108 protein-coding genes, 3 tRNA genes and 1 other RNA gene (1 of these 112 cut by a window edge) are annotated in these 111675 nt (G+C 69.7%); 51 read left to right on the plus strand and 61 right to left on the minus strand.

Annotated features, from left to right (window positions below; translation table 11 throughout):
- Window positions 1-1286 carry the 3' portion of a transcription-repair coupling factor gene (gene mfd / locus PGN23_RS12040; protein WP_335303140.1) on the plus strand. Its footprint begins 2164 nt before the window's first position, so the window shows 1286 of its 3450 coding nt (coding positions 2165-3450); the start codon falls outside the window, past its left edge; the stop codon is at window positions 1284-1286.
- A gap of 148 nt (window positions 1287-1434) precedes the next feature.
- Here the strand turns inward: mfd and PGN23_RS12045 are convergent, their stop codons facing one another.
- A complete protein-coding gene (locus PGN23_RS12045) occupies window positions 1435-1848 on the minus strand; it encodes a YybH family protein (protein ID WP_335303141.1) in 414 nt (137 codons plus the stop codon).
- Complete coding sequence (locus PGN23_RS12050) at window positions 1845-3062, minus strand: GGDEF domain-containing phosphodiesterase (protein WP_335303142.1); 1218 nt, start codon at window positions 3060-3062, stop codon at window positions 1845-1847. Before PGN23_RS12050 ends, PGN23_RS12045 begins: the two co-directional genes overlap by 4 nt.
- Before the next feature lie 146 nt (window positions 3063-3208).
- On the opposite strand from PGN23_RS12050, the gene moaA reads away from it, so the two are divergent.
- From moaA to PGN23_RS12070, 4 genes are all read left to right on the plus strand, one after another.
- Window positions 3209-4216, plus strand: coding sequence for a GTP 3',8-cyclase MoaA (gene moaA / locus PGN23_RS12055; protein ID WP_335303143.1), 1008 nt, complete (start codon window positions 3209-3211; stop codon window positions 4214-4216).
- Between the two features lie 10 nt (window positions 4217-4226).
- Entirely contained in the window at window positions 4227-5006 is a 780-nt protein-coding gene (locus PGN23_RS12060) for an NAD kinase (RefSeq protein WP_335303144.1), read from the plus strand.
- A 197-nt stretch (window positions 5007-5203) separates the two neighbouring features.
- Window positions 5204-5278: transfer RNA gene (locus tag PGN23_RS12065), tRNA-Asn, on the plus strand.
- A gap of 150 nt (window positions 5279-5428) precedes the next feature.
- Entirely contained in the window at window positions 5429-6034 is a 606-nt protein-coding gene (locus PGN23_RS12070; protein WP_335303146.1) for a CC0125/CC1285 family lipoprotein, read from the plus strand.
- A 492-nt stretch (window positions 6035-6526) separates the two neighbouring features.
- On the opposite strand, the gene secA is transcribed toward PGN23_RS12070, so the two are convergent.
- From secA to PGN23_RS12090, 4 genes are all read right to left on the minus strand, one after another.
- Window positions 6527-9265 carry a preprotein translocase subunit SecA gene (gene secA, locus PGN23_RS12075; RefSeq protein ID WP_335303147.1) on the minus strand — a complete coding sequence of 913 codons (2739 nt, stop codon included), beginning with the start codon at window positions 9263-9265 and terminating at the stop codon, window positions 6527-6529.
- Window positions 9266-9368: 103 nt separating this feature from the next.
- The gene (locus tag PGN23_RS12080) at window positions 9369-9626 is read right to left on the minus strand and encodes a hypothetical protein (RefSeq protein ID WP_335303149.1); all 258 of its coding nucleotides are present in this window, start codon (window positions 9624-9626) and stop codon (window positions 9369-9371) included.
- A gap of 49 nt (window positions 9627-9675) precedes the next feature.
- A complete protein-coding gene (locus tag PGN23_RS12085) occupies window positions 9676-10050 on the minus strand; it encodes a type II toxin-antitoxin system VapC family toxin (RefSeq protein WP_335303150.1) in 375 nt (124 codons plus the stop codon).
- Window positions 10034-10336: a type II toxin-antitoxin system Phd/YefM family antitoxin gene (locus tag PGN23_RS12090; RefSeq protein ID WP_335303151.1), complete on the minus strand. Its 303-nt coding sequence runs from the start codon at window positions 10334-10336 to the stop codon at window positions 10034-10036. The genes PGN23_RS12085 and PGN23_RS12090 overlap by 17 nt, the downstream gene beginning before the upstream one ends.
- 82 nt (window positions 10337-10418) lie before the next feature.
- Here PGN23_RS12090 and argJ point away from each other — a divergent pair, with 82 nt between their 5' ends.
- Entirely contained in the window at window positions 10419-11645 is a 1227-nt protein-coding gene (argJ, locus tag PGN23_RS12095; RefSeq protein ID WP_335303153.1) for a bifunctional glutamate N-acetyltransferase/amino-acid acetyltransferase ArgJ, read from the plus strand.
- Between the two features lie 11 nt (window positions 11646-11656).
- Here argJ and PGN23_RS12100 read toward each other — a convergent pair whose 3' ends face one another.
- The 8 genes from PGN23_RS12100 to PGN23_RS12135 all read right to left on the minus strand — a co-directional run bounded on the left by PGN23_RS12100 (window position 11657) and on the right by PGN23_RS12135 (window position 24396).
- Complete coding sequence (locus PGN23_RS12100; RefSeq protein ID WP_335303154.1) at window positions 11657-12745, minus strand: helix-turn-helix transcriptional regulator; 1089 nt, start codon at window positions 12743-12745, stop codon at window positions 11657-11659.
- Between the two features lie 173 nt (window positions 12746-12918).
- The gene (gene trxA / locus PGN23_RS12105) at window positions 12919-13239 is read right to left on the minus strand and encodes a thioredoxin TrxA (protein ID WP_335303156.1); all 321 of its coding nucleotides are present in this window, start codon (window positions 13237-13239) and stop codon (window positions 12919-12921) included.
- Window positions 13240-13283: 44 nt separating this feature from the next.
- Window positions 13284-16703: a double-strand break repair helicase AddA gene (addA, locus tag PGN23_RS12110; protein ID WP_335303157.1), complete on the minus strand. Its 3420-nt coding sequence runs from the start codon at window positions 16701-16703 to the stop codon at window positions 13284-13286.
- Window positions 16704-16895: 192 nt separating this feature from the next.
- Complete coding sequence (gene addB / locus PGN23_RS12115) at window positions 16896-19886, minus strand: double-strand break repair protein AddB (RefSeq protein ID WP_335303158.1); 2991 nt, start codon at window positions 19884-19886, stop codon at window positions 16896-16898.
- Window positions 19879-20634 carry a nucleotidyltransferase family protein gene (locus PGN23_RS12120; protein ID WP_335303159.1) on the minus strand — a complete coding sequence of 252 codons (756 nt, stop codon included), beginning with the start codon at window positions 20632-20634 and terminating at the stop codon, window positions 19879-19881. Before PGN23_RS12120 ends, addB begins: the two co-directional genes overlap by 8 nt.
- A complete protein-coding gene (locus PGN23_RS12125; RefSeq protein WP_335304591.1) occupies window positions 20631-21614 on the minus strand; it encodes an aminoglycoside phosphotransferase family protein in 984 nt (327 codons plus the stop codon). The genes PGN23_RS12120 and PGN23_RS12125 overlap by 4 nt, the downstream gene beginning before the upstream one ends.
- Entirely contained in the window at window positions 21611-22072 is a 462-nt protein-coding gene (tsaE, locus tag PGN23_RS12130; RefSeq protein WP_335303160.1) for a tRNA (adenosine(37)-N6)-threonylcarbamoyltransferase complex ATPase subunit type 1 TsaE, read from the minus strand. The genes PGN23_RS12125 and tsaE overlap by 4 nt, the downstream gene beginning before the upstream one ends.
- Window positions 22069-24396: a sensor histidine kinase gene (locus tag PGN23_RS12135; RefSeq protein WP_335303161.1), complete on the minus strand. Its 2328-nt coding sequence runs from the start codon at window positions 24394-24396 to the stop codon at window positions 22069-22071. The genes tsaE and PGN23_RS12135 overlap by 4 nt, the downstream gene beginning before the upstream one ends.
- A 262-nt stretch (window positions 24397-24658) precedes the next feature.
- Here PGN23_RS12135 and PGN23_RS12140 point away from each other — a divergent pair, with 262 nt between their 5' ends.
- On the plus strand, window positions 24659-27694 hold the full coding sequence (locus tag PGN23_RS12140; RefSeq protein ID WP_335303162.1) for a TonB-dependent receptor plug domain-containing protein: 3036 nt from the start codon (window positions 24659-24661) through the stop codon (window positions 27692-27694).
- Window positions 27695-27734: 40 nt separating this feature from the next.
- Here the strand turns inward: PGN23_RS12140 and PGN23_RS12145 are convergent, their stop codons facing one another.
- The gene (locus PGN23_RS12145) at window positions 27735-27926 is read right to left on the minus strand and encodes a DUF5818 domain-containing protein (protein WP_335303163.1); all 192 of its coding nucleotides are present in this window, start codon (window positions 27924-27926) and stop codon (window positions 27735-27737) included.
- 77 nt (window positions 27927-28003) lie between these two features.
- On the opposite strand from PGN23_RS12145, the gene PGN23_RS12150 reads away from it, so the two are divergent.
- Window positions 28004-28076 (plus strand) — tRNA-Ile (locus tag PGN23_RS12150).
- On the opposite strand, the gene PGN23_RS12155 is transcribed toward PGN23_RS12150, so the two are convergent.
- Window positions 28045-29088, minus strand: a complete 1044-nt coding sequence (locus PGN23_RS12155) for a WalW protein (RefSeq protein WP_335303164.1) — start codon at window positions 29086-29088, stop codon at window positions 28045-28047. The two genes, PGN23_RS12150 and PGN23_RS12155, sit on opposite strands and share 32 nt — an antisense overlap.
- The gene (locus PGN23_RS12160) at window positions 29085-30815 is read right to left on the minus strand and encodes a sensor histidine kinase (protein WP_335303165.1); all 1731 of its coding nucleotides are present in this window, start codon (window positions 30813-30815) and stop codon (window positions 29085-29087) included. Before PGN23_RS12160 ends, PGN23_RS12155 begins: the two co-directional genes overlap by 4 nt.
- A 160-nt stretch (window positions 30816-30975) precedes the next feature.
- On the opposite strand from PGN23_RS12160, the gene PGN23_RS12165 reads away from it, so the two are divergent.
- Window positions 30976-31437, plus strand: coding sequence for an Lrp/AsnC family transcriptional regulator (locus tag PGN23_RS12165; protein WP_335303166.1), 462 nt, complete (start codon window positions 30976-30978; stop codon window positions 31435-31437).
- 214 nt (window positions 31438-31651) lie between these two features.
- On the opposite strand, the gene PGN23_RS12170 is transcribed toward PGN23_RS12165, so the two are convergent.
- Window positions 31652-32926 carry a hypothetical protein gene (locus PGN23_RS12170; protein ID WP_335303167.1) on the minus strand — a complete coding sequence of 425 codons (1275 nt, stop codon included), beginning with the start codon at window positions 32924-32926 and terminating at the stop codon, window positions 31652-31654.
- 161 nt (window positions 32927-33087) lie between these two features.
- Between PGN23_RS12170 and yaaA the strand changes: the two genes are divergently transcribed.
- From yaaA to PGN23_RS12195, 5 genes are all read left to right on the plus strand, one after another.
- Window positions 33088-33837 (plus strand): peroxide stress protein YaaA, encoded by a 750-nt coding sequence (gene yaaA, locus PGN23_RS12175; protein ID WP_335303168.1) that lies wholly within the window; start codon window positions 33088-33090, stop codon window positions 33835-33837.
- Window positions 33834-34493 (plus strand): SDR family NAD(P)-dependent oxidoreductase, encoded by a 660-nt coding sequence (locus PGN23_RS12180; protein ID WP_335303169.1) that lies wholly within the window; start codon window positions 33834-33836, stop codon window positions 34491-34493. Before yaaA ends, PGN23_RS12180 begins: the two co-directional genes overlap by 4 nt.
- Before the next feature lie 203 nt (window positions 34494-34696).
- The gene (locus PGN23_RS12185) at window positions 34697-34996 is read left to right on the plus strand and encodes a hypothetical protein (protein WP_335303170.1); all 300 of its coding nucleotides are present in this window, start codon (window positions 34697-34699) and stop codon (window positions 34994-34996) included.
- A gap of 85 nt (window positions 34997-35081) precedes the next feature.
- Window positions 35082-37862, plus strand: a complete 2781-nt coding sequence (gene gyrA / locus PGN23_RS12190; protein ID WP_335303171.1) for a DNA gyrase subunit A — start codon at window positions 35082-35084, stop codon at window positions 37860-37862.
- A complete protein-coding gene (locus tag PGN23_RS12195) occupies window positions 37859-38212 on the plus strand; it encodes a DUF952 domain-containing protein (RefSeq protein WP_335303172.1) in 354 nt (117 codons plus the stop codon). The genes gyrA and PGN23_RS12195 overlap by 4 nt, the downstream gene beginning before the upstream one ends.
- Window positions 38213-38317: 105 nt before the next feature.
- Here PGN23_RS12195 and PGN23_RS12200 read toward each other — a convergent pair whose 3' ends face one another.
- On the minus strand, window positions 38318-38749 hold the full coding sequence (locus PGN23_RS12200; RefSeq protein ID WP_335303173.1) for a DUF488 domain-containing protein: 432 nt from the start codon (window positions 38747-38749) through the stop codon (window positions 38318-38320).
- A gap of 59 nt (window positions 38750-38808) precedes the next feature.
- Between PGN23_RS12200 and trmFO the strand changes: the two genes are divergently transcribed.
- The 3 genes from trmFO (at window position 38809) to PGN23_RS12215 (ending at window position 43188) form a co-directional block, all read left to right on the plus strand.
- Window positions 38809-40122, plus strand: a complete 1314-nt coding sequence (trmFO, locus tag PGN23_RS12205) for a methylenetetrahydrofolate--tRNA-(uracil(54)-C(5))-methyltransferase (FADH(2)-oxidizing) TrmFO (protein WP_335303174.1) — start codon at window positions 38809-38811, stop codon at window positions 40120-40122.
- A gap of 83 nt (window positions 40123-40205) precedes the next feature.
- On the plus strand, window positions 40206-41987 hold the full coding sequence (locus PGN23_RS12210) for a cation:proton antiporter domain-containing protein (protein WP_335303175.1): 1782 nt from the start codon (window positions 40206-40208) through the stop codon (window positions 41985-41987).
- Between the two features lie 46 nt (window positions 41988-42033).
- Window positions 42034-43188, plus strand: a complete 1155-nt coding sequence (locus PGN23_RS12215) for a glycosyltransferase family 4 protein (protein ID WP_335303177.1) — start codon at window positions 42034-42036, stop codon at window positions 43186-43188.
- A 396-nt stretch (window positions 43189-43584) separates the two neighbouring features.
- Here PGN23_RS12215 and ahcY read toward each other — a convergent pair whose 3' ends face one another.
- Both ahcY and PGN23_RS12225 read right to left on the minus strand, forming a co-directional pair.
- Complete coding sequence (gene ahcY / locus PGN23_RS12220; RefSeq protein ID WP_443019777.1) at window positions 43585-45006, minus strand: adenosylhomocysteinase; 1422 nt, start codon at window positions 45004-45006, stop codon at window positions 43585-43587.
- A gap of 117 nt (window positions 45007-45123) precedes the next feature.
- Entirely contained in the window at window positions 45124-45684 is a 561-nt protein-coding gene (locus tag PGN23_RS12225) for a YqgE/AlgH family protein (protein WP_335303178.1), read from the minus strand.
- A gap of 101 nt (window positions 45685-45785) precedes the next feature.
- Here PGN23_RS12225 and PGN23_RS12230 point away from each other — a divergent pair, with 101 nt between their 5' ends.
- From PGN23_RS12230 to PGN23_RS12240, 3 genes are all read left to right on the plus strand, one after another.
- Window positions 45786-46265, plus strand: a complete 480-nt coding sequence (locus PGN23_RS12230; RefSeq protein WP_335303179.1) for a peroxiredoxin — start codon at window positions 45786-45788, stop codon at window positions 46263-46265.
- Window positions 46266-46449: 184 nt separating this feature from the next.
- On the plus strand, window positions 46450-47880 hold the full coding sequence (locus PGN23_RS12235; RefSeq protein ID WP_335303180.1) for an AMP nucleosidase: 1431 nt from the start codon (window positions 46450-46452) through the stop codon (window positions 47878-47880).
- 75 nt (window positions 47881-47955) lie between these two features.
- Window positions 47956-48465 (plus strand): hypothetical protein, encoded by a 510-nt coding sequence (locus PGN23_RS12240; protein WP_335303181.1) that lies wholly within the window; start codon window positions 47956-47958, stop codon window positions 48463-48465.
- Window positions 48466-48665: 200 nt separating this feature from the next.
- On the opposite strand, the gene PGN23_RS12245 is transcribed toward PGN23_RS12240, so the two are convergent.
- Window positions 48666-49427, minus strand: a complete 762-nt coding sequence (locus PGN23_RS12245) for an alpha/beta fold hydrolase (RefSeq protein ID WP_335303182.1) — start codon at window positions 49425-49427, stop codon at window positions 48666-48668.
- Between the two features lie 95 nt (window positions 49428-49522).
- Between PGN23_RS12245 and PGN23_RS12250 the strand changes: the two genes are divergently transcribed.
- The 3 genes from PGN23_RS12250 to PGN23_RS12260 are packed head-to-tail and all read left to right on the plus strand — an operon-like array spanning window position 49523 to window position 52576.
- A complete protein-coding gene (locus tag PGN23_RS12250; protein ID WP_335303183.1) occupies window positions 49523-49963 on the plus strand; it encodes a MarR family winged helix-turn-helix transcriptional regulator in 441 nt (146 codons plus the stop codon).
- Window positions 49956-51041, plus strand: coding sequence for an HlyD family secretion protein (locus PGN23_RS12255; RefSeq protein WP_335303185.1), 1086 nt, complete (start codon window positions 49956-49958; stop codon window positions 51039-51041). Before PGN23_RS12250 ends, PGN23_RS12255 begins: the two co-directional genes overlap by 8 nt.
- The gene (locus PGN23_RS12260; protein ID WP_335303186.1) at window positions 51041-52576 is read left to right on the plus strand and encodes a DHA2 family efflux MFS transporter permease subunit; all 1536 of its coding nucleotides are present in this window, start codon (window positions 51041-51043) and stop codon (window positions 52574-52576) included. The genes PGN23_RS12255 and PGN23_RS12260 overlap by 1 nt, the downstream gene beginning before the upstream one ends.
- A gap of 189 nt (window positions 52577-52765) precedes the next feature.
- Here PGN23_RS12260 and PGN23_RS12265 read toward each other — a convergent pair whose 3' ends face one another.
- The 13 genes from PGN23_RS12265 to PGN23_RS12325 form a co-directional block, all read right to left on the minus strand.
- Window positions 52766-53794 (minus strand): aspartate-semialdehyde dehydrogenase, encoded by a 1029-nt coding sequence (locus PGN23_RS12265; protein WP_335303187.1) that lies wholly within the window; start codon window positions 53792-53794, stop codon window positions 52766-52768.
- 88 nt (window positions 53795-53882) lie between these two features.
- Window positions 53883-56057, minus strand: coding sequence for a S9 family peptidase (locus tag PGN23_RS12270; RefSeq protein ID WP_335303188.1), 2175 nt, complete (start codon window positions 56055-56057; stop codon window positions 53883-53885).
- A gap of 357 nt (window positions 56058-56414) precedes the next feature.
- Window positions 56415-56735: a (2Fe-2S) ferredoxin domain-containing protein gene (locus tag PGN23_RS12275; protein WP_335303189.1), complete on the minus strand. Its 321-nt coding sequence runs from the start codon at window positions 56733-56735 to the stop codon at window positions 56415-56417.
- Entirely contained in the window at window positions 56732-57283 is a 552-nt protein-coding gene (locus tag PGN23_RS12280; RefSeq protein ID WP_335303190.1) for a J domain-containing protein, read from the minus strand. Before PGN23_RS12280 ends, PGN23_RS12275 begins: the two co-directional genes overlap by 4 nt.
- Window positions 57284-57321: 38 nt before the next feature.
- An RNA gene (rnpB, locus tag PGN23_RS12285) (RNase P RNA component class A) lies at window positions 57322-57717 on the minus strand.
- Window positions 57718-57727: 10 nt separating this feature from the next.
- Entirely contained in the window at window positions 57728-58417 is a 690-nt protein-coding gene (locus tag PGN23_RS12290; protein WP_335303191.1) for an N-acetylmuramoyl-L-alanine amidase, read from the minus strand.
- A gap of 71 nt (window positions 58418-58488) precedes the next feature.
- Window positions 58489-59328, minus strand: coding sequence for a CheR family methyltransferase (locus PGN23_RS12295; RefSeq protein WP_335303192.1), 840 nt, complete (start codon window positions 59326-59328; stop codon window positions 58489-58491).
- Window positions 59325-60380: a chemotaxis-specific protein-glutamate methyltransferase CheB gene (gene cheB, locus PGN23_RS12300; protein ID WP_335303194.1), complete on the minus strand. Its 1056-nt coding sequence runs from the start codon at window positions 60378-60380 to the stop codon at window positions 59325-59327. The genes PGN23_RS12295 and cheB overlap by 4 nt, the downstream gene beginning before the upstream one ends.
- 27 nt (window positions 60381-60407) lie before the next feature.
- Window positions 60408-60773, minus strand: a complete 366-nt coding sequence (locus PGN23_RS12305; RefSeq protein WP_335303195.1) for a response regulator — start codon at window positions 60771-60773, stop codon at window positions 60408-60410.
- 84 nt (window positions 60774-60857) lie between these two features.
- Window positions 60858-61304 carry a chemotaxis protein CheW gene (locus tag PGN23_RS12310; RefSeq protein WP_335303196.1) on the minus strand — a complete coding sequence of 149 codons (447 nt, stop codon included), beginning with the start codon at window positions 61302-61304 and terminating at the stop codon, window positions 60858-60860.
- Complete coding sequence (locus PGN23_RS12315; protein ID WP_335303197.1) at window positions 61301-63634, minus strand: chemotaxis protein CheA; 2334 nt, start codon at window positions 63632-63634, stop codon at window positions 61301-61303. Before PGN23_RS12315 ends, PGN23_RS12310 begins: the two co-directional genes overlap by 4 nt.
- A 72-nt stretch (window positions 63635-63706) precedes the next feature.
- Window positions 63707-64351 carry a histidine phosphotransferase family protein gene (locus PGN23_RS12320; RefSeq protein WP_335303198.1) on the minus strand — a complete coding sequence of 215 codons (645 nt, stop codon included), beginning with the start codon at window positions 64349-64351 and terminating at the stop codon, window positions 63707-63709.
- Between the two features lie 8 nt (window positions 64352-64359).
- On the minus strand, window positions 64360-64815 hold the full coding sequence (locus PGN23_RS12325; protein ID WP_335303199.1) for a M67 family metallopeptidase: 456 nt from the start codon (window positions 64813-64815) through the stop codon (window positions 64360-64362).
- 22 nt (window positions 64816-64837) lie between these two features.
- Between PGN23_RS12325 and PGN23_RS12330 the strand changes: the two genes are divergently transcribed.
- The 4 genes from PGN23_RS12330 (at window position 64838) to mtgA (ending at window position 69028) form a co-directional block, all read left to right on the plus strand.
- Window positions 64838-65785 (plus strand): RluA family pseudouridine synthase, encoded by a 948-nt coding sequence (locus PGN23_RS12330; protein ID WP_335303201.1) that lies wholly within the window; start codon window positions 64838-64840, stop codon window positions 65783-65785.
- Window positions 65786-65854: 69 nt separating this feature from the next.
- Entirely contained in the window at window positions 65855-66757 is a 903-nt protein-coding gene (rpoH, locus tag PGN23_RS12335; RefSeq protein WP_335303202.1) for an RNA polymerase sigma factor RpoH, read from the plus strand.
- Window positions 66758-67112: 355 nt separating this feature from the next.
- The gene (locus PGN23_RS12340; protein ID WP_335303203.1) at window positions 67113-68333 is read left to right on the plus strand and encodes a flavin monoamine oxidase family protein; all 1221 of its coding nucleotides are present in this window, start codon (window positions 67113-67115) and stop codon (window positions 68331-68333) included.
- A 20-nt stretch (window positions 68334-68353) separates the two neighbouring features.
- Entirely contained in the window at window positions 68354-69028 is a 675-nt protein-coding gene (gene mtgA / locus PGN23_RS12345; RefSeq protein WP_335303205.1) for a monofunctional biosynthetic peptidoglycan transglycosylase, read from the plus strand.
- 250 nt (window positions 69029-69278) lie between these two features.
- On the opposite strand, the gene PGN23_RS12350 is transcribed toward mtgA, so the two are convergent.
- The 4 genes from PGN23_RS12350 to PGN23_RS12365 form a co-directional block, all read right to left on the minus strand.
- The gene (locus tag PGN23_RS12350) at window positions 69279-69515 is read right to left on the minus strand and encodes a hypothetical protein (RefSeq protein ID WP_335303206.1); all 237 of its coding nucleotides are present in this window, start codon (window positions 69513-69515) and stop codon (window positions 69279-69281) included.
- A gap of 83 nt (window positions 69516-69598) precedes the next feature.
- Entirely contained in the window at window positions 69599-69922 is a 324-nt protein-coding gene (locus PGN23_RS12355) for a YbaB/EbfC family nucleoid-associated protein (protein WP_335303208.1), read from the minus strand.
- Window positions 69919-71553, minus strand: a complete 1635-nt coding sequence (locus PGN23_RS12360; protein WP_335303210.1) for a DNA polymerase III subunit gamma/tau — start codon at window positions 71551-71553, stop codon at window positions 69919-69921. The genes PGN23_RS12355 and PGN23_RS12360 overlap by 4 nt, the downstream gene beginning before the upstream one ends.
- 93 nt (window positions 71554-71646) lie before the next feature.
- Window positions 71647-72204, minus strand: coding sequence for a type 1 glutamine amidotransferase domain-containing protein (locus tag PGN23_RS12365; protein WP_335303211.1), 558 nt, complete (start codon window positions 72202-72204; stop codon window positions 71647-71649).
- Window positions 72205-72335: 131 nt separating this feature from the next.
- Between PGN23_RS12365 and PGN23_RS12370 the strand changes: the two genes are divergently transcribed.
- The 8 genes from PGN23_RS12370 (at window position 72336) to PGN23_RS12405 (ending at window position 79482) form a co-directional block, all read left to right on the plus strand.
- Window positions 72336-73349, plus strand: coding sequence for a DNA topoisomerase IB (locus PGN23_RS12370; RefSeq protein ID WP_335303213.1), 1014 nt, complete (start codon window positions 72336-72338; stop codon window positions 73347-73349).
- A gap of 3 nt (window positions 73350-73352) precedes the next feature.
- On the plus strand, window positions 73353-74531 hold the full coding sequence (locus PGN23_RS12375) for a mechanosensitive ion channel family protein (RefSeq protein WP_335303214.1): 1179 nt from the start codon (window positions 73353-73355) through the stop codon (window positions 74529-74531).
- 47 nt (window positions 74532-74578) lie between these two features.
- A complete protein-coding gene (locus tag PGN23_RS12380; protein WP_335303215.1) occupies window positions 74579-74956 on the plus strand; it encodes a glycine zipper 2TM domain-containing protein in 378 nt (125 codons plus the stop codon).
- A gap of 191 nt (window positions 74957-75147) precedes the next feature.
- Window positions 75148-75582 (plus strand): MaoC family dehydratase, encoded by a 435-nt coding sequence (locus tag PGN23_RS12385; protein ID WP_335304593.1) that lies wholly within the window; start codon window positions 75148-75150, stop codon window positions 75580-75582.
- Between the two features lie 154 nt (window positions 75583-75736).
- Window positions 75737-76915, plus strand: a complete 1179-nt coding sequence (locus PGN23_RS12390) for an acetyl-CoA C-acyltransferase (protein ID WP_335303217.1) — start codon at window positions 75737-75739, stop codon at window positions 76913-76915.
- Window positions 76916-77292: 377 nt separating this feature from the next.
- Entirely contained in the window at window positions 77293-77796 is a 504-nt protein-coding gene (locus tag PGN23_RS12395; RefSeq protein ID WP_335303218.1) for a pyridoxamine 5'-phosphate oxidase family protein, read from the plus strand.
- An 88-nt stretch (window positions 77797-77884) separates the two neighbouring features.
- Window positions 77885-78262 carry a fluoride efflux transporter CrcB gene (crcB, locus tag PGN23_RS12400; RefSeq protein ID WP_335303219.1) on the plus strand — a complete coding sequence of 126 codons (378 nt, stop codon included), beginning with the start codon at window positions 77885-77887 and terminating at the stop codon, window positions 78260-78262.
- Window positions 78259-79482: an RluA family pseudouridine synthase gene (locus PGN23_RS12405; protein WP_335303220.1), complete on the plus strand. Its 1224-nt coding sequence runs from the start codon at window positions 78259-78261 to the stop codon at window positions 79480-79482. The genes crcB and PGN23_RS12405 overlap by 4 nt, the downstream gene beginning before the upstream one ends.
- A gap of 234 nt (window positions 79483-79716) precedes the next feature.
- Here PGN23_RS12405 and PGN23_RS12410 read toward each other — a convergent pair whose 3' ends face one another.
- Window positions 79717-79923, minus strand: a complete 207-nt coding sequence (locus PGN23_RS12410; protein ID WP_335303222.1) for a hypothetical protein — start codon at window positions 79921-79923, stop codon at window positions 79717-79719.
- A gap of 202 nt (window positions 79924-80125) precedes the next feature.
- On the opposite strand from PGN23_RS12410, the gene PGN23_RS12415 reads away from it, so the two are divergent.
- From PGN23_RS12415 to PGN23_RS12425, 3 genes are read left to right on the plus strand one after another with little or no spacing between them, the layout of a single operon-like run.
- Window positions 80126-80797 carry an HAD-IA family hydrolase gene (locus PGN23_RS12415; RefSeq protein ID WP_335303223.1) on the plus strand — a complete coding sequence of 224 codons (672 nt, stop codon included), beginning with the start codon at window positions 80126-80128 and terminating at the stop codon, window positions 80795-80797.
- Window positions 80794-81000, plus strand: a complete 207-nt coding sequence (locus tag PGN23_RS12420) for a hypothetical protein (RefSeq protein ID WP_335303224.1) — start codon at window positions 80794-80796, stop codon at window positions 80998-81000. The genes PGN23_RS12415 and PGN23_RS12420 overlap by 4 nt, the downstream gene beginning before the upstream one ends.
- Window positions 80997-81677 (plus strand): ATP12 family chaperone protein, encoded by a 681-nt coding sequence (locus tag PGN23_RS12425; RefSeq protein ID WP_335303225.1) that lies wholly within the window; start codon window positions 80997-80999, stop codon window positions 81675-81677. Before PGN23_RS12420 ends, PGN23_RS12425 begins: the two co-directional genes overlap by 4 nt.
- Here the strand turns inward: PGN23_RS12425 and gmk are convergent.
- The 4 genes from gmk to PGN23_RS12445 all read right to left on the minus strand — a co-directional run bounded on the left by gmk (window position 81669) and on the right by PGN23_RS12445 (window position 84977).
- Entirely contained in the window at window positions 81669-82322 is a 654-nt protein-coding gene (gmk, locus tag PGN23_RS12430) for a guanylate kinase (RefSeq protein WP_335303226.1), read from the minus strand. The two genes, PGN23_RS12425 and gmk, sit on opposite strands and share 9 nt — an antisense overlap.
- A 31-nt stretch (window positions 82323-82353) precedes the next feature.
- A complete protein-coding gene (gene fghA, locus PGN23_RS12435; RefSeq protein WP_335303227.1) occupies window positions 82354-83184 on the minus strand; it encodes an S-formylglutathione hydrolase in 831 nt (276 codons plus the stop codon).
- 236 nt (window positions 83185-83420) lie between these two features.
- Window positions 83421-83810, minus strand: coding sequence for a VOC family protein (locus tag PGN23_RS12440; protein WP_335303228.1), 390 nt, complete (start codon window positions 83808-83810; stop codon window positions 83421-83423).
- A 54-nt stretch (window positions 83811-83864) separates the two neighbouring features.
- Window positions 83865-84977 carry an S-(hydroxymethyl)glutathione dehydrogenase/class III alcohol dehydrogenase gene (locus tag PGN23_RS12445; RefSeq protein ID WP_335303229.1) on the minus strand — a complete coding sequence of 371 codons (1113 nt, stop codon included), beginning with the start codon at window positions 84975-84977 and terminating at the stop codon, window positions 83865-83867.
- Window positions 84978-85225: 248 nt separating this feature from the next.
- On the opposite strand from PGN23_RS12445, the gene PGN23_RS12450 reads away from it, so the two are divergent.
- Window positions 85226-86374 (plus strand): CaiB/BaiF CoA transferase family protein, encoded by a 1149-nt coding sequence (locus PGN23_RS12450; RefSeq protein ID WP_335303230.1) that lies wholly within the window; start codon window positions 85226-85228, stop codon window positions 86372-86374.
- A gap of 164 nt (window positions 86375-86538) precedes the next feature.
- Here the strand turns inward: PGN23_RS12450 and PGN23_RS12455 are convergent, their stop codons facing one another.
- From PGN23_RS12455 to PGN23_RS12470, 4 genes are all read right to left on the minus strand, one after another.
- Entirely contained in the window at window positions 86539-86748 is a 210-nt protein-coding gene (locus tag PGN23_RS12455; RefSeq protein WP_335303231.1) for a hypothetical protein, read from the minus strand.
- Entirely contained in the window at window positions 86745-86942 is a 198-nt protein-coding gene (locus tag PGN23_RS12460) for a hypothetical protein (protein WP_335303232.1), read from the minus strand. The genes PGN23_RS12455 and PGN23_RS12460 overlap by 4 nt, the downstream gene beginning before the upstream one ends.
- Window positions 86943-87024: 82 nt before the next feature.
- Entirely contained in the window at window positions 87025-88416 is a 1392-nt protein-coding gene (gene fumC / locus PGN23_RS12465) for a class II fumarate hydratase (protein ID WP_335303233.1), read from the minus strand.
- A 240-nt stretch (window positions 88417-88656) separates the two neighbouring features.
- Window positions 88657-89142 (minus strand): SspB family protein, encoded by a 486-nt coding sequence (locus PGN23_RS12470; RefSeq protein ID WP_335303234.1) that lies wholly within the window; start codon window positions 89140-89142, stop codon window positions 88657-88659.
- A gap of 75 nt (window positions 89143-89217) precedes the next feature.
- On the opposite strand from PGN23_RS12470, the gene hisB reads away from it, so the two are divergent.
- Genes hisB through hisA form a run of 3 tightly spaced genes read left to right on the plus strand, consistent with a single transcriptional unit; the run spans window position 89218 to window position 91155 of the window.
- Window positions 89218-89805 (plus strand): imidazoleglycerol-phosphate dehydratase HisB, encoded by a 588-nt coding sequence (gene hisB, locus PGN23_RS12475; RefSeq protein ID WP_335303235.1) that lies wholly within the window; start codon window positions 89218-89220, stop codon window positions 89803-89805.
- A 13-nt stretch (window positions 89806-89818) separates the two neighbouring features.
- Complete coding sequence (hisH, locus tag PGN23_RS12480; RefSeq protein WP_335303236.1) at window positions 89819-90424, plus strand: imidazole glycerol phosphate synthase subunit HisH; 606 nt, start codon at window positions 89819-89821, stop codon at window positions 90422-90424.
- Complete coding sequence (gene hisA, locus PGN23_RS12485) at window positions 90421-91155, plus strand: 1-(5-phosphoribosyl)-5-[(5-phosphoribosylamino)methylideneamino]imidazole-4-carboxamide isomerase (protein ID WP_335304594.1); 735 nt, start codon at window positions 90421-90423, stop codon at window positions 91153-91155. Before hisH ends, hisA begins: the two co-directional genes overlap by 4 nt.
- Window positions 91156-91355: 200 nt before the next feature.
- Here the strand turns inward: hisA and PGN23_RS12490 are convergent, their stop codons facing one another.
- The gene (locus PGN23_RS12490) at window positions 91356-91712 is read right to left on the minus strand and encodes a hypothetical protein (protein WP_335303237.1); all 357 of its coding nucleotides are present in this window, start codon (window positions 91710-91712) and stop codon (window positions 91356-91358) included.
- An 85-nt stretch (window positions 91713-91797) separates the two neighbouring features.
- Here PGN23_RS12490 and hisF point away from each other — a divergent pair, with 85 nt between their 5' ends.
- Both hisF and PGN23_RS12500 read left to right on the plus strand, forming a co-directional pair.
- Window positions 91798-92559 carry an imidazole glycerol phosphate synthase subunit HisF gene (gene hisF / locus PGN23_RS12495; protein WP_335303238.1) on the plus strand — a complete coding sequence of 254 codons (762 nt, stop codon included), beginning with the start codon at window positions 91798-91800 and terminating at the stop codon, window positions 92557-92559.
- Window positions 92556-93134 carry a septal ring lytic transglycosylase RlpA family protein gene (locus PGN23_RS12500; protein WP_335303239.1) on the plus strand — a complete coding sequence of 193 codons (579 nt, stop codon included), beginning with the start codon at window positions 92556-92558 and terminating at the stop codon, window positions 93132-93134. The genes hisF and PGN23_RS12500 overlap by 4 nt, the downstream gene beginning before the upstream one ends.
- A gap of 15 nt (window positions 93135-93149) precedes the next feature.
- Here PGN23_RS12500 and PGN23_RS12505 read toward each other — a convergent pair whose 3' ends face one another.
- Both PGN23_RS12505 and lipA read right to left on the minus strand, forming a co-directional pair.
- Window positions 93150-93593, minus strand: coding sequence for a type II toxin-antitoxin system RatA family toxin (locus tag PGN23_RS12505; protein ID WP_335303240.1), 444 nt, complete (start codon window positions 93591-93593; stop codon window positions 93150-93152).
- Entirely contained in the window at window positions 93577-94500 is a 924-nt protein-coding gene (lipA, locus tag PGN23_RS12510) for a lipoyl synthase (protein ID WP_335303241.1), read from the minus strand. The genes PGN23_RS12505 and lipA overlap by 17 nt, the downstream gene beginning before the upstream one ends.
- A 53-nt stretch (window positions 94501-94553) precedes the next feature.
- Between lipA and PGN23_RS12515 the strand changes: the two genes are divergently transcribed.
- The gene (locus tag PGN23_RS12515; protein WP_335303243.1) at window positions 94554-95186 is read left to right on the plus strand and encodes a carbonic anhydrase; all 633 of its coding nucleotides are present in this window, start codon (window positions 94554-94556) and stop codon (window positions 95184-95186) included.
- 109 nt (window positions 95187-95295) lie between these two features.
- On the opposite strand, the gene aspS is transcribed toward PGN23_RS12515, so the two are convergent.
- Window positions 95296-97119, minus strand: coding sequence for an aspartate--tRNA ligase (gene aspS, locus PGN23_RS12520; RefSeq protein WP_335303244.1), 1824 nt, complete (start codon window positions 97117-97119; stop codon window positions 95296-95298).
- A 121-nt stretch (window positions 97120-97240) separates the two neighbouring features.
- Here aspS and rnd point away from each other — a divergent pair, with 121 nt between their 5' ends.
- On the plus strand, window positions 97241-98419 hold the full coding sequence (rnd, locus tag PGN23_RS12525) for a ribonuclease D (protein WP_335303246.1): 1179 nt from the start codon (window positions 97241-97243) through the stop codon (window positions 98417-98419).
- Window positions 98416-98712 carry an I78 family peptidase inhibitor gene (locus PGN23_RS12530; RefSeq protein ID WP_335303247.1) on the plus strand — a complete coding sequence of 99 codons (297 nt, stop codon included), beginning with the start codon at window positions 98416-98418 and terminating at the stop codon, window positions 98710-98712. The genes rnd and PGN23_RS12530 overlap by 4 nt, the downstream gene beginning before the upstream one ends.
- Before the next feature lie 259 nt (window positions 98713-98971).
- Here PGN23_RS12530 and PGN23_RS12535 read toward each other — a convergent pair whose 3' ends face one another.
- Genes PGN23_RS12535 through PGN23_RS12550 form a run of 4 tightly spaced genes read right to left on the minus strand, consistent with a single transcriptional unit; the run spans window position 98972 to window position 104523 of the window.
- Entirely contained in the window at window positions 98972-100465 is a 1494-nt protein-coding gene (locus tag PGN23_RS12535) for a Ppx/GppA family phosphatase (protein ID WP_335303249.1), read from the minus strand.
- The gene (locus tag PGN23_RS12540) at window positions 100462-102630 is read right to left on the minus strand and encodes an RNA degradosome polyphosphate kinase (RefSeq protein WP_335304595.1); all 2169 of its coding nucleotides are present in this window, start codon (window positions 102628-102630) and stop codon (window positions 100462-100464) included. The genes PGN23_RS12535 and PGN23_RS12540 overlap by 4 nt, the downstream gene beginning before the upstream one ends.
- A 14-nt stretch (window positions 102631-102644) precedes the next feature.
- Entirely contained in the window at window positions 102645-103271 is a 627-nt protein-coding gene (locus tag PGN23_RS12545) for an HdaA/DnaA family protein (RefSeq protein WP_335303250.1), read from the minus strand.
- Between the two features lie 10 nt (window positions 103272-103281).
- Window positions 103282-104523: a heavy-metal-associated domain-containing protein gene (locus tag PGN23_RS12550; protein WP_335303251.1), complete on the minus strand. Its 1242-nt coding sequence runs from the start codon at window positions 104521-104523 to the stop codon at window positions 103282-103284.
- A gap of 62 nt (window positions 104524-104585) precedes the next feature.
- Between PGN23_RS12550 and purM the strand changes: the two genes are divergently transcribed.
- From purM to PGN23_RS12565, 3 genes are read left to right on the plus strand one after another with little or no spacing between them, the layout of a single operon-like run.
- The gene (gene purM, locus PGN23_RS12555) at window positions 104586-105668 is read left to right on the plus strand and encodes a phosphoribosylformylglycinamidine cyclo-ligase (RefSeq protein WP_335303252.1); all 1083 of its coding nucleotides are present in this window, start codon (window positions 104586-104588) and stop codon (window positions 105666-105668) included.
- Complete coding sequence (gene purN, locus PGN23_RS12560; RefSeq protein WP_335303253.1) at window positions 105665-106228, plus strand: phosphoribosylglycinamide formyltransferase; 564 nt, start codon at window positions 105665-105667, stop codon at window positions 106226-106228. The genes purM and purN overlap by 4 nt, the downstream gene beginning before the upstream one ends.
- The gene (locus PGN23_RS12565) at window positions 106225-106587 is read left to right on the plus strand and encodes an MmcQ/YjbR family DNA-binding protein (RefSeq protein WP_335303255.1); all 363 of its coding nucleotides are present in this window, start codon (window positions 106225-106227) and stop codon (window positions 106585-106587) included. Before purN ends, PGN23_RS12565 begins: the two co-directional genes overlap by 4 nt.
- Here the strand turns inward: PGN23_RS12565 and PGN23_RS12570 are convergent.
- The 5 genes from PGN23_RS12570 to PGN23_RS12590 are packed head-to-tail and all read right to left on the minus strand — an operon-like array spanning window position 106584 to window position 111322.
- Complete coding sequence (locus PGN23_RS12570) at window positions 106584-107573, minus strand: DNA polymerase III subunit delta' (RefSeq protein ID WP_443019782.1); 990 nt, start codon at window positions 107571-107573, stop codon at window positions 106584-106586. The genes PGN23_RS12565 and PGN23_RS12570 overlap by 4 nt on opposite strands.
- Window positions 107570-108199 (minus strand): dTMP kinase, encoded by a 630-nt coding sequence (tmk, locus tag PGN23_RS12575; protein WP_335303257.1) that lies wholly within the window; start codon window positions 108197-108199, stop codon window positions 107570-107572. Before tmk ends, PGN23_RS12570 begins: the two co-directional genes overlap by 4 nt.
- Window positions 108196-109371: a D-alanyl-D-alanine carboxypeptidase family protein gene (locus PGN23_RS12580; RefSeq protein WP_335303258.1), complete on the minus strand. Its 1176-nt coding sequence runs from the start codon at window positions 109369-109371 to the stop codon at window positions 108196-108198. Before PGN23_RS12580 ends, tmk begins: the two co-directional genes overlap by 4 nt.
- Window positions 109372-109389: 18 nt before the next feature.
- On the minus strand, window positions 109390-110277 hold the full coding sequence (locus PGN23_RS12585) for a septal ring lytic transglycosylase RlpA family protein (protein ID WP_335303259.1): 888 nt from the start codon (window positions 110275-110277) through the stop codon (window positions 109390-109392).
- A complete protein-coding gene (locus PGN23_RS12590; protein ID WP_335304596.1) occupies window positions 110261-111322 on the minus strand; it encodes a lytic murein transglycosylase in 1062 nt (353 codons plus the stop codon). Before PGN23_RS12590 ends, PGN23_RS12585 begins: the two co-directional genes overlap by 17 nt.
- Window positions 111323-111438: 116 nt before the next feature.
- Between PGN23_RS12590 and PGN23_RS12595 the strand changes: the two genes are divergently transcribed.
- Window positions 111439-111528 (plus strand) — tRNA-Ser (locus PGN23_RS12595).
- The last annotated feature ends 147 nt before the right edge of the window (window positions 111529-111675 follow it).

The following is a 111675-nucleotide window of genomic DNA, read 5'->3' on the forward strand; positions in this document are numbered from 1 at the left end:
TCGACTTCAAGCGGCTGGGCCTGGTCATCGTCGACGAGGAGCAGCGCTTCGGCGTGACGCACAAGGAGCGGCTCAAGACGCTGCGTGCCGACGTCCATATGCTGACGCTGACCGCGACGCCGATCCCGCGCACGCTGCAGATGGCGATGTCGGGCCTGCGCGAGCTGTCGGTGATCCAGACGCCGCCGGTCGACCGGCTGGCGGTGCGCACCTATGTCATGCCGTGGGACCCGGTGGTGCTGCGCGAGGCGCTGCTGCGCGAGCATTATCGCGGCGGGCAGTCGTTCCTGGTCACGCCGCGGATCGCCGACCTGCCCGATATCGAGGACTATCTGCGCCGCGAGGTGCCCGAGATCCGCTACGTCGTCGCGCATGGTCAGATGGCGCCGACCGAGGTCGAGGAACGGATGAGCGCCTTCTACGACAGGAAGTTCGAGGTGCTGGTGTCGACCACGATCATCGAGAGCGGCATCGACATCCCGTCCGCCAACACGATGATCGTCAACCGCGCCGACCGCTTCGGGCTGGCGCAGCTCTATCAGCTGCGCGGGCGCGTCGGCCGGTCGAAGACGCGCGCCTATGCCTATATGGTGTCCCCGCCCGAGCGGCAGATGACCGAGGCGGCGGAGAAGCGGCTGAAGGTGCTGTCCGACCTCGACACGCTGGGCGCGGGGTTCCAGCTGGCCAGCCACGACCTGGACATTCGCGGCGCGGGCAACCTGCTGGGCGACGAACAGTCCGGGCATATCAAGGAGGTCGGCTACGAGCTTTACCAGTCGATGCTGGAGGAGGCGATCATGGAGGCGAAGGCCGGCGGCATCCGCGAGCGCCAGCGCGACTTCTCGCCCCAGATCAGCGTCGATGCGCCGATCCTGATCCCGGAGGATTATGTCCCCGACCTCGACCTGCGCATGGGGCTGTACCGCCGCCTGAACGAGGTGGAGGAAACCCGCGGGCTGGACGAATTCGCCGCGGAGATGATCGACCGCTTCGGCCCGCTGCCGGAGGCGACCGACAATCTGGTCAAGGTGATGGAGATCAAGCTGAACGCGCGCAAGGCCTGCGTCGCGAAGCTGGACGTGGGGCCGAAGGGCGCGCTGGTGACGTTCCACGACGACACGCCGCCCAATATCGCGGGGCTGCTCGCCTATGTCGACAAATTGGGCGGGATCGCGAAGCTGCGCCCGGACTCGAAGCTGGCGCTGACGCGGGCGTGGGGCGATCCCAAGGCGCGGTTGCACGGCGCGCTGCAATTGTCGAAGGGGCTGGCGAAGGCGGCGGGGTAGCGGCCGTTGCCGCGTAGTCTTCGTCACCCCGGCCTTGTGCCGGGGTCCAGGGTTCCACTCACCCAACGATAGCCCACTCACTCGACGATAGCAGGGTGTGCGGAACCCTGGATGCCGGAACAAGTCCGGCATGACGTAGAAGGCCCGCTCAGCTGCTGTGGTCGGAGATGATCCGCCAGCCGTCCTTGCGGCGTTCGAACAGCAGCGAGGTCATGCCCGACTGCGGCTTGCCGTCCGGAGGCGTCAGCGTCCAGCGCGCGACGAACAGCATGTGGACCGCGCTCAGCGTGCGCCAGGCGACCGGCTCGAACGTCAGCTTGCCGCGCGTGTTGCCGCCGCCCGCAAAGCTCCTGGCATAGCGCGCCGCGATCGCCTCCTTCCCGCGGACCACGCCGTCGCGGCCGACGAAGATCGCGTCGGGCGCATAGACCGCGACGAAGCGCGCCAGATCGCCGCTGTCCCATCCGGCCGCGCTGTCCTTCATCGCCGCCTCGATGGCGGCGGTGGGCGACGGGGCCGGGGCGACGACGGCGGCGGCGGCGGCGGCCAGCAGGTGGATCATGCACGTCCCTCCTCGATCAGCGCGATCAGCCCCGCATCGTCGAGCGGCCCCGCGCACAGGAACCCCTGGTAATAGGTCGCCCCGCGCGCCGCCAGCAGCTCGCGCTGCGACGCATCCTCGACCCCCTCGACGATCGTGTCCAGCGACAGGCCCGCGGCGATCGCGAGCACCCCCTCCACCACCACGCGCTCGCGCGTGTCGCCGGTGATCGCCAGCGTCAGGCTGCGGTCGATCTTGAGATAGTCGAGCGGCAGCCGCGTCAGATAGGCGAGGTTGGAATAGCCGGTCCCGAAATCGTCCAGCGCCACGCGGACCCCGGCGTCGCGCAGCGCCTCCAGCGTCGCGGCGGCGGCACCGAGATCGTGGATCACCCCGCTCTCGGTCACTTCCGCCGTCACCCGCGCGGGTGCGATGCCGCTGGCAGCGATGCGCGCGAGAAAGCGCGGCACGAAGTCCTCGCGCGCGATATCGGCGGCGGTGACGTTCAGCGCGACGCGCAGATGCGCCAGGGTCGCCGGCCATGCCGCCGCGCGCGCCAGCGCCAGCGCCTGGACGTGGTCGGACAGCGCGACGCCCAGATCGGCCCGCTCCGCCGCGGCGAGCAGCGTCGCCGCCCCCAGGCCGCCCAGCCGGGGATGCCGCCAGCGCGCCAGCGCCTCCACCCCCGTGATCGCGCCGTCGCGCAGCGATACCTGCGGCTGGAACAGCACGTCGATCTCGCCGCGCCCGATCGCGCGGTGCAGGTCCGCGGCGAGCGCGGCGAGCGGCACCCCCTCGCCCACGCCCGCGACGCGCGTGGTGGCCCCGTCGCTGGCGCGCGCGCGGGCGAGCGCATCGGCGGCCCGCCGCAGGAGGTGGTCGGCAGGCTCCCCTTCCGCGATCCGCGCGACGCCGATCCGCGCGCCGACATGGATGGTCGCGGCACCGATCGAGAACGGATCGGCCAGCGCGCGCTCGACCGCCCCCACCGCCGCGTCGCCGCACGCCGCGTTGCCGACGACCGCCAGCGTGAAGGTCGCGCCGTCGCGTTCGGTCGAGACGTGAAACGGCGACACGGCGCCCGCGATCCGGTCCGTGATCGCCTGCATCAATCGATTGCCGGCGGCGCGGCCGTAGGCGGCGTTGACGATCTCGAAGCTGGTCGGGGCGGCGACGATCGCGGTCACGCCCTCGCCCGCATGGCCATCGATGAAACGCAGCTGATCGTCGCCCACCGCCTGCTCGCTGCGGCGGCGACCGTCCCGGCCTCCGGATGAACTGTCACGCTTCATTGCTACGGCCCCTAGGGGCGGCGATGCGCGCGGGCAATCGGCTCTTGCCGCGCGTTGAACGACGGCCTAGCTCCTGCGTTGTGCAGGGGATGACCGAAAACAGGACGGTTCGCCCGTTGATCGATGGCTTCGGCCGCACCATCCGCTACCTGCGCGTATCGGTGACGGACCGCTGCGACCTGCGCTGCCGTTACTGCATGGCGGAGCATATGACCTTCCTCCCGCGCGACAGGATCGCCACCCTGGAGGAACTGGCGGTCATCACCGAACGCTTTATCGCGCGCGGCGTGCGAAAGGTGCGACTGTCGGGCGGCGAGCCGCTGGTACGGCGCGACGTGATGATGCTGGCGCAGCGGATCGGGCGGCACGTGGGCGGCGCGCTCGACGAGCTGACGATGACGACCAACGGCACGCGGCTGCGGCAATATGCGCCCGAGCTGGCGGCGGCGGGCATCCGCCGGCTGAACGTCAGCATGGACACGCGCGATCCGGCGCGCTTCCGCTTCGTCACCCGCCACGGCGACGTCGCGCAGGTGCTGGACGGGATCGCCGCCGCACGCGACGCGGGGCTGGCGGTCAAGATCAACATGGTCGCGCTGAAGGGCATCAACGACGACGAGATCGCGTCCATGCTCGACTGGTGCATCGCCGAGGGGCACGACCTGACCCTGATCGAGACGATGCCGCTGGGTGCGATCGACGAGGATCGTACCGACCGCTTCCTGCCGCTGACCGCGGTGAAGGAGATGCTGGACGAACGGTTCGTGCTGGAGCGGGAGGAAAAGGGCACCGGCGGGCCGGCGCGCTACTGGCGCGTCAACGGCGGAACGACCCGGCTGGGGCTGATCTCGCCGCTGACCGCGAATTTCTGCGACGGGTGCAACCGGGTGCGACTGACGACCGAGGGGCGGCTGTACACCTGCCTGGGGCATGACGATCAGCGCGACCTGCGGCAGGCGCTGCGCGACGGCGGCGTGGACGCGCTCGACGCCGCGATCGAGGATGCGCTGCGCACCAAGCCGCGCCGGCACGACTTCCGGATCGAGCGCGACGCCGCGCCGGCGGTGGCGCGCCACATGAGCGTCACCGGCGGGTGAGCGGGCGCGGATGACCAGATATCCGCGGCGGGCGCTCGTCGCCTCGCCCACCCCGCCTGCCCAGGCCGCGCGCGCCGAACTGGCCGACGCCTACGACTGGACGACGCTGGACGATGCCGATCTGGTGATCGCGCTGGGCGGCGACGGCTTCATGCTCCAGACGCTGCACACGCTGCTGGAGCGGCGGCGGGCGCCGGTGCCGGTCTTCGGGATGAACCTGGGCACCGTCGGCTTCATGATGAACGAATGGCGCCAGCACGACCTCGACGGGCGGCTGGAACGCGCCAAGGCGTTCCAGGTGACGCCGCTGCTGGCGACGGTGACGGGGGTGGACGGCCGGCTGCATACGATGCCCGCCATCAACGAGGTGTCGCTGCTCCGCGAAACGCGCCAGACCGCGAAGGTCGAGGTGAAGGTCAACGACCGCATCGTGCTGGAGGAGCTGTCGTGCGACGGCATCCTGGTGGCGACGCCGGCGGGATCGACCGCGTACAATCTGTCCGCCCACGGCCCCATCCTGCCGCTGGGGTCGCAGATGCTGGCGCTGACCGCGATCAGCGCGTTCCGCCCGCGGCGCTGGCGCGGCGCGATCCTGCCCGACAAGGCGCGGGTGTCGCTGCGCGTGCTCGACGCCGGCAAGCGCCCGGTATCGGCGGTGGCGGACCAGCGCGAGATTCGCGACGTGGCGCAGGTCGACATCGCGATGGACCGTGCGCGCGAGCTGACGCTGCTGTTCGATCCCGAGCATGCGCTCGACGACCGGATCACGATGGAGCAGTTCGTCGCCTGAGCGGCGGCGGGGGGACATGCTCCCGACGATCGTCATTCCCGCGCAGGCGGGACTCCGGACACGCTGTCGTCGCGGCTCCATCAGGAAGCGGCGCGTCTGTATCCCCGGCTGCGCGGGGACGGCGTGATTGTCGCAAGACTGTCGAAATAACGGGTTGCGCCGCGCGATTCCGGCTTTATAGACCCCCTCCACGGTGTTCCCTGATAGCTCAGCGGTAGAGCTCTCGACTGTTAATCGAGCGGCCGTAGGTTCGAATCCTACTCAGGGAGCCACCGTGCTTCTCCCCCCCATCGCCGGTTTTGTTGCTGCTTCACGACATGTCGTGCGACAACGTTCGTCGTGGGATAAATTCCATTCATCGCACGTTCCACTCGCATCGGCTATGCGCCGGACGGTCGCGCCGTCCGGGCGCGATAGGAGTGATGCAGATGCTGAAGAATGTCGGCCGCAAGGCCATCGTGCTGGCATTGGCGGCCAGCACGACCCTGGTCGCCGCGTGCGCGACCGAGACCACCTACCGTCCCGCCACCGGCCAGGGTTTCTACCGCACCGGGTATAGCGACCTGCGGATCGAGCCGAACCGCTACCGCGTCACCTTCGCCGGCAACACCGTCACCGATCGCGACGTGGTGGAACGCTACCTGCTGTTCCGTGCCGCCGAGCTGACGCTGCAGAACGGTTACGATTATTTCGTGATGGCCGACCGCGATACCGATCGTCAGGCCCGCACCTATTCGACGCCGGGGTTTGGCGGCTGGGGTCCGGGTTTCGGCGCCTGGGGCGGCGGCCTGTGGGGCCCGCGCTGGGGCTTCTACGGTCGCGGCTTCGGCTATCGCGCCTGGGACCCGTTCTGGGGCGATCCGTGGGGCTGGGGCGGCGGCGCCGACATCCGCACCGTCGACCGTTACGAGGCCTCGGCCGAGATCGTGATGTTCAGGGGCACGCCGGAGCGCGGCAACGTCCGCGCCTTCAACGCGCGCGCCGTGGTCGAATCGATCGGGCCGACGGTGAAGCTGCCCAAGCCGTAAGCGTCGGCGCTGCGCGCAAGATAAAGGGCGCTCGCCGGTGCGGCGGGCGCCCTTTTCGTTGTTGGATCGTCATCCCCGCGCAGGCGAGACCTTTGCGAAACTCAGATCCTTGTTCCCCGGCGAAGGCGGGACGTTGGCAAAACGGGTGTAACGGCACCCAGCCCACGCCGTGCTCCTGCGCAGGCAGGAGCCCAGGGCCCAGCAGAACAACGCCTTATGGGACCTGCAACTCTCGGCTCCTGCCTTCGCAGGAGCACGGTGTAGCCTGCTGCAAAGGTCCCGCGGAGGCCGGGGTCCAGTTGGGCAGCGCTCGTGATCGAGCGCTCGCTTCCTTACCGAAGCCTTCCGACCGGGCCCCGGCCTTCGCCGGGGAAACGCCTTAGTCTGGACGGATCAGGGTCCAGGCTCCGCGAGGACAGCGTTTACGGGTTCGCGCCCCCGCGGCAGTGACCGGGTAATGGCGGCGGGGTGGCGATACCCCCGCCCCGTGCATCACGCCGCGCCGTGGCAATGCTTGTACTTGCGCCCCGAACCGCACGGGCACGGCGCGTTGCGGCTGACCACGCCGTCCCAGTTCGCGGGATCGTCGCCCAGGTCCGCGGGCGCATCGGGCTGGATGATCGACAGCGGCGGCAGCTGCGTCGTCACCAGGCCCAGCGTGCCCGCATCCACGTCGTTCGAATTGTCCTCACCCGTGAACGGATCGAAGTGGGTGGTGATGAAGTCGGGCAGCTCCGGCAGCGGCGGCGGCTCCTGCATGCGGAACTGCGCATGCGCGATCGTCTTCGTCACGTCCTCGCGGATCGCGTCGAGCATCCGCTGGAAGAGGTTGAACGCCTCCTGCTTATACTCGTTGATCGGCGTCTTCTGCGCATAGGCGCGCAGGTGGACGACCTGCCGCAGCGCGTCGAGCATCGCGAGATGCTCCTTCCAGTGATGATCCAGGTTCTGGAGCAGGATCGACTTCTCCACCTGCGTCCAGGTGTCCGGGTCGAGGTCCGCCGCCTTCGTCGTCACCGCCGTATCGGCCGCCTGCTGAACGCGCTCGGTCACCAGTTCGGGGTCGACCGAATCCTCGGTCAACCAGTCGTCGATCGGCAGTTCCAGATTGAGGACATCGGCCAGCCGCGCCTTCATCCCCTCGACGTCCCATTGCTCGGGATAGGAATTGGGCGGGCAGGCATCGCCGATGATCGCATTGACCGTCTCGGCGCGCATGTCCTGGACGACCTCACCGACGGTATCGGCGTCCATGATGTCCGCGCGCTGCTCGTAGATGACCTTGCGCTGGTCGTTCATGACGTCGTCATATTCGACGACCTGCTTGCGGATGTCGTAGTTGCGCGCCTCGACCTTCTTCTGCGCGGTCTCGATCGCCTTGGTCAGCCACTTGCTGCCGATCGCCTCGCCGTCGCCGATGTTGTTGCGCATCATCTTCGCGAAGAGGGTGTCGGGGCCGAAGATGCGCAGCAGGTCGTCGTCGAGGCTGAGGTAGAAGCGCGACAGGCCCGGATCGCCCTGACGCCCGGAGCGGCCGCGCAGCTGGTTGTCGATGCGGCGGCTCTCGTGCCGCTCGGTACCCAGCACGAACAGCCCGCCGGCCTCCAGCACGCGCTGCTTCTCCGCGGCGATCTCGGCCTTGATCTGCTCGATCGCGGCGTCGCGCTCGGGACCGTCGGGCATCCCGGCGAGCTCGTCCTCGACGCGGAATTCCAGATTGCCGCCCAGCTGGATGTCGGTGCCGCGACCCGCCATGTTGGTCGCGATCGTCACCGCGCCGAGGCGTCCCGCCTGCGCGACGATATGCGCCTCGCGCTCGTGGTAGCGCGCGTTGAGCACCGAATGATCGACGCCCTCCTGACGCAGGAATTCGCTCAGCAGCTCCGACTTCTCGATCGAGACGGTGCCGACCAGCACCGGCTGGCCCTTCTCGGCATGTTCGCGGATGCGCCTGGCGATGGCGCGGAACTTGTCCTGCGTGTCCTTGTAGAATTCGTCTTCCTCGTCGACGCGGTGCACCGGCTTGTTGGTCGGTATCGTGACGACGTTCATCTTGTAGATGTCGTAGAATTCCGCCGCTTCGGTCGCCGCCGTGCCGGTCATCCCGGCCAGCTTGGGGTACATGCGGAAATAGTTCTGGAAGGTGATCGAGGCCATCGTCTGGTTCTCGGGCTCGATCTGGACGCCCTCCTTCGCCTCGACCGCCTGGTGCAGGCCGTCCGACCAGCGCCGGCCGTCCATCATGCGCCCGGTGAACTCGTCGATGATGATGACCTTGCCGTCCTTGACGATATAGTCGGTATCGGCCTTGAACATCACGTTCGCGCGCAGCGACTGGTTCAGATGGTGGACGACCTGCGTGTTCTCGAAATCGTACAGGTTCGCGCCCTGGAGCAGCCCGGCGGCCTCCAGCATGCGCTCCACCTTCTCGGTCCCGTCCTCGGTCAGGACGATGGTCTTCTGCTTCTCGTCCTTCTCGTAATCCTCTTCCGACAGCTGCTTCACGACCGCATCGACGCCGATATACAGGTCGCTCTTGTCGTCGGTCGGCCCGGAGATGATGAGCGGGGTGCGCGCCTCGTCGATCAGGACCGAATCGACCTCGTCGACGATCGCCATCGCGAAGGCGCGCTGCACCATCGACGCGCGATCGTACTTCATATTGTCGCGCAGATAGTCGAAGCCGAACTCGTTGTTCGTGCCGTAGGTGATGTCCGCGGCATAGGCGGCGCGGCGCTCGTCGTCGGTCAGATTGGGGACGATCACCCCGGTGGTCAGCCCCAGGAAGCGATAGACGCGGCCCATCCAGTCGGCGTCGCGGCTGGCGAGGTAATCGTTGACGGTGATGACGTGGACGCCCTCGCCCGGCAGCGCGTTCAGATAGGTGGCGAGCGTCGCCACCAGCGTCTTGCCCTCGCCGGTGCGCATCTCCGCGATCTCGCCGCGGTGGAGCACGATGCCGCCGATCATCTGCACGTCGTAGTGGCGCTGGCCGAGCACGCGGCTCGCCGCCTCGCGCACGGTCGCGAACGCCTCGGGCAGCAGCTGGTCGAGCGTTTCGCCGTTCGCCAGCCGCTCGCGGAAGAGGACGGTCTGGCGGGCGAGCGTGGCGTCGTCCATCGCCTGGAGCGCGGGCTCGAACGACGCGATCTTCGCGAGGACCGGGTTGAGCGACTTGACGTAACGGTCGTTGGACGACCCGAAGAGCGACTTGGCAATACCGCCGAACATGGGCGTGGTTCCTGTGATGGCAGGGCGGCGCGGCACCGCATCGATACGGCCCGCGCAAGGGAAAAACGGCGAAGACGACGGCCGGTTGCCGCCGGGCGCGGCGCTATTCGCGCCGGCGGGTCGCGTAGGCGGGCTCTACGGGCAGAAGCGCGAGGACGGCCGCCACGGGCGCGGCGGCGCTGGCGCTCCGCGTCGCGAGCGCCTGAACCGGGCGCGCGGCGACCCGCTGTGCCGCGGCGGCGGCGACGGCGACGCGCGCCTGCTGCGCCACCGCCTGCGCCGCGACGGGCGGCTGACGCACGCTGCCGCCGATGCCGGTCAGCGCCGACAATAACGCGGAAAGGAGCAGCAGCAGGTTCATGACGACGACGGACATAGGGGCAGACGCGCCAACGTCCAAGCGCTTCGTATCACCACAAGGTCGGCACCGGGTAGCGACGGATCGTTTCGTCCGCGGTGACGAGCGTCAGCCCGGCGTGAAGCGCATGCGCGATCAGCATTCGATCGACGGGATCGCGATGGAACATCGGAAGCTCGGCCGCGATCCGCCAACAGGCTTCAGGAAAGTCGAGCACGGTCATGAAGAAGCGATCCAGCGTCGACTGAAGATCGAGCGCGGCCCCGAACCGCCCGCGGGCGTCCAGATCGGCAAATTCATAAGCGGTGACCGCGCTGACGAAGAGCGCGCGTCCTTCATCCGCAATAGCCCGCTGCGCGGCGCGGGAAAGCTTTGGATCGCCGGTGCGCAACCAAACCAGAGTCTGCGTATCAATCAGCAGCGCCAAATTTCCGCCTCTCGCGCTCCTCCAGTTCGGCCTCGCTCATCCGCAAGGCCCGCACGTCGATGGACGTACCGTCGAAGGCATCACGCCACGCCCCGATCGCCGCGAGCCGGCGGGCACGGACCGCCTCCCGGTCGGCATCCGCGAAAGGCGGCACTTCCTCTACCGGAACCAGCCGGACCGGCCGCTCCCCCTCGCGCAGCAGGACGACCTCCTCGCCGCGCGTCGCGGCGGCGAGCAGCTCCGCGAGGCGCTTCTCCGCCTCGCCGATGGTGACGTGAATGCCCATGGCGGCATTGTCCTTGCTTCGACGTGCGGCGTCAACGACGCCGATATGGCGAACCCGGTGCCGCCACGCTAAGGCCGCGCAGATGTCGCACGCCGCCTCCCCGCTCGCCCTGCCCTTTCCCCAGATGCCGCCGATCGCCGGCGTCACGCTGCGCGTGGCGCGGGCGCGGTACAAGGAATGGGATCGGTGCGACCTGACCTTCGCGCAATTCGCGCCGGGGACGACCGTGGCGGGCGTGACCACCCAATCCAGGTGTCCGTCGCCCGAAGTCGAATGGTGTCGCGCCGCGCTGGTCCTGGGACAGGCGCGCGCGCTGGTGGTGAACGCGGGCAATTCCAACGCCTTCACCGGGCATCGCGGACGCGCCGCGGTGGAGGCGATCGCAGCGCAGGCGGCGACCGCGCTCGACTGCCGCCCGTCCGACGTGTTCGTCGCCTCGACCGGCGTGATCGGCGTGCCGCTGCCGATCGACAAGGCGCAGGCGGGGCTGGCGGCCGCCTTCGCCGCGCCGGATGCGGACTGGCGCGCGGCGGCGGAGGCGATCGGGACGACCGATACCTTCGCCAAGGGCGCGACCGCGACCGCGGTGGTGGACGGGCGCACGATCACGATCGCGGCGATCATCAAGGGCAGCGGGATGATCGCGCCGGACATGGCGACGATGCTGGGCTTCGTGTTCACCGATGCCGCGGTCGAGGCGCCGTTCCTCCAGGCGGCGCTGTCCGCCGCCAACACGCGTACCTTTTCCTGCATCACGGTCGACAGCGACACGTCCACCAGCGACACGGTGCTGGCCTTCGCGACCGGCGCGGCGGGCAACGTACCGCTGGCCGACGACGATAGCGCGGGCGCGGACGCCTTTCGCGCGGCGCTCGCCGATGTCTGCCGTCAGCTGGCGCTGCTGGTGGTGCGCGATGGCGAGGGTGCCTCGAAGCTGATCGAGATCACGGTCGAGGGGGCCGACAGCGACGCCTCGGCGCACCGCGTCGCGCTGTCCATCGCCAACTCGCCGCTGGTGAAGACCGCGATCGCGGGCGAGGACGCCAATTGGGGCCGCGTGGTGATGGCGGTGGGCAAGGCGGGGGAGCCCGCCGAACGCGACCGCCTGTCGATCCGCTTCGGTGCGACGCAGGTGGCGCAGGGCGGGTTGGCGGTCGAAGGCTATGACGAGGCGCCCGTCGCCGCGCATCTGAAGGGGCAGGAGGTCGAGATCGGCGTCGACCTGGGGCTGGCCGACGGTCGCGCCACGGTGTGGACCTGCGACCTGACGCACGGCTACATCTCGATCAACGCGGACTATCGAAGCTAGGCCCGGCGCGATCAGCGAAGGAGACCGGACACCAGCGCGACCAGCTCGGGCTGGCGGCTGGTCAGCGTCTTGGCCATCGCGCCGCGCAGCTGGGCGCGGACCGTCTGATATGACACGCCCCGTTCGCGCGCGATCGCGCGCAGGTCGAGCCCGGCGACGAGGCCCATCACCACCGCCGCCTCGGCACGGGTCAGATCGAAGCCGTCCATCAGCGCGACCGCGTGATCCGCCGTCGGTTCCCGCCCGGCGATGCTGAGCAGCACGCTGGCCGCCGCGAACGATCCCGTCCCGCGCGAGGGGATCGGCGATACGATGGCGAGCAACGGAGGATCGCCTTCCACGACGGACCGCAGCACGACCCGCCGGACCCCGCGGCTCAGGCTGCCATCGGCGACCACGTCGTCGATCGCGCGGGACAGCACGGCATCGCTGTGCGCCGACGCGGCGTGGAGACGGCGATGCCGCAGCACCAGGTGACGGCCACGCGCCAGCAGCGCCTCGGCGCTGTCGGACAAGGCGACCGGCTGGCGGCCGACACCGAGCGCCATGGTAGCGCTGCCGTCGCGACCGATCGCCGCCACGAGCGCGTCGGTTTCCATCTGGCCGAACCGCACCGCCACCTCCACCGCACCGGAGATCGCAGGCAGCAGGGCCTGGAAGAGCGCCTTTTCCGCGGCGCTGGCCGCGCCCACGCCCTCGGCGCGCGAGACGGTGAAGGCGGCGATGCGTCCGTCCAGCTGGAGGGGCAGCTTCGCCAGCATCACCTCCGACCCGCCGGCCGGGATCAGAAAGCGCCGGTACAGATCGATATGGCCCGGATCGCGGCCGTGCAGGAAATCCTGCTCCGACAATACCCGGCCCGGTGCCGCGTTGAGGGTGGCGTTGATGCGCGGGTTGCGCGCCGGATCGTAGATGCCGTGTTCGATCAGATCGGGCATCCCGACATGCGACACGTTGCACGCCTGGAAATGATCGATGTCGCCGCTCGCGCTGGCGACGACCAGATCGCCGAAGCGTGCCCGCGTCTGACGGACGACGCCGCCGATCGCCGATTCCCAGGATCGCTGTCCGTGCGCCGCGCGCCAGAATCCCTCGGCCACGGCACCGTCAGCTTCCATCGATCACCCGACCGCACTTTTCGCCGTTCACGATCATGCCCCCCGTTCCGACGCGCCGACCCTGGCGTACCCGTGCGGCGCCGGTCAACGCCGCGCCGCCACGCCCACTGCCCGCGGTGGGCAGGAATGGGACGGCGGCGCGTCGCGAGGTCCGCTTACAGCTCGCCTTCGAGCCACTGCTTGATGCGCCCCTTCGGCTCCGCACCGACCTTCGTCGCGGCGGGGGCGCCGCCCTTGAACAGGATCATCGTCGGGATACCGCGCACGCCGTAGCGGCCGGGGGCGTCGGGATTCTCGTCGATGTTCAGCTTGGCGATCGTCACCTGCTCGCCCAGCTCGTCGCTGATCTCTTCCAGCGCCGGGCCGATCATCTTGCACGGCCCGCACCATTCCGCCCAGAAATCGACCAGCACCGGCTTGTCCGCGGACAGCACGTCGTTCTGGAAGCTGGCGTCGGTGATCGTCTTCGTGGCCATGTCTATCTCCTTCGATCCCCATCTAGGGGTGGGTGCCGGAGGGCTCAACCGCTGGACGGCAACGTTTGCTCCGAGCCGCCAAAGCCGCGCTTGGCACGACCCAGCAGCGCGTCCGGCAGCGTGATGAGGCGCGGGCCCGCGGTATAGAGCAACGCCGCCTCCACCCGTGCGCCCGGAAAGATGACCGACAGGGCGGCGTGATAGGCCGCCATCTGTTTCAGATGATAGTCGGGCACGCTGTCCGCATCCGCGGGCACGCCGCGCCCGGTCTTGTAATCGACCACGCGGACGACGCCGTCCGCCACCAGCAGCCGGTCGATCGTCCCGGCGATGACGCGCCCGTCGGGCAAGGTCGCGCTGATCGGCGCCTCGGTCAGCGCGTCGGGGGCGAACAGATCGGCGAAGGCCGGGTCGTCCAGCACCGCCAGCACCGGCGCGATCACCGCATCGGCCTGCGTCACGCCCCGCGCCTCCAGCCAGGCGCGCGCCGCCGCCGCGCGCGTCGCGGGGGCCAGCGACGGCAGCCGCTCGAACAGCGAATGCATCAGCCGTCCGCGCTCGGCGGCATCGCGCATCGCCGGGCCGGGGGGCGGATCGGCCACGGCATCCTCGCCGATCGCGGAGGGCGACAGCGGGCGCGGCGGCAGCGACTCGTGCGGGGCGGGCAGGCGCGCCCAGTCGGGGAGCGCCACCGCGGCTTCGTCATCCCCTGCCCATCCGGCCCTGAACGCGACGGGCGCGGCGGGCCGGTGCCCCGCGAAGACGCGCTCGCCCTCTCCCGCCTCGACCCCCAGCGCGTCGAAGGTGCGGGCGGCCGCGGCATACCAGCTGGCCTCGGGCGGGACCCCCTGCCATTTGGCGGAGAGCGAGCCCGCGATCACCAGCCGCTCCTCGGCGCGCGTCGCGGCGACGTAGAACAGCCGCCAATGCTCCTCGCGCTCGCGCCGCTCGACCTCGGTCAGCGCGATGTCGATCGCGCCCGCGCGCTCCTCCTTGCGCGGACGAAAGACCGGGATGGCGCGCTCCATCCCCTCCGGTGTCCACATCAGCACCGATCGCGGCGCGGCGTCGGGGTCGCTGGTCGCATCGGCCAGGATCACGACGGGCGCCTGCAACCCCTTGCTGCCATGCGCGGTCATGACGCGAACGGCGTCGAGCGGGGCGGCGGCGTCGCGCACGATCTCCACCTCGTCGCGCTCGAACCAGTCGAGGAAGCGTTGCAGCGAGGGCGTCGCGGTCGTCTCGAAATCGAGCGCGGCGTTCAGCAGCTCCTCGATCGAGTCGCGCGCTTCCTCGCCCAGCCGCCCCAGCAGGCGGCGGCGACCGTCGAGCGGTCCCGACAGGATCATCTCCAGGAAGCGGTACGGCGTGTCGTAATCGGCGCGCGCCAGCAGCGCGTCGAGCGCGCCCAGATGCTCCGGACAGGTGCGCGTCAGGTGGCGCCACAGCGGGCCGCTGCGATCGGTCGCACGCGCCATCAGCTCGTCCTGCGTCCATCCGATCAGCGGCGAGACGAGCAGGCTGGCGAGCGACAGGTCGTCGTCGGGCTGGAGCACGAATCGCACCGCCGCCAGCAGGTCCTGCACCGCCAGCGGGGCGGACAATCGCAGCCGGTCGACCCCCGCGACGGGCACCCCCTCGGCATAGAGGCGCGCGACCAGCAGCTGCGCCAGCTCACCGCGCCGCTTCACCAGGATCATGACGTCCTCGGGCCGCAGCGGACGGCCCTTGCTCTCCAGCATCGCGCCGTCGTCGAGCCACCCGCGCACCGCCCTGGCGATGCGGGTGGCGTTCGCGCGCACCGCATCGTCGATCCAGCCTTCCTCGCCGCCCTCCTCCGCCTCGGTGGCGCCGGCGGCGATCGGCGGCCACAGCGCGACCTGCCCCGGCCCGGTGACGCGGCTGGCGTGGAGCGGGATCCCGTCCGCCGCCCCCAGCCCGTCCGCACCGACCGTGGCGATCGCCGCGTCGACGAACTCCAGCACCGGCGCGGTCGAGCGGAACGAATCGGTCAGCGACAGCCGGTCGAACGGCAGCCCGCGCTCGTCGTCGGGCATGTCGTCGTATCCTGCAACGAGAGCAGCTTTACGACGGAAGTGCTCCTCGGCCGCGAGGAAATTGACCGGATCGGTGCCCTGGAAGCCGAAGATCGCCTGCTTCAGGTCGCCGACCGTGAACAGCGTGCGGACCGAGGGCGCGTAGATCCCACGCCCGACGAAATATTCGTCCACCAGCGCGCGGATGATCGTCCACTGCGCGACGTTGGTGTCCTGCGCCTCGTCGACCAGCACATGCTCGGTGATCTGGTCCAGCTTGTAGCGGATCCACTCGCCGATCCCGTCCTGCTGGAGCAGGGCGACCGCCGCGCCGATCAGGTCGTCGAAATCGACCGCGCCGGTGCGCCGCTTCGCCAGCGCATAGCCGCGTGCATAGTCGCGCCCCACCTCCAGCGCCGCGCCGAGCCGGTCGGCATAGGCGGCGCGGATGCGCAATTGCAGCAGCGCGGCGCACCCCTCGCCCAGCGCGATCGCCAGTTCCTCGTAATCGGGGTCCGCGGCGACCAGCTTGGGGGAGACCTTGCGCGGGCTGCCCGTCGCGGTGCGCACCACGCCCATCAGCGCCGGCAGCGCCGCGACGCGCGCGGCGACGTCGCCCGCCAGCCAGCGCGCAATCGTATCGGCGTGGCCGGTCCCGGTGGCGGTGCCCCAGGTACGATTGGCGGTGCCCAGACGCTCGATCGCGTCATGATCCAGGTCGTCGCACCCCTGCGCGATCACGTCCTCCACATCGCCCAGCGGGACGCCCAGCTGCGCACGGACGAACGGCGCGATCCCGCTGGGGAGCGCGTCGAGCGCGGCACCGGCGCGCGAACATTCCGCCAGGAACTGCTCCGCCCCCTGCTCGCCCAGCCGGACGCTCAGCGCGCCGATCGTCTCGACCGGCGCGCTACGGCCCGCGCGCTCGGCGTCGACCAGCAGGTCGGAGAGCGCCTGCCGCCGCAGCAGCGCTTCCTCGCGCGGTTCGATCGGGCGGAAGCCGGGAACCAGCCCCGCCTCGATCGGAAACGCCGCGAGCAGCCCCTGGCAGAAGCCGTGGATGGTCTGGATGCGCAACCCTCCGCCGGGCGCATCCAGTACCTTGGCGAAGAGCGTGCGCGCGCGCCCGATCAGCGTGGGCGTGGCCCGCTCGCCCAGCGCGGCGAGATCGCGCGCCAGATCGGTGTCGGGCATCCGCACCCACGCGGCGAGCTGCCGGCTGACGCGCGCCGCCATCTCCGCCGCGCCCGCCTTGGTGAAGGTGAGGCACAGGATGCTGCCGGGCGAGACGTCGCGCAGCAGCAGGCGAAAGACCCGCGCCGCCAGCACCTGCGTCTTGCCGGTCCCCGCCGAGGCGGACAGCCAGACGTGCGCGTCGGGGCGGCTGGCGCGAAGCTGCTCGCCCTTGAGTTCGGGGAGGGGGTTCATGCGCGCGCCGTCCAGCGCTCGTCACCCCGGACTCGATCCGGGGTGACGGAAGGCTCTCCCCTCCCTGAAAGGGAGGGGTCGGGGGTGGGTGGGGTCCAGGTCATACGGGTCCGCGTGTGCGCGCCGAACCGTACCGCGAGCACGCGCCCCACCCCCAGCCCCTCCCTTGAAGGGAGGGGGGCTACGATCCGATCACCGATCACGGCCATACCATTCGTCCCGCCGCATCAGCTGGTCATACTCCGCATAGGGCGCGAATTCCGGATGCAGCTTCGCCACGAACGCCTCCTCGCCGGTCAGCCAGCGCGCCGCCGCCTCCGCGAAGCTGTCGCGCGCCGCCCGCACGAAATCGCCGCTAACGATGCGCCCGCCCTTGCCCGCGGGATCGGCGGGGCTGGACACCGCCCCGAACGAATCGCCCTTCTTCGCCAGCGACCAATATTCGAACGCGGTCGCGGTGCCGCTCACGCCCGCGAACCCGCCGGCTTCCGCGATCGCCCCCAGCAATCCCAGCTGCAGGTTGAACCCGCCGCGCACCGCCGCGACCGACGGCGCCTTGCCGGTCTTGTAGTCGACGATCCCCAGCCCGCCGTCGGCCATTCGGTCGATGCGGTCGAACCGGCCGTTCAGGCGAATTCCCGACAGGATCGCCTCCCCGCGTCCCTCGACCGCCAGCACGTCGCGCCCCTCGGCCCGTTCCGCCAGCGTGCGCGCGGCGATCCATTCGAACGCGGCGATCAGCCGCGGCTGCCACAGCGCGCGCAGCAGCGGATGCGCGGCGGGATCGGACAGCAAAGTCAGCGCGCGCGGCAGCAGCGCCTCGGCATCGCAGGCGTCCTCCTTCGCCCAGGCCTCCAGCACCGCATGGACCGCGGTGCCACGCCACGCCGCGCTGGGATCGGCATCGACCGCATCGAGCGGCATCAGTTTCAGGATGCGGCGCGCGTAGAAGGCGAACGGATCGGCCTTCAGCCGGTCGACCTCGGTGACGGATATGGTCGTCGGGCGCAGCCGGGCCGGGGGCAGCGGGGCGGGCCGATCGGCGGGGCGCGGCGCACCGGCGTGGTCGAGCGCGTGGCTCCACGCCGCCCAGTACGGCGCGCGCGGGAAGCGCTCCCCCGCCATCGCCTCCAGCCGCAGCCAGAAGCGCGAGGCGAGCGCGGGCGAGCGCGCATCGCGCCGGCTGCGCGTCAGCAGCACGCGCGGCGCGCCCAGCGCCTGCCCGAAATCGTGCGCGGCGACCCCGATCCCGCGCTCCAGCCCGGGGAGGCCGAGTTCGGCGCGGATGCGCGGCGCCAGCCACGGATCGGGGGCGGGAATCCCCGGCCACGTCCCCTCGTTCAGCCCGCCCAGGATCATCAGGTCGGCGGACTGCAACCGCCCCTCGATCAGGCCGTAGATGGCGAGGCGCGGGTGACGGTCGCGTGGGGGACGGCGGATCGCGATCTCGTCCATCAGCAGCCGCAGCATCGGCACGAATCCCGCCGGCGTGAGGCGGCGCGGGCCGACCGGCGCCTGTTCCTCCAGCGCGGCGAGCAGGTCGGCGGCGGCGCGCCCGGCGGGGCCGCGCCACGCCTCCTCGCCGGCCAGCAGCTCCGCCGCCTCGCGCAGCCCCGCGACCAGCGTCGGCAGCGTCGCGGCGCCGTCGCCGAACACGCGCGCGATCGGCTCCAGCAGGACGCGCGCCTCCTGCCACCAAGATGCGGCCCGCGCGCGGATGTCGCGTTCGCGCTCCGGCGCGTCGCGCAGATGCCGGTCGATGCCGTCGAGCCCCGGAGCAGGGCGCGGCCCGCGCATCGCGCGGTCGAGGCGGCGCACGCCCTGCAACCATTCACCCCGCCCGGCCCCCGCGCGCACCAGCGGATGCTTGAGCAGGGTCAGCAGCGCCATCGGCGCGAAATCCTGTGCCGCGGCCTCGACGATCGCGGTCAGCAGCGTGCCCGGCGGCAGGATCGCCAGCGCACGACCCGCCGAATCGTCGACCTGGATATTCCAGCGCCGGCAATGCGCCGCGACCCTTCGCGCCAGCGCGCGGTCGGGGGTGATGAGCGCGGCGGTCCGCCCGGGTTCCTCCAGCGCGCCGCGCAGCGCCAGCGCGATCGCCTGCGCCTCCTGCGCCGGGGTGGCGAGTTCGGCCGCTTCCACCCCGGTCAGCCGGCGCTCGGCCGCGTCCAGCCGGGTCCATTTCGCGGTGAAGGCGGCGGGCGTCAGCGCATTGGCGATCGCCTTGCCGCGTGCGGCACCCGCGTCGAGATCGCTGGCATCGGTCCAGCGCGTCACCTCGCCGCGGGCGACGCCCATCCGCTCCAGCAGCAGCTTCAGGTGGAATTGCGGGTGCACCTCGATCGCGCGGCGGGCAAGGCCGGTCGCCGGATCGGGCGCATGCGGCCCCAGCGCGTCCCATTCCTCGTCCGGCAGCGCCGGATCGAGATGGGCGAAGACGACCATGCCGCCGGGCAGATCGGCGACGGTGCGCAGCAGCCGCGCCACCGCGGGCGCGGGATCGGTGATTCCCGCGGCGCAGACGAAGCCCGCGGGCGGCGTCTCCCGCCAGCGCTCCGCCTGCCGGTCGAGCAACGTCACCCGCCGCTGCGCCGCATCGACCCGGCCCAGCGCCGCACGCTCCGCCGGCCAGCGGTCGAGCACGATGCGGAACAGCCGCAGCGCGGTTTCCCAATGGTCCGACAGCCCCTCGCCCGGATCGATCGCCGCCAGCCGCTCAGGCGCGACCTCCTCGACGATCAACTGGTCGAGCGTCTGCGCGAGATCCCCCGCCAGCCGCACCGCCTCCGCGGCATCGACCGGGCGCCCGGCGGCGGCGCGCTCCTCCTCGACCAGCCGCGCCAGGATCATGCGGCGCTGGAGCGGATCGATCGCGGGCGGCAGCGGCGGCACCGCATCGGCCGGGTCGAGCGCGGCGCCCAGCGCACCCTCCAGATCCTCGGCACCCACTGCGACGATCCGCGGCAGCAGCAGCGCGCCGCCGCTGGCGCGCACGAACGCCTCCTGCACCGCCAGCGCACCGCGATTGTTGGGCACCAGCACGACGCCGCGTGCCAGTTCGAGCCGATCCCGGCCGCCGTACCGCCGCAGCAGCCCGGCCACCAGCGCATCGGCGAAGGCGCGGTGCGCGGGGATCGTGAAGAGGCTCGGCCGAACGCGGGCGGGCGCGCCCTCAGCCATCCGCGAGCAGCGCCTCGGTCCTCGCGATCGCGCCCGGCACGTTCACCTCCGACCACAGGCCCTGATGCACCACGCCGAACGCGCGCCCCGCCGCGATCGCGCGGTCCCAGAACAGGTTGGTGGAAAACGGCCCCGCCGGCCAGTCGCGGATCAGCCGCGGCGACACGATCTGCAGGCCGGTATAGACGAACGGCGCCACCCGGCCCGGCTTGCGCCGCCCGACGATCCGCCCGGCGGCGTCGAGGTGGAAGTCCCCCTGCCCGCCGTGGTTGTGCGCGCGGGCATAGGGCACCAGCAGCAGCAGCGCGTCCATCGTCTCGTCATTCCAGCGCGCGGCGAGCTGACGGATCGCGTCGGTCGGGCCGTCGACCCAGAAATTGTCGCTGTTGACGACCAGGAACGGCGCGTCGCCCAGCAGGGGCAGCGCCTTGGCGAGGCCGCCGCCGGTCTCCATCAGCTGCTCGCGCTCGTCGGAGACGATCACCTCGATCCCGTGGACGCGGTGCCGAAGGTGCGCCTCCAGCGCATCGGCGAGATAGTGGACGTTGACCACCGCACGCTGCACCCCCGCCGCGCGCAGCCGGTCGAACGTATGGTCCAGCAGCGTGCGCCCCGCGACCTCGACCAGCGGCTTGGGCCGGGTGGCGGTCAGCGGGCGCATCCGCTTGCCGATCCCGGCCGCCATCACCATCGCGGTCGTCGGCACGGCGGCACCCGGATCGGGGCGGATATAGCGCGGGCGGCTCATGCGATTCCCTTTGCGGTGGCGATCGCCATCGGATCGCCGCGCCATTCCGGCGGAAGATTGTCGTCGAACCAGCGCGCGACCGGCGCCAGCACCGGATGCGTCAGGTCGCGCTCCAGATAGCCCCAGACGCGCGGGCACAATGTCGGGTAGCGGGGCTTCCCGTCGCGCTTCCACAGCCGGGTGAAGATGCCGACGATCTTGGCGTTCCGCTGCGCGCCGAGCACGTGATAGGCGTCGAGAAAGGCGTCCCCCTCCCCGGTCGCGGCGCGGTAGCGCGCGAGCATCGCCTCCTCCAGCGAAGGGTCGACGTCGCGGCGCGCGTCCTGCAACAGCGAGACGAGGTCATAGGCGGGATGCCCCGCCAGCGCGTCCTGGAAATCGAGCAGCCCGAGCGAGCGGTCTGCACCGACCAGCATCAGGTTTTCGGCATGATAGTCGCGCAGCACCGTGACCGGCGCCTGCGGCGCGGCGCGCGCCAGCACCTGATCCCAGGCCGCGACATAGCCCGCCACGTCGGGCGCCACGCCGATCGCGGGGCAATACCATTCGGTCAGCAGCCCAGCCTCGCGCTGCAATTCCGCGCGGTCATAGGGGCGCAGATCGGCGGCGGGGTGCGCGCGCAACGCCACCAGCAGGTCGACCGCCGCCTCGTACAGCGGCATGGTCGCCTGCGGTTCGGCATCGACCGTCTCGCGCATCCGCGCATCCCCGAAATCCTGGAGCAGGACGAATCCGCGCGCCAGATCGACCGCCAGGATCGCGGGCGCGGCAAAGGAGCGATCGGTCAGCCAGCGGGCGACCTCCACGAACGGGCGCGGATCCTCGTGCGGGGGCGGCGCGTCCATCAGGATCGCGCGGCGGTCTCCGTCCGCGACGCGGAAGTAGCGCCGGAACGAGGCGTCGCCGGCGAGCGCGTCGATGCGCGCGCCGTCCCAGCCATGGACGGCGAGAAACTGCTCCGCTCCCTCGGGCGGCGTCATTGCGGGGGTGGCCATCGCGCTTCCCATGCCGCGGGCGCTTCCCAAGTCAAGCGGCGCGCGCCATCCGGCAGCACCGCCAGGTCGAGCGCCAGCGCATCGCGCCAGTAACCCGCCCCCGCGCGCTCGGCCCATTCGACCAGCAGGGCCGCGTCGTGGCGCGCCTCGTCGAGCCCGAGTTCGGCCACCTCGCCCGCATCGTCGAGGCGATAGAGATCGACGTGGAGCACCGGCAGCCGCACCTCCGGCGGCTCGTAGGGCTGGACGATCGCGAAGGTCGGGCTCGGCGCCTCCTCCGCCAGTCCCAACGCGGCGAGCACCCCGCGCGCCAGGCTGGTCTTGCCCGCCCCCAATCCTCCCGCCAGCGTCACGACATCGCCCGCGCGCAGCACCGCCGCCAGCCGCGCGCCCAGCGCCGCCGTCGCCGCGAGGTCGCGCAGGATCGCCTCGCCGCGCGTCACCGGCGCGGCATCTCGACCGTGATGAGCGTCCCCTCGCCCGGCTCGCTGACCAGCGAGATCGTGCCGCCATGCGCCTCGACGAACTGCTTGGCGAGCGGCAGGCCCAGCCCGAGGGCGCGGTCGCTGCCGACCGCGCGCCCTTCCTGGGCGAAGCGATCGAAGGCGCGCGACGCTTCCTCCGGGGTCATGCCCGCGCCGTCGTCCGACACCACGATCCGTGCCGCCTTCGCATTGCCGTCGACGTGGAGCAGCACGCGCTCCCGCGAGGCGCCGACGGCGTGGCGGAGCAGATGCTCGACCACTTCGCGGATGCGACGCGCATCGCCCGACAGCCGCCCGGCGGAACGCTGCACCTCGACGACGAATTCCAGATGGCGGCGCTTGGCGGTGGCGCGCACCCCGTCGGCCGCCGCGCGCGCCACCGCGCCCACGTCGACGTCGCCGCGCTCGAGCGGGCGCGCGCCGCTTTCGGTCGAGGTGAGATCGAGCACGTCGTCGATCAGCAGCCCCAGCCGCTCGACCGCGTCCAGGATCGCATCGAGATAGCCGATCGCGTCCGGCGACAGCTCACCGGCATAACCGCCGTGGAGCATCTCCGCGAAGCCGCTGATCGAGGTCAGCGGGGTCCGCAGCTCGTAGCTCATGTTGGCGACGAACGCGGTCTTCACCCGATCCGCCGCCTCCAGCGCATCGTTGCGGTCGCGCAGCGCATGCTCCATCCGGCGGCTGTCGGTGATGTCCAGCATCGTGAACAGCGCATTGCCATCGGGCAGCGGCACCGCGGCGAATTCGAAATGACGACCGTCGGCCAGCGCGATATGCCCGGCGCGCTGCTGCCGCTCGGCGGTCGCGATCCGCACCAGCTCGGCGATCTGGCGCGAGCGGCGCGGGTTGGACAGGCGCGGCGCGACCTTTTCGGCGATGACGTCCACGCGCGGATGGCCGCTCAGGAACTCCTCCTCGAAATCCCACAGCGCGCGGAAGCGGTTGTTCCACAGCTGGAGCCGGCCGTCGGCGGAAAAGACGCCCAGCGCCTCGAACAGATTGTCGAACGTCGCGGTACGCACCCGCAGCAGCGTGTCGCGCGCGCTGGCCAGCTGCACCTGCTCGGTCCGATCCTCGAAGATCACCATCAGCCCGCCGTCGGGCAGCGGCTGCGCCACGACGCGCAGGTGGGTGCCGCCGGGCAGGTGCCAATTCTCCTCCACCGCGGCGTCGGTCTGGAGGAACCAGCCGCGCCGTTCCGCCTTCCACCCTGGAAAATCGCGCACCTCGGGGACGCGATTGGCCTCGCGCATCCGCTCCAGCACGCGGTCGAACTCGGGTCGATCGGACAACCACTCGCGGCGCATCGCGAACAACCGCCGGAACGGCTGGTTGCAGAAGACCAGGCTGCGGTCGCGCCCGAACTGCGCCACGCCCGCCGACAGCCGGTCGATCATGGCGCGCTGCGCATCGGCAAAGCGGCGCTCGCGCAGGTTGGCCTGCTCCAGCTCCTCGATATCGATCGCATAGCCCGCGACGCCACCGACCGGCAGCGGCACGTCGTGGATCAGCAACGATCGCCGCGCGCCGCCGATCGTCGCGGGCAGCACGCGCTGCTGCGGCCGGCCGTCGGTGCGCGCCAGCGCCGCCCCGGCCACGGGTCCGCTCTCGCCCGCGCCGTCGGTCAGCTCGATCCCGCGGCCGACGACATCGGCGGCGTCCTGCCCCTCCACCGCGGCGACATAGGCGGAATTGACCATCGCCAGCCGCAGGGTCGCGTCGCGATACCACATCGGCAGCGGGGCGGCCTCGACCAGCCCGGTCAGCGCCTCGAACGCGTCGGACAGCTCGCGGCACTCGTCGCGCAGCTCGCGCATCTCGCCCTCGATCGCGGTGGAATCGTGCAGCCACACGATCACCGCATCCGCACGCCGCTCGCCCTGCGCGGTCAGCGTCCGCCCGCCATCGCGCGCGTTGATGCTGCGCACGAAACCGCGGGCCGAGCGCTGGCACGCCGCGATGTCGCGCGACAATCCTTGCGCATCCGCACTTTCGACGCCCCAGCCGGCCGCATCGAGTTCCTGCAGGTAGCGCGGCACGCCGGCCAGCCCGAGCCAGTCCGCGGCGCGTCGCGGCATGTCGATCTGGCCATCGGCGCGGATGACGATCGGCTGCATCGGTGCGGCGGCCAGCAGCATTTCCAGCGCATCGCGCCCTTGCATCGCGCCGGCCGCGGCGGCACGCGCACGCAGCCCGACCATCAGCAGCGCCGCCCCGACGCCGATCAGCAGCAGCAGGACGGCCCCCACCACCACCGCGATCCCGATCGACAGCGTCATGACTCGAAGGCGGAAAGGCGACGTGGCGGCATGACGCCTGTCTAGAAAGCTGGAGCCCCAGCGGCAAGGAACTCCCGGAAAGGTCGGTAAAGCTTACCTATGTTGCTGACCCATGTCGTGGCGCGGAAGTGACAGTTGTAACTTTTCATTTATGGCTTGCAACGACATGGCTCGCCCAACCGCTCCCGCTTCCATAGGGACGCACTCGGACGATAGGACAGGGTCCATGTCCTGGTCCGTGTGCATTTCAAGGGAGGACCATATGCACCATTACCGTTGCCGCCTGCTGGGCACGTCGCTGCTTGCCGGGATCGCGCTGCTCGCGGCCCCCGCCCACGCCCAGGACAGCGCGCAGGGCGCCACCGTCGAGGCCGCCACGACGCAGAGTGCGAACGATCCCGCCGCCTCGCCCGCCGATCCCTCGGCCCAGGGCAATGAAGCCGGCGCCGACATCGTCGTCACCGGATCGCGCATCCAGTCGCCGGTCGCCACCGCGGCCTCCCCCGTGCAGGTCATCAGCGCCGAGCAGATCCGACAGTCGGGCGTCATCAACGTGCAGGACCTGCTGTTGCAGAATCCCGCGTTCGGTCAGCCGGGGATCAGCCGCACCAACTCGTCCTTCGCCACGCAGAGTGCGGGCGTCGCGACGGTGAACCTGCGCAATCTGGGCGAGGACCGCACGCTGGTACTGGTCAACGGTCGCCGCTTCGTCTCCGGCGTACCCGGCTCGTCCGCGGTCGACCTGAACGTCATCCCGACCCAGTTTCTCCAGCGCACCGACGTTCTGACCGGCGGCGCGTCCGCGGTCTACGGCTCGGACGCGGTCGCGGGCGTGGTCAATCTGATCTACAAGACCGACTTCGACGGCCTTCAGGCCGATGCGCAGGTCGGCATTTCCGAGCGCGGCGATGGCTTCGACCGGCAGTTCAACCTGCTGGCGGGCAAGAATTTCGCCGACGGTCGCGGCAACATCATGCTGTTCGGCGGCTATTCGAAGCAGGGCACCGTCCTGAAGCGCAACCGCGAGACCGAGGGCGGCTCCAGCGCGATCGATTCGATCAGCCGCGGCGCCTATGTCAGCGGCGAGGATTCCGAGCTGTTCACCCCGCAGCGTCCGTATCTGTCCGGTTTCGCACCGCAGGGCCGCTATTATGCGGGTGATTCGATCTTCACCTACGGACAGGACGGCGCGCTGCGCGATTGCGCGTCGACCAATGGCGACGAGGGGTGCGTCAACGCCGATGGCAGCGCGGCCGGACCGGACGGGTTCAACCGCAGCGATTTCCGCTACCTCGCAGTGCCGGTCGAGCGCTATATCGCCGCGGGTCGCGCCAACTTCGAGGTGTCGCCGGCGCTGAACCTGTTCATCGAGGGCAATTACGCCAGGACGAAGGTCAGCACCGTGATCGAGCCGTTCCCGCTCGACTCGACCTTCAGCAATCCGCGCAACAGCGGACAGATCCCGATCGAGACGATCGTGGGCGGCACCACGTTCCGCAACCCGTTCGTGCCGGATGCGATCTTCAACGCCGCAACCGACACCGATGGCGATGGCCTGCGCGACATCTACTTCGATCGTCGTCTGGCGGACTTCGGCCCGCGCACCAGCCAGGCCACGCGCGACCTATACCGCATCGCGGGCGGCGCGACCGGCACCTTCCTGAACGACAAGCTAAACTACGAGGTCTACGGCATCTACGGCCAGACGACCGAGAACCAGCGCGGCAGCGGGCAGTTCAACACCGCCAACTTCTTCCAGGCACTCAATTCCTACCGCGATCCGGCAACCGGGCAGATCGTCTGCGCTGATCCGGCGGCGCGTGCGGCGGGCTGCGTTCCGGCCAACATCTACGGCGCGGGCACGCTGGCGAATACCGCGGGCTATCTGGCGGTGGACACCACGCTGTCGACGCGGGTGACGCAGACGGTGTTCGGCGGCAATGTGAACGGCAAGCTGTTTTCGCTGTTCGGCGCCGATCCGGTCGGGTTCAGCGTCGGCACGGAATATCGCCGCGAAACCAGCCGCAACGACTTCGACCTGCTGACGCAGCAGGGGCTGAACGGCAACAACGCGCTGCCCGCGACGCGCGGCAGCTTCCATTTGTGGGAAGGGTTCGGCGAGGTCGTCGCCCCGCTGATCCAGGATCGCCCGTTCTTCCATGCGCTGACGGTGCGCGGCGCGGTGCGCGTGTCCGATTACAACACGATCGGCACGACCGTCAGCTACAATTACGGCGGCGAATGGGCGCCGGTGGAGGACATCCGCTTCCGCGTGATGCAGGCCCGCTCGGTCCGCGCGCCCAACATCAACGAGCTGTTCCAGGCGCCGCAGCAGAACTTCCCGAGCGTGACCGATCCCTGCATCGGCGTGACCGCGACGACCGCGGGCACGCTCGGCACGCAATGCCGTGCGGCGCTGGGGCCGAACGCCAACATCAGCGGGGCCACCGGCTTCCAGCCGTCGCAGGCCGACATTCAGGGCGTGACCAGCTTCGAATCGGGCAATCCGCTGTTGCAGGAGGAGAAGGGCGACAGCTTCACCGCGGGCGTCGTGATCGCGCCGCGTTCGATCAATGCGCTGCGCAACCTCGTCGTGACGGTCGATTACTTCAACATCCGCATCAAGGATGCGATCGTCCAGACGCCGCTGCAATACATCCTGAACCAATGCTATCAGGCCGGGAATCAGGATTATTGCGGCCGCATCACGCGGCGTCCGGCCGATATCGGGCCGAACACCGCGGGCTCGATCGACCAGCTGACCACAAGCTTCCTCAACAGCGGCGGGGTGAAGACGCAGGGCATCGACACCACGGTGACGTGGCGCCAGAATCTGGCCGATATCGGCCTGGCCGGCGACCTCGGCATCCGGGGATCGTACACGCACCTGATCTCGGGCTACACGGTCCCGCTGCCGGGCGCCGATCGCGACGAATTCGCGGGCGAGATCGGCGCGTCGCGCGACCGCTTCACGATCAACGGGTCGTACGATCTGTCGGGCGTCGGGCTGACGATGACCGGCACCTGGCTGAGCAAGGCGAGCCTCGACGACCAGCTGACCGGCGCGGCGCCGGGAAGCAACCCGTTCTACGACGTCCGGGCGCAATTCTACCTCGATGCGCAGGTGCGCTTCCGGGTCGACGAGCGGTTCGAATTCTACGTCGGCGGGTATAACCTGCTCGACAACAAGCCGCCGTATCTGGCCGACATCGGCTCCGATGCGGGTCAGGACACGCTGACCAGCACCTACGATCCGCTGCTGCGGCGGTTCTACGCCGGCGTCCGCATCGGCTTCTGACGCGCCATCCAGCCCCTCTCCTTGCCGGAGAGGGGCCTTTTCACGCTGCCGACACGCCCTCGACCGTGACCCGGCCGGCGTCCGACAGTGTTCCCACCACGCGCACGCGCTTCTGCACATGGTCGACGGGGACGCGGCGCAGCTCCAGCACCCATGTCCCGCCCGCGTCGCGTTGCAGGATGAACGCCGCGCCGTCGCGCACCAGCAGCCCCGTCTCGTCCACCTGTGTCATCGTCCCGGTACCATCCCGTTTCCCCGCACGCTTGCCAGCACCGCATCGCTGCCGCTAACGACGACAACGTAGCGGATGGGCCTGTAGCTCAACGGTTAGAGCTGGCCGCTCATAACGGCTAGGTTGCGGGTTCGAGTCCTGCCGGGCCCACCGCTGCGATCACCTCCGCCAGCGTGGCGGGCGCATAGCCTGCGCGGCGCAGTGCGGGGATCACCCGCTCCCACCAATCGTGGAACCGCGCCAGATCGCGCGCGTCGCGGACATAGGGCGTGTTGCCGGCGACCAGGGACGGCGAGTGGAACGTCAGTTGCAGCAGGTCATGCCCCTGCCGCGCGGCGGCGACGACCGCGGAACAGGCGGTCGCGGCATCGGTCCCCTCGGGCGATAGCGGCACGCGCGACAGCAGCCCGCTGCGCGCCAGCAGCCCCCGGCCCCGCCGCACCCGCCCCGCCGCCGCATGCCACCAGGCGCCGGACCGCTGGAGCGCCCCGGTATAGATCGTCGACAGCGGCAGCTCGATCATCGCGCCCGGCAGGTGGAAGGCATCCGCCCCGACCGCGGTGAAGTCGCACCCGCCGTCCGCGCGATAGTCGAACCGCGCCCGCATCGACGCATCCACGCGAAAGCCGCGATCGGCGAGCAGCGCGAGCGTCTGCGGTCCAAGCCCATAGCGCCCCGCGCGGTAGACCGTGGGCCGCATGCCGAACGCGCGTTCGATCGCGGCCGTCAGCTGGTCGAGCTTGGCCGCTTCCAGCGCGGGCGGCAGGTTGCCGGCGAAGGAGGCGGCGTCGGACGGCACCTCGACATGCGGCGGGTTGACCCAGGGGTGGAGCTGCGCCCCCACCGCGCTGCCGTCGCCCAGCAGCGGGCGGATGATCGCGACGGCGGCGGCATCGACCGCGACCGGATGATCGACCAGATAGACCGGCGCGATGCCGTGGCGCGCCATGGCCCGATGCCACCCGGGCAACGCCTCGATCGCGCGCACGCTGCGTGCCGCGCCGGAAAACGGGCGCGTCCAGTCGAACTCCTCCTCGACATCGACGGTGACGATGAAGCGTCGCCCGAACCCCGCGGGCCATCGCACGCGGGCGTCCGCCGGGGTCGCGAAGCGCAGGCGGTGTGCGATCACGCCGTCGCCGCCCCCCGCCGACGCGCTCACGGCGCGTATGTCGATGCCTGCCCCATGCTCCCGTTCAACGCCGCCGGCAGCGTCAGTGTCAAGCGGTCCGCGCCGAACACCAGCCGCCCGCCGAGCTCGCCCGCGAGATTGCGCGCCAGCCGCAGTGCGAAGCCCGCCCCCAGCAGCGGCGCCCCCTCGTCCTCGCCCGCATCCTCGTCGTCGAGCGTCAGCAGCGTCGCCTCGTCGCGCCCGACCAGCGCGGCGGGGCGATCGACCGACAGCGCGACGGCATCGCCCGCAGGCTCCACCCGCACCGCGAGCATCTCGCCCGGCGCGACCGCGGCGAGCACGGTCGCCAGCAACCGCGACACCAGTCGTTCGGCGGCATGCGGATCGGTCGACCACGCCGCCTCGCCGGCGGGCGGCAGCGCCAGGCCGCCGCCGCGCAGCCCCGCGAGCGGGGCCAGATCGTGCGCGACGCGCGACAGCAAGGTCGACACCGCCACCCGGCCGGGCCGCAGGTCCAGCGCATCGCCCTCGATCCGCGCGGCGAGGTCGAGATCCTCGATCGCGCCGATCAACTCGGCGACATGGCGCCGGATCGTGGCCGCGCGATCGCGATAGGGCGGCGCCACCGGCCCCAGCAATTCCTGCTCGATCAGTTCCGAAAAGCCCGCGATCGCGTTCGTCGGCGTGCGCAATTCATGCACCAGCCGCCGCAGCCCCTCCGCCCCCGGTCCGCCATGGGCGCGCAGGGGAGCGGCAGCATCCTCCTCCACGCGCGGACGCCGGGCGCGGCCGCGAAATCCCAGGAAGCTGCCCGTGGCGGAATCGAACACCGGCACGCCCGAGATGCGCCAGTCGCCCGCCAGCGCCGATTCGCCGGGGATCTGCAACCGCGCATCCGCGAACCCGGACCGCTTGCGAAAGGCGCCCGCCGCCACGCCGTCGACGCTGGGCGTCCCGTGATCGTGGCGCAGCGACAGACCGACGATCGCGCCGCGCGGCCCCGTATCGACCCAGCGGATCGTGCCCGACACGTCCGTTTCGAAGCGGAAGGCGACCACCTCCGCGGGTGGCGTTGCGACGGGTTGCGGCGCCGCGGCGGCACGCTCGCGCTGGAATGCCTCGATCCGGTGCACCAGTTCCGCGATCTCGAACCGCTCGGCCGCGGGGGCCTGCGTCTCCGGCGGCGCGATGTCGTTGGCCGGGGGCAGCGCCGCGGCGACCGCGGGCGGCGGCGCCGGAGTGACGGGCGCGACCGCCCCCGCCGCGTCATGCGACAGCACGAAATCGGTGCTGCCGAAGCTTTCCAGCGCGCGCACGACGATCGGCGGCAGGTCGCGGCGGTCGCGCAGCACGCTGCGCCCGTGCGGCGTCAACCGCGGCAACAGCGCCTCCCATTCCTCCGGATCGAGTCGCGCCGCGCGCAGGACCGCGGAGGCGACCTGCGGCTCGTCCGCGGCGAAGATCGCGATCAAGGCGGTCGGCGGATCGGCCAGCGCCAGTCCGCGCGCGCAGGCGGCACGCACCGACACCGGCACCGCCGCCGCGAGGGTCCGCACACGGTCGAGCAATTCGGGGTCGGCGGGCGCGCGACGCCGCCCGATCAGGTCGACCAGCTGGCGGAAGGCCGCGCGTGCGCCGAACGACGTCGAGACGTCGGCGGCGAGAACGGTCTTCAGGCTGTCGTCGAACCGCACGCAGGCATCACCTTTCCACCGCGACCGCTCACCGGGGCGCACCGGGTCGCCGGGCAGCGACACGAAATGTCATATGAAGTGGTTCACGAGGGGGAAACCGTCGATTTGACGACTTTGATCCTTCTGTCGCACGTTGGCACAATTGCGCTGTCACGTAATTTTCATGTAGCGCGTCTTTTCAAAGCTATCGCGATCGTGCGCGATGGACAGGTATTGAGGCGTCATGGCACTGGATCGGATCGATCGCGAAATTCTCTCTCTTCTTCAGCAGGATGGTCGCATGACCAATGTCGAGCTGGCAGAACGGGTCGGACTGACCGCGCCCCCCTGCCTGCGCCGCGTCCGTGCGCTGGAGCAGGCGGGAATCATCCGCGGCTATCATGCCGAATGCGACGGCACGCGGCTGGGCTTTCCGATCACCGTCTTCGCGATGGTCAGCCTGCGCAGCCAGGCGGAGCATGACCTGGCCGCGTTCGAGGGGCATGTCGCGGGCATCGCCGAGGTGCGCGAATGCTATATGCTGAACGGGGAGATCGACTTCATCCTGAAGATCGTCGCGCCGGACCTGGAGAGTTTCCAGCGCATCCTGACGACGAAGCTGACGCCGGCACCGAACGTGGCAAGCGTCAAATCCTCGCTGACGATCCGCTCGTCCAAGTCGCTGCCGGGGGTGCCGATCGAATGAGGTAATCTCCTGTTCCCTGGCTTTCGCGGGGCCTTTGCAAACAGGTGCAACGGCCCCGAGCTCAGGCCGTGCTCCTGCGCGGGAGCACGGTGTAGCCTTTTGCAAAGGTCCCGCCTTGAGCCGGGGAACGACGGCTCTGTTCCGCGCTGCACGTCTCGACCAGAAAGGGCGGCCCCGCGGGACCGCCCTTTCCGTATCGATGCGAACCGCGAGGTCACGCCACCGGCGGGTGATCCAGGAAGTCGACCCACCACGCCGCGATGTCGGCGCGCGGCTGACCCTTGACCTGCGCGAACGCGGCCTTGGCGCCTTCCTTATCGCCCGAGCGGGCCAGCGCGATGCCCAGACGCGTGTTGACCGCATCCGCGTCCACCCCGCCCTTGGTCAGCGCCAGGCGATACAGCTCGATCGCCTGCGGATACTGGTCCGAGCCCAGATACGCATCGGCGGTGCTGGCGGCGAGCTTTCCGTTCGCTGCCGCCTTGGCGCGGGTGGCGAGGCCGCTCAGCGCGCCCTCGTTGCTGATCGAGGTGTTGGCGGCGGTCAGCAGGCCGGCGGCGTTCTGGCTGTTCGCCGGGATCTTGCCCGCGGCCTTGCCCTCGTTGATGAGCGTCTTGGTCTCCCACGGCAGGCCCATGTCGAAGGCCCATTGCGCGTAGATCTCGTAATCATACTGGTCGGCCAGCGCCTTGCCGGCGCGCAGCAGGCGGTACATGTCGACCTTCTGCGGCTTGTCGAGCGTCGCCACCGACTGCGGCTGGATGCCCCAGAAGACGACCATGTCGCGCCAGTTCTTCATCGTCGGATAGGCCGCGAGATAGCGGCTGATCCACGCCCGCGTCTCGGCGCCCATCTTCTTCTGGTTGGTCTTGGCGATGGCGTAGCGGTAGATGTCCTCGCTCGGCTTCTGCCCCGCGGCGGTCTGCGCGTCGACCATCTTCGCCAGTTCGGCCGAGCCGCCGGCGATGTCGCCCGAGTCCATCTTCAGCTTGACGATCTGCAGCGGCAGGTTGGGATCGTTGTAGCCCAGCTGGCGCGCCTGCTCGAAATAGGTCGCCGCGCCGGCATTGTCCTTCTTGTTCGCCGCGATCACGCCGCGCTGATAGACGTAGCGTGCCTTGTCGGCCTGCGGCGTCTTCGCATTGGCGATCAGCGCGTCGAGCGGCGCGATCAGCGCGTCGGTGCTGCCGCCGGCATCCATCTGGATCGCGGACAGGTTCAGCCGCAGCGCCGCGGCGATATACTTCTCGTCCTCGGTCTTCGCCGCGGCCTCGACCGCCGCGACCAGCGGCGTGGCGGTGGCCACGTCCTTCGCCGCGAGCGCGGTCTGCGCCTGCGACGCGGGGCCGCGCACCTCGTTGCTGAGCTTCAGCTGAGGACCCTGCTGCTGCTTGTCGTTCTTCTTCTGCGCGACCGCGGGCTGCGCAGCCAGCACGGTAGCGCCGCCGGCCAGCAGCACGGCCATCAGGGCGTTCGAAAGGCTCTTCATCGACACGTCTCTCCAGAAAAGATCGTCACGCGTAACGCTTGCCCCCCGCTCTAGTGCCGGGCGCGTCACGGTTCAAGAAAGCGAACATTGCTGTCATGCCATGCCGCGGAGGCGCTGAACCGCGATTGAACGCGCAGCCCCGGCGCGATACGGCCACGACCATGATCGCCGTCCTCTCCCCGGCCAAGACGCTGGACCTCGACACCCCCGCCCCCTTCCCCGCGACGCCCGCGCGCTTCGCCGACGAGGCCGCCACGCTGGCGAAGGCCGCCTCGCACCTGTCGCAGAAGAAGCTGTCGGAGCTGATGAAGATCTCGCCCGCGCTGGCGAAGCTGAACGCCGATCGCTTCCGCGACTTTGCCGAGGCGTCGGAGCGGCCCGCGCTCTACACCTTCGCCGGCGACGTCTATACCGGGCTGGAGGCGAAGACGCTCGACGAGGCGGCGGTGCGCTTCGCGCAGGATCACCTGCGGCTGCTGTCGGGGCTGTACGGGCTGCTGCGTCCGCTCGACGGGATGCGCCCGTACCGGCTGGAGATGGGCACGCGCTGGGCACCGCGGAAGGCGAAGCTGACCGACTGGTGGGGCGATCGCATCGCCGACGCCCTGGCGCAGGACGTCGCGGCAGAGGGCAGCGGCACCGTCCTGAACCTCGCCAGCAACGAATATTGGGAGGCGGTGAAGGGGCGCCTGCCCGCCGGAGTGCGCGTGATCGCGGTCGACTTCCGCGAGGGCGACGGGCGGTTCGTCAGCTTCCACGCGAAGAAGGCACGCGGGATGATGGCGCGCTACCTCGTCGAGCATCGGGTGAGCGACGTGGACGGCATGAAGGGGTTCGACACCGACGGCTATCGGTTCGACGAGGGCGCGAGCGACGACGAACGCTGGACCTTCGCGCGGACCGCGCGGTGACGCGCGCGGTCGTCATCGGCGCCTCGGGCGGAATCGGCGCGGCGCTGGCCGACGCGCTGGCGGAGGAGGGCGCCGACGTGCTGCGGCTGTCGCGCCCCGACCTCGACCTGACCGACGAAGCGACGATCGCCGCCGCCGCCGCGCGGGCGGGGACGCCGGAGCTGGTCATCGTCGCCACCGGCGTGCTGCACGACGGCGAGCGTGGCCCCGAAAAGGCGATCCGCGAGCTCGACCCCGTCTGGCTGGCGCGGCAATATGCGGTGAACGCGATCGGCCCCGCGCTGGTCGCCAAGCACTTCCTGCCGCTCATGCCCAGGACGGGCCGCAGCGTGTTCGCTGCGCTGTCGGCGCGGGTCGGCAGCATCGGCGACAACCGGCTGGGCGGCTGGTACGGCTATCGCGCGTCCAAGGCAGCGCTCAACCAGCTGATCCGGACGCTGGCGATCGAGGACAAGCGGCGCAACGACCGCGGCATCGTCGTCGCGCTGCATCCCGGCACGGTGGATACCAAGCTGTCGCAGCCGTTCCGGCAGAGGGGCCGCGACCTGTTCCAGCCGGGACGTGCGGCGGTGCAGCTGCTCGACGTGATCGACGGGCTGAAGCCCACCGACAGCGGCAAGCATTTCGCGTGGGACGGGGCCGAGGTGCCGGCGTAATCTGCACCCCGTCATTGCGAGCGCAGCGAAGCAATCCAGGGCAGCATGCGCGACACTGGATTGCTTCGCTACGCTCGCAATGACGATCCGGGAGCGCGCATGACCGATCGGTCATCTTCCCGCCATTCCCCTGACAATCGCCCCGGCGCACAGGAGGCTCGACGGCATCGACGAAGGATGCCGCACCGACAGGAGCGAATGCCATGACCCGTACCCTGCCCTTCGCGATCCTCGCCTCCGCCGCGCTAGTCTCCGGCGGCGTCGCCGTCGCCCAGACCGCGCCCGCCAGGACCAACACCCATGTCGTCCAGCACCAGACCGTGACGAGGAAGACGACGCCGACCGGCAAGACCACCGCCGCGGTCGCCACGCGCAAGACCGCCACCACCACCCGCACCGCCGCGACCGGCCGCATGGTCACCGCGAAGACCAGCACCGGCAAGACCGTCACCTACGATTGCAGCAAGGCGGGCAACGCCACCAAGGCGGCCTGCAAGAAGTGACCCGATCGCCGGCCTGCTGGGTTGGCAATATGCGTGACGCTGGGCTAGTGCATGTGTGTAACCCCACATTCACGAAAGCCCAGCGTTGAGCGACGACACGGTCCTGGCGGACCCTTCCGATATCGCCCCCATCTCCATCGTCGAGGAGATGAAGACCAGCTACCTCGATTACGCGATGAGCGTGATCGTGGCGCGCGCCCTGCCCGACGTGCGCGACGGGCTGAAGCCCGTCCACCGCCGCATCCTGTATTCGGCGAGCGAGAGCGGGTTCCTCTACAACCGGCCCTATCGCAAATCGGCGCGCATCGTCGGCGACGTCATCGGTAAATACCACCCGCACGGCGACAGCTCGATCTACGAGGCGCTGGCGCGCATGACCCAGGACTGGGCGATGCGCGTGCCGCTGATCGACGGCCAGGGCAACTTCGGCTCGATGGACCCCGACCCGCCCGCCGCGATGCGCTATACCGAGGCGCGGCTGGCGAAATCGTCCAACTATCTGCTCGACGATCTCGACAAGGACACGGTCGACTTCCAGCCCAATTACGACGGGTCGGAGCGCGAGCCGCAGGTGCTGCCCGCGCGCTTCCCCAACCTGCTCGTCAACGGCGCGGGCGGCATCGCGGTCGGCATGGCGACCAACATCCCGCCGCACAATCTGGGCGAGGTGGTCGACGCGTGCCTGGCGTACCTCGACAACGGCGCGATCACGACCGAGGAGCTGATGCAGATCGTCCCCGGTCCGGACTTCCCGACCGGCGCGATCATCCTGGGCCGCGCGGGCGCGCGCTCCGCCTATGAAACCGGGCGCGGATCGATCATCGTCCGTTCGCGCCACACGATCGAGGCGACCAAGGCCGCGCGCAGCGACGGTCGCCAGTCGATCGTCCTGACCGAAATCCCGTTCCAGCAGGGCAAGAACGCGCTGGTCGAGAAGATCGCCGAGGCCGCCAAGGACAAGCGCGTCGAGGGCGTCAGCGACATCCGCGACGAATCGAACCGCGAGGGCGTGCGCATCGTCATCGACCTGAAGCGCGATGCGACGCCGGAGGTGGTGCTGAACCAGCTGTGGCGGCATACGCCCGCGCAGGGCTCGTTCCCCGCCAACATGCTGGCGATCCGCGGCGGGCGCCCGGAGCTGCTGAACCTGCGCGACATCATCGGCGCGTTCGTCCAGTTCCGCGAGCAGGTCATCACGCGGCGCGCCAAGTTCGAGCTGAACAAGGCCCGCGAGCGCGCCCATATCCTGCTCGGCCTCGTCATCGCGGTCACCAATCTGGACGAGGTCGTCCGCATCATCCGCGGCTCGTCGAGCCCGGCGGAGGCGCGCGCGAAGCTGCTGTCGCGCGACTGGCCGATCGCGGAGATCGCGCCCTATCTGCGGCTGGTCGAGGCGCTGGAGACCGACGTCGCGGGCGACACCTATCGCCTGTCGGAGGTGCAGGTCCGCGCGATCCTCGACCTGCGGCTCCACCGCCTGACCGCGCTCGGCCGCGACGAGATCGGCGACGAGCTGAGGGGGCTGGCCGAGTCGATCGCCGAGCTGCTCGCGATCCTGTCCGACCGCGTGAAGCTCTATGCCGTCATGCGGGAGGAATTCCGCGACGTGCGCGAGCAGTTCGCGACCCCGCGCCGCACCGAGATCGCCGCGGCGGCCGACGGGATCGAGGACGAGGACCTGATCGAGCGCGAGGACATGGTCGTGACCGTGACCATGGAGGGCTATATCAAGCGCACCCCGCTCGATGCCTTCCGCGCTCAGGCGCGCGGCGGCAAGGGCCGCGCGGGCATGGCGACCAAGGACGAGGACGTCATCACCAAGCTGTTCGTCACCTCGACGCACACGCCGGTGCTGTTCTTCTCGACGCTGGGCCGCGTCTACCGCATGAAGGTGTGGAAGCTGCCCGAGGGCGGTCCCGCCACGCGCGGCCGTCCGATGATAAACCTGCTGCCGCTGGAACAGGGCGAGACGATCTCCACCGTCCTGCCGCTGCCCGAGGACGAGGCGGAATGGGGCAAGCTGCACGTGATGTTCGCGACCGCGAAGGGATCGGTGCGGCGCAACTCGATGGATGCCTTCACCAACGTGCCGTCGAACGGCAAGATCGCGATGAAGTTCGAGGGCGAGGATGCCGACGATCGGCTGATCGGCGTCGCGCTGCTCGACGAGGGCGACGACGTCCTGCTCGCCACGCGCCAGGGCAAGGCGATCCGCTTCGCCGGGGACGAGGTGCGCGAGTTCCAGAGCCGCAATTCCACCGGCGTGCGCGGCATCACGCTGAAGGGCGGGGACGAGGTCATCTCGCTCTCCGTGCTGCACCGCGTCGATGCCGACGGCGAGCTGCGCGAGGCGTATCTGCGCAACGCACCCTGGAAGGAGCGCGAGGGCGAGCTGACGATGGATCAGCTCGACTTCGAGCGGCTGCGCGCGTCGGAGCAGTTCATCCTCACCGTCTGCGCCAACGGCTATGGCAAGCTGTCGTCGGCCTATGAATATCGCCGCACCGGGCGCGGTGGACAGGGCATCACCAACATCGACAATATCGCGCGCAACGGCCTGGTCGTCGCCAGCTTCCCCGCCAGCAAGGCGGAGCAGCTGATGCTGGTGACGGATCAGGCGAAGATGATCCGGATGCCGCTGGCATCGCTGCGCGTCATCGGGCGCGGGTCGGCGGGCGTGCGCCTGTTCAACGTGGCGAACGACGAGCATGTCGTCTCCGCCGCGCGCATCGACGAGGAGCCGGAGCCCGAGGATGCGGCCGAGGCGATGGTCGCACAGGAGCTGGCGCGCGACGCCCCGGCCGAGCCCACCGACGACGGCACGATCGGCGACGACACCGCCGCCGGTCCGGAGGACGGCGAATGAGCGACCGGCCGCTCACCGCCTACAAGGTGCTGACTGCGGAGCAGATGGCCGCGCTGGAGCGCGACGGCGCGTTCGCCGGCGCGCCGGTGGATGTGGCGGACGGCTATATCCACCTCTCCACCGCGGCGCAGCTGACGGAGACGGTCGACAGACATTTCGCCGGGCAGGACGACCTGCACGTGGTGGCGGTCGACCTCGCCGCGCAGGGCGATGCGGTGAAATGGGAGGAGTCGCGCGGCAGTCAGCTGTTCCCGCACCTCTACGGCACGATGTCGCTGGAGACGGTCATCGCCTATGCGCCGCTGATGCGCGGTACGGACGGACAGGTGAAGCTGCCGGTCGCAGGATAGCTCACCGTGCTCCTGCGAAGGCAGGAGCCCAGAGTTGTTTCACCCGACGGACGTTACTCGGCGCCGCTCCGGGCTCCTGCGTTCGCGGGAGCACGAAGGGGCTCGTCACGCGTACAGATCCACCACCTCGCGCCCCTCCCCCACCGCCTGCAACAGCAGCGTGCGGTGGCAGTGGCACGGGTCACGCTCGTAGCACAGCAGCGCGCTCGGCATCTCGTCCGCCAGTGCCAGCATCTGCGCCGCCTGCACCTGCGCTTCCGGAAGCTCCAGCTGTTCGTCATAGACGGCGGTCAGCGTCGCGACATCGCCCTTCTTCGCGGCATCGCGCCCGCGCTTGGGGGTGCCCAGCGCCTTGAGGTGGACGTAATCGATCCCCGCCTCCAGCAGCGACGCCGCCAGCATCGACTTCGAGAACCCCGGCCGTCGCGACAGCGGCAGCGCGCGCACGTCGATCACGCGCCGCACCCCCGCCGTCGTCAGCGCGGCGAGGAACTCCGCCATGGTGGTCGCTTCATAGCCGATGGTGTAGATCGTCATGCGCCCAAGGTGATGCGCCACCCCTGACAAGACAACCGCTACCCGCTATGCGCGCGCCCATGCACCATGACATTCACGTGATCGGCGGCGGGCTCGCCGGGTCGGAGGCCGCGTGGCAGCTGGCCGAGGCGGGGCTCAAGGTCCGCCTGTCGGAAATGCGCGGCAGCGGCGACACGACGCCCGCGCACCACAGCAGCGACCTGGCCGAGCTGGTCTGCTCCAACAGCTTCCGCTCCGACGATGCGGACAGCAACGCGGTCGGGCTGCTGCATCAGGAGATGCGCGCGCTCGGCTCGCTGATCCTGCGCCAGGGGGATACGCACCGCGTGCCCGCGGGCAGCGCGCTGGCGGTCGACCGCGACGGCTTTTCCGCGGGCGTCACCGCCGCGGTAGAGGGGCATCCGAACATCACGGTCGTGCGCGAGCGCGTCGATGCGCTGCCCGACGGCCCCGCGATCGTCGCCACCGGCCCGCTGACCGCGCCGACGCTCTCGCAGAGCATCGCGGGAGAGACGGGCAAGGACGCGCTCGCCTTCTTCGATGCGATCGCGCCGATCGTCCACCGCGATTCGATCGACATGGACAAGGCCTGGTTCCAGAGCCGCTGGAACAAGGGTGACGGCACCGACTATATCAACTGCCCGCTCGACAAGGAGCAATATCACGCCTTCGTCGCGGCGCTGATCGCGGGCGAGAAGACCGAATATCGCGAGTGGGAGAACGTCCCCTATTTCGAGGGCTGCATGCCGATCGAGGTGATGGCGGAACGCGGGGTCGAGACGCTGCGCTTCGGGCCGATGAAGGGCGTCGGACTCGACCAGCCGAGCACGGGGCGGTGGCCCTATGCCGCGGTCCAGCTGCGGCAGGACAATGCACAGGGCACGCTGTGGAACATCGTCGGCTTCCAGACGAAGCTGAAACATGCCGAACAGGTGCGGCTGTTCCGCACCATTCCGGGGCTGGAGAAGGCGGAATTCGCGCGGCTGGGGGGGCTGCATCGCAACACCTTCCTGCGCTCGCCCGAGCTTCTGGACCCGACATTGCGGCTGAAATCGCGCCCGAACGTCCGTTTCGCCGGGCAGATCACCGGGTGCGAGGGCTATATCGAAAGCGCCGCGATCGGATTGATCGCGGGACGTTTCGCCGCGGCGGAGTTGCAGGGGCGCCCCTTGCCGCCGCCGCCGGTCGAAACCGCGCTGGGCGCGCTGCTGACGCATATCACCGGCGCGGCGGAGGCGGAGACGTATCAGCCGATGAACGTCAATTTCGGCCTGTTCCCGCCGATCCCGGGGCGCACGAAGAAGGCCGATCGCAAGAAGATGTACACCGATCGCGCCCGCGAGGCGCTGTCGGGGTGGCTGGCGGCGGTATGAAGTAGCTGTCCTTGCACAGTCCGGGGTGACGCAGAGGCCACCAAGGGTCGACTCGGGCGCATCCGTCTCTACAGTCCGGTCGCATGGCGATCGGACTGGACAATGAAGGTTTCTCGGACGCGCTCGTGATCCTGGGCGCGGCGGGGCTGGTGATCCCCGCCTTCGCCCGCTTCCGGATCAGCCCGGTCATCGGCTTCATCCTGGTGGGGGCGCTGGTCGGCCCGGCGGGACTGGGGTCGCTCGTACCCGACGCGTCGTGGCTCTATTATCTCACCATCTCGGACCCGGAATCGATCGCGCCGTTCGCCGAGTTCGGCATCGTCCTGCTCCTCTTCTCGATCGGGCTGGAGCTGTCGTTCCGGCGATTGTGGACGCTGCGCAAGCTGGTCTTCGGTACCGGGGCCGCCGAACTGCTCGGCTCGGCCCTGCTGATCGCGATCGGGCTCCACTGGATCGGGCAGGATTGGGGCGGCTCCGCGGGGCTGGGCCTGGCGCTCGCGCTCTCGTCGACCGCGCTGGTGCTGCCGCTGGTGGGGACGACGGGGCCCGTCGGGCGCGGCGCGTTCGCGATGCTGCTGTTCGAGGATCTGGCGCTCGTCCCGATCATCTTCGCTTTGGGCGCGATGGCGCCGACCGCGAGCGATGCCGGATGGGTCGGGCTGGCGGGGACCGCGCTGCGCGGCGGGCTGACCGTGGTCGCTATGTATATCGGCGGGCGGCTGGTCCTGCCGCGGCTGTTCGCACAGGCCGCGCGGACGAAGAGCCCGGAGCTGTTCCTCGCCGCCTCGCTGCTGGTGGTGATCGTCGCCAGCGTCGCCACCACCGCGGCCGGCCTGTCGCCGATCGTCGGCGCGCTGCTCGCGGGGCTGCTGATCGCCGAGACCGAGTATCATACCGAGGTCGAGGTGATGACCGCCCCGTTCAAGGGGCTGGCGCTCGGCGTGTTCCTCATCACCGTGGGGATGAGCCTGGACCTGAAGCAGATCCTCGCCAACTGGCCCGGGCTGCTGACCGCGGTCGTCGGGATCGTCGCGCTCAAGGCGGTCGTCACCTATCTGCTGCTGCGTGTGTCGCAGGTGCGGCCCGGCGTGGCGGCGGAAACCGGGCTGCTGATGGGCAGCCCGTCGGAGACGACGCTGATCGTGCTCGCCACCGCAGCACAGGCGCAGCTGATCCTGCCGTCGACCGCCGCCTTCTGGCAGACGGTGACCGCGATCGGGCTGACCATCACCCCGCTGCTCGCCAAGCTGGGCAGCGCGATCTCGCGCAAGATCGAGCGGCAGACGACGCGGCCCCCCGATGCGCTCGACCATGCCGACGGCACCCGCGCCGTCGTCTTCGGCTTCGGGCGGGTCGGGCGGCTGGTCGCGGACATGCTCGCGCGCCACGACCAGCCCTATGTCGCGGTGGAGGCCGATATCGACGCGGTGACGCGTGCGCGGGCGGCCGGCTATCCGATCGTCTTCGGCGACGTGTCGCGCGCGGAGCTGATCGATCGCCTCGACCTGGCCAGCGCGCGCGCGCTGATCCTGACGATGGACGAGCCGGTGCTGACCGTCCGGCTGGCGAAGAAGCTGCGCGCCACCTTCCCCGATCTGCCGATCATCGCGCGCGCGCGCGACACCGTCCACGCCGCCGAACTCTACAAGGCGGGGGTGACCGATGCGGTGCCGGAAACGCTGGAAAGCTCGCTCCAGCTCTCCGAGGCGGTGCTGGTCGACCTGGGCGTCGCGATGGGGCCGGTGATCGCCTCGATCCACGACAAGCGCGACGAACTGCGCCAGACGATCCGGCGCGAAGCGATGCTGGAGCGCGAGCCGCGCATCCGCCGCGTGCGACGAAAGGACGAGATCGAGGCGATGTGACGCGCGCCGTCGCGATTCTGCCCCATATCGCGGGTAGCGCGGGCGAATGAACGATAACAGAAAGCCGCGGGTCGCCTTCTTCAGCGGCAATTACAATTACGTCCGCGACGGTGCGAACCAGGCGCAGAACCTGCTGGTCGGCCATCTGCTCGACCACGGCGTCGAGGTGCGCGTCTATTCCCCGACGACGAAGACGCCCGCGTTCGAGGCGCGCGGGACCGTCGTCGACGTGCCCGCGGTGCCGATGCCGGGTGGGCGCGGCGAGTATCGGCTGGGGCGCGGCCTGCCGCGCGCGCCGCGCCGCGATCTGGAGGCATTCGCGCCCGATCTGGTTCACGTCTCCGCACCCGAATTCCTCGGCCATGCCGCGGTCACCTGGGCGCGCCGTCATGACGTGCCGGTCGTCGCCACCGTCCACACCCGGTTCGAAACCTATTTCCAATATTACGGGCTGGCGGTCGTCCAGCCGCTGATCGTCGCGATCCTGCGGCGGTTCTACAATCGCGCCGATCGCGTGCTGGTGCCCACCCCGTCGATGGCGCAGGTGGTGCGCGACTTCGGGGTGACGACGCCGATTGCCCTATGGGGTCGCGGGGTGAACCATCGCCGGTTCCACCCCGACCGCCGCAGCCTGGAGTGGCGGCGCTCGCTGGGGATCGCGGACGATGAGGTCGCGATCGGCTTCCTGGGGCGGCTGGTCCTGGAGAAGGGGCTCGACGTGTTCGCGGACGTCGTCGCGCAGCTGACCGCGCGCGGGGTCAAACACCGCGTGCTGGTGATCGGCAAGGGGCCGGCACGCGACTGGTTCGCGCAACATGCACCGCAGGCGGCGTTCGCGGGCTTCCAGAGCAACGACGATCTGGGTCGCGCGGTCGCGTCGATGGACGTGCTGTTCAACCCCAGCGTCACCGAGACCTGGGGGCAGGTGACGTCCGAGGCGATGGCCGCAGGCGTGCCGGTGGTCGCGGCGCGCGCGACGGGCGCGGTCGACCTGCTGGACGATGGACGCACCGGCTTTTTGGTGCCGCCGGGCGATATCGCGGGCTATGCGGACGCGATCGAGCGGCTGGTGACCGACGCCGACCTTCGCACCGCGATGGGCGCCGCCGCGCACGCCCACGCGCAGGGCTTCCGCTGGGACAGCGCCAACGACGCGGTGTTGCAGGTGTACCGCGAGGTGCTGGCCGAACGGGGACGCTGATCGTCACCCGCGGCGGGATCGGGACGTCCAGAAGGCCGCGTCCCCGTTCCCCGGCGAGGGCCGGGGCCTTTGCGAACCTCCCGTTCTGTCCCCGGCGAAGACCGGGGCCCAGCTGGGGACGGTGGTAACAGATGGAAAAGCCACGCCAACTGGACCCCGGCCTTCGCGGGACCTCTGCAAAATGGATGCACAGCGCCGCGTACCGGCCGTGCTCCTGCGCAGGCAGGAGCACAGGGTCAAGCAGAACGACGCCTGTAGGGACCGGCAACCCCGGGCTCCCCTGGACCCCGGGACAAGCCCGGGGTGACGGAGCGCATCGGGCGACCTGCCCCCCAAGCAAAAGGGCCGCGCTCCCCTCCCGGAAAGCGCGGCCCCTTCACGTCACCTCGCGACCGATCAGTAGCGATAGTGATCCGGCTTGAACGGCCCCTCGACCGGCACGCCGATATAGCCCGCCTGCTTCGGGGTCAGCTTCGACAGCTGGACGCCCAGCTTCTCCAGGTGCAGCGCCGCGACCTTCTCGTCGAGGTGCTTGGGCAGGACGTAGACCTCGTTCTTGTAGTTCTCGGACTTGGTCCACAGCTCGATCTGCGCCAGCGTCTGGTTGGTGAACGACGCGGACATCACGAACGACGGGTGCCCGGTCGCGCAGCCCAGGTTCACCAGACGCCCCTTGGCGAGGATGATGATCTGCTTGCCGTCGGGGAACTTCACCAGGTCGGTGCCCGGCTTCACCTCGGTCCAGTCGTAGTTGCTCAGCGCCGCGATCTGGATCTCGCTGTCGAAGTGGCCGATGTTGCACACGATCGACATCGGCTTCATCGCCTTCATGTGATCGGCGGTGATGACATCGGCGTTGCCGGTCGCGGTGCAGAAGATGTCCGCGCGCTTCACCGCCTCGTCCATCGTCACGACCTCGAAGCCCTCCATCGCCGCCTGGAGCGCGCAGATCGGGTCGATCTCGGTCACCAGCACGCGCGCGCCGCCGTTACGCAGCGACTGGGCCGAGCCCTTGCCGACGTCGCCGAAGCCCGCGACGCACGCCACCTTGCCGGCCAGCATGACATCGGTGGCGCGACGGATCGCGTCGACCAGCGATTCCTTGCAGCCGTAGAGGTTGTCGAACTTCGACTTCGTGACCGAGTCGTTGACGTTGATCGCCGGGAACGGCAGCTCGCCCTTCTTCGCGATCTCGTACAGGCGGTGGACGCCGGTGGTCGTCTCTTCCGACACGCCCTTCAGGTTCTTGACCGTCTGCGTCAGGTATCCCGGATACTTGGCGACGAACGCCTTGACCGAGCGCTGGAACTCGACCTCCTCGTCGTTCTCCGGCTCGCCGAAGGTCGCGCCCGCCTCCAGCTTCGCGCCCCACAGCGCGAACATGGTGGCGTCGCCGCCGTCGTCCAGGATGATGTTGGCGGTCTGGCCGTCGCCGTCAGCACCCCAGTTGAAGATGTCGCCGACGTAATCCCAATATTCCGCCAGCGTCTCGCCCTTCACCGCGAACACCGGGATCCCGGCGGCGGCGATGGCGGCGGCGGCATGGTCCTGCGTCGAATAGATGTTGCAGGTCGCCCAGCGCACGTCGGCGCCCAGCGCGACCAGCGTCTCGATCAGCACCGCGGTCTGGATCGTCATGTGGAGCGAGCCGGTGATCCGCGCGCCCTTCAGCGGCTGGGACGCGCCGAATTCCTCGCGCAGCGCCATCAGGCCGGGCATCTCGGTCTCGGCGATCGCGATCTCGGCGCGGCCGAAATCGGCCAGGCCGATGTCCTTGATGACGTAATCGTTCTTCTCGAGCACGGGGGCGGTTGCCACGGCGTAATCTCCGTCAAGTGAGGCCGACCAAGGCGCGCGTGTGCACCGATCGGCATCCGCGCGCTGTAGCCGCTCCGCCCCTGCCGATCAAATATAAAGATATCTTTATATCCGCGGTCAGGCCCGCCCGCCCTCGCTCGACAGCAGCCGCGGATCGACCCCGGCCGCGGCGAAGCCGCGCGTCCAGCGCTCCTCGGCCGCGGTGTCGAACAGCATCGCGGGCGTGTCGGCGACGTTGAGCCAGCCGTGGCGCGTCATCTCGCCGTCCAGTTGCCCCGGGCCCCAGCCGGCATAGCCCAGCGCCACCAGCCACTGCGACGGCCCGGTCCCGTTCGCGATCGCGCGCAGCACGTCGAGCGTACCCGACAGCGACCAGCGCCCCGCGACATCCAGCGTGTCCTGACCGCCCCAGTCCGCCGTATGCAGCACGAAGCCGCGGCGCGTCTCGACCGGCCCGCCGAAATGCACCGGCGCGTCGGGGGCGACCCCGGGCGCGATCTCCAGCTGCTCCAGCAGGTCGTGCAGCCCCAGTCCGTTGACGGTCGCGCCGATGCCGATCCCCAGCGCGCCGCTGTCGTCATGGTGGCACATCGCGATGACCGAATGATCGAACCGCGGATCGCCGATGCCGGGCATCGCCAGCAGGAACTGGCCGGTCAGAAAGGTCGCGCTGTCCATCGTCGGCGGATGTAGGCGGTAGAACAGCGATTGCCAAAGCTTGAAATCGGCTTCGCGGGCTGCAACCTACCCGCGCGAACCTTTCACAGGAGAAACGACCCATGACGATCAACGTCGGCGACACGGTGCCTGCCGCCAAGCTCACGAAGCTGACCCCCGACGGCATGGAGCCGGTCGACGCCGCGGAGTATTTCAAGGGCCGCAAGGTCGCGCTGTTCGCGGTGCCGGGCGCCTTCACCCCGACCTGCTCGGCGAAGCACCTGCCCGGCTATCTGGAGAAGGCGGAGGAACTGAAGGCGCACGGGATCGACGAGATCGCCTGCACCTCGGTCAACGATCCGTTCGTGCTGGGCGCCTGGTCGAAGCAAACGAACGCGGACGGCGTGACGATGCTGGCGGACGGCAACGGCGACTTCGCCGAGGCGCTGGGCCTCGCGATGGACGGGACGAAGTTCGGCATGGGCAAGCGCAGCCAGCGCTATTCCATGGTCGTCGACGACGGCGTCGTGACGCAGATCAACGTCGAGGCGCCCGGCGAGTTCAAGGTCAGCTCCGCCGAGCACATGCTGGGCAAGCTCTGATCCCACCCCTCGTCATGCCGGGCTCGACCCGGCATCCAGGGCCGTGCGCGCCAACCGTCGTTGCCGCCCCGCCGCCCTGGACCCCGGGTCAAGCCCGGGGTGACGGCGTGGCGCGGGCGACGTCGCGCTCCTGAACCTCCCTGCCCGTCTTGCCAGCGTCACATCGCGCATGTAACCCCCTGCGATGATCGCCAGTGATATCGTCGCCGAACTCGACCGCCTCTACACCGCGTCGGTCGATCGCCTGAAAGCCGCCATCTCCGCCTATATCGCCGACGGCACGGTGCCGCCCGCTGAGGCGCGCAAGGACGGCTCGTTCGCCTATCCCGAGATCCGCCTGCGCTTTGCCGGCGGCGATGGACGCCCTACGCCGTTGCGGTCCTTCGGCCGGCTGACCGCGCCGGGCGAGTATCGCATCTCCGTGACGAAGCCCGCGCTGTTCGCGGAATATCTCACCGAACAGCTGACCCTGCTGGTGGAGGATTACGACGTTACCGTCGCCGCGGTGCCGGGGCGGCAGGAAATTCCCTATCCCTATGTGATCGATCCGGGCCATGCGCTGAGCCTCGACGCGGTGTCGGTCGCCGAGCTGGCGCGCTGGTTCCCCACCACCGAGCTGGCGTTCATCGGGGACGAGATCGCCGACGGGCTGTGGGCGTCGATCGACGGCACCCGCCCGCTGGCGCTGTTCGACGGCCTGCGCACCGATTTCAGCCTCGCGCGGCTGCGTCACTACACCGGCACCCCGCCGGAGCATGTCCAGCGCTACGTGCTGTTCACCAATTACCACCGCTATGTCGACGAATTCGTCCGCTGGGCGGCGCAGCAGGTCGGCGGCGACAGCCGCTACACCGCGCTGTCGGGCCCCGGCGGCGTGATGTTCCGCGCCGGCGACGACCCCGCGATCCTGGACGACAGCGCGTGGCGACGGTTGCAGATGCCCGCCTATCACCTGATGGCGGAGGACGGCACCGGGATCACGCTGGTCAATATCGGGGTCGGCCCGTCGAACGCGAAGACGATCTGCGACCATCTGGCGGTCATGCGTCCGGAGGCGTGGCTGATGATCGGGCATTGCGGCGGGCTGCGTCCGTCGCAGCGGATCGGCGACTATGTCCTGGCCCACGCCTATCTGCGCGACGACCACGTGCTCGACGACATGCTGCCCCCCGAGATCCCGGTGCCGGCCATCGCCGAGGTGCAGCAGGCGCTCGCCCGCGCCGCCGAAACCGTCAGCGGCCAGTCCGGCGACGAACTGAAGCGCCGCCTGCGCACCGGCACGATCGTCACCACCGACGATCGCAACTGGGAGCTGCGCTACTCGCGCTCCGCGCTGCGCTTCTCGCTCAGCCGCGCGGTCGCGATCGACATGGAATCGGCGACGATCGCGGCGCAGGGCTATCGCTTCCGCGTGCCCTACGGCACGTTGCTGTGCGTGTCGGACAAGCCGCTGCACGGCGAGCTGAAGCTGCCCGGCCAGGCCAACCGCTTCTACGAGCGGGCGATCAGCGAGCATATGCGGATCGGGATCGAGACGTGCGAGGAGCTGCGCCGCGAGGGCGCGAAGCTCCACAGCCGCAAGCTGCGCGCCTTCAACGAGCCACCGTTCCGCTGATGTAACGGCAGGCGGAAACGTTGCGTGGTCCGTGCGTTAGGGTGTCGATACCGGAGCAGCAGAGGGACACGCACCATGGCCGACGACACCAGCGACACGCCCGCGGAAACGTCCAAGCCCGCCACCCCGCGCCGTCGCGCCGCCCGCAAGCCCGCGACCACCACGAAGGCGCCGGCCAAGCGCACGACCGCCGCCGCGTCGACCAAGCCGCGCGCGAAGCGGACGCCCGCGGCACCGCGCACCCCGGCCGAGCGCACCGTGAAGGCGGCGAAGGACGGTGTCGACGCGGCCAGGCGCACCACCGCCAAGGCACGCACCGCCACCACGCGCACCGCGCGGAGTGCGGTGAAGAAGGTCGACAAAGCCGCGGCGCCGGTCGGCGGCAAATGGGGCGCGGCGATGATCGCGGGCGGCGTCGCTGCGATCGGCGCGGCGGCGACCGCCGCGGTGCTGTCGCTGCGCGCCTCCACGCCGCGCCAGCCCGCCTTGCCGAACTTCAACGGCGGCGCGCACCAGCCGGACGGAACCGACGCGTCGAAGTCGTTCGAGGCGAAGATCGCGGACGAAAATACGATCCCCGCCTGACGTCGCTCGGACCCCGGCCCTTGAAGGGGCATTTGCAAAAGGCCACACCGTGCTCCTGCGCAGGCAGGAGCCCAGGGTTGCACGTCCCAAAAGGGCGTTGTTCCACCTCGCCCTGGGCTCCTGCCTGCACAGGAGCGCCACGTGGACCCGTTGATATTGCTCCCGTTTTGCGAAGATCCCGTTCGCGCCGGAACAGGCTGCTACCCCGCCAGGAAGGTGGCGATCGCCCGGCCCAGCTCCGGCCTGGTGACGGCGCTCATATGGTTTCCCGGCACCTCGACGAGCGTGGCATTAGGGAGGGTCTGCGCCAGCGCGGCCGCCGAGCCGTTGTCGTCGTCCTCGACGCCGTTCACGACCACCGCCGGCTGCACGAACGAGGCGACGGTCGCCTCGGGCGTGTCGACGAACGTATCGATGACCCCGAGCAGCGCGACCGGATCGCCGCCGGTCGTCTTCAGGAACGCCTCCGCCATCCATGCGGGCGAGCCGCGCTCGTGCTGCCCCAGCTTCGTCAGGATGTTGCGGAAGTGGCCCGCGCGGCGGCCGGTATCGATCAGTCCCTCCAGCCCCATGCCCGAAAAGACGATCCGTCGCGGCGTCGCGCCCGTCGCCAGCATCCGCGAGGTGGTGCGCGCGCCGAGCGAATAGCCACCGAGGTCATAGTCGGAGAGGCCGAGTTCGGCAATCAGCGCGTGCCCGTCGCGCGCCAGCGCGTCGGGTGGATAGGCGTCCGCCTCGTGCGGCCTGGCGCTGTCGCCGTGACCGCGCAGGTCGGGCATGATGACGCGAAAGCCCTCGCGCGCGATCGCCTCGGCATGGCCGTAGCGGATCCAGTTGGTTGCGGCGTCGGAGAAATAGCCGTGGATCAGCACCACCGGCCGCCCGTCGCCGATCTCACGCCACGCCATACGCACCCCGTCGAAACTGTCGAAGAACCTCGTTTCGCTGACGGTGGCAGGCATGGCGGACTCCCGTTGGTGACACGCAGACCGTCTATCGTCGCGGCGTATCGAGACAAGGCTTCCTTTATATAAGGAGGCTTATTATATGCGCCCGCATGAGTGACTCGATCGGTTTCCTGCTGAGCGACGTCGCGCGCCTGTTACGCCGGCGCTTCGACGAACGCGCCCGCGCCATCGGCGTGACCCGCCCGCAATGGCGCGCGCTGACCGCGCTCAGCCGTGCCGAGGGGCTCCATCAAGGCGCGCTGGCGGAGCGGCTCGAGGTCGAGCCGATCACCCTGTGCCGGATGATCGACCGGCTGGAGGAAGCCGGGCTGGTCGAGCGCCGCCGCGCGCCCGCCGATCGCCGCGCATGGCACATCTATCTGACCGACAAGTCGCGTCCGCTGCTCGACCAGCTGCGCGGGCTGGCCGACGATCTGTCGGCGCAGGCGCTGGACGGGCTGGCCATCGATCAGCAGGATCGATTGACCGAGATGCTGGAGCGGATCCGCAACAATCTGCAATCCCCGGCGATGGAGATCGCCCATGGCTGACGCCGATCCGCATCGTCAGGTCACGGCGGAGGCGCCGGCCCCTGCCCCTGCCCCCGCCCCCGCCCCGGCTGCGCGTCCCGGGCGGCGGTGGGGTCGGCTGGCGCTGATGCTCAGCGTGCCGCTGCTCCTGCTGCTGGTCGGTGGCTATTTCTGGTTGACCTCGGGGCGCTACGTCTCGACCGACAACGCCTATGTGAAGCAGGACATGACCTCGATCAGCCCGGACGTGACCGGGCGGATCGTCGCGGTCGAGGTGCGCGAGAACCAGCGGGTCAAGGCCGGCACGATCCTCTTCCGCATCGACCCCCTGCCCTATCGCATCGCGCTGGCGCAGGCGGATGCCGCGCTCGCCGAATCACGTGTCGACGTGTCGACGAAGGCGACCGACAGCGGCAGCGCCGCGGCAACCCTCGCCGGAGCACAGGCGGACCTGACGCTCGCGCAGGCGACGTACGAACGACAGGCCGCGCTGATGAAGCGCGGTTTCACCACCCGCGCCTCGCTCGACGCCGCGACGCAGCAGGTCGCCGCCGCGCGCGCGCGCATCGCCGCGGCGCAGGCGGATGCCGCGCGCGCCCGGCAACAGGTGTCGAGCGGTGCGGCCGGCTCCAGCACTCCCGCGGCGATCCAGGTCGCGCTGGCACGGCGTGAGAAGGCGCAGCTCGACCTCGCCCGCACGATCGTCCGCGCGCCGCATGACGGCATCGTCAGCCAGACCGGGCGGCTTCAGGTCGGCAATATCACGCCCAGCGGCGTCCCCGCGCTGACGCTGGTCACGACCGGCGGCACCTATGTCGAGGCGAATTTCAAGGAAACCGACCTCGACCATATGCGCGTCGGCCAGGTCGCGACGATCGGGTTCGATGCCTATCCCGAGCTGGAGCTGCACGGCCGCGTCCAGTCGATCGGCGCGGGCACGGGGTCGCAATTCTCGGTCCTGCCGGCGCAGAACGCGACCGGCAACTGGGTGAAGGTGACCCAGCGGGTGCCGGTCCGGATCGCGATCCGGGGCGATTCGCCGCGCCCGCTGATCGCCGGCCTGTCCGCCGACGTCTCGGTCGACACGCAGGCCCGCTGATGGCCAGCGCCGCGCCCGCCGCGGGCACGCCGATGCTCCCCGTCGAGCATCGCGGCATCCTGACCATCGGCGTCATGGGCGCCATGGTGATGCAGATCCTGGACACCACGATCGCCAATGTCGCGCTGCCGCATATGCAGACGTCGCTGGGCGCGACGGTCGATACCGTCACCTGGGTGCTGACCAGCTATATCGTCGCGACCGCGATCGCGCTGCCCGCGACCGGCTGGCTGTCCGACCGGATCGGCAGCCGGAACCTGTTCCTGGTGTCGGTGGGAGTCTTCGTCATCGCCTCCATGCTGTGCGGCGTCGCCAACAGCCTGCCACTGATGGTCGCGTTCCGCATCGTGCAGGGCGTCGCCGCCGCCTTCATCAACCCGCTGTCGCAGACCGCGATGCTCGACATCAACCCGCCAGAGCGCGCGGCAAAGGCGATGAGCGTATGGGGCATGGGGGTGATGGTCGGCCCGATCATGGGGCCGGTCATCGGCGGCTTCCTGACCGAGAACTACAATTGGCGCTGGGTCTTCTACGTCAACGTGCCGGTCGGATTGCTGACGCTCGCGATCCTGTGGTGGCAACTGCCGTCGCGCCCGCGGGCCAGGCGGACGTTCGACTATCTGGGCTTCATCTATGTCGGGCTGGCGGTCGCGGCGTTCCAGCTGATGCTCGATCGCGGCCAGACCGAGGACTGGTTCTCCAGCTGGGAGATCGTCGCGGAGGGGCTGATCGCCATCGCGGCGCTATGGATGGCGGTGATCCACCTCGCCACGGCGCGCAAGCCGCTGTTCGACCGCGAGCTGTTCCGCAACCGCAACCTCGTCATGGGGATGCTGTTCATGGTCGTCATCGGCATCTCGACCATGGCGCCGATGGCGCTGCTGCCGCCGATGCTGCAGCAGCTGTTCGGCTATCCGGTGATCGACACCGGCATGATGATGGCACCGCGCGGCGTCGGCGTGCTGGCGACGATGTGGATCGCGGGGCAGCTGATGGGGAAGGTCGACACCCGCATCGTCATCGTCGTCGGGCTGATCCTGTTCGCGGGCTCGCTCAGGATGATGGCGGGCTATTCGCTGGAGATGGACTATTGGCCGGTCGTGACCGCGGGGTTCATCCAGGGGCTCGGCATGGGGTTCGTCTTCATGCCGCTCAACGCGCTCGCCTTCGCCACGCTCGACAACCGCTATCGCACCGACGGCGCGAGCATCCTGAACCTGATGCGCTCGATCGGCCAGTCAGCCGGCATCTCGATGGTGACGGTCATGCTGGCGCGCAACATCCAGACGAGCCACGCGGACCTCGGCGCACACGTCACCGACCAGACGCTGCCCGCCGCCGACCTGCTTGCGCGCGTCCCCGCGCTGGGCCAGACCGCCGCCGCCTTCGCCGACGCGATGGTCAACCGCGAGGCGGCGATGATCGCCTATGTCGACGATTTCTATCTGATGGCGTGGATATCGATCGCGGTCGTCCCGCTGGTGTTCCTGCTCCGCAAGCCGAAGGGCAAGCTGGAGGTGGTGCACAGCGAGTAGAGCAGGCGAGACCATTTCAAAAGGGTGCAACGTGCTCCTGCGTAGGCAGGAGCACGGCGTGGACCCGGTGCCGGTGCACCCGTTTTGCAACGGTCCCGCGACGGCCGGAGTCCAGTTCGGAAGGCCTTGCCGTATCTCACGAGCCGCGCGTCGCTGGGCCCCGGCCTTCGCCGGGCACGAAGGGACTGCTCAATCCGCCTTCTTCAGGTGCCGCCGGCCGAGCAATTCCGCGATCTGCACCGCGTTCAGCGCGGCACCCTTGCGCAGGTTGTCGCTCACGCACCACAGCGACAGGCCGTTTTCGACCGTGGAATCGTCGCGCACGCGGCTGATATAGGTCGCGTCGTCGCCCGCGCTCTCGATCGGGGTGACGTATCCGCCGTCCTCATGCTTGTCGATCAGCATGACGCCCGGCGCCTCGCGCAGGATGTTCTTCGCGGTTTCGGCGTCCAGTTCGCGCTCGAACTCGATGTTCAGCGCCTCGGAATGGCCGACGAAGACCGGCACGCGCACGCACGTCGCGGTCACCTTGATCCTGGGATCGAGGATCTTCTTGGTCTCGACCACCATCTTCCACTCTTCCTTGGTGGAGCCGTCCTCCAGGAAGCTGTCGATATGCGGGATCACGTTGAACGCGATCTGCTTGGTGAACTTCTTCGGCTCGGCGGGATCGCCGACGAAGATGTTGCGGCTCTGCTCGAACAGCTCGTCCATGCCGACCTTGCCCGCGCCGGACACCGACTGATAGGTCGCCACCACCACGCGCCTGATGGTCGCGGCATCGTGCAGCGGCTTCAGCGCCACGACCATCTGCGCGGTCGAGCAATTGGGGTTGGCGATGATGTTCTTCGCCTTATAGCCGTCGATCGCATCGGCATTCACCTCCGGCACGATCAGCGGCACGTCGGGGTCCATGCGGTACAGCGACGAATTGTCGATCACCGTGCAGCCAGCGGCGGCGAACTTCGGCGCATAGACCTTCGTCGCCTCGCTGCCGATCGCGAACAGCGCCATGTCCCAGCCGGCGGGATCGAAATGCTCGATGTTCTTGACCGTCAGCATGCGGCCGGTGTCGCCATATTCGATCTGGTCGCCGACCGAGCGCGAGGAGGCCAGCACCGCGATCTCGTCCGCGGGGAACTGCCGCTCGGCCAGGATATTGACCATCTCGCGCCCGACATTGCCCGTCGCACCCGCGACGACCACCCGATACCCCATGATATTTCCTTCCACGCGCCCGACGCGGCGCCTCACGAACGTGTCGCGCCGCGCCGTAGCGCCGTCATTTCCGAAAAGCCACCCGTGTTCAGCGCGGTCCCGAGCCGACGTGGCGGTCCAGGAACGCCTCGATCGTGGTCCACACATGCACGTCGCGCACCGCGCCATGCGCCTTGCCGGGGTAGAACATCATCTCGAAGGGCACGTTCGCCGCCTGCATCCGCGCCGCGACCTCGGTCGAATTGTCGAGGAAGACGTTGTCGTCCGCCATGCCGTGCATCAGCATCAGCGGCGTCGTGATCTTCAGCGGGTCGACGACCGCGCGCGAGGTGTCGTACGCCGCCTTGTCGGTGCGCGGATCGCCCATGTACCGCTCGGTCCAGTGGGTGTCGTACAGCCGCCAGTCGGTGACGGGCGCGCCCGACACCGACGCGGCGTACAGCGTCTGGTCCGCCTCGATCATCTTGAGCGACATATAGCCGCCATAGGACCAGCCGTAGGTCGCGATCCGCGCCGGATCGACGAAGGGCAGCGTCTTCAGATATGCCGCGCCCTTCGCCTGATCGGCAACCTCGACGCTACCCAACGCATGCCAGATCGCGCTTTCGAACGCGACGCCGCGATTGGCGGCACCGCGATTGTCGACCTCGAAATAGATCCAGCCCTTCGCGACCATCTGCTGCACCCGCGGGTCCTTCCACGTGCGCTGGACGCTCTGCGGCCCCGGCCCGCCATAATGCTGGAAGAACACCGGGTAGCGCTTGCCGGGTTCCAGCCTGGGGGTGACCATCTGCCAGTAGAGATCGGTCTTTCCATCCGCCGCCTTGATCGTTCCGAACTGGGTCGGGCGATGCGCGGCGAGATAGGGGGCGTAGGGATGCGCCGCGTCGATGCGGTTCTCGTTGACCCATGCCAGCCGCTTGCCGTCCGCATCGGCGAGATAGGTCTGCGGCGGCTGGTCCGGGTTGGACCGGGTGACGACGAAACGCGTCGCGTCCCCGCTGCCCACGACCTTGTTGAACCACCCCGCCTCGGTCAGCCGCGTGATCGCCCCGCCGGCGAGGTCCAGCGCGTACAATTGCTGTTCGAGGACATCGTCCTTGTTCGCGGTGAAATAGATGCGGCCGCGGTTCTCGTCCACGCCCGCCAGTCCCGAGACGACCCACGGCCCCTTGGTCAGCTGCGTCCAGCGCCCCTCGCGAAGCCGCCACAGATGCGCGAAGCCGTCGCGCTCCGACAGCCACAGCAGGCTGCCGTCGCGCATCATGCGATAGGCGTCGGACAGGTTGATCCAGCTCTTCGGCGCGGCGCTCTCGGTGAAGAGCAGCGTCGAGCGGCCCGTCGCCGGATCGACGCGCAGCACGTCCAGCTTCGTCTGCGCCCGGTTCTCGCGCTGGACCAGCAGCGTCTTGCCGTCGGGCGCCCAGTCGACCCGTGCGAGATAGATGTCGGGATCGCTGCCCAGGTCGACCTTCACGCTGCCCGATCCATCGGCGCGCAGGACATGCAACTCGATCAGCACGTTGGCGGTGCCCGCGGCCGGGTAGCGCTGCTCGAACACGCGCGTGCCGGTCGCGCCGATCGCGGCGCGGGTGAAGACCTTGACCGGCGCCTCGTCGAACCGCGCGACCGCCAGGAAGCGGTCGTCGGGCGACCACCAATAGCCCGTGCGCCGGTGCATCTCCTCCTGCGCGATGAACTCCGCCTCGCCCCAATGGACGGTGCCGCGCCCGTCCTTCGTCAGCTGGCGTGCCGCGCCCTCCCCCGACAGCGGGCGGACCCACAGGTTCTGGTCGCGGACGAAGCCGATGAACGTTCCGCGCGGGCTGATCGTCGGGTTCAGCGCGTCCTTCGTCCCCTCCAGCTTGCGCACGCCGCCGGCCAGATCGGCGAGGAACAACTCGCCGTCGACCGGCACGAGCAGGGAGCGACCGTCGGGCGACCAGTCGTAATCGAGGATGCCGGTCTTGCCGGTCTGCGTGCGGTCGCGCTCGCGCTGCATCTTCGCCGCCTCGGACAGCTCGGCACCGCTGCCCGTCTTGAGCGAATCGACCAGCATCCGCTCCGCGCCGGTGCGGGTATCGACCGCCCACAGGTCGAACCGCGAGCGATCGTCGGCGCGCGGCCGGACCGAGGTGAGCAGGGTGCCGTCGGGCGACAGCCCCAGCGCCTGCGGCTGCGATCCGGACAGGTCGGGGCTGGCGAACACGCGCTCCAGCGTGAGCGTGGGCGCGGCGGTCTGCGCCTCAGCGGTCATCGCCATGCCGCCCGCCATCGCCAACGCACTCAAAGCCACCCCGAACCGCCACATGAACAACCCTCCCGCGCCCGACCCAGGCGCACCAGGGTGGTAGGGGGTCGGATGGGCAGGAAGCAACAGATGATACCACCGCGTCACCCCGGGCTCGATCCGGGGGACCCGCTTTCTTCGCTCGTAGACGAACAGCGGGACCCCGGCTCAACCCCGATATTTGCGAAACGGGCGCAACAGCACCGAGCCCACGCCGTGCTCCTGCGCAGGCAGGAGCCCCGGGTCCAGCACATCAACGCCCTATGGCACCTGCAACCCTGGGCTCCTGCCGACGCAGGAGCACGGTGTAGCCCTTTGCAAAGGTCCCGCTCAACCCGGGAGAGACGCGGGCTTCACGTCGTGCAGTTCCTTCGCCAGCCGCGCCACGTCCGCGCCCTCCTCGACCACGCGCCAGCGCATCGGTCGCCGCGTATCGACCAGCACCACTGCGCGTTTCGGGCACACGCCCAGGCACCGCGTCTCGACGACGCCGACCTCCGCCTTGCGTCCCTTGCCGAACCCGGGCTCGGATCGCAGCGCCTTGACCAGCGAGGTCCTCCCCTTCGCGCCGAAGCCGCCGCCGATCTTCTTCGTGCATTTGCCGCAGACCAGGACCGCGCCCTGCCAGCGCGACGCGACGTGGTCCTTCACGCGTCCCCACCCGACGGCCGCCAGGTGCGCGCCTCCTCCGCGGTGCGCAGCACCTCGTACGCCGCCTGGATCGCCTGGAAACGCCCCGCCGCCTCGGCATCGCCGGGGCGGACGTCGGGATGGTTCGACTTCGCCAGTCGCCGCCACGCGAGCTTCACCTCGTCGAAAGTCGCATCGACCTCCAGCTCCAGCACGTCGAGCGCGCGCATTTCGTCACGCGAGCGCGATCCGTCGCCGTGCCCGGCCCATTGCTGATGCCGCGACTGGGTGAAGCCGCTCGCATCGCGGCGCTCGTTCGCCTCGCGCTGCGCGGCCTCTTCCGCCGACAGACCCTCGAAATAATTCCAGCCGCGGTTGTATTCCGCGGCATGGGCCTGACAGAAATACCAGCGATCCGGACTGTTGGGCGACTTGGGCGCGGGGCAATCCCCCGGCTCCTGGCAGCCGTGCCGGTCGCACAGCCGTACCTTCACCGCCTCCCGCTCCGCACCATAGGCACGCCAGCGCGGGAAACCCCAGTCGTTCGATCGGGTGGGAGTGCGTGCCATGAGCATCCGCACATAAGGCGGCGCATCGCCTGCGCCAAGGCACCAGAGGGCCTGTAAGCCGGGTTCTGTCCACCTTCATACGAAGGATGGGCGACCATTCCTCTAGGCGTGCCGTTGCCGACACGCTCAAGCGACCAACCCGGGCAGCAGGCGGGAACACGCCCCGGACGCACGCTGGCGCCCATGCCGCCCCTATTCGGTCTTGCTCCCGGTGGGGTTTACCGTGCCGCGGCCGTTACCGGCGCGCGCGGTGCGCTCTTACCGCACCCTTTCACCTTGACCGGACCGAAGCCCAGGCCGTCTGCTCTCTGTTGCACTGTCCCTGACCGCGGGCTCGCGCCCTTGGCCGGCGGGCGTTACCCGCCACCGTCGTTCCGTGGAGCCCGGACTTTCCTCGGCGCGCTGATGCGCGACGCGGCCGCCCGGCCCTCTGGTACCGGCTCCCTACTCATCCCCCTGCGGTTTGGGAAGCAGCAACGCGAGCAGGATCATGCGACATTCCGCATCGATCTCGCCATCGATCAGCTCGGGGCGGAACCGCCGCTGGAACGCCATGATCGCCGCCATCCGGTCGCTGACGTCATAGCCGAACCGCTCCAGCGCCAGACAGAACGCCGCCTCGCCCCAGAACGGGTCCATCAGGTTCTTCGTCGGTCGCGGCAGCGCCAGGCGCAGCCGGGCGAGGCGATGCCAGGGAAACAGCTCGCCGGGATCGCGCTTGCGCTGGGGCGCGATGTCGGAATGGCCGACGATGTTGCCGCGCGTGATCTCGTAGCGGTCCTTCAGGTGCGCGACGAGGCGGACGACCGCATCCACCTGCACCTCCGGAAAGGTCCGATAGCCGTGATCGTGCCCGGGGTTGACGATCTCGATCCCGATCGAGGCGGAATTGACGTCCTCCACGTCGCGCCAGTGGCTCTTGCCCGCGTGCCAGGCGCGCTTCTCGTCGTCGACCAGACGCAGGATCGTGCCGTCCTCGTCGACGACATAATGCGCCGATACCTCGGACGACGGGTCGCGCAGCCGCGCGATCGCCTCCGCGGCGGTCGGCATCCCGGTGTAATGCAGCACGATCATCGTGACCGGCAGCTGGCGTTCGTTGAAATTGGGCGACGGTGCCTCGACGCACTTCACGATTTCGCCACCCTCATGCCGTCGATCCCGCTCGCCATCGCACGCGTCATAGGGGCTCGCGCGCGAAGTGGCTAGGCGGGCACCGCTTCGTAGAAGCCGCGTGCGCGCGGGCTGGGACGCAGGCGGTCGGACAGGCCGATCACCGTCTCCCCCGCCCCCAGCAGCAGCAGCCCGCCCGGCGCGAGCGCGCCGGCCAGTCGGTCCAGCACCTGCTCGCGCAGCGCGGGCACCAGATAGAACAGCACGTTGCGACACAGGATGAGGTCGAAGCCGCCCACGGGCGCTGGATCGGCGACCAGATTGTGACGACGGAACGAGATCGTCTCCATCAGCTTCGGCGAGGCGACCCATTGCTGTTCGTCGGGCGAGGTGAACCAGCGCAGCATCCGCCGGATCGGCAGGCCGCGCTGGATCTCGAACTGGTTGTAGGCGCCGCGCCGGGCCCGCCCGATCGCGGCGGCGGAAACGTCGGTCGCCAGGATCGAGGGCAGCGGCGCGCCGTCCTCCGCGAACAGCATCGCCAGCGACAGCGGTTCCTGCCCGGTGGCGCAGGCGGCGCACCAGATCCGTGCCGGGGCACCGTTCGCCGCCTCGGCCGCGCGCGCCAACTCGGCGGTCGCCTCGATCACGCCGACGTCGCGGAAGAACGAGGTTTCCTGATTGAGCAACAGGTCGACGACCTGATCGGCCAGCAGCGGGTCCCCGCCGGTGCGCACCAGCGCGGCGAGCTGCGTGACGCGGTCGAGCGACCGGGCGGCGAGCAGCGGGCGCAACGCGGCGTCGATCCGCCAGCTGCGATTCTCCGCGATGCGCTGCCCCGTGCGCTCCTCCAGCAGCGCGGCGAGCGCGGCGGCGCAGCTGGCGGTCATCGGGCTGTCCGCGGCCGACGGGGCGGGCCAGGCCATGGTCATGCCGGCACCGCGACGCTGGCCGCGATCAGCGACCCGATCGCCTGCGGGGACATCACAGCACGCGCCAGCCCGGCCCCGGCGATCGCGCCGGGCATGCCCCATACGACGCTGCTCGCCTGGTCCTGCACCAGCAGCGCGCCGCCCGCCGCGTGCACCGCACGCGCGCCGTCCAGCCCGTCGCGCCCCATCCCGCTCAGCGTGATCGCGAGCAGGCGGCTGCCATAGACCTCCGCGAGGCTGGCGAACATCGGATCGACCGACGGCATGTTGCCGGTCGCGGTCGGCGTCTGCGTCAGCCGGATCACGATCTCGCCCTGCGCCAGACGCTGGACCGTCAGATGGGCGGTACCCGGGGCGATATAGACCTGCCCCTCGCGTACGATGGCCCGGTCCGCCGCCACGTCGCAGCGGCGGCGCGCGGACAGCGCCACCTGCTCCGCGAAGAAGGGGGAGAAGGACGACGGCAGATGCTGCGTGATGAAGATCGGCTGCTGCACCGCCGCGGGCAGCACCTGGAATAGCGAGGCGAGCGCGTGGATACCCCCGGTCGACGCCCCGATCGCGATCGCATCGAACGCCAGCCCGGTGGACGGGGATGCGGTGCGCGGCGCGGGAGCCGCCCGACGCTCGCCGGTCAGCAGGGCCAGTCGCCGCATCAACACCTCGCCGAAGCGGGTGGCGAACGCGCCCGCCGCGGGCTTCACCAGCGTATCCGCGGCGCCCAGCGTGAGCGCCCGCATCGTCACCGCAGCCCCATCGGCCGCGGCGCTGGAGACGACCAGCACGCGCGCGCCGCGCCCCGCCGCGATCAGTTTTGGCAGCGCCTCGATCCCGCTGGTGCGCGGCATTTCCAGGTCAAGCAGGATCACGTCGACGCGTTCGCGCGACAGGAAATCGAGTGCGCGGGACGCGTCCGGGGCGGCCGCTGCGACCTCGAACGCGGGATCGGACGCGACGAACCGCGACAGCGCCGCGCGCGCGACCGCCGAATCATCGACGATCAGGACGCGCGTGCGGGCTTCCCGGGCGTTCGCGGATGGCGCCGATGACATGGCTGACCGCCCCCGATCCGCAACCGATCAGGCCAGACCGACGATCTGCAGCTTGCTGTGGAGCGTCTCGCGGTCGAACGGCTTCATGACATATTCGTCCGCCCCCGCCTCGATCGCGGCGCGGATGTGCGCGATGCCGTTCTCCGTGGTGCAAAATACCACCTTCGGGCGGTGCGACAGCGTCTCGGTACCCAGCGCGCGCAGGAACTCCATCCCGCTCATCACCGGCATGTTCCAGTCCAGCAGCACCACGTCGGGCGTCGACGCGCGGCACTGTTCCAGCGCGGCGCGCCCGTCCGCGGCCTCCGCGACGACGAAGTCCAGCGTCTCCAGGATATGGCGGGCTACCTTGCGGATCACCTTCGAATCATCGACGATCAGGCAGGTTTTCATGACGCGACCTCGCAAAGAGCCCACACATCGGGCGACACCGTCTTGGCATTCAGGCGTAATTTTGGCGTTAACGCGCGGACGCGATCAGCCGATGGCGGCGGCGCGCTCCACCAGCCGGTCGATGTCGAGCGCGATCAGCGTCTCGCCCATGCCGTCCGCGACCCCGCGCACGAAATCGCGGTCGGCGATCGCCCCGGCACCGGCGGGCACCGGCCCGATGTCGAACGTCTCCACATCCTCCAGCGCGTCGACCGCGATGGCATAGAGGTGGCCGTCGACCACCGTCGCCACGGCATGCCCCACCGGCGCGTCGTCCCGCGGCCTCGGCGGCACGCCCAGCAGGCTGCGCACGTCCAGCACCGTCGCCACCCGGCTGCGCATCGCCGCCAGCCCGATGACCGCGGATCCGGCGCCCGGCGCGGGAACGGCGCGCCCCAGCTCGACCACCGATGCCACCCGCACGGTATCGAACAGCACGCCGCAGCCGCCGATCTGCGCCACCAGATGCAGCGAATTCGATGGCGCCGTCATGCGCGATGCTCCTTCAGCGCGGCGACCAGCGCGTCGCGATCGTATCGGTACAAAGGCGCCCCGCGCGTCCGGCTCAGCCGGATCGCGGGCACGGGCGCGGTGTCGGCCTCCTCCTCCACCGCCAGCGCCAGTACCGGCCGCTCGCCCGCGGTCAGGCGGCGCACCACGCGGTAGCCGGCCTGTTCGATCGTCGGCTTCAGGAACGCCTCCATCCACCCGCTCTCGCTGCCGTGCAGCAGGCACACCGGCCGCTCGACCGGCGTGGTATGCTGCGCGAACAGCAGCAGCGGATCGACCAGCTCCAGCGGTTCCCCGGCGATCACCGCCAGTCCGCTGACGGCATGGCCCGTCCCCGTCGGGGCCGGCGCGATCTCGCCGGGCAGCGGGACGATCTCGATCGGCTCACGGATCGGATAGACCAGCTCGCTCCCGTCCATCTGCAGGCGCAGGACCCGGGTCACCGCCGCCAGATCGGGGCGGTGCGCCATCCAGACCGGCACCGATCGCCTGTCCGCGGTCAGCCACGCCCCGCCGGCCAGCTGGCGCAAGGCGCCCGGCTCCACCGGCTCGATCCGGTCGACCGCCTGCGACACGATCAGGCGCCGCTGGCCGTCCACATCCTCGAACATCAGCGCCTGCACCGGCTCGGGCGCGGCGACCGGCTCGGCCTCCGTGCGACGCAGCTCGAAGGTCAGCCCCGCGCGTGTCGCGATGCCGGCGCCGTCCAGCAGCAGGATCGGCGCGCCGTCGTCGGGCAGCATCTGTCCGGCATAGATGCCGGCGCGCATCACCGCGGGCGCGGCGGGCTTCACCACCAGTTCCTGCGTGTCGCACACCCCGTCGAGCGCCAGCGCGAACCGCCCCTGGCGCAGCGACACGATGGCGAGGAAGCGCGGCCGGGTGCGCTCGCCCCCGACCAGGTCGGGCAGGCGCACCATGCCCATCCGCTGCCCGCGCACCACCGCGATCGAGGCATCGCCCCCCACCGCATCGATCCGCACGATCGTCTGGTTGACGGCGACGATCTCGTCGACCGACTGCCGCGCGATCGCGAAGCGGGTACCCGCCGCCTCGACGATCACTGCGTTCAGGATCGCCAGCGTCAGCGGCACCTCCAGCGACACCGTCAGCCCCTGCCCCGGCCGGTTGTTGAGCGAGATGCGGCCGCCGATCTGCTCGACGTTCGCCTTCACCACGTCCATGCCCACCCCGCGACCGGACAGCGTGGTTGCGGTGTCGCGCGTCGACAGCCCCGGCTCGAACATCAGCGCGATGCGCGCCTCCTCGTCCAGCATCGCCAGCGATGCGGCGCGCAAGGGCTGCTCGCGGCCCAGCTTGGCGACCAGCGCGCCGGTATCCACGCCGCGCCCGTCATCGACGATGTCGATGATGATGAGGTTGCCGGCCTGCCGCGCGACGACGCGCAGTTCCGCCGTGGCGGGCTTGCCGGACAGGATGCGGTCGGCGCGCGATTCGATGCCGTGATCGATCGCGTTGCGCACCAGATGGACCAAAGGATCGCGCAGCGCCTCGATCATCTCGCGATCCAGCTCGACATCGCCGCCCTCGATGACGAGCGATACCGACTTGCCCAGCGCCCCCGCGGTATCGCGCACCAGCCGGGGCAGCGCGGCGAACAGCGTCTCCACGCGCTGCATCCGCGTCCGCGTGACGATGTCGCGCAGGTCGTCGACCGATAGCGTCAGCCGTTCCAGCAGCGCCTCCAGCCCCGGATCCTCGATGTCGCGGACGTGGCGCGCCAGCTGGTTGCGCGCCAGCACCATCTCCGACACCCCGCTCATCATCCGGTCGAGCAGGTCGACCGACAGCCGCACCGATCGCGTGGCGGCGCGGGCCGGGGCGGCCGGCGCACCGATCCCGGTGCGCGGCTCGCTGCCGGCTTCGCTCAGGGCCTCGATCGTCACCGGCGCGATCAGCGCGGCGGCCTCCATCGCGGCGGCACAGGGGCCGTCGAGCGCAGCGATCAGATCGTCCTCGCCGCTGTCGTCCAGCCCGCCGCCCGCGTCGATCGCCTCCACAACATCGCCGATGCGATCGATGATCGCCAGGATCGCGCTGACCAGCACGGCATCGGGCGCGCGGTCGCCGCTGCGCACCGCCGCCAGCGCATCCTCCGCGGCGTGGCTCAGCCGCGCCAGCCGCGGCAGGTCGAGGAAGCCGCAGCTGCCCTTGATGGTGTGGACGAAGCGGAAGATCGCATCCAGTCGCGCGCGGTCGGTCGGGTCGGCCTCCCAGCCGACGATCTCGCCGGACAAGGCGTCCAGCGTCTCGCGCGTCTCGGCGATGAATTCCTGCAGCAGATCGTCCATGCGGTCCCGTCGCGTTGCTTTGACGCGGGGCTTCGCACGGGCCGGGTTAAAAGGGCGTTTACCGCCCGCGCATCAGCGGTGCGGGATGGCGGCGCCGAACAGCAGCGTCCCTTCGACCGGCTCGCTGACGATTACCGAGCCGCCCGCCTCGCTGGCGATGGCATGGACCAGGAAGGCGGCCGCGGCGCGCGGAGTCACCGCCTCGCTGCCCGCGCCGTGGGTCAGTGTGGAGCGCAGGTCCGGATCGAGCACGATGCGTGGCCCCTCCGCGCGCAGCACGATCTCGGTCGCGTCCGCTGTTTCCTCGCTGCCGATCGTCACCGCGCCGCCGCGCACCAGCGTATCGCCCGCGATCAGCGCCAGGTTCAGCAGCACCTTGACCGCCGCCTTGGGCAATTCGGGTTCCTCCACCGCCCAGTGGAGCGCCAGCCGCTTGTTGTCGCCCAGCAGCCCCTCGACCGCGCCGCGCGCCTCGCGCACGTCGACCCGCTCGCCGAAGCCGCCCGCCGCGCCGAAGGCGAGCCGGAAGAACTTCAGCTTGTTGGCCGATACCCGCGCGCTTTCGTTCAGCAGCTCCAGGCAGCGCTGCCGCATCTCCGGATCGGTTTCGTCCGCCAGCAGTTCCAGCCCGTTGTTGAGCGCCCCGATCGGCGAGAGCAGGTCGTGGCACAGCCGCGAACAAAGCAGGCTGGCGAAATCGACCGGGCTGATGGTCATGGGATGCATTACCTCGGGGAAACGGCGGAGCCGCCTTGTGGCCGCTCGCCGGGCGTAGCGCAACCGGGCTGCGTCAGCGCCAGCGCGTCGAAGCGGCCGTGGAGCGCGCCCTGCGCCACCGCGCGCCACGCGGTCAGCTCGCGCCCCGCGACGATGATCCAGATGCTGCCGTCCGCGACCGCGTCCGCCGCGTCGCGGGGGGACGGTGCCGCGACGCCCGTCGGGTGCGAATGATAATGGCCGATCACCCGCGGCCCGCCCGCCCGGCCGGCGCGATGCGCCGCGATCAGCGCCGCGGGATCGATCTCGAACCGCCGGGCGGGGTCGGTCGCGACGTTGCGGCACGGCAGGATGCGCTCGACCCGCGCCGCCGCGCCCAGCAACAGCCCGCACACCTCCACCCCGGGCGTGGCGGCGGCCGCGGCGGCGATCTCGTTTCGCAGGCGGATTGCAATTTCCAGCATCCACCCCATCTAGCACAGGACAATGGACCGGGGGGTTTCCATCATCGAAGCGACGATCGCGGCCGGCTCGGACGGCTGGCGGCTGGATCGTGCGCTGGCCGAGGCGGTCCCGACATTGTCGCGGGAGCGGCTGAAGGTTCTCATCAACGCCGGGCAGGTCGCGCGCGAGGCGACGGCCGTGCGCGACCCCGCGCGGCGCGCGAAGGCGGGCGAGGTCTACCGCGTCGCCGTCCCCGCCCCCACGCCCGCACATAACGAGGCACAGGACATTCCGCTCGTCGTCGCGTACGAGGACGAGCATCTGATCGTGATCGACAAGCCTGCCGGTCTGGTCGTCCACCCCGCCGCCGGCAATCTCGACGGCACGCTGGTCAATGCGCTGCTGCATCATTGCGGCGGCTCGCTGTCCGGGATCGGCGGGGTCGCGCGGCCGGGGATCGTGCACCGTATCGACAAGGACACGTCGGGGCTGATGGTCGCGGCCAAGACCGACCGCACGCACGAGGGGCTGGCGCGGCAGTTCGCCGCTCATTCGATCGACCGCCGCTACCGCGCCATCGTCGGGGGGCGCCCGGTGCCGCCCTCAGGGAGCGTCGACGCCCCGCTGGCGCGCTCGCCGGTCAATCGCAAGAAGGTCGCGATCGTCGCGGGGGGCAAGCGCGCGGTCACGCACTATCGGACGATGGAGCCGTTGCGCGACGGCGCGCTGGTCGAATGCCGGCTGGAAACCGGGCGCACGCATCAGGTCCGGGTGCACATGGCCTCCATCGGGCACGCCTTGCTGGGCGACCCGGTCTATGGTAGAACAAAACAGGCTCACAAGGCGGTTCTGGAAACGCTCGGTTTCCGTCGTCAGGCATTGCACGCCGCGCACCTGGGGTTCATCCACCCCATCACGGGTGCGGCTCTGGCCTTCGAAAGCGCGATGCCGCCCGACATGCAGGAACTGTTCAGTCAGCTCATCGTATAAGTGCGGACTATGTCGGTTGTGCCGTTTTCGGGCAGTCGCGTCCTCCGCGAGGAAGGGAGATTGAGGATCATGGCAGCTCGCAGCAACGTCCCCGCGACGATCCCTGCGCTTGGCGGGGAGCAATCGCTCAACCGCTATCTTTCCGAGATCAAGAAATTTCCGATCCTCGCGCCCGAGCAGGAATATATGCTCGCCAAGCGCTTCCAGGAGCATGGCGACACCGACGCAGCGGCGCAGCTGGTGACGTCGCACCTGCGCCTCGTCGCGAAGATCGCGATGGGCTATCGCGGCTATGGCCTGCCGGTCAGCGAGCTGATTTCGGAGGGCAATATCGGCCTGATGCAGGGCGTGAAGAAGTTCGAGCCGGATCGCGGCTTCCGCCTCGCGACCTATGCGATGTGGTGGATCCGTGCCTCGATCCAGGAATTCATCCTGCGGTCGTGGAGCCTGGTGAAGATGGGCACCACCGCGGCGCAGAAGAAGCTGTTCTTCAATTTGCGCCGGATGAAGGCGCGCCTCGACGCGTTCGAGGACGGCGATCTGACGCCCGAGAACGTGCAGAAGATCGCGACCGACCTGGGCGTCACCGAGGCGGACGTGGTCAGCATGAACCGCCGCATGGCGATGGGCGGCGATACGTCGCTCAACGTGCCCATGCGCGAGGACGGCGAGGGTCAGTGGCAGGACTGGCTGCAGGACGACGCGCCGTTGCAGGACACGATCGTCGCCGACCAGCAGGAGGCCGACGTTCGCCACGACATGCTGGTCGATGCGATGGGCGACCTCAACGATCGCGAGAAGCACATCCTGACCGAGCGTCGCCTGACCGACGATCCCAAGACGCTGGAGGAATTGTCGCAGGTGTACGGCGTCAGCCGCGAACGCGTCCGCCAGATCGAGGTGCGCGCGTTCGAGAAGCTTCAGCGCGCGATGATGCGGCTCGCGGGCGAGAAGCGGCTGCTGACGGCCTGAATGCCGTAACTCCGGGCTTGACCGGGGCCTTTGCAAACAGGTGCAACGGCACCCAGCCCACGCCGTGCTCCTGCGCAGGCAGGAGCCCAGGGCCACGCAGAACAACGCCTTATGGGACCTGCAACTCTGGGCTCCTGCCTGCGCAGGAGCACGGTGCAGCCGTTTTGCAAACGTCCCGCGAAGGCCGGGGTTCGGGAACGAGCGGCGCGTAAGATGCTGAAACGTCGCCCAACCGGGGCCCGGCCTTCGCCGGGGAACAAGCAGACTTTCGGCTTTCGCGAAGGTCTCACTCAAGTCCGGCGGGACGTGTCGGCAAGCCACGCCACCTAAGCGTGGCCCGTGCGTTCCCCGTCCGATGCCGTCCCAACCTCTTCCCTTCGTCGTCATCGGTGCCGGAGCCGCCGGGATCGCCGCCGCCCGCCACCTCCACGATGCGGGCCGCCGTGTTCTCCTTCTCGAGGCGAGCGACCGCATCGGCGGCCGCGCACGCTCGCTGCGCCACGGCGACGCGACTCTCGACCTCGGCTGCGGCTGGCTTCACTCGGCACGGCGCAACCCGTGGACCGACATCGCGCGCGCTCGCGGCTTCACCATCGCCACCGACACCGCCCGCTGGGGCGAGCAATGGCGCGACCTGGGCTATCCGCCCGCCGAGCAGCAGGCGTTCGCCGCCGCACGCGACCGATGGGAGGAGCGCGCGCGTGCCGCCAGCGCCGGCCCCGACCGGCCGCTCTCCGCCTTCGTCGCGGCCGATGACCCGTGGCGCCCGATGCTCGACGCGATCTCCGGCTTCGCCAACGGCGCCCCCCTCGACGAGGTGTCGCTCCATGACTGGCTCGCCTACGAAGACGCCGCGACCGACGACAATTGGTCGGTGCGCGAGGGTTACGGCACGCTGATCGCCGGTCACGCGCAGGGGGTCGACGTGCGGCTGTCGACCCCCGTGACGCGCATCGATCACCGCGGGCGAACCCTGCGCGTCGAAACCAGTGCCGGAACGATCGAGGCGAGCGCGGCGATCGTCGCGGTGCCGACCACCATCCTGGCGGAGGGCCGCCTCATCTTCGACCCGCCGCTTCCCGCGAAGCGCGACGCTGCGGCCGCGCTGCCGCTGGGCGTCGCGGACAAGGTGTTCCTGTCGGTCGATCGCGTCGACTGGCCCGCCAACGCGCATCTGATCGGCGATCCGCACCGCGGCCGCACCGCCAGCTACCGCCTGTCCCCGCTCGGCTTTCCGATGATCGAGGCGTTCTTCGGCGGGGACACGGCGGCCATGCTGGAGGAAGACGGCGCCGCCGCCGCCTTCGCGATCGACGAGCTGGCGGCCCTGCTCGGCAGCGATTGGCGGCAGCGGATGCGCCCTGTCGCCGCGACACGCTGGCGGCACGAATCGTGGATCGGCGGCAGCTACTCGCACGCGCGCATCGGGCAGGCCGCGGCGCGCGACGTCCTTGCCGCGCCGGTCGACGGTCGCCTCTTCTTCGCGGGCGAGGCCTGCCATGGCCATGATTTCTCCACTGCGCACGGCGCCTATGAAACCGGCGTCGCCTCGGCACGCGCCTTGCTCGACGGCTGACAGGCGTTAGGGTCGCGCGCATGTTTCGCGCCGTCCGCCTGCTCCTGAAGGTCGTCCTGGGCTTCGTGCTGGTATCGATCCTGTGGGTCGGCCTCTACGCGGTCGTGCCGCCGCCGTTCACCTTCACGATGCTGGGCGACACGCTCGCGGGCCATTCGGTGACGAAGGACTGGACGCCGCTGTCCGACATCGATCCCGACATGGCACGCGCCGCGATCGCGGGGGAGGACAGCAAATTCTGCACCCACCACGGCTTCGACTGGGGCGCGATCGCGGGCGCGGCGATGCGCAACGCGGAAGGGGGGCGCATCCGCGGCGGCTCCACGATCAGCCAGCAGACCGCGAAGAACGCCTTCCTGTTCCAGGGCGGCGGCTATGTCCGCAAGGTGCTGGAGGCGTGGTTCACGCTCCTGATCGAGACGATCTGGGGCAAGAAGCGGATCATGGAGGTCTATCTGAACATCGCGGAAACCGGCATCGGCACCTATGGCGTCGAAGCGGCGGCGCAGCGCTATTTCGGCCACTCCGCCGCACGACTGACGCCGACCGAGGCGGGGCGCATCGCCGCCGTCCTGCCGCTGCCGAAGAAGCGCGAGGCGGTATCGCCGACCGGCTTCGTCCGGCGCCACGGCAATACGATCGCGCGCTACGTCGGAATCGTTCGGCGCAGCGGGCTGGACGCCTGCTTGAGGTAGGTATTCGTCACCCCGGGGCGTGACCGGCAATCGCGCTGGGTCGTCACCGCGCGCTTGTCCGGTCGAGCACAAATCCGGCTCCTTACCGTCACCCCGGGGGGTGACCCGGGGTCCCGCTTCTTACGCCGGTAGCCGAAGAAAAGCAGGATCCCGGGTCAAGCCCGGGATGACGGTATGATTGAGCCGGACCTCATATTCGGGTGACCAGAGGCGGAGTCCCCCGCTGAGCCGGTGTGACGTGGGCCGATGCTTACTTGCTGTCGCCCGATATCGCCGCGCCGGCCTTGTCCGACGTGCTCTCGACGCTCTTCGCCGCCGAGGTGATCGCATTGTTCTTCGCGACCTCGCTGTCGTTGCGGATCAGCAGGAAATAGGCACCGACGATCACCGCCAGCAGCACGGCGATCCCGATCAGCACGCCGCCGCCGCCACCGCGGCGCTCGATGATCGTGGTGTGCGGGGTCTGGGTCACGCGGTCGTCGGTCATGGCTTCCTCCCGTTCAAGATGCAGCCACGAATGCGAAACAATGCGATATTGTTCCGCTGCGCCAACAACATCCGCGTACCGGATCAGAACGGCAGCTTGAACCCCGGCGGCAGCGGCAGGCCGCTGGTCATCTTCGACATTTCGGTCGACGACGCCGCATCCGCCTTCGCCCGTGCGTCGTTGAACGCGGCGGCGACGAGGTCCTCCAGCATCTGCTTTTCCGACGGCACGATCAGCGAATCGTCGATCGACACGGAGATGATCCGTCCCTTGGCCGACGCCTTCACCTTGACCAGCCCGCCGCCGGCCGCGCCCTCGACCTCGATCGTGTCGAGGCTGTCCTGCGCCTTCTGCAGCTCGGCCTGGACGTTCTGCGCCATGGCCAGGATGTCGTTCAGATCCTTCACGTGATGCTCCGCTTGGCTGGTTTGGGCTCGATCAGTTCGGCCCCGGGGAAATGGTCAAACGCGGCGGCGACGATCGGGTTCGCGCGCGCCGCGTCATGGCGTGCCTGCACCACGTCCTGCTCCGCCTCGAACACGGTCGGCGCGCCGGGCACGTCCGCCATGGAGATATTCCACGGACGGCCCGTCGCCTCGCGCAGCACGGCCGCCAGATCGGTCAGCGTGTCGGTCGACAGCGGGCGGCTGCCGCTCAGCACGATCTCGCCCGGCGCGTAGCGCACCAGGCTCGCCCCGCGCTTCAGCCGCACCAGCAGGTCGAGCTTCCCCCGCTCGTCGAGCAGCGCCATGACGCCCGCGAAGTCGGCGGGCGAGCGATCGGCGGGCGCCGCCGGGGGTGCCGGCGGGGCGGAAACCCCCGGCGGCGCACTCACCGATCCGCCGGCCAGCCGCCGCGCCAGATCGCCGGGGTCGGGCAGCATCGAGGCATGGATCGCGCGCAGGATCGCCATCTCCGCCGTCTCGATCGGCAGCGCCGCGCGCGACACCTCCTCATGCCCCTTCAGGAACAGCTGCCACAGCCGGTGGAGCGCGGGGAACGACATCGTGCCCGCCCACTCCCGATAGGCGGCGCGTTCCTCCAGCGGCTGCGCGGGGTCGTCGGGCGCGCCCACCTTCACCTGCGTCACGCCGTGCACCGCCTCCAGCAGCGCGCGCATCACGCCCAGCGGATCGACGCCCAGGTCGTATTGCCGCCGCAGCGCCGACAGCGCGCCCGGCGCGTCGCCCGCCAGCACCAGCGCCAGCAGGTCGCGCACCGCATTGCGATCCGACAGGCCCAGCATCTCGCGCACCGCATCGGCGCGGACGCCGCCGCCCGCCATGTCGGCATGCGCGATCGCCTGGTCCAGGATCGACAGGCCGTCACGCGCCGATCCTTCCGCCGCGCGCGCGATCAGCGCCAGCGCCTCGGCCTCCGCCTCGGCCCCCTCCGCCTCCACCACGCGCGCGAAATGCGCCGCCAGCGTATCGGCGGGGATACGCCGCAGGTCGAAGCGCTGGCAGCGCGACAGGACCGTCACCGGCACCTTGTTCACCTCCGTCGTGGCGAACAGGAACTTCACGTGCGCCGGCGGCTCCTCCAGCGTCTTGAGCAGGCCGTTGAACGCGGCCTTCGACAGCATGTGGACTTCGTCGATGATGTAGATCTTGTAGCGCGCCGACACCGCGGCGTAGCGCGATGCCTCGATGATCTCGCGGATGTCGTCGATGCCGGTGTGGCTGGCGGCGTCCATCTCGATCACGTCGATATGGCGCCCCTCGGCGATGGCGCGGCACGGCTCGCACACCCCGCACGGATCGATCGTCGGGCCGCCCTGCCCGTCCGGCCCGATGCAGTTGAGCGCCTTCGCGATCAGCCGCGCGGTGCTGGTCTTCCCCACGCCGCGCACGCCGGTCAGCAGGAAGGCATGCGCGATACGCTGCCGCCGGATCGCATTGCCCAGCGTCTGGACCATCGCACCCTGCCCGATCAGCTCGGAAAAGGTCTGCGGCCGGTATTTGCGCGCCAGCACGCGGTAAGGCTGCGCGGTGGCCGCCGGTGCGGGCGGGGTCCCGAGATCGAAGGAGTCGGACATCGTCCGCCCGCTATAGGGCGACCGATGCCCGCTGTCGAAGCCTGTGGAACGCGATCGTGGCGTCGGTCCTGGCGCCACGATCGCGCGCCGGGATCAGTCGGCGTCCGTCAGATCTTCGGTCAGCGCCTGGATGATCGCCTCGTTGAAGGCGGGGATGTCGTCCGGCTTGCGGCTGGTGATGAGGTTGCCGTCGACGACCACTTCCTCGTCCACCACGTCGCCGCCCGCATTTTCCAGGTCGGTACGGATCGAGACGTATCCGGTCAGGCGGCGACCGTCGATCACGTCCGCCTCCGCCAGCAGCCACGGCGCGTGGCAGATCGCGGCGACGATCCGGTCGTCGTCCATGAACTGCTGCACGATCTCGACCGCGCGCTCCTCGACCCGCAGCTTGTCGGGATTGGCGACCCCGCCCGGCAGGACGAGCGCGTCGTAATCGTCGACCTCCACCTCTTCCAGCGTCAGGTCGGGGGTGGCCGTCTCGGCCTTGTTGATGTCGCCCTTCATCCCCTGGATCGGGTCGCGCCTGATCGACGCGAGCGACACCGTCGCCCCCGCCGCTTCCAGCGCCTTGCGCGGTTCGAACAGTTCGACCGTCTCGAAACCGTCGGCGGCGATCATCAGCACGCGCGCTTGCGACAGGTCGGCCATGGGGATTCTCCATCTGCTGCTTGGGGGATAGCCGCGGCTGAACCCCCGCCGCGGCGCCTCCGTTCCGGAACGAAGCGATACCCCGCGCATTTCTCCACGAGACGAGGCGCTCGCACGACCGGAAGGGCTAAGTGACGCAGAAGATTGTTTATTGCGACGACGGGGCGCCGGGCATCACACGCAGGAAGACGCGACACGGCGCCTGGGCCTATTACGATGCCGACGGCAGTCGCATCACGGACCGCGACGAGATCGATCGGCTCAACGCCATCGGCCTGCCACCCGCCTACACCGACGCCTGGTTCTGCCCCCATGCCGACGGCCATATCCAGGCGGTCGGCTGGGACGAGAAGGGGCGCAAGCAATATCGCTATCATCTCGGCTTCCGCGCCCAGCAGGAGGCCGCGAAGTACGATCTGTGCGCCCCGTTCGGTCGTGCGCTGACGAAGCTGCGCGCGCGGGTCGAGGCGGACCTCGCCAAGCGGCGCCACAGCAAGGAGCGCACCGTCGCCGCGATCGTGAAGCTGCTCGACGTCGCCTCGCTGCGGATCGGCAACGAGGCCTATGCGAAGAGCAACAAGAGCTTCGGACTGACGACGCTGCGGGATCGCCACGCCGAAATCCGCGGCAGCACGCTGACGCTGGAATATCGTGCCAAGTCGGGCAAGCAGCGCCGGCTGCGGATCACCGACCGCAGCCTCGCCGGCTTCGTCAAGAAGTGTCAGGACCTGCCGGGGCAGAAGCTGTTCCAATATGTCGGTGAGGACGGCGCGCCGCATGCGGTCACCTCGTCCGACGTCAATGCCTATCTGCGCGAGGCGATGGGTGACGGCTTCACCGCCAAGCATTTCCGCACCTGGGGAGCGAGCGTCGTCGCCTTCGAGGCGCTGGCGGAGGCGGACGCGCCGATCGGGCTGAAGACCATGCTCGAGCCGGTCGTGGAGCGGCTGGGAAACACGCCGGCGATCGCGCGCAAGTCCTACGTCCATCCGGCGTTGATCGAACTGGGCAAGGACAAGGCGGCGCAGGCGGCGTTCCGCCAATCGCTCAGGCTGCCGCGCGCGACGAGCTATCTGACCCGGCACGAACGCGGGCTGATCGCCTTCCTGGAACAATCCGGTGCGTGCGAGCTGAAGGCGGCGTAAACAATGAGTGCAGCAAGCAACACCACCGCGGCGCACCGCGCCGCCTTCGACGCGGGTGCGGTCGGCGCGCAGGCGAACCGGCTGTTCGGCTCCAGCATCACCTGGCTTCAGGAACGCTGGCTGGAGATATTGATCGCGGTCGGCGCCGGCGCCGTCATCGCGCTCCTCCTTTTCTGGCTGCGCCGGTTCGGCCCGCGGCTGGCGAAGCGCAGCGAGAGCGGCACCGGCTGGTCCGCGGTGCTGGGCCGCGCGATCGAGCGGACCAACGCCTTCTTCATCATCATGCTCTCCGCGAAGCTGGTCAGCGGCTATGCCGTCACCCCGCCGGAGGTGGACACGACCGCGACCTTCCTCTTCACCGTCGCCGCGGTGTTCCAGGCCGCGATCTGGGCGCGCGAGCTGATCCTGGGCGCGATCGAGCACCGCACCCGGTCGGAACATTATGCGGGCGAGGCGCTGGTCAGCGCGATGGGGCTGATCCGGCTGCTGGTCAGCTTCGCGGTGTTCGCGATCGCGCTGGTCGTCGTGCTCGACAATCTGGGCGTCAACGTGACCGGCCTGGTCGCGGGGCTGGGGGTCGGCGGCATCGCGATCGGCCTCGCCGCGCAAGGCATCTTCGCCGATCTGTTCGCCGCGCTCGCGATCATCTTCGACCGCCCCTTCCGCCGCGGCGACAAGGTCAGCTACGACAATACCAGCGGCGTGATCGAGGCGATCGGGCTGAAATCGACCCGCATCCGCGCCTATACCGGCGAGCTGCGCATCATCTCCAACCGCAATTTGCTCGACAAGGAGATCCAGAACGTCACGCTGCGCGACCACATCCGCGTCGCCTATACGATCGGTGTCGCCTACGAGACGCCGCCCGATACGCTGGCCCGCATCCCCGCGATCCTGACCGAACTGGTCGAGGCGGAGGGTGCGACCGTCGCGCGTGCGGGGTTCGAGACGTTCGGCGCGTCGAGCATCGACATGGTGCTCCAGGTCGATACGCCGGGCGGCGACTGGTCGGTCGCGCACGACACGCGCAACCGCCTGGTGGTCGCGATCGTGCGGCGCTTCGCCGAGGAAGGCATCGTTATCCCCTATCCGACGCAGACGACGTTCACCGCGGCGCCCGACGGCACGCTCATCATGCCCTATTCCGAGCAGCTTCATATCGCGCCCGCGGAACAGCGTTGAACCTCGCGCGCCGGCTGGCGTTGTCGCGGTCGCAGAGGAGAAACGAAATGAAACGTGCCGTCCTGTCCGCCCTGATGCTGGCCACGCTGTCCACCCCGCTGGCGGTCGCCCCCGCCGCCGCGCAGAACCGCGATCGCGACTATCGCTGGCATGGCGACGATCGCGACTGGGATGCGGCGCGCGACTATCGCCGCAGCAATGCGCGCGAGCGCCGGCTGTCGCGCGAGGATCAGATCTATCGCGGGCGCGACGGGCGCACCTATTGCCGCCGCAACGACGGGACGACCGGGCTGGTGGTCGGCGGCGTCGGCGGCGCGGTGGTCGGCAACCTGATCGGCGGCGGGCTGCTCGGCACGCTGGCGGGCGGTGCCGGCGGCGCGCTGCTGGGCCGGTCGATCGACAGGGGCAAGGTGCGCTGCCGCTAGGCGATTCGCGCGATTCGAAGATCGGGTCCGCCCGCTTCGGGTCGTTCGAGTGACGGAAAAGCCGCCGTTGACGCTAGGTCCGGCGGCTTTTTCGTGCCCGCGGTTCGCTCCCCCTTGCGGCGGTGCAGCGCGAACGCCTAGAGAGGCGCACCGCTGCTCGACGAGGGGAGGCACAGGTGACCGCAGACGAAATGAAGGCCGCGATCGGCCAGGAGAGCGTGTCCGAATGGGTCGAGGTGACCCAGGACATGATCAACAAGTTCGCCGAAGCGACCGGCGATCATCAGTTCATCCACATCGACCCGGAACGTGCGAAGCTGACGCCGTTCGGCACCACGATCGCACACGGCTTCCTGACGCTGTCGCTGCTGCCGCTGCTGTCGATGAAGACGCCCGACGCGCCGAAGCTGGACGGCGTGAAGATGGGCGTCAACTACGGCGGCAACAAGGTGCGCTTCCTGGCGCCCGTACCCTCGGGATCGAAGGTCCGCGCGCGCTCGAAGATCGTCGAGTTCGAGGAAAAGCGCCCCGGCCAGTATCAGTACACCACCGAGACCACGATCGAGATCGACGGCAGCGACAAGCCCGCAATGATCGCCGAGTGGATCACGCAGGTCTTCGCCTGAACGATTGCCAAGCCCCTCCCTTTTAAGGGAGGGGTTGGGGTGGGTCGACGCCTGGCGACACGGCTCCCTCCATCGATCGGCGGCTCCGTACCGCGAGCACGCCACCCACCCCCAGCCCCTCCCTTGAAAGGGAGGGGAGTTTCACGAGGTTCCCATGCGTTCCGCCGTCATCGTCTCCACCGCCCGCACCCCGATCGGCCGCGCCTATCGCGGTGCGTTCAACAACCTCCCCTCCCCCACGCTCGCCAGCCACGCGATCAAGGCCGCGGTCGAGCGCGCCGGCGTCGAGGGTGGACAGGTCGAGGACGTCGTCATCGGCTCCGCGCTCCAGCAGGGGCACCAGGCCGGCAATATCGCGCGCACGTCGCTGCTGCGCGCCGGGCTGCCGATCGAGGTGTCGGGCATGTCGCTCGACCGTCAGTGCGCCTCGGGCCTGATGGCGATCGCCACCGCCGCGAAGCAGATCGTCGTCGACGGCATGGACGTGACGATCGGCGGCGGCGTCGACAGCATCTCGCTGGTGCAGACGCCCGAAATGCGCGTCGCACCCGACAAGGAGCTGCTGGCGATGCACAACGACATCTACATGCCGATGCTCCAGACCGCCGAGGTCGTCGCCAAGCGCTACGGCATCAGCCGCGACGCGCAGGACGAATACGGCTATCAGTCGCAGATGCGCACCGCCGCCGCGCAGGCCGCGGGCAAGTTCGATGACGAGATCGTCGCCGTCACCGCGACCAAGGCGAACGTCAACAAGGAGACCAAGGAGGTTTCCTACGAGGAAGTGACCCTGTCGAAGGACGAGGGCAACCGCGCCGACACCACGCTGGAGGGGCTGAAGAGCCTGAAGCCGGTGCTGGGCCCCGACCTCAACATCACCGCCGGCAATGCCTCGCAGCTGTCGGACGGCGCCTCGGCCAGCGTGCTGATGGAGGAGAAGGTCGCCGCGGCGAAGGGCCTCACCCCGCTCGGCCGCTATGTCGGCATGGCGGTGGCGGGCACCAAGCCCGACGAGATGGGCATCGGCCCGGTCTTCGCGATCCCCAAGCTGCTGGAGCGCAACGGGCTGAAGGTCGGCGACATCGGCCTGTGGGAGCTGAACGAGGCGTTCGCGGTGCAGGTCCTCTACTGCCGTGACACGCTGGGCATTCCGGACGAGCTGCTCAACGTCAACGGCGGTGCGATCTCGATCGGCCATCCGTACGGCATGTCGGGCGCGCGCATGACCGGCCACGCGCTGATCGAGGGCAAGCGCCGCGGCGCGAAGTATGTCGTCGTCACGATGTGCGTCGGCGGCGGCATGGGTGCCGCGGGCCTGTTCGAGGTGCTGTAACGTTGAACAATCTTTGACAGAACGCTACATATTATCGCAGGCGATGACATAGCGCCTTCACGGGAACCCCGATCGTGCCAGCGGTCGGGGTTCTTTACGTTTGGGGACCAGCTGCCAGACTGATCCCCGCCCGTGCCCTAACTTCGTCGCGAGACCTCGATCACCTTCAGCACAAGCATGCCGAATGCGATCATCAGCCCCAGAAGCGAGGACAATTCGGTGATGGACATAGTCACCTCCACGGATGGGCGGCAGGATCGCCGCCGCCTCGGATCATGCGGAAGCCCTTTCCCGCGCGCAACGTCGCCGCGTTGGGGATCGCAACCAACGCCCCCGCCCCTCGTTTCCCGACCGAACCGTTCGAGAGGAGACGACACATGGCGGACGCCAACACCGATCCGAGGAAGCTGAAGGAAGACCTGTGGAAGAAGATGGCGGACAGCCCCTTCGTCATGGTCGGCAAGGCGGACGGATCGTCGCACAGCGAACCGCTGACCGCGCAGCTGGACGAGGATCAGGTCGACACGCTGTTCTTCTTCATCGGCAAGGACAACCGGGTCGCCGGCGGCGGCAAGGTCATGATGCAATATGTGTCGAAGGGGCACGACTTCTTCGCCTGCCTCGACGGCGACGCCCGCATCGACAACGACCGCGCCCAGATCGACAAGCTGTGGAACAAGCAGGTCGAGGCCTGGTTTCCGGGCGGCAAGGAGGACCCGAATCTCGCGCTGCTCCGCGTCGACATCGACAGCGCGGAGCTGTGGGAGACGGACATCTCGCTCGGCGGCCGGCTGAAAATGCTGTTCGGCGGCACGATCCGGTCGGACGAGGCCGGCAGCCATGCCAAGGTGCAGACCACCGCGGAAAGCTCCCCCGCCTGATCCTCACCAAGCCTGTCGGACGGGTCGGTCGCACGACGGGGCGACCGGCCCGTTTCCCTTGGCGCGAGAAAGCGGATAGAGGGCGGGGATGTATCCCCTTCTTCTCGTCATGGCGGGCGGTGCGGTGGGCGCCGGTGCGCGCCACCTCGTCAACCGCGCGACCCTGTCCGCTTTCGGCCCCGACTGGCCCTGGGGCACGCTGACCGTCAATCTGGTCGGCGGGCTGCTGATGGGAGCGCTGGTGGGCGTGCTCGCCCGCGGCACCTCGGGCGGCGATAACTGGCGGCTGCTGCTCGGCACCGGCGTCCTCGGCGGTTTCACGACCTTCTCCGCCTTCGCGCTCGATACGGTCGGCATGATCCAGCGCGGCGATCTCGCCGCCGCGACGGGCTATGTCCTGCTCTCGGTCGCCGGCGCCGTGCTGGCGCTGTTCCTCGGCCTGTCGATCGCGCGGGTGGCGGCATGAGCGATCAGGTCCGCCAGTTCACCATCGCCCCCGACGATGACGGCATCCGTGTCGACCGCTGGTTCAAGCGGCACCTCGACGCCACCAGCTTCACGACCGTCGCGAAATGGGCACGTACGGGGCAGATACGGGTCGACGGCGCGCGTGTCGCACCGGGCGACCGGCTCCAGTCCGGGCAGGTGCTGCGCATTCCCCCGGCCGAGCCGGTCCGCGGCGACGTTCGGCCCGAACGTACCCGCCCTGCGCTCACCGCGGACGAAGAAGCCTTCGCGCGCGAGATGGTGATCCACAAGGACGCGCAGGCGCTGGTCCTCAACAAGCCCCCGGGGCTGGCGACCCAGGGGGGTACCAAGACGACGCAGCATGTCGACGGCCTGCTCGACGCGCTTCAGTACGAGGCGGAGGGTCGCCCCAAGCTCGTCCATCGGCTGGACAAGGACACGTCCGGCGCACTGCTGGTGGCGCGGACCTCGCGCGCGGCGGCGTTCTTCGCCAAGACCTTTTCAGGCCGGTCCGCGAAGAAAGTCTACTGGGCGCTGATCGTCGGCGTACCCTCGATCGACGACGGCACGATCGACCTGCCGATCGCCAAACAGCCCGGCACGGGCGGCGAGAAGATGCATGTCGACGAGGCGGAAGGCAGCCCGGCACGCAGCCGCTACCGCGTCATCGAGCGCGCGGGCAATCGCGCCGCCTGGGTCGAGCTTCAACCCTTCACCGGACGCACGCATCAGTTGCGCGTCCATATGGCGGCGATCGGTCATCCCATCGTCGGCGACGGCAAGTACGGAGGCCCCGCCGCGTTCCTGACCGGCGGGATCAGCCGCAAGATGCACCTCCACGCGCGGCGCATCCGGGTCGATCATCCCGACGGCGGCGAGATCGAGGTGACCGCCGAGCTGCCGACGCATTTCGCGGAAAGCCTCGCCGGACTGGGGTTCGAACCGATGGCGGGCGACATGATGCCGCTCGACGAGCCCACCCCGCCCACCCGCGAGGAGAAGAAGGCGCGCGCGCGCGCGCATGCCAAGTCGGTGCGAAAGGAACGCCGCGGCGAACGCCGTTCGCGCAGCGGCGGCGACGAGAAACCGGGCGGTGCGGGCCGTGGGACGAAAGCGGGCGGCGCTGGTCGCGGAGCGAAGCCTGCCGGCCCGTCGCGCGGCGTGAAGCCGGGCGGCAGCGGTCGCGGGGATGGCTCCGGCGGTCGCGGCCGGCGCTGACGTACCGTACACGCGGCATTCGACCGAAGGCGGCGGAGGCGCAGAGTCATGCCTCCATCGGCGCGTCAATGCGGTGGTATCGCCGCGCGCAGGACGACGACGGTCGAGAAGCAGGCGCGGGATCGCTCCTCACGCCTGATGCTCAGGAAGCATGTAGCTCGCGGCAGCCGATGAAAATTCGCCTTGGCCGCTATCGGGATCTCCCGGCGCGCCGCAGCGCCCCGGCCCTGATCGTCAGACCGCGAGCACCGCGCCGGTCGCCATGCCCCACACGCCATAGCCCGCCAGCAGCAGCGCCGCGGTGACGGTCGCGCCGAACAGCACGTAGCCGACATAGTTCAGCATCGGCGGATTCGGCCGCGCCAGCTTGCGGTTGTGCGACGCGCCGGACAGCACGAAGCTGAGCAGCATTCCGTAGGTCAGGGCAACGGCTTCTATCATTCCCGCTCTCGCTCGTAAGGAGTCAGCGGCCGCCCCCAGCAGCCGCGTGCGGTTAACCATATCCGCTTCGTCCTACCCATAGGTTAACGCGCCACTCGCCGCTCCCCCGGCTCCGTTCGTCGCTTGTCGTCCACACGTCATGGCTCCGATGCGATCATACGACGTTGTGGCGCGCCGCCGGCACTTGCCCTACGGAGGCGCGATGACCCAGCGACTGGCGGTATTCGACTGCGACGGCACGCTCGCCGATGGCGAGGCCAACATCTGTCGCGCCATGGAGGCGGCCTATGCCGGCGCGGGGCTGGTCCCGCCGCCCCGCGCGGCGATTCGCGGCATCGTCGGCCTGAGCCTGGTGGAAGCGGTGGCGGTGCTGGCCCCCGACGCGGAGAAGGAACTGCACCGCGCGCTGGCGGCGGATTACAAGGCCGCGTTCCACCGCATGCGCGTCGCCGGGGAGCTGGATGTCGAGCCGCTCTACGACGGCATGGTCGCGGTGCTGGAGGAGCTCGTGTCGCACGGCTGGCTGCTGGGCGTGGCGACCGGCAAGTCCGACCGCGGGCTGGCGCATCTGCTCGCGCATCATGGGCTGGGCGATCGCTTCGTCACGCTGCAGACCGCGGATCGTCATCCGTCGAAGCCGCATCCCGCGATGCTCGTCGCCGCCATGGCAGAGGCGGGCGCGGCGCCCCACATGACGGTCATGATCGGCGATACCAGCTACGATATGCAGATGGCCCGCGCGGCCGACGTCCGCGGCATCGGCGTCGGCTGGGGCTATCACGACGCGGCGACGCTGCGTGCGGCCGGCGCCGGGGTGGTGGTCGACGATGCCGCGGCGCTGCTCGCGCATCTGCTCGCCACGGTGCCGGCATGAGCGATCCCGCGCTGCCGCGCTGGGCCGCGATGATGGCGGTGCGCATCGCCGCGACGCTGGGCGCGGTGCTGGGCGTCGTCCTGCTCGGCCGCGCCGAGGATCTGCCGACCCGCCTGCTCGGCCTGGCGATCGTCGCCGCGGCGCTGTGGGTCGTCGCGATCGTCCCCAAGGCGCTGGCGCATCGCTGGCGGACCCCGCGATGAAGCGTTTCTGGAAAGAGGTCAGCGTCGATGCCGACCGTGTCGTACGCCTGGACGATCGCCCGGTCCGCACGCCCGGCCGTGCGCCGCTGGCGCTTCCCGGTGCGGCGCTCGCCGCGGCCGTCGAGGACGAATGGCGCGGCGTGGCGGAGACGATCGATCCCCGTGCGATGCCGCTGACCGGGCTCGCCAATGCCGCGATCGACCGCATCGCCGCCGATCCGGCGACGTTCGCCGCCGGGCTGGCGCGGTATGCGCAGAGCGACCTGCTCTGCTATCGCGCCGACGGGCCGCAGGAACTCGTCGCGCGTCAGGCGGAGACGTGGGATCCGTTGCTCGACTGGGCACGCACCCGCTACGATGTGCATTTCGAGATCGTGACCGGCGTCATGCACCGCGCACAGCCGCCCGCGACGCTGGCGCGCCTGTCGGACGCCGTCGCCAGTCGCGATCCCTTCCGCCTCGCCGCCATGTCGCCGATCGTCACCATCACCGGCACGCTGGTCGGCACGCTCGCGCTGGTCGAGGGCGCGGTCGATGCCGGCACGCTGTGGAGCGCGGCGATGGTGGACGAGGATTGGCAGGTCGAGCGCTGGGGCGAGGACGACCTCGCGACCCAGGCGCGCGACGCACGGCGGCGCGATTACGATGCCGCGGTACGGTTCCTGCGCTTACTGTAGCGCGGGCGGCGTCCGCAGCTTGCGGATGAACCCGATCAGCCCGGTCTGGCGCGAGCGCTTCAGCCGCTCCGCCGCCAGGATCGTCTTCACCTTTGCATAGCAGCTCTCGACGTCGTCGTTGACCAGGACATAATCATAGCCGTCCCAGTGGCTGACCTCCGCATCCGCGCGCGACATGCGCCGCTCGATGATGTCCTGCGCGTCGGTCGCGCGGCCCTCCAGCCGGCGCCGCAGCTCGGCCATCGACGGCGGCAGGATGAAGACGCGCACCACGTCGCCGCCCGCGATCTGGTGCAGCTGCTGCGCGCCCTGCCAGTCGATGTCGAACAGCACGTCCTTGCCCTGCGCCAGCATCTCGTCGACCGGCGCACGCGGCGTACCGTAGCGCTGGTCGAACACGTGCGCCCATTCCAGGAACGCGCGCTCCTCCACCATCTCGCGGAAACGCTCCAGCGACACGAAATGATAGTCGCGCCCGTCGACCTCGCCCTCGCGGATATCGCGCGTCGTGGCCGAGACGGACAGCGACAGTTCCGGCTCGCTGGCCAGCAACATGCGCGCGATCGTCGACTTTCCGGCCCCCGACGGCGAGGACAGGACGAACAGCACGCCGCGGCGCTTCATGTTGTGGGGGTCGGAATCCATGGCGGCTGATGCCCCGCCCCCGCCCGTTCCGTCAAGCGCGCAGGCGCGCCGCATGCCAGTCGAGATGGTCGCCCATGAAGGTCGAGATGAAATGGTAGCTATGGTCGTAGCCCGGCTGCATCCGCAGCGTCAGGTCGATCCCGGCGCGCTCGCACGCCGCCGCCAGAAGGTCCGGACGCAGCTGCTCGGCCAGGAAACCGTCCGCTTCCCCCTGATCCACCAGCAATTCCTTCACGCGCGCGCCGTCCTCGATCAACGCGACCGCGTCGTGCGCGCGTTTCGCCGCGGTATCGTCGCCCAGATAGCGGTCGAGCGCGGCGCCCCACGGCACCTGCATCGGCGCCGCGATCGGCGCGAAGGCGGAGACGGCGCGGAACCGATCCGGAAAGGTCAATCCGATCGTCAGCGCGCCGTGGCCGCCCATCGAATGCCCCATGATCGACTGGCGCGTCATGTCCGCCGGGAACGACTCGCCGATCAGCGCGGGCAGTTCCTGCGTGACGTAGCGCCACATGCGGTAGTTCGCGGACCACGGTTCCTGCGTCGCATCGACGTAGAAGCCCGCACCCTTGGCGAAATCCCACGCCTCCTCGTCCGGCACGTCGTCACCGCGCGGGCTGGTATCGGGCGCGACGAAGATCAGTCCCAGCCGCGCGCAATGCGCCCGAAACTCGCCCTTGTCGGTCACGTTGGCATGGGTGCAGGTCAGTCCGGAGAGATACCATACCACCGGCAGCCGCGCGTCCGGCGCATGATCGGGGACATAGACCGAGAAGGTCATGTCGGTGCCGGTCGCGGCCGAGGCATGGCGGTAGACGCCCTGCGTGCCCCCATGCGCGCGCGAGGTGGAGACGGTGTCCATCCGATGCCCTTCCATTGGCCTCGCCGCCACCCCGGCCTTGAGCGGGACCTTTGCAAAAAGCGGGTGCAACGACGCCGAGTCCACGCCGTGCTCCTGCGCAGGCAGGAGCCCAGGGCCAAGCAGAACAACGCCTTATGGGACCTGCAACTCTGGGCTCCTGCCTTCGCAGGAGCACGGAGTAGCCTTTTGCAAACATCTCGCCTTGATCCGGGATGACGATGTGAGCGCGGTTCGCCTTACGCCGCCTTCGGCATCCGGTGCAGCGCGCACAGCTTGTTGCCGTCCGGATCGCGCAGATAGGCGAGGTACAGGTTCATCCCGTTTCCGCTGCGCACGCCGGGCGCATCCTCGATCGCGGTGCCGCCGGCCTCGACCCCGGCCTTGTGCCAGGCGTCGGCCTGCTCCGGTCCGTCGACCGCAAACCCGATCGTGCCGCCATTGGCGTGCGTCGCCGGCTCGCCGTCGATCGGGCTTCCGACCAGGAACATGCTGCCGTTGTGGATGTAGATCAGCCGCCCCTTGTCATCCTGGATCGCAGGCTTGCCGCCGATCGACGCGAACAGCGAGTCGTAGAATTTCCTGGACCGGGCGAGGTCGTTCGAGCCGACCATCATGTGCGAAAACATAATTGCTCCTCTCCTTCTTCCTGTCGTCCCTCCCCGACAGGGAGGGGCGTCCGGTCAATATACCACGACGCTGCGGATGCTCTCGCCGGCATGCATCAGGTCGAAACCCTTGTTGATCTCCTCCAGCGTCAGCCGGTGGGTAATCATCGGGTCGATCTCGATCATGCCGTTCATGTACCAGTCGACGATCTTCGGCACGTCGGTGCGCCCCTTCGCGCCGCCGAATGCGGTGCCGCGCCAGTTGCGCCCGGTGACCAGCTGGAACGGGCGGGTCGAAATCTCCTTGCCGGCCTCCGCCACGCCGATGATGATCGACGTGCCCCAGCCGCGATGGCATGCCTCCAGTGCGGTGCGCATCACCTCGACGTTGCCGGTCGCGTCGAAGCTGTAGTCGGCGCCGCCGTCGGTGAGCTCGAGCACCTTCGCGATCGTCTCCTCGCGCGACAGGCCCTTGCCGTTGAGGAAATGTGTCATGCCGAAGCGGCGGCCCCATTCCTCCCGATCCGGGTTGATGTCGACGCCGATGATGCGCCCCGCCCCCGCCAGCTTCGCGCCCTGGATGACGTTCAGCCCGATCCCGCCCAGCCCGAAGACGACGATATTCTCGCCGGGCTGCACCTTGGCGGTGTTCACGACCGCGCCGACCCCGGTCGTCACCCCGCACCCGATGTAGCAGCTGGTATCGAACGGCGCATCCGCGCGGATCTTCGCCACCGCGATCTCGGGCAGGACGGTGAAATTGGAGAAGGTCGAGCAGCCCATATAGTGGAAGATCGGCTTCCCCCGGTAGCTGAACCGGGTGGTGCCGTCGGGCATCAACCCCTTCCCTTGCGTCGCGCGGATCGCGGTGCACAGGTTGGTCTTGCCCGACAGGCACGATTTGCACTGGCGGCATTCCGGGGTGTACAGCGGGATGACATGGTCGCCCGGCGCCACGCTGGTCACGCCCGCGCCCACCTCGCGCACCACGCCGCAGCCCTCATGCCCCAGGACGGAGGGGAAGATGCCCTCCGAATCGAACCCGTCGAGCGTGTAGGCGTCGGTATGGCAGATGCCGGTCGCCATGATCTCGACCAGCACCTCGCCCGCCTTCGGCCCCTCCAGGTCGAGCTCGACGATCTCCAACGGCTTCTTCGCCTCGAACGCGACGGCGGCGCGGGTCTTCATGGGGCAGGCCTTCTAGTTTGTCGTGTCGCCATGGTCCTTATGCGGGGTGGTGGAGGGCTTCAAGGATGGTTCACGCGAAGACGCGAAGACGCGAAGAGGCTGTAAGCGCGGCAGCTACGTGGCTAAACACATCCTGAGACCTGCTGCTGCGGCTCCGAACATTGCCGCAAGCGCTTCATCTCAGCGCCTTCGCGTCTTCGCGCGAACGAACTGGACAGCCCCCCACGGGCCAGGGCTAGAGAGGGACGATGACCGATACCCCGCCCCGCCCGCTCGCCGGCCTCCGCGTGCTCGAACTCGCCCGCATCCTGGCCGGTCCCTGGGCAGGGCAATTGCTCGCCGATCTGGGCGCCGACGTCATCAAGGTGGAGCGTCCCGGCGAGGGCGACGACACCCGTCACTGGGGCCCTCCCTTCATCACCGCGCTAGACGGCACCAACCTGTCGGCGGCCTATTATCACGCCTGCAACCGCGGGAAGCGCTCGGTCGCGATCGATATCGCCACGCCTGGGGGGCAGGCGCGGGTCCGCGATCTCGCCGCGGGCGCCGACGTCGTCATCGAGAATTACAAGGTCGGCGGCCTCGCCAAATACGGCCTCGACGCCGCGGCGCTGCGCGCGCTGAACCCGCGGCTCATCGTCTGCTCGGTCACCGGCTTCGGACAGACCGGGCCCTATGCGCACCGCGCCGGCTACGACTTCATCATCCAGGGGATGGGCGGGATCATGTCGATCACCGGGGAGCCGGACGGCCCGCCGCAAAAGGGCGGCGTGGCCAATGCCGACCTGTTCACCGGCGTCTATTGCGTGGTCGCCATTCTCGCCGCGCTCCAGGGCCGTCACCACAGCGGCCACGGCACGCACATCGACATGGCGCTGCTCGACACGCAGGTGGGCGTGCTCGGCAACCAGGCGCTGAACTGGATGGCGAGCGGGGTGGTGCCGCAGCGGATGGGCAACGGCCACGCGAACCTGACGCCGTATCAAAGCTTCCCGACGGCCGACGGCGACCTCATCATCGCGGTCGGCAACGACCGGCAGTTCGCGAAACTGTGCGACGTGCTCGGCCTCCCCGACATGGCGACCGACCCGCGCTTTGCGACGAACCCTGCGCGCGTCGCCAACCGGGCCGCGTTGCTGCCGCTGGTGACCGCCCGCACCGTGATGTGGAACAGCGCAGACCTGCTCGCCGTGCTGGAGGCGAGCGGCGTGCCGGTCGGCCCGGTCAACCGCATCGATCAGGTGTTCGCCGATCCACAGGTGATCGCCCGGGGCATGAGGCTCACGGTCGACGGCCTGCCCGGGCTGGCCGCACCGATCACCTATGACGGCGTACGCGTTCAGGCTCCCGCTGCGAGCCCGAGGCTGGGCGAGCATCAGGACGCCGACTGGCGCTGAAGGAGGTAATTCCGGCACATGCGGGACCCGTGCAAGACGCGTCAACAGCACCCAACCCACGCCGCGCTCCTGCGCAGGCAGGAGCACGGTGTAGCCTGTTGCAAAGGTCCCGCACAGGCCGGGGCTCCGTCACGAGCCGCACCCTCCGCCGGGCGTGGCAGGCGTCAGATACGCGTGCCTTGCCCCGCCTTCTCCAGCTTGCGCCGGTCATAGGCCTTCTTCGCGACATAGGCGCCGCCCACCGCCATGCCGAGCGGCCCCATGCGCGACACGGCGCGCGTCAGCAGCGCGCCCGTGACCGCGCCCTTCATGCCGGCGCCCTGCCGCTGGCCCAGTTCGCGCCCGAGCAGCGCACCGATGATCGTCCGAATCATGCCGAAACCTTTTTGGAAACCGTGTCGACGAGTACCGACAGCCCCTTCAGCACGCCCCAGCCGACCGCATAGGTGAGGGCCACCGGCAGGACGAGCTTCAGGACGTTGGCCGTGATCGCGCCATACAGCGCACCATCCGCAACGCCGTCGTCGCCGGACATCGCATCGACCGCGCCGCCGATCAGCGCGCCCATCGTGGTGGCACCCATGTCGTGAAGAACCTTCGTCGTTACGTCATCGCCAGAATGCCGCTGACGTAGATCAGTTCCCCCGGGATCAGTTCCCCAGCATCGCCTCCGGCCGGACCACCCGGTCGAACGTCTCCGCATCGACCAGCCCCAGCGCGAGCCCCGCCTCCTTCAGCGTCAGTCCCTCGGCATGCGCATGTTTGGCGATCTTCGCGGCATTGTCATAGCCGATCTCGGGCGCCAGCGCGGTCACCAGCATCAGCGAGCGGTCGAGCAGTTCCGCGATCCGCCCCTCGTTCGCCTCCAGCCCCTCGACGCAGCGTTCCGCGAAGCTCTCGCACCCGGTCGCCAGCAGGTCGATCGAGCGCAGCACCGCCGCCCCGATCATCGGCTTGAACACGTTGAGCTCCAGATGCCCCTGCGCGCCGCCCACCGTGATCGCGACGTGGTTGCCCATCACCTGTGCGGCGACCATCGTCAGCATCTCGCACTGCGTCGGGTTGACCTTGCCCGGCATGATCGAGCTGCCCGGTTCGTTGGCGGGCAGGTCCAGCTCCCCCAGCCCGCAGCGCGGCCCCGATCCCAGCAGACGGATGTCGTTGGCGATCTTCGTGACCGCCACCGCCAGCGTGTTGAGCACGCCCGACAGGTGAACCAGCGGGTCGTTGGACGCCAGCGCCTCGAAGAAATTGTCTGCGGGGCTGAACGCGATCCCGGTAATGGCGCGCACCTCCGCACAAAAATCGTCCGCGAAGCCGCCGGGCGCGTTCAATCCCGTGCCCACCGCGGTCCCGCCCTGCGCCAGCCGGTCGGTGCCCTGCTCCACCGCCGGCTCTACCCGCCGCAGACACCGCTCGATCTGGTGCGCATAGCCCGAAAATTCGTCGCCCAGCGTCAGCGGCGTCGCGTCCTGAAGGTGCGTTCGCCCGATCTTCACGATGCCGGACCATGCCTTGGCCTTCGCATTTAGTGCGTTGTGCAGCCGTTCGACCGCCGGGATCAGCCGCCGCCGCACCGCGATCGAGCACGCGATATGCAGCGCCGTCGGGAAGCTGTCGTTGCTCGACTGCCCGCGATTGACGTCGTCGTTGGGGTGCACCGGGCTCTTGCCGCCACGATTTCCCGTCAGGATCTCGTTCGCACGCCCCGCGATCACCTCGTTGACGTTCATGTTCGACTGCGTGCCGCTGCCGGTCTGCCAGATGACGAGCGGAAACTGATCGTCGAACGTGCCCGCGACCACCTCCTGCGCGGCTTCCTCGATCGCATCGGCCTTCTCGGTCGCCAATCCGTGCCGCCGATTGACCCGCGCCGCGGCCTGTTTGACGATCGCCAGCGCATGCACGATCTCGATCGGCATCCGCTCGCGCGCGCCGAACGGAAAGTTCTCCAGGCTACGCTCGGTCTGCGCCCCCCAATAGGCGCTCGCGGGGACTTCGATCGGGCCGATCGAGTCGGTTTCGGTGCGGGTATCGGTCATGCACTGCCTCCTGCTCGGTCGAGGAAGCGTGCCGTAGCGAAGGCAGTTCCGTTGCCCAAGCTATGCCGTGCTCCTGCGAAGGCGGAGCCCAGGATCACGCGCAATGACGTGAGTGGCTCGCCGCGACGTCATGGGAATGAATCCCATGACGTCGGACGCGGCCAAACGGCCGCGCCGGCCGGGCGGTTCGCGTCGCGCAGCAGGCGCGACCGCGGCGTAGCTGGCTACGCCGCTCGCTCCCTATTTCTTCCGCTTGAAATCCACCGCGACGACGTTCGAGCCGTCCTCGACCGGGGCCGCCACGGGACCGTCATTCTCCGCCGGATCGTGCCCGCCGGGGCCGTCGCCCGGCCCCTCCTGCGCCTGGAACCGCAGCTCGAAATTGACCGCCGGATCGTGGAAGCCGGTGATCGCGGAGTACGGAATCACCAGCTTCGACGGCACCTGGTTGAAGCTGAGCCCGACCGAGAAGCGCGTCTCATCGACCGTCAGGTCCCAGAAGCGGTTCTGCAGGACGATCGTCATCTCGTCCGGGAAGCGCTCGACCAGCCGCTGCGGGATGTCGACGCCGGGCGCCTGCGTCTTGAAGGTGATGTAGAAATGGTGCTCGCCCGGCAGCCCCTGCGACTCGGCGACGGTGCCCAGCACGCGGCCGACGACCGCGCGCAGCGCCTCCTGCACGATGTCGTCATAGGGGATCAGGCTGTCGGGCAGCATGTCGTTCATCCCTTATGGGTAGCGCGGTGGCGGACGAGGTCAAGCTTGCCCGGTGCGTCAGGGGCGCTATGGGATCGCCCCACGATGCGCACCGCCACCCTCACCCGCGACACCAGCGAGACCAAGGTCGCCGTCACCGTCGACCTCGACGGCACCGGCCGATATGACGTGAAGACCGGGGTCGGCTTCTTCGATCACATGCTGGAGCAGCTCTCGCGCCACTCGCTGATCGACATGACGATCCGCTGCGACGGCGACCTGCATATCGACGAGCATCACACGGTGGAGGACACCGCGCTCGCGCTGGGCAGTGCGGTGGCCCAGGCATTGGGCGACAAGCGCGGCATCCGCCGCTACGGCGACGCGCTGTCGCCGATGGACGAGACGCTGACCCGCGTCGCGCTCGACATTTCCGGCCGCCCCTGGCTGGTGTGGAAGGGCGCGTTCACGCAGGCGCGGCTGGGGACGATGGACACGGAGATGTTCCGGCACTTCTTCCACAGCTTCGCGCAGACCGCCGGCATCACGCTGCATATCGAGACGCTGTACGGCGACAACAACCATCACATCGCCGAGAGTGCGTTCAAGGGCGTGGCCCGCGCGCTGCGCACCGCGGTGGAGATCGACCCTCGCAAGGCCGATGCGATCCCGTCGACCAAGGGAACGCTGTGACAGGCCCCATGTCATGAACCTGGCCCTGATCGATTATCAGGCGGGCAACCTCCACTCGGTCGAAAATGCGTTGCGCGCGGCGGGCTGCGATGACCTGACCGTCACGTCCGATCCGGACGTCGTCGCGCGCGCCGATCGCATCGTGCTGCCCGGCGTCGGCGCGTTCGGTGCCTGTGCCGCGGCGCTGCGCGCGATCCCGGGGATGGAGGCCGCGATGCGCACCCGCGTGCTGGAGCAGGGCACGCCGTTTCTCGGCATCTGCGTCGGCATGCAGTTGCTGGCGGATACCGGCGAGGAGCTGGGCACCCACGCCGGGCTGGGCTGGATCGCCGGCACCGTGCGCCGGATCGAGGTGGGCAGCAGTGACGCCAAGGTCCCGCACATGGGCTGGAACGATGTCGTCCCCGTCGGCGGCCACCCGCTGATCGAGGCGGGCGAGGCGTATTTCCTCCACAGCTTCGCCTTCGACGGCGCGCATGTCGCCGCGACCACCGATCACGCCGGCCCCGTCACCGCCGCGATCGCGCGCGACACGGTGCTGGGCGTGCAATTCCATCCCGAAAAGAGCCAGCGCTATGGCCTGGCGCTGCTGGAAAGGTTCCTGACGTGGCGCCCCTGATCGTCTTCCCCGCGATCGACCTCAAGTCGGGACAGGTCGTGCGCCTGGCGGAGGGCGATATGGACCGCGCCACGGTGTACGGCGACGATCCCGCGCACCAGGCATCGCTGTTCGCGGAGGCGGGCGCCGGGCACCTCCACGTCGTCGATCTCGACGGTGCCTTCGCGGGCGAGAGCGTCAACGGCGACGCCGTGCGCGCGATCGTCGCCGCGTTTCCGGGGCATGTCCAGCTGGGCGGCGGCATCCGCACGCCCGCCGCGGTCGAGGCGTGGTTCCGCCTGGGCGTCGCCCGCGTCGTGATCGGCACCGCCGCGCTGGAACATCCGCAGTTCGTCCGCGACATGGCGTCGGCCTTTCCCGGCGGGATCGTGGTCGCGGTCGATGCGAAGGACGGCATGGTCGCGACCAAGGGCTGGGCCGATGTCTCCACCACCAGCGCGACCGATCTGGCGCGCCGGTTCGAGGATGCCGGGGTCGCCGCGGTGCTGTTCACCGACGTGGGACGCGACGGCCTGCTCAAGGGCTGTAACGTGGAAGCGACCGTCGATCTGGCGCGCGCGGTCGATATTCCAGTGATCGCCAGCGGCGGCGTCGCCGGGATCGGCGACATCCATGTCCTGGCGCTTCACGCGAAGGACGGGATCGAGGGCGTCATCACCGGCCGCGCGCTGTACGACGGTCGCCTGGACCTCGCGGGGGCGCTGAGCGTGGCCGAGGCGGCGGCGCGCTGATGTCGCCGTTCTTCGGCGGAGGCGGGACCTGCGCAAAGATGTCCACCGTGCTCCTGCGCAGGCAGGAGCCCGGGGTTATCGATCCCATAAGAGGTTGTTCTTAATGACTCTGGGCTCCTGCCTGCGCAGGAGCACGGCCGGTATGCGGCGCCGTTCCAGCCGTTCGCAAAGGTCCCGCGAGCCCGGCGAATAGCGGAATATCACCGCTGGAACCGCAGCCGGTTCTCGAACCCCTCGTTCGCCTTCGCCATCTTCGCGATCCGGCGCAGACAGCCGCGCACCTCGCGCTCGAACCGGCGATCGTCGTGGACGCCGGGGCGCACATATTCCTCCTGCGCCGTCAGCGCCCTGATCAGCGCCGCGAACCCCGCCTGCGTCGCCGCGGCATCGCCCATTGCCAGCGCCGCGCTGGCCCATTCCTCCGCCGCGGCCCGGTCGTAATCGTCCTCCGCCTCGCGCCCGCGGCGATCCGCTCGGTCCTGCTCCGCGCGCGCCGACGTCGCGCGATGCTCCAGCCAGGCGCGCACCAGCGCCTCGTCCCATTCACGGTCGCTCATGGCACGCGCCTAGCCGATCGTCTGCCCGGCGCGAACCCCACCCCGCACCCTTGCCCTGCCCCCCTGCTGCGGGCATGGCGCGCGCATGACCGTCAGAGCCCGCGTGATCCCCTGCCTCGATGTCGCCGACGGACGCGTGGTCAAGGGCGTGAACTTCGTCGACCTGATCGATGCCGGCGATCCGGTCGAACAGGCACGCGCCTATGACGCGGCGGGGGCGGACGAACTCTGCTTCCTCGACATCACCGCCAGTCACGAAGCGCGGGGCACGATCCTGGACGTGGTACGGCGCACCGCGGCGGTATGCTTCATGCCGCTGACGGTAGGGGGCGGCGTGCGCACCGCCGAGGACGCCCGCGCGCTCCTGCTGGCGGGGGCCGACAAGGTCGCGGTCAATTCCGCCGCCGTATCCCGGCCCGAGGTGGTCGGCGACATCGCCGAACGCTTCGGCAGCCAGTGCTGCGTCGCCAGCATCGACGCACGGCGCCGCGGCGACGGCTGGGAGGTGTTCACCCACGGCGGGCGACGCGCCACCGGGATCGACGCGGTCGCGCACGCGCTGCGACTGGCCGAGCTGGGCGCGGGCGAGCTGCTGGTGACATCGATGGACCGCGACGGCACGCGCGGCGGCTACGACCTCGACCTGATCCGCGCGATCGCCGACCGCACGCCAGTGCCGGTGGTCGCCTCCGGCGGGGTCGGCTCGCTGGACGATCTGGTGGCGGGCGTGACGCAGGGTCATGCGTCGGCGGTGCTCGCCGCCTCGATCTTCCACTTCGGACAGGCGACCGTGGCACAGGCGCATGCCGCGCTCGCCGCCGCCGGAGTGCCGGTCCGCGCGCATTGAGGCACGTCGTCGCCCTCGCCGCCGCCGCGCTGCTGGCCGGGTGCGGGGGCCGCTACGCGCCGGTCAGCGATACGCCGGTGCGGATCGGCAAGCCGTACAGCGTGCGCGGCATCACCTACATTCCCACGGCCGATCCGACCTACGACATGCTCGGCATGGCGAGCTGGTACGGCAGCGAATCGGGGGATCGCACCGCCAACGGCGAGCGCTTCCGCGCGAAGGCGATCGCGGGCGCCCACACCACGCTTCCGCTGCCGAGCTACGTCGAGGTCACCTCGCTCGATACCGGACGGGTGATCGTGCTGCGGGTCAACGACCGCGGCCCGTTCGCGGCGGGGCGGATCATCGACCTGTCGCGGGGTGCAGCGGACCTGCTCGGGATCCGCGCGCAGGGGCAGGCGGCGGTGCGCGTCCGGGTCGTCGATCCGCCGGAAGCGGACAAGGCCAGACTGCGTGCGGGGAAATCCCCGACACCGCGACCCGATGTCACCCCCGCGGTGCGCGCCAACCTGCGCGCGCAGTTGGAAAACGGGCTGCGGGCGATGGCGGAACAGCAAACGTCACCCCGGCCCTGAGCCACGCCGACGCGGTTACGTTGCCCCCGCCGCGTACAGCACCGCCGCGCGATCCTCGAACGCGCCGATCATCCGGCGCAATGCCACGCCGAACACCTGCCCGGCCAGCATCTCGAACATCCGGTTCTTGAAGGCGAAGTCGACCGTGAAATCGACCAGGCACCCGCCGTCCCCATCCGCGCGGAAGCGCCAGTCGTTGTGGAGATACTTGAGCGGCCCGTCGACATACTCGACCCGGATCGCCTCGGGCCGCGTCTTCGTCACCTTGGACGTGAACGTCTCGCGCAGCCCCTTGAAGCCGACGATCATGTCCGCGGTCGTCTCCGTCCCGCTATCCTGACGCACCCGCATCGCGGTCACCCACGGCAGAAACTCCGGGTAGCGGCGCACATCCGCGACCAGGTCGAACATCTGCTCCGGCGTGTACGGAAGGCGGCGCGTCTCAGCGTGCTTGGGCAAGCTTCGCCTCGCGTGCGGCCTTCATCTTCGCGAAGTCGTCGCCCGCATGGTAGCTCGACCGGGTCAGCGGGGACGAGGCGACCAGCAGGAACCCCTTCGCCCGCGCGATCGCGGCATAGGCGTCGAACGCCGCCGGGGTGACGAAGACCGCCACCTTCGCATGGCGCGGGGTCGGCTGCAGATACTGGCCCATCGTCAGGAAATCGATGTCGGCGGAGCGCATGTCGTCCATCACCTGATGCACCTCCAGCCGCTCCTCGCCGAGCCCCAGCATGATGCCGGACTTGGTGAAGATCGACGGGTCCAGCTTCTTCACGCTCTCCAGCAGCCGGATCGACGCGTAATAACGCGCACCGGGGCGGATCGTGGGGTACAGCCGGGGGACGGTTTCCAGATTGTGATTATATACGTCTGGACGCGCGGCGACGATGGCCTCCACCGCCGCTTCGTGCTTGTTGCGGAAGTCGGGCGTGAGGATCTCGATCGTGGTCGTCGGATTGGTCCGGCGGATCGCCTCGATCACCTTCACGAACTGCTTCGCCCCACCATCGGGCAGGTCATCGCGGTCAACGGAGGTCACGACGATATGCTGGAGCCCCATCTGCGCCGCCGCATCGGCGACGTTCTGCGGCTCTCGTGGGTCGACCGCGCGCGGCATGCCCGTCTTCACGTTGCAGAACGCGCAGGCGCGGGTGCACGTGTCGCCCAGGATCATCACCGTCGCGTGCTTCTTGGTCCAGCATTCCCCGATATTGGGGCATGCCGCCTCTTCGCACACGGTGGTCAGGCTCTTGGAGCGCATCAGCGCACGCGTGGCGGCGAAGCCCTCGCTCGTCGGGGCCTTGACGCGGATCCAGTCCGGCTTTCGCTGCCGGGCGGGAGCCTTGATCGGGGTTAGTTCGTTCATGGTGCGGAGATAGCGCCTGACGCTTCACGAAACAACGAAGGAGCATGTGCCATATGCGAAAGTTCAAGGATTTCATCGAGGGCTACTACCGCTTCCGCGGCAACGAGTGGATCGAGGAGCGCGAGCGCTGGACCGAGCTGGCCGGCGGCCAGACGCCCAAGACCATGGTCATCGCATGCTCCGACAGCCGCGTCGATCCCGCGACGATCTTCGGCACGCGTCCGGGCGAGGTGTTCGTGGTGCGCAACGTCGCCAACCTCGTCCCGCCGTTCGATCCCAGCGGCGGCCTGCACGGCGTCTCGGCCGCGATCGAGTTCGCGGTCACCAGCCTGAAGGTGGAGGAAATCCTGGTCCTCGGCCACGGCTCGTGCGGCGGCGTCAAGGCGGCGCTGTCGGGCGCGCTGAAGGATGCCGAGCCCGGCAAGGGCGGCTTCGTGGCGGAATGGATCAAGCTGCTGGACGACGCGCGCGAGCGCGTGATCGCCGAACACGGCGACGGTCCGGAGGGTCAGACGGCGCTCGAACAGGAGGGCGTCAAGACCTCGATCGAAAACCTCAAGACCTTCCCGTTCATTCAGGACGGCCTCGACGCGGGGACGCTGAGCCTCCACGGCGCGGTCTTCGCGATCGCCGATGGCAAGCTGAAGGTGCTGGATACCCAAACCGGCGAGTTCGAGGCGGCGTGATCGCCTGATCGTCATCCCCGCGAAGGCGGGGATCCGGACGCGCTGCCGGCTCGGCTCAAGCGAGTACAGCGCGTCTGGACTCCCGCCTTCGCGGGAGTGACGAAAGAAGTTACCCCGCGCTCGGCGCCACGGCCCCCGCCGCATCCTTCGGCAATTCCGCGGTCGACCGCAGGTTCAGCTCCTTGAGCTGCCGGGCGCTGACGAAGCTCGGCGCCCCCATCATCAGGTCCTCCGCCTTCTGCGTCATCGGGAAGACGATGACCTCGCGGATGTTCGGCTGATCCGCCAGCAGCATCACGATGCGGTCGATCCCCGGGGCCGACCCGCCGTGCGGTGGCGCGCCGAACTTGAACGCATTGATCATGCCCGCGAAATTCGTGTCGACGTCCTGCTGGCTGTAGCCCGCGATCTCGAACGCCTTGTACATGATCTCCGGGCGATGGTTCCGGATCGCGCCCGACGACAGCTCGATGCCGTTGCAGACGATGTCATACTGGTACGCGAGGATGTCGAGCGGGTCCTTCGTCTCCAGCGCCTCCAGCTCGCCCTGCGGCATGCTGAAGGGGTTGTGGCTGAAGTCGACCTTCTTCGCATCCTCGTCATATTCGAACATCGGAAAGTCGACGATCCAGCAGAATTCGAACCGCTTCTCGTCGATCAGCCCCAGCTGCTCGGCGACGCGGGTGCGCGCGAGGCCAGCGAGCTTCGCTGCCTGCGCTTCCTTGCCCGCGGCGAAGAACAGACCGTCGTCCGGGCCGAGGCCCAGCGCATCGGCCATCGCGGTCATCTTCTCCTCGCCGTGGTTCTTGGCGATCGGGCCACCCCATTCGCCGCCCTTGCGGGTCGCGTAACCAAGCCCCGCGAACCCCTCGGACTGCGCCCAGGCGTTCATGTCGTCGAAGAACTTGCGGCTCTTCTCCGCGGTGCCGGGCGCCGGGATCGCGCGCACCACGTCGCCCGCCTCGACGATCGCGGCGAAGCGGCCGAAGCCCGAGCCGACGAAGTGATCGGAGACGTCGCTGATGAGGATCGGGTTGCGCAGGTCGGGCTTGTCGTTGCCGTATTTCAGCATCGATTCGCGGTACGGAATCCGCTTGAACGGGAGCGGGGACACGGTGCGACCCTTCCCCTGCCAGTCGGCGAATTCCTCGAACACGCCGTGCAGCACCGGCTCGATCGCGGCGAAGACGTCGTCCTGCGTGACGAAGCTCATCTCGAAATCGAGCTGGTAGAATTCGCCCGGGCTGCGGTCGGCGCGCGCATCCTCGTCGCGGAAGCAGGGCGCGATCTGGAAATAGCGGTCGAACCCGGCGACCATCAGCAGCTGCTTGAACATCTGCGGCGCCTGCGGCAGCGCGTAGAACTTGCCCGGATGGACGCGGCTGGGGACCAGATAGTCGCGCGCGCCCTCGGGCGACGACGCGGTCAGGATCGGGGTCTGGAACTCGGTGAACCCCTGCCCCACCATCCGCTGGCGGATCGACGCGATCACGCTGGAGCGCAGCATGATATTGGCGTGCAGCTTCTCGCGACGCAGGTCGAGGAAGCGGTTCCGCAGGCGAATCTCCTCCGGATATTCCGCGTCGCCGAACACCGGCATCGGCAGCTCCGCGGCGACGCTCTGCACCGTCGCGGAGCGGGCATAGACCTCGATCTCGCCGGTCGGCAGGTTCGGGTTCACGGTCGCTTCCGACCGGCGCTTCACCTCGCCGTCGATCGTCACCACGGACTCGACGCGCAGCCCGTCCAGCAGCGCCAGCGCGGGCGAATCGCTGTCCGCCACGATCTGCGTGATGCCGTAATGGTCGCGCAGGTCGACGAAGAGGACGCCGCCATGGTCGCGCTTGCGGCGCACCCAGCCGGACAGGCGGACCGTATCGCCGGCATTGTCCGCGGTCAGCGCAGCGCAGGTGTGGGAGCGATAGGCGTGCATGAATTCCGCTTTCCTCGTCAGCCCGTCATGGGACCGGCGTGACGCAAATGATGATCGGGGCCGCTTCCCCGCCGATCCCCTCTTTGTCAACCCGCGCGCGCCGGTATAAGGGCGGCGGCTTATGCACGTTCACCCCCTCATCACCGACAGCGCGACGCTCGCCAACCTGTGTGCCCGCCTCGCCCAAGCTCCCTTCGTCACGGTCGATACCGAGTTCATGCGCGAGAGCACCTATTATCCGGAGCTCTGCCTGATCCAGATCGCGGATACCGAGGAGGCCGCCGCGATCGACCCGATGGCGCCGGGGCTGGACCTGACCCCGCTGCTGAACCTGCTGACCGACAACGACGACGTGCTGAAGGTCGTCCACGCCGGGGGACAGGATATCGAGATCATCTACAACCTGACCGGCAAGACCCCCCATCCGCTGTTCGATACGCAGGTGGCGGCGATGGCGCTGGGTCAGGGCGAGCAGATCGGCTATTCCAATCTGGTTGACAGCTGGCTGGGGGTGCAGATCGACAAGGGCGCGCGCTTCACCGACTGGGCGCGCCGCCCGCTGGATGCGCGCCAGATCGAATATGCGATCGGCGACGTCACGCATCTGTCGAGGATCTTCCCGAAGATGCTGGAGCGGCTGCGCAAGACCGGGCGCGGCGCGTGGCTGGATCAGGAGATGGAGCGGCTCGCCGATCCCGCCAATTACGCCAACGACCCCGATGTCGCGTGGAAGCGCGTCCGCGTCGCCAGCCGCAAGGCCGAGGTACTGGGGCGGCTGAAGGCGATCGCGCGCTGGCGCGAGCTGGAGGCGCAGGCTAAGGACCTGCCGCGCGGCCGCATCGTCAAGGACGAGACGATCGCCGACCTCGCCGGCCACCCCCCGCGCAAGCAGGCCGATCTCGCCAAGGTGCGTGGCCTGTCGCAGACCTGGGCCGGCAACGACATCGGCGCGCGGCTGATGGCGGCGATCGAGGGGGCGACGCCGCTGTCCGACGAGGAACTGCCGCCGCGCGACGACCGCAAGCCGGGGCTGGGCAAGGAAGGCGCGCTGGTCGCCGACCTGCTCAAGCTGCTGCTCAAGATCCGCGCGCGCGACATCGACGTGGCACCGCGGCTGCTCGCGCGGTCGGAGGAGCTCGAACTGCTCGCCGCGGGACAGCGCAAGGGCCTCCAGATCCTGGACGGCTGGCGCTTCGACCAGTTCGGCCGCGATGCGCTCGATCTGGTCGAGGGACGGCTGGCCTTTGCGGTGCTGGGCGGACGGCTGAAGATGACGCGGACCGAGGATGCGGCGGCATGAAGGCGATTGCGATCCTGACGAGCGCACTGGTGCTGACCGCCTGTGCCACCGCGCCAGCGCCGCAGGACGCGGCGGAGGATGCGTCCGCTGGAGTGCGGTGCAACGCGAATGCGGCCGAGGGCCTGATCGGTCGCCCTGCGGATGCCGCCGCGGCGCTGGCGCAGAAATCGTCGGGCGCGCGCACGGTCCGGCGCTACGTCACCGGCTCGCCCGTCACGATGGATTTCCGCCCGGATCGGTTGAACGTCGAGACCGATGCGGCGGGAACGATCGTCAAGCTGACCTGCGGGTAACGAACCCGCGCTATACTCCCCGTCACCCCGCCCTCACGGGACCTTTGCAAAAGTCTCCACCGTGCTCCTGCGAAGGCAGGAGCCCAGGGTTGCCGGTCGCTACAGGCGTGGTTCTGCCACTACCCTGGGCTCCTGCCTTCGCAGGAGCACGGCCGGTACGCGGCGCTGTTCCAATCATTGCGCAATGGTCCCGCCTTCGCCGGAGAGCAAGCAGCTGACTTTCGCGGGGGCTTCGAACAAGCCCGCGGTGACGAAGCCATCACCCCCCCGCCTCCACCCCCCCCGCCTCCAACCCCAGCGCCGCCGCCAGCGCGCGGTGCCGCTTCTGCACCGCCTCGCCGTACAGGCCCGCGTCGTCCGCGGCGAGGACGAGCCGCAGCGCGCCGCCCTCCACCACCAGCGACGACCGCTCCAGCGGCCCCGCGATCCCGCCGCTCAGCCGCTGGCCCAGCCGCATCGCCAGCCCCCATTGCATCGCGCGGCGCAGCCCCGCTTCGCCCGCCAGCCCCGTCAGCGGCGCAGGACTGGTCATCTCGCCACCCAGACTGGTCCACAAGGCCTGCGCCACCAGCCCGCGCCCGCGGCCGTCGATCCCGACCCAATTGCCGTGGAGCGCGATTTCCAGCCCGCGCTCGGCGCGAAACTCCGGGTTGGCGCGCCAGCCGACGTCGGCCAGCTGACACGCCGCGCCGCGCAGCCGCGCCTCGCTCGCCTTGTCGGTGAAGAGCGGCGCGATCCAGCGGTCGAGCAGGTCGCCGTGTTCCGGGAAGCGACCGCTGCGCCGCCCCTCGTCCCGCGTCGCCACGATCAGCGGATCCTGCGCGCGCACGTCCGCGGGCAGCGCACCGAACAGCAGCCCCTCGCGCAGCCCATAGGCCGAGACGATCGTGCCGTTGCTGCGCAGATGCTTCATCAGCACCGCGAGCAGGGCCGCCGCGCCCGACAGCGTCGGAATGCGCCCGCCCGACAGCCCCGGCACCGCCTTCAGCCGTGCCTTGCCGACATGCGCCAGCGTGCGCCGCAGCCGCGCGATCGTCGCGGGCGACATCGCATATTGGTGGATGACTGGGAGCGGATAACGCGTCGCCTCCATGTCGAGCCGGGCCAGCGCGCGCCACGATCCGCCCACCAGGTACAGCGGCAGCCCCTTGCCCGCGCCGGTCCAGCCACCGTCCGCCAGCAGCGTTGCGACACGCCGATCCAGCGTCCCCTTCTCGCGCATCGCCGCCAGCCGCAGCACGCCGAGCGGAAACGACGCACGCTCGTGCAATCGGCCCCCGCGCACGCGCACCAGTTCCAGGCTGCCGCCACCCAGATCGGCGACGATCCCGTCGGCCCCGGGAATGCCCGACAGCACCCCCAGACCCGCGGCGACCGCCTCTTCCTCGCCCGGCAGGATCTCGACCGTCAGCCCGGCGGCTTGCGCCAGCGCGATGAGCGCCCCACCGTTCCGCGCATCGCGCACCGCGGCGGTGGCGACGGTGCGCAGGCTCGCCACCCCCATCTCGCGCGTCAGCGCCGCGAAGCGCCGCAGCGCCGTCCCCGCCGCGGCCATCGCCTCGTCGTCGATCGCCCCCGACGCCGCCAGGCTGCGCCCCAGTCCGGCCAGCACCTTCTCGTTGAACAGGATCGCGGGCAGCCGCGGCGGCCCCTGATAGACGACCAGCCGGATCGAGTTCGACCCGATGTCGATGATCGCGGTGCGCGGTTCCTCGGTCGCCGCCGCACCGCGGCCCCGTAACGGCAACGTCATTTACGACGCCGCAGCGACAGTACCGGCACCTCGCCGCCCGCCTCCAGCGCCGCACCGCGCCCCGACAGCGACGGATTGACCATGAAATAGCGGTGCAGGTTGAACCCCTTGGCATCTCCCGGCGAGATGCGGGTGTAGCTGCCGTCCGGCTCCAGCTCCCAGCTTTGCTCGTTGTCGATCAGGTTGGCGACCATCACCTGATCCAGCACCTGATCGTGGACCGTCTCGTTCTCGATCGGCAGCATATATTCCACCCGCCGGTCGAAGTTGCGCGGCATCCAGTCGGCCGAGGAGATATAGACCAGCGCATCGTCGTTGGGCAGCGCCGCGCCGTTGCCGAACGCCGCGATCCGGCTGTGCTCCAGGAAGCGCCCCACGGTGGAGCGCACGCGGATGCGATCCGACAGTCCCGGCACCTTGGGCCGCAGGCAGCAGATGCCGCGCACGATCAGGTCGATCTCCACCCCGGCCGCGCTCGCCTCGTACAGTTTCTCGATGATCGCCGGATCGACCAGCGAGTTCATCTTGGCCCAGATCGCCGCCGGCCTCCCCGCGCGCGCGTTGCCGATCTCCGCATCGATGCACGCCATCAGCTTCTTGCGCAGCAGCCGCGGGCTGAGCACGACCAGCTCCATCCCCTCGGGCTCGACATAGCCGGTGATGTAATTGAACATCCGCGCCGCATCCCGCCCGACGCGCGGGTCCGCGGTGAAGAAGCTCAGGTCGGTGTAGATGCGCGCGGTGACCGGGTGGTAATTGCCGGTGCCGAAATGGCAGTACGTGCGGAAGATGTCGCCTTCGCGCCGCACCACCATCGCGACCTTGGCGTGCGTCTTCCAATCGATGAAGCCATAGACGACCTGTACGCCGGCACGCTCCAGCGCGCTTGCCCATTGCAGGTTCTGCTCCTCGTCGAACCGGGCCTTGAGCTCGACGACCGCGGTTACCGACTTGCCCGCCTCCGCCGCCGCGATCAGCGCGTTGATGACCGCCGATTGCTTTCCCGCGCGGTACAGCGTCTGCTTGATCGCGACCACGTCGGGGTCGTTCGCCGCCTGCTTCAGGAAGGCGAGCACGACGTCGAACGTCTCGTACGGGTGATGGACGACGATGTCCTTCGCGCGGATCGCGGCGAAGCAATCGCCGCCGAATTCGCGGATCCGCTCGGGAAAGCGCGGGGTGAAGGGTACGAATTTCAGGTCGGGGCGATCCTCGTCCGCCAGCGCCGACAGATCGTCGATCCCCAGCAGCGACCCCGTTTCCGTCACGATCGCGTCGGACCGGCCCAGCTCGTCGCGCAGCAGCCCCGCCAGCGCGTCGGGCATGCCGGTTTCCAGCTCCATCCGGATCACGCGCCCGCGCCGCCGCCGCTTGATCGCGTTCGCGAAGTAGCGGACCAGATCCTCCGCCTCTTCCTCGATCTCGATATCGCTGTCGCGCAGCACGCGAAATTCGGCCGCACCCAGTACGTCATATCCCGGAAACAACGCCTGGCTGAACCGCTTCAGCAGCGATTCGACCGCGATATAGCGCGCATTCTCCCCCGGCAGCCGCACGAACCGGGGCATTGCCGCGGGCAACATCACGAGCTCGCGGATCGGCTCGTTGTCCGACTGGCGGATCAGGTCGAACATCACCGCCATCCCCTTGTTGGGCATGAACGGGAACGGATGCGCGGGGTCGAGCGCCTGCGGCGTGATGACGGGGAACAGCTGCTCGCGGAAATGCGTCTCCAGCCAGGCGCGCTCGTCGTCGTTGATCGCGGCGTCGATCGCGCGATGGCTCAGCACCTGGATCCCCGCCTCCGCCAGCGCGCGACGGATGTCCTTCCACACCGCCTGCTGGCTCGCCATCAGCGCATCCGCCTCGGCCACGATCGCGCTCAGCTGCTGTCCCGGGGTCAACCCGTCGGTCGAGCGCGCCTCGACATCCTGCACCATCTGCCCCTTCAGCCCCGCGACGCGGACCATGAAGAATTCGTCCAGATTGCCGCCCGATATGGCCAGGAACCGCAGCCGTTCCAGCAGCGGATGCGCCGGGTTGCACGCCTCCTCCAGCACGCGGCGGTTGAACGCCAGCCACGACAGCTCGCGGTTGAAATAGCGTCCGCCGTCGCGATCCTGAAACGGATCCTCCAGCGCGTCATCGGTGTCGAGGCGCGCCATCTTCGGCGTTCTGGTCATGTGGTCTCGTCGCTCCGATCGGTGAACGCCGCCGCGTCCGTCAGGGTTTCGCGTGCCAGCGGGATCGACAGGCGACGTCGCCCGGCAAGCGCGGCCCGGTCGAGCCTATCGATCGTTTCCATGACGGATCGGTGACTCCGCTCCACCCGTGCGCTCAGCCACGCGATCAGATCCGCCCGCGCATCGACATGCCGCCGGGCGAAACCATGTTCGAACAGCGCTCGTATCAGCGCGTCGTCCGGCGGGCCGATGGTGGCGGCCGGGCTGGCCGCCAGCCGCGAACGCAGGTCGGGCAGCGCCACCTGCCACACCGGCGGCAGGTCGCGCACGATCAGCAGCAGGGGGCGACGCTCGTCCTGCGCGCGGTTCCACGCATGGAACAGCGCCTCCTCCGGCTCCGCATCGGCATCGTCGATCACGACACCGTGCGAGCGCGCGGCGAAGATGCGCCCCAGCAGCGAGCGGCCCGACTGCGGCGGCCCCGCCAGGAGAGCGGTGCGTACCGGCCATGCCGCCCAGCGATCCAGCATCCGGACTGCGGCGGCATTGGAGGGGCCGACGACGAACTCGCCGTCACGCGCATCGGCGGACCAGGCCAGCGGGAGCGCGATCTGGTCGGTCATCCCGCCCCCGTCATCCCGTGGGTGTCGCCCCGCCCGCCCCGCGCAGGTCGGGCGGCAACAGCTGCGGAGCGCGCCGGATACGGATCGTGGTGCCGTTGCCGAACACCTGCCAGCCGCGCGCCTCCAGCGCCGCGCGGAACGCCTCGGGCGTGCCGGCATAGCTGACGGTCATCAGCGAGACGCCGCCCAGCGCCAGGCTGGTGGTGGCGGCGGCGGAGACGCCGGGCACGCCGCGCATCCCCGCCTCCGTCCCCGTCACCGCACCGGCGTCCGCGGTGTCGAACTGCACCGTGATCGCATTCGCCGCCGTCGGCAGCAGGCCGGGATCCTCGATCAGCGCGCCGACGTCGTCGGCCGGCGTCGCCGCGGTGTCGGGCATGACCGGGTTCAGCCCCGGATCGGCGGTCAGGTAACCGCCGCTCAACCCCTCCTGATAGGCCGAATCCAGCCGCCGCACCGCCTCGTCCAGCAACGCCGGCACCCCGCCGGCAGCGCCGACGCGCAGCGTGAAGCGCCGCAGCACGCGATTGTCGGGACCATAGCGCGCCTCGAACACGCCGATCACGGGCCCGCCGGGCCATTGCCGGTACAGCCGGACGGTCGGCATCAGCACGTCGTTGCCGCCATATTGGTCGAGCACCGCACGCCACCACGCACGATCCGGCCGCTGCATCTGGCCGACGTTCAGCAGCAGCGGGTCGGGCCCGTTGCCCGCGGGGCGAATGTAGTCGATCGTACTGCCGCCGGTACGATAGCGCGCCCACGCCTCCTGCCAGACGGTTCGCTGCTCGAACACGGTACCGACCCCGGTCGACCATTGCACCGGCAGCACGACGAACGGCGGCGATCGTGTGACATAGGACGACACGCCCAGCAGCGCCGACGTGCGCGCGCGGTCGAACAGCACGCCCAGCTTCGCGACATAGCGCTGCGGGCCGATCTCCTCGTCGTCGACTACGATCGCCGACACGATCGAATCGAGCGTCCCATCGGGCACCAGCCCGCCGCCCGCGCCCAGCCGCTGCGACAATTGCACGAACGCCTTGCGCTGCGCCTCGCGCCAGCCCGCCAGCCGCGCCGCGTCCGCATCCTTGCCGCCGGTGTCGACGCGAACGCCGGACACCTCGAAATCGTTGGAGCTGTCGACCGCCGCCACGCCGCGATCCCCGCCCTCGATCTGCGCCACCACGGTAGCGGTGCCGAGGGTCGCGAGCGCGACAGCCGCGAGAAGGACGGAAGGACGGCGACGCATGTCGTGAGCCTTTTGGCGAAGCAGGCGTGGAAATCCAAGCGCGATGTGGCTATCGGCGCGCCATGAGCTACACCTATGAGAGCGCCGGCGTATCGATCGCCGCAGGCAATGCGCTGGTCCGCGCCATCGCACCGCTCGCGCGTGCGACGCGGCGGCCGGGTGCCGACGCGGACCTGGGCGGGTTCGGCGGCTTCTTCGACCTGAAGGCGGCGGGCTTCACCGATCCCCTGCTCGTCGCCGCCAACGACGGCGTCGGTACGAAGCTGAAGCTTGCGATCGAATGGGACCGCCACGCCGGGGTCGGCGTCGACCTCGTCGCGATGTGTGCCAACGACCTGATCGTGCAGGGCGCGGAGCCGCTCTTCTTCCTCGACTATTACGCCACCGGGAAGCTCGACAATGCGGTGGCGGAAAGCGTCGTCGCCTCGATCGCGGAGGGGTGCCGCATCGCGGGCTGCGCGCTGATCGGCGGCGAGACCGCGGAAATGCCCGGCATGTATGCCGATGGCGACTATGACCTCGCCGGCTTCTGCGTCGGCGCCGTCGAGCGCGGCGATGTGCTGACCGGCCGGGACATTGCGGACGGCGACGTCATCCTCGGCCTCGCCTCGTCGGGCGTCCATTCCAACGGCTTCTCGCTGGTCCGCCGTCTCGCTGCGGACAAGGGGTGGAAGCTCGACCGGCCGGCGCTGTTCGATGCCGACCGGCTGCTGATCGATCATCTGATGGCCCCGACGCGCATCTATGTCGCCAGCCTGCTGCCGCTGCTGAAGGCGCATCGTATCAAGGGGCTGGCGCATATCACCGGCGGCGGCCTGCTGGAGAACATCCCGCGCGTCCTCCCCGCCGGGACGCACGCGCATGTCGATGCCGACGCATGGGAGCAGCCGCGCCTGATGGCGTTCCTCCAGGCGCAGGGCGGTATCGAGCCGGAGGAGATGGCGCGCACCTTCAATTGCGGCATCGGCATGGCGGTCGTCGTCGCCGCCGATCAGGCCGAAGGCGTCGCGGCGAACCTGACCGCCGCCGGCGAGACGGTCTTCGCGATCGGCCGCATCGCCGGCGGCGAGCGCGGCTGCACAGTGACCGGCGGCGAGGAGACGTGGAGCGCGCGGGCCGCCTGGACCGCCACGCACACCGCATGACCGTCCCCGCCAGGGTCGCGGTCCTGATCTCCGGTCGCGGCTCCAACATGCAGACGCTCGCCGCGCATCAGGGCGACGCGTATGAGATCGTCGTCGTCGCCTCCGACAAGCCCGCCGCACCGGGGCTGTCCTGGGCGATCGCCAACGGGCTGCCCGTCTTCGCGCTCTCGCCCAAGGACGTCGGCAAGCCCGCCTACGAGGCCGCGCTCGACGCGGCGTTGCGCGCCGCGGGGGCGGAATGGATCGCGCTGGCGGGCTATATGCGACTGCTCTCCGACGACTTCGTCGCCCGGTGGCGCGGGCGGATCGTCAATATCCACCCCTCGCTGCTGCCCAAGTACAAGGGGCTCGACACCCACGCGCGCGCCATCGCCGCAGGCGATACGGTCGCGGGATGCTCGGTCCATCTCGTTACCGAGGAACTCGACGGCGGCGAAGTGCTTGGACAGGCGGAGGTGCCGGTGCTCGCCGACGACACGCCCGAGACGCTCGCCGCGCGGGTGCTGGAGGCGGAGCACCGGCTCTATCCGCGGGTATTGAAAGAGGTGGTACGACGATGACCGATGGGCTGGACCGGGTGCGCGAGATCGCGATGCTGCTCCCCGAGGCGGAGGAGCGCACCAGCCACGGTCAGCCCACCTTCTTCGTCGCGGGCAAGCAGTTCGCGCAATTCCGCGCCGATCATCACGGCGATGCGCTGACCGTGGTGTGCGTGCGCACCAGCGGTGCCGACGAACAGGCGATGCTGCTCGATGCGGCACCCGACGTCTATCGCAAGCCGGCGTATCTCGGTCCGTCGGGCTGGGTCAGCATCGACCTGTCCGGCAGCGACGTCGACTGGACCCTGGTCGAGGATCGCATCGCGCGCAGCTGGGAGCTGGCCGCCCCGCGTCGCCTGCTGGAGGCCGGCGGGCGCTAACCGCGCCGCGGCGCCAGCCGCGCCAGCACGCCCGCCAGTTCGTGTACCGTCCCCGCGGCGTCGAGCGACAGGGCGCGCGCCGCCGCGGCGATGCCGCGTGCCTCGTCGAAGGCATCGAGGGCGATGCGCAATTCCTCGCCGTGGCGCATCGTCGCCAGTCGCGCGATGACGGTCGGCACGCGATCGAGAAACGCCTCGTAGCGCGGTTGCGCCGCCTTCGGCGACAGGGCGCGGGCCAGCGCGGCGCGGTGCGTCAGCGCAGGGTCGCCATCGCGCCCGATCGCCTCCAGCGCGCTGTCGATCGTGCCCAGGTCGAGCCCGGCATAGCCGAGCGCCCGCCCCGGGGAGCCGTCCCCGGCACGAACCAGCGCGGCGATCTCGTCCGCATCCGCCTCGGGCAGCTCTTCGCCCAGCACGACAGTCATGTCCTGCGCGCCCAGCTCCTCGAACCTCAGCACGCGGCAGCGCGACCGGATCGTCGGCAGCAGCCGGCCGGGCGCATGGCTCACCAGCAGGAATATTGTTCCCGCCGGCGGCTCTTCCAGGCTCTTCAGCAAGGCGTTGGATGCGCCGGGGCGCTCCAGGTCGTCCGCCGCATCGATCACGATCACGCGGCGCGGCGACAGCGACGGCATCGTTCCCAGAAAGGGCCCGAGCGCGCGCACCTGATCGACCGTGATGCTGCGGGCGAGTTCGTCGTCCGCCTTCGCGTCCTTCCTGGGCAGGCGGCGCAGCTCGCGATAGTCGGGATGCGATCCCGCCGCGAACAACGACGCCGCCTGGTGCGTCGGCGGCACGTCGAGCCCCGCCGGCAGCGCGCCCGGCGTCATCCCCTCCGCCAGCAGGCGCAGCGCCGCGGCGCGGGCGAAGAGCGCCTTGCCCACGCCCTTCGGCCCGGCGAGCAACCAGGCGTGGTGCATCGCGCCCCCGGCCGCCGCGGCCAGGAACGCCTCGGTCGCCGCCCGTTGCCCGCGCAGCCGCGTCACGCCAGCCATCCCTCCAGATCGGCGAGGATCGCCCGCGTCACGTCTTCCGCCGGACGCGCGGCATCGATCCGGCGAAAGCGGGCCGGCTCCCGCGCCGCGATCCGGTCGAAGGCGCCGGCGACCGCGTCGTGGAACGCCACGTCGCGCGCCGCGAAGCGATCCGCCGCCACGCCGTCGCGCTCCGTCGCCCGCGCCGCGCCCGCCGCCACCGGCAGTTCGAGCAGATAGGTCCGGTCCGGCAGCAACCCGCCGCTGCCGAAATCGTGCAGCGACAGGATCGCGGCATCGTCCATCCCGCCCGCCACGCCCTGATAGGCGCGCGTCGAATCGACGTAACGGTCGCAGATGACCCACTGCCCCGCCGCGATCGCGGGCCGGATGACCTTTTCGACATGGTCGGCGCGCGCCGCGGCGAACAGCAGCGCCTCGGTCGCCGCGCTCCAGCGGGCGGCATCGCCCTGCATCAGCAGCGCACGGATCGCCTCCGCCCCTTCGCTGCCGCCGGGTTCGCGCGTGACGATCGCGGATCGCCCGCGCGCTTCCAGCGCCGCGGCGAGCGCGCGCGCCTGCGTCGACTTGCCCGCTCCTTCCCCGCCCTCCAGGCTGAGGAAGCGCCCGTTCGTCATCCGAACAGGCCGGTCAGGCCCGCCCAGGCACGCCCGAAGAACCCGGCCTCGCCCACATCGGCGCCGGCGACCAGCGGCATCGTCTGATCGGGCAGCCCGGGCGAGGACACGACGAGGTCGGCGACATGCGCGCCCTTCGCGATCGGCGCCTTCAGCGGCCCCTGATAGACGATCTTGCCCGACAGCGGCGGGCGGTCGCCCGACGGCACGGTGACCGCCAGGTCACGCGGCGCGACCAGATCGACGCTCGACGCGCCGCCCATCTGCACCTGCGCCTGACCGACCGTACGCCCCGCCTTCACCACCGGGCGCGCCTGCCACGCGCGAAAGCCCCATTCCATGAAGCGCACCGATTCCGACGCACGCTGGTTGAAGCTGGTCAGCCCGGCCAGCACCATCACCAGCCGCCGCCCGTTCTGCTCGGCCGATCCGGTGAAGCCATAGCCCGCCTCTTCGGTATGCCCGGTCTTCAGCCCGTCCGCCCCGGCGACGCGGCCCAGCAGCGGGTCACGGTTCGCCTGCGTGATCGCCTGACCGCCGCCCAGCGTCTTCCCCCAGGTGAAATCGCGGCGCGAATAGAATTGCTTGTACAGCCTGGGATGCTGCTGGATCGTCGCCGCCGCCAGCTTCGCCAGATCGCGCGCGGTGACATAGGTGACGCCATTGTCGGGCCAGCCGTTCGACGTGCCGAAGTGGCTGTTGGTCAGCCCGAGCTTGCGCGCATTGTCGTTCATCCGCTCGACGAACGCCGACTCGGTGCCCGAAATGCCCTCCGCCAGCACGACGCAGGCGTCGTTGCCGGACAGCGTGACGATCCCGTAGAGCAGGTTGGCGACCGACACGCGCTCGCCCGCGGACAGGAACATGGTCGATCCGGCAGCGGGGCCGTGCCAGCGCTGCCACGTCTCGGGGCGCACCTCGAACTCGGTATCCAGTTTCAGGTCGCCGGCCTTTATCATCTGGAAGGCGGTGTAGACCGTCATCATCTTCGCCATCGACGCGGGTGGCATGCGGCGGTCGGCATCCTTGGCGAACAGGATCGCGCCCGAGGACAGATCCTCCATGAACGCGACCGGCGCGGGCGTTTCGAAACGCGGGGCGGCCGCGATCGCGGGATAGGCGACGGCGACGATCGCGGCGGGAAAGGCGAGAGCGGTCAGCAGCTTGGTCATGGGTTCTTCCGAATGAATCTATCGTGCGCCGGACGGCTGAAGCAGGATCGAAGCGTCGCCATAGCCGCGCGCGACCGCGGCGTCACGCGTGCGTTGCGCCTCCGCCAGTGTCGCGAACGGCCCGACGCGGACGCGCCAGATCGCACCGGCCGGCTCCACTTCCCCGCCGAAACTGCGCGCCACCTCGATCGCGCGCGGTTCGCTGGAGAAAGCGGCGACCTGTACCAGCAGCCCCTGCCCGGGGCGCGGCGAGGGAGCCGCCATCGGCGTCGCGCGCGGCGGGGGCGGGCGGGTCGCGGGCGTGACCGCCGGCAGTTGCCGTCGCAACGCGCGCAATACCGCGTCGGGCGTATCGAGACGGGGCGACGCCGCCTCTCCCCGGTCGAGCGCCGCCGCATCCGCCAGCGAGGGCGTCATGCTGCGCACCCTCACCGCGGCGAGCGGCCGGTCCGCGACCCCCAGCAGCCGCGCCGCGCCGGTCGACAGGTCGATCTCGCGCCCCGCCACCGCCGGCCCACGATCGGTGATCCGCACCAGGATCGTCCGCCCGGTATCGAGCGACGTGACCTCCGCATGCGATCCGAGCGGCAGGGCGCGGTGCGCCGCGGTGATCCGCGCATTCGCGAACGGTGCGCCCGACGCGGTCGGCTGCCCCTCCAGCCCGTCGCCATACCAGGACGCATAGCCGACCGCGTCGTAGCTCGCGATCGTCCCTGCCCCCGCCCCTGCCACCGCCCCCGCCCCGGCCGTCGCGGACGGCCCGGTCGGCGTCCCCGCTTCGGGCGGCAGCGGCGTCGGCGCGCGCAGCGTCACCGCCGGCACGTCGTCGACCACCTGCGGCTGCGCGGCGACCGGCGCGCTGCCCGACAGCGCCAGCGCGGCGATCAGGCTAACGTGCGATGGCATCGGCAAGCAGCCCGACCGACAGCGCGTAGAAGTTCGAGCAATTGTAATCCAGGATCACACGGTAATTGCTGGTCAGCAGATAGGCGGTGTTGCCCACGCCGTCCGGCTCGATCAGCACCGCCTGCACGGCATCACCGGGCCAGCGACCGTCCTGCGGCACCACGCCCAGCGCCCGCCATTCCGCCATCGTCCGCCATCCGCTGTGCCGCTCGAACACGCGCGGGCAGCGCGGCGAGACCAGCCGGTTGCGCACGCCGTCGCGCGAAAAGCCCGCGGGCACGTTCACCGCGACCCCCCACGGCTCGCCCGCGCGCCATCCCGCCATCGCGAAATAATTGCCGATCGATGCCAGCGTATCCGCCGGGCTGGTCCAGATGTCGGCGCGCCCGTCGCCATCCCCGTCGCGCGCGAGGCGCAGATAGACCGAGGGGAGGAATTGCGGATTGCCCGTCGCCCCCGCCCAGCTTCCGACCAGGCGCGCGCGCGGCACGCCACGATCGATCATCTTCAGCGCGGCGATGAACTCGCCCTCGAACAGCGAGCGCCGCCGCCCTTCATAGGCCAGGCTGGCGAGGCTGCGCAGCAGGTCGAAATTGCCGGTATAGGCGCCGTAATTGGTCTCATGCCCCCAGATCGCGACCATGATCTGCTCTGGCACGCCGGTTTCCGCCTCGACGCGCGCCAGCCGCGCGCGCTGCGCGACGAAGTTCGTTCGCCCGCGCGAAATCCGCGCGGCGTCGACGTGCGTGGTGCGATAGGGGGCGAACATCGAGATCGGCGCGTTGGGCGCGGTTTCCGGCTGCTGCCGGTCGAGCGCGACGACCCGCGGGTTGAAGGTGAGCGTAGGCAGCACGCCGTCCACCGTCGCCGGCTGCACGCCCGCCGCGATGGCGCGCGCGCGCACCTGCGCCAGATAGGCCGAGAAGCCCGCGCTTTCCGCATCCTGGGCGCTCGCCGAGGCGCCGGAGAGCAGGCATGCGAGCACGACCGTCCCGGTGCGGCCATGCCGCCGGATCGCCGCCAGCGCCTTCTTCGCTCTCGTCATCATCGCGCCCGTTCTGGCACAGCGTGCCGAAGCGCGGAACCGCAAATCACCGCCGGACTTGCACAGCCGGGCGCGTCGGGCCAAAGCGCCCGCGTCCGCCTCGCGCGCGGACCTGCGGAAGCGTGGCCGAGTGGTTGATGGCTCCGGTCTTGAAAACCGGCATACGGGAAACCGTATCGTGGGTTCGAATCCCACCGCTTCCGCCACCGACATCCGTTCGACCGCTGCGCTGGTGATGGGGCGTTGTGCGCGCCTGCGGTGCGATCCCGGGTACGGCTGTTCCGTTTCTGCACACACCGTCGAACCGTTAATCACGATCAACCTTTTACGGGATCATCGCGGGACGATATCGC

The organism is Sphingomonas adhaesiva (genome assembly GCF_036946125.1).
Taxonomy (GTDB): Bacteria; Pseudomonadota; Alphaproteobacteria; order Sphingomonadales; family Sphingomonadaceae; genus Sphingomonas; species Sphingomonas adhaesiva_A.

Bases quoted from the DNA above. Each gene is read 5' to 3' on its own strand.
- PGN23_RS12260 (WP_335303186.1), top strand. From the start codon at position 51,041: ATGGCCAGCGCCGCGCCCGCCGCGGGCACGCCGATGCTCCCCGTCGAG.
- PGN23_RS12415 (WP_335303223.1), top strand. From the start codon at position 80,126: ATGACCCAGCGACTGGCGGTATTCGACTGCGACGGCACGCTCGCCGAT.
- PGN23_RS12080 (WP_335303149.1), bottom strand. From the start codon at position 9,626: ATGAACCTGCTGCTGCTCCTTTCCGCGTTATTGTCGGCGCTGACCGGC.
- PGN23_RS12230 (WP_335303179.1), top strand. From the start codon at position 45,786: ATGACGATCAACGTCGGCGACACGGTGCCTGCCGCCAAGCTCACGAAG.
- PGN23_RS12310 (WP_335303196.1), bottom strand. From the start codon at position 61,304: ATGACGGCGCCATCGAATTCGCTGCATCTGGTGGCGCAGATCGGCGGC.
- PGN23_RS12165 (WP_335303166.1), top strand. From the start codon at position 30,976: ATGGCACTGGATCGGATCGATCGCGAAATTCTCTCTCTTCTTCAGCAG.
- PGN23_RS12135 (WP_335303161.1), bottom strand. From the start codon at position 24,396: ATGACGCTGTCGATCGGGATCGCGGTGGTGGTGGGGGCCGTCCTGCTG.
- gmk (WP_335303226.1), bottom strand. From the start codon at position 82,322: ATGGATTCCGACCCCCACAACATGAAGCGCCGCGGCGTGCTGTTCGTC.
- yaaA (WP_335303168.1), top strand. From the start codon at position 33,088: ATGATCGCCGTCCTCTCCCCGGCCAAGACGCTGGACCTCGACACCCCC.
- PGN23_RS12460 (WP_335303232.1), bottom strand. From the start codon at position 86,942: ATGGGCGCGCTGATCGGCGGCGCGGTCGATGCGATGTCCGGCGACGAC.
- PGN23_RS12140 (WP_335303162.1), top strand. From the start codon at position 24,659: ATGCACCATTACCGTTGCCGCCTGCTGGGCACGTCGCTGCTTGCCGGG.
- PGN23_RS12470 (WP_335303234.1), bottom strand. From the start codon at position 89,142: ATGAACGACATGCTGCCCGACAGCCTGATCCCCTATGACGACATCGTG.
- PGN23_RS12540 (WP_335304595.1), bottom strand. From the start codon at position 102,630: ATGGCGCGCCTCGACACCGATGACGCGCTGGAGGATCCGTTTCAGGAT.
- trmFO (WP_335303174.1), top strand. From the start codon at position 38,809: ATGCACCATGACATTCACGTGATCGGCGGCGGGCTCGCCGGGTCGGAG.
- PGN23_RS12450 (WP_335303230.1), top strand. From the start codon at position 85,226: ATGACCGATACCCCGCCCCGCCCGCTCGCCGGCCTCCGCGTGCTCGAA.
- addB (WP_335303158.1), bottom strand. From the start codon at position 19,886: ATGGCTGAGGGCGCGCCCGCCCGCGTTCGGCCGAGCCTCTTCACGATC.
- rnd (WP_335303246.1), top strand. From the start codon at position 97,241: ATGCACGTTCACCCCCTCATCACCGACAGCGCGACGCTCGCCAACCTG.
- PGN23_RS12270 (WP_335303188.1), bottom strand. From the start codon at position 56,057: ATGGCGATGACCGCTGAGGCGCAGACCGCCGCGCCCACGCTCACGCTG.
- PGN23_RS12235 (WP_335303180.1), top strand. From the start codon at position 46,450: ATGATCGCCAGTGATATCGTCGCCGAACTCGACCGCCTCTACACCGCG.
- PGN23_RS12490 (WP_335303237.1), bottom strand. From the start codon at position 91,712: ATGAGCGACCGTGAATGGGACGAGGCGCTGGTGCGCGCCTGGCTGGAG.
- PGN23_RS12200 (WP_335303173.1), bottom strand. From the start codon at position 38,749: ATGACGATCTACACCATCGGCTATGAAGCGACCACCATGGCGGAGTTC.
- fumC (WP_335303233.1), bottom strand. From the start codon at position 88,416: ATGACCGATACCCGCACCGAAACCGACTCGATCGGCCCGATCGAAGTC.
- PGN23_RS12365 (WP_335303211.1), bottom strand. From the start codon at position 72,204: ATGGCCGACCTGTCGCAAGCGCGCGTGCTGATGATCGCCGCCGACGGT.
- secA (WP_335303147.1), bottom strand. From the start codon at position 9,265: ATGTTCGGCGGTATTGCCAAGTCGCTCTTCGGGTCGTCCAACGACCGT.
- PGN23_RS12305 (WP_335303195.1), bottom strand. From the start codon at position 60,773: ATGAAAACCTGCCTGATCGTCGATGATTCGAAGGTGATCCGCAAGGTA.
- PGN23_RS12240 (WP_335303181.1), top strand. From the start codon at position 47,956: ATGGCCGACGACACCAGCGACACGCCCGCGGAAACGTCCAAGCCCGCC.
- PGN23_RS12145 (WP_335303163.1), bottom strand. From the start codon at position 27,926: ATGACACAGGTGGACGAGACGGGGCTGCTGGTGCGCGACGGCGCGGCG.
- mtgA (WP_335303205.1), top strand. From the start codon at position 68,354: ATGTTTCGCGCCGTCCGCCTGCTCCTGAAGGTCGTCCTGGGCTTCGTG.
- PGN23_RS12385 (WP_335304593.1), top strand. From the start codon at position 75,148: ATGAAGGCCGCGATCGGCCAGGAGAGCGTGTCCGAATGGGTCGAGGTG.
- PGN23_RS12195 (WP_335303172.1), top strand. From the start codon at position 37,859: ATGAGCGACCGGCCGCTCACCGCCTACAAGGTGCTGACTGCGGAGCAG.
- PGN23_RS12375 (WP_335303214.1), top strand. From the start codon at position 73,353: ATGAGTGCAGCAAGCAACACCACCGCGGCGCACCGCGCCGCCTTCGAC.
- PGN23_RS12380 (WP_335303215.1), top strand. From the start codon at position 74,579: ATGAAACGTGCCGTCCTGTCCGCCCTGATGCTGGCCACGCTGTCCACC.
- PGN23_RS12170 (WP_335303167.1), bottom strand. From the start codon at position 32,926: ATGAAGAGCCTTTCGAACGCCCTGATGGCCGTGCTGCTGGCCGGCGGC.
- crcB (WP_335303219.1), top strand. From the start codon at position 77,885: ATGTATCCCCTTCTTCTCGTCATGGCGGGCGGTGCGGTGGGCGCCGGT.
- PGN23_RS12545 (WP_335303250.1), bottom strand. From the start codon at position 103,271: ATGACCGACCAGATCGCGCTCCCGCTGGCCTGGTCCGCCGATGCGCGT.
- purN (WP_335303253.1), top strand. From the start codon at position 105,665: ATGACCGTCCCCGCCAGGGTCGCGGTCCTGATCTCCGGTCGCGGCTCC.
- PGN23_RS12185 (WP_335303170.1), top strand. From the start codon at position 34,697: ATGACCCGTACCCTGCCCTTCGCGATCCTCGCCTCCGCCGCGCTAGTC.
- PGN23_RS12350 (WP_335303206.1), bottom strand. From the start codon at position 69,515: ATGACCGACGACCGCGTGACCCAGACCCCGCACACCACGATCATCGAG.
- trxA (WP_335303156.1), bottom strand. From the start codon at position 13,239: ATGGCCACGAAGACGATCACCGACGCCAGCTTCCAGAACGACGTGCTG.
- hisH (WP_335303236.1), top strand. From the start codon at position 89,819: ATGAACCTGGCCCTGATCGATTATCAGGCGGGCAACCTCCACTCGGTC.
- PGN23_RS12360 (WP_335303210.1), bottom strand. From the start codon at position 71,553: ATGTCCGACTCCTTCGATCTCGGGACCCCGCCCGCACCGGCGGCCACC.
- hisB (WP_335303235.1), top strand. From the start codon at position 89,218: ATGCGCACCGCCACCCTCACCCGCGACACCAGCGAGACCAAGGTCGCC.
- lipA (WP_335303241.1), bottom strand. From the start codon at position 94,500: ATGAACGAACTAACCCCGATCAAGGCTCCCGCCCGGCAGCGAAAGCCG.
- PGN23_RS12580 (WP_335303258.1), bottom strand. From the start codon at position 109,371: ATGACCAAGCTGCTGACCGCTCTCGCCTTTCCCGCCGCGATCGTCGCC.
- PGN23_RS12225 (WP_335303178.1), bottom strand. From the start codon at position 45,684: ATGGACAGCGCGACCTTTCTGACCGGCCAGTTCCTGCTGGCGATGCCC.
- PGN23_RS12455 (WP_335303231.1), bottom strand. From the start codon at position 86,748: ATGATTCGGACGATCATCGGTGCGCTGCTCGGGCGCGAACTGGGCCAG.
- addA (WP_335303157.1), bottom strand. From the start codon at position 16,703: ATGAACCCCCTCCCCGAACTCAAGGGCGAGCAGCTTCGCGCCAGCCGC.
- moaA (WP_335303143.1), top strand. From the start codon at position 3,209: ATGACCGAAAACAGGACGGTTCGCCCGTTGATCGATGGCTTCGGCCGC.
- PGN23_RS12585 (WP_335303259.1), bottom strand. From the start codon at position 110,277: ATGCCATCGCACGTTAGCCTGATCGCCGCGCTGGCGCTGTCGGGCAGC.
- PGN23_RS12255 (WP_335303185.1), top strand. From the start codon at position 49,956: ATGGCTGACGCCGATCCGCATCGTCAGGTCACGGCGGAGGCGCCGGCC.
- PGN23_RS12590 (WP_335304596.1), bottom strand. From the start codon at position 111,322: ATGACGAGAGCGAAGAAGGCGCTGGCGGCGATCCGGCGGCATGGCCGC.
- hisF (WP_335303238.1), top strand. From the start codon at position 91,798: ATGACCGTCAGAGCCCGCGTGATCCCCTGCCTCGATGTCGCCGACGGA.
- PGN23_RS12420 (WP_335303224.1), top strand. From the start codon at position 80,794: ATGAGCGATCCCGCGCTGCCGCGCTGGGCCGCGATGATGGCGGTGCGC.
- PGN23_RS12090 (WP_335303151.1), bottom strand. From the start codon at position 10,336: ATGGGCATTCACGTCACCATCGGCGAGGCGGAGAAGCGCCTCGCGGAG.
- purM (WP_335303252.1), top strand. From the start codon at position 104,586: ATGAGCTACACCTATGAGAGCGCCGGCGTATCGATCGCCGCAGGCAAT.
- PGN23_RS12535 (WP_335303249.1), bottom strand. From the start codon at position 100,465: ATGACGTTGCCGTTACGGGGCCGCGGTGCGGCGGCGACCGAGGAACCG.
- PGN23_RS12330 (WP_335303201.1), top strand. From the start codon at position 64,838: ATGGACCGGGGGGTTTCCATCATCGAAGCGACGATCGCGGCCGGCTCG.
- PGN23_RS12060 (WP_335303144.1), top strand. From the start codon at position 4,227: ATGACCAGATATCCGCGGCGGGCGCTCGTCGCCTCGCCCACCCCGCCT.
- PGN23_RS12445 (WP_335303229.1), bottom strand. From the start codon at position 84,977: ATGAAGACCCGCGCCGCCGTCGCGTTCGAGGCGAAGAAGCCGTTGGAG.
- PGN23_RS12390 (WP_335303217.1), top strand. From the start codon at position 75,737: ATGCGTTCCGCCGTCATCGTCTCCACCGCCCGCACCCCGATCGGCCGC.
- rpoH (WP_335303202.1), top strand. From the start codon at position 65,855: ATGGCAGCTCGCAGCAACGTCCCCGCGACGATCCCTGCGCTTGGCGGG.
- cheB (WP_335303194.1), bottom strand. From the start codon at position 60,380: ATGTCATCGGCGCCATCCGCGAACGCCCGGGAAGCCCGCACGCGCGTC.
- PGN23_RS12250 (WP_335303183.1), top strand. From the start codon at position 49,523: ATGAGTGACTCGATCGGTTTCCTGCTGAGCGACGTCGCGCGCCTGTTA.
- PGN23_RS12325 (WP_335303199.1), bottom strand. From the start codon at position 64,815: ATGCTGGAAATTGCAATCCGCCTGCGAAACGAGATCGCCGCCGCGGCC.
- PGN23_RS12045 (WP_335303141.1), bottom strand. From the start codon at position 1,848: ATGATCCACCTGCTGGCCGCCGCCGCCGCCGCCGTCGTCGCCCCGGCC.
- PGN23_RS12120 (WP_335303159.1), bottom strand. From the start codon at position 20,634: ATGAGCCGCCCGCGCTATATCCGCCCCGATCCGGGTGCCGCCGTGCCG.
- PGN23_RS12215 (WP_335303177.1), top strand. From the start codon at position 42,034: ATGAACGATAACAGAAAGCCGCGGGTCGCCTTCTTCAGCGGCAATTAC.
- argJ (WP_335303153.1), top strand. From the start codon at position 10,419: ATGTCGCACGCCGCCTCCCCGCTCGCCCTGCCCTTTCCCCAGATGCCG.
- PGN23_RS12440 (WP_335303228.1), bottom strand. From the start codon at position 83,810: ATGTTTTCGCACATGATGGTCGGCTCGAACGACCTCGCCCGGTCCAGG.
- PGN23_RS12280 (WP_335303190.1), bottom strand. From the start codon at position 57,283: ATGGCACGCACTCCCACCCGATCGAACGACTGGGGTTTCCCGCGCTGG.
- PGN23_RS12405 (WP_335303220.1), top strand. From the start codon at position 78,259: ATGAGCGATCAGGTCCGCCAGTTCACCATCGCCCCCGACGATGACGGC.
- PGN23_RS12550 (WP_335303251.1), bottom strand. From the start codon at position 104,523: ATGCGTCGCCGTCCTTCCGTCCTTCTCGCGGCTGTCGCGCTCGCGACC.
- PGN23_RS12410 (WP_335303222.1), bottom strand. From the start codon at position 79,923: ATGATAGAAGCCGTTGCCCTGACCTACGGAATGCTGCTCAGCTTCGTG.
- PGN23_RS12320 (WP_335303198.1), bottom strand. From the start codon at position 64,351: ATGACCATCAGCCCGGTCGATTTCGCCAGCCTGCTTTGTTCGCGGCTG.
- tmk (WP_335303257.1), bottom strand. From the start codon at position 108,199: ATGACGAACGGGCGCTTCCTCAGCCTGGAGGGCGGGGAAGGAGCGGGC.
- PGN23_RS12565 (WP_335303255.1), top strand. From the start codon at position 106,225: ATGACCGATGGGCTGGACCGGGTGCGCGAGATCGCGATGCTGCTCCCC.
- PGN23_RS12515 (WP_335303243.1), top strand. From the start codon at position 94,554: ATGCGAAAGTTCAAGGATTTCATCGAGGGCTACTACCGCTTCCGCGGC.
- PGN23_RS12245 (WP_335303182.1), bottom strand. From the start codon at position 49,427: ATGCCTGCCACCGTCAGCGAAACGAGGTTCTTCGACAGTTTCGACGGG.
- fghA (WP_335303227.1), bottom strand. From the start codon at position 83,184: ATGGACACCGTCTCCACCTCGCGCGCGCATGGGGGCACGCAGGGCGTC.
- PGN23_RS12530 (WP_335303247.1), top strand. From the start codon at position 98,416: ATGAAGGCGATTGCGATCCTGACGAGCGCACTGGTGCTGACCGCCTGT.
- PGN23_RS12425 (WP_335303225.1), top strand. From the start codon at position 80,997: ATGAAGCGTTTCTGGAAAGAGGTCAGCGTCGATGCCGACCGTGTCGTA.
- PGN23_RS12125 (WP_335304591.1), bottom strand. From the start codon at position 21,614: ATGACGCCGCCCGAGGGAGCGGAGCAGTTTCTCGCCGTCCATGGCTGG.
- PGN23_RS12210 (WP_335303175.1), top strand. From the start codon at position 40,206: ATGGCGATCGGACTGGACAATGAAGGTTTCTCGGACGCGCTCGTGATC.
- aspS (WP_335303244.1), bottom strand. From the start codon at position 97,119: ATGCACGCCTATCGCTCCCACACCTGCGCTGCGCTGACCGCGGACAAT.
- PGN23_RS12265 (WP_335303187.1), bottom strand. From the start codon at position 53,794: ATGGGGTATCGGGTGGTCGTCGCGGGTGCGACGGGCAATGTCGGGCGC.
- PGN23_RS12295 (WP_335303192.1), bottom strand. From the start codon at position 59,328: ATGACCATGGCCTGGCCCGCCCCGTCGGCCGCGGACAGCCCGATGACC.
- PGN23_RS12315 (WP_335303197.1), bottom strand. From the start codon at position 63,634: ATGGACGATCTGCTGCAGGAATTCATCGCCGAGACGCGCGAGACGCTG.
- PGN23_RS12395 (WP_335303218.1), top strand. From the start codon at position 77,293: ATGGCGGACGCCAACACCGATCCGAGGAAGCTGAAGGAAGACCTGTGG.
- PGN23_RS12070 (WP_335303146.1), top strand. From the start codon at position 5,429: ATGCAGATGCTGAAGAATGTCGGCCGCAAGGCCATCGTGCTGGCATTG.
- PGN23_RS12340 (WP_335303203.1), top strand. From the start codon at position 67,113: ATGCCGTCCCAACCTCTTCCCTTCGTCGTCATCGGTGCCGGAGCCGCC.